The 115,343-nt window shown below is 67.8% G+C and carries 103 protein-coding genes (2 of these 103 only partly in view); 63 read left to right on the top strand and 40 right to left on the bottom strand.

Translation table 11 applies throughout. From position 1 onward, the window contains the following. A protein-coding gene (locus ACXYX3_RS08115) for a TetR/AcrR family transcriptional regulator (protein WP_458611271.1) crosses the window boundary here: on the top strand, positions 1–583 show its 3' portion. 35 nt of this gene lie to the left of the window's left edge; 583 of the gene's 618 nt are visible here — the last part of the coding sequence; the start codon falls outside the window, past its left edge; the stop codon is at positions 581–583. A gap of 1 nt (position 584) precedes the next feature. Here ACXYX3_RS08115 and ACXYX3_RS08120 read toward each other — a convergent pair whose 3' ends face one another. Continuing rightward, positions 585–1,370, bottom strand: a complete 786-nt coding sequence (locus tag ACXYX3_RS08120; RefSeq protein WP_458611273.1) for a PE-PPE domain-containing protein — start codon at positions 1,368–1,370, stop codon at positions 585–587. Between the two features lie 31 nt (positions 1,371–1,401). Then, positions 1,402–2,025 carry a hypothetical protein gene (locus ACXYX3_RS08125; RefSeq protein WP_458611275.1) on the bottom strand — a complete coding sequence of 208 codons (624 nt, stop codon included), beginning with the start codon at positions 2,023–2,025 and terminating at the stop codon, positions 1,402–1,404. Positions 2,026–2,071: 46 nt separating this feature from the next. Between ACXYX3_RS08125 and ACXYX3_RS08130 the strand changes: the two genes are divergently transcribed. Both ACXYX3_RS08130 and ACXYX3_RS08135 read left to right on the top strand, forming a co-directional pair. Beyond that, the gene (locus ACXYX3_RS08130; protein WP_458611276.1) at positions 2,072–2,836 is read left to right on the top strand and encodes an endonuclease/exonuclease/phosphatase family protein; all 765 of its coding nucleotides are present in this window, start codon (positions 2,072–2,074) and stop codon (positions 2,834–2,836) included. A gap of 131 nt (positions 2,837–2,967) precedes the next feature. Beyond that, on the top strand, positions 2,968–3,849 hold the full coding sequence (locus ACXYX3_RS08135) for a universal stress protein (protein WP_458611278.1): 882 nt from the start codon (positions 2,968–2,970) through the stop codon (positions 3,847–3,849). Here ACXYX3_RS08135 and ACXYX3_RS08140 read toward each other — a convergent pair. Beyond that, positions 3,846–4,979 carry an acyl-CoA dehydrogenase family protein gene (locus ACXYX3_RS08140; protein WP_458611280.1) on the bottom strand — a complete coding sequence of 378 codons (1,134 nt, stop codon included), beginning with the start codon at positions 4,977–4,979 and terminating at the stop codon, positions 3,846–3,848. The genes ACXYX3_RS08135 and ACXYX3_RS08140 overlap by 4 nt on opposite strands. A 270-nt stretch (positions 4,980–5,249) precedes the next feature. Between ACXYX3_RS08140 and ACXYX3_RS08145 the strand changes: the two genes are divergently transcribed. After that, a complete protein-coding gene (locus ACXYX3_RS08145) occupies positions 5,250–6,506 on the top strand; it encodes an integrase catalytic domain-containing protein (RefSeq protein WP_176215952.1) in 1,257 nt (418 codons plus the stop codon). An 88-nt stretch (positions 6,507–6,594) separates the two neighbouring features. Here the strand turns inward: ACXYX3_RS08145 and ACXYX3_RS08150 are convergent, their stop codons facing one another. Together ACXYX3_RS08150 and ACXYX3_RS08155 are read right to left on the bottom strand one after the other, a co-directional pair. Beyond that, the gene (locus ACXYX3_RS08150; protein WP_458611282.1) at positions 6,595–8,142 is read right to left on the bottom strand and encodes an IS1182 family transposase; all 1,548 of its coding nucleotides are present in this window, start codon (positions 8,140–8,142) and stop codon (positions 6,595–6,597) included. Between the two features lie 65 nt (positions 8,143–8,207). Next, positions 8,208–9,440 (bottom strand): acyl-CoA dehydrogenase family protein, encoded by a 1,233-nt coding sequence (locus ACXYX3_RS08155; protein WP_458611284.1) that lies wholly within the window; start codon positions 9,438–9,440, stop codon positions 8,208–8,210. A gap of 204 nt (positions 9,441–9,644) precedes the next feature. Here ACXYX3_RS08155 and ACXYX3_RS08160 point away from each other — a divergent pair, with 204 nt between their 5' ends. Further along, positions 9,645–10,397 (top strand): hypothetical protein, encoded by a 753-nt coding sequence (locus ACXYX3_RS08160; protein ID WP_458611286.1) that lies wholly within the window; start codon positions 9,645–9,647, stop codon positions 10,395–10,397. Positions 10,398–10,415: 18 nt separating this feature from the next. Here ACXYX3_RS08160 and ACXYX3_RS08165 read toward each other — a convergent pair whose 3' ends face one another. The 3 genes from ACXYX3_RS08165 to ACXYX3_RS08175 form a co-directional block, all read right to left on the bottom strand. Beyond that, positions 10,416–12,197 (bottom strand): putative bifunctional diguanylate cyclase/phosphodiesterase, encoded by a 1,782-nt coding sequence (locus tag ACXYX3_RS08165; RefSeq protein WP_374238339.1) that lies wholly within the window; start codon positions 12,195–12,197, stop codon positions 10,416–10,418. Between the two features lie 70 nt (positions 12,198–12,267). Then, positions 12,268–14,433, bottom strand: a complete 2,166-nt coding sequence (locus tag ACXYX3_RS08170) for an Rv1355c family protein (protein ID WP_458611288.1) — start codon at positions 14,431–14,433, stop codon at positions 12,268–12,270. Continuing rightward, positions 14,430–15,176, bottom strand: coding sequence for a hypothetical protein (locus ACXYX3_RS08175; protein WP_458611290.1), 747 nt, complete (start codon positions 15,174–15,176; stop codon positions 14,430–14,432). The genes ACXYX3_RS08170 and ACXYX3_RS08175 overlap by 4 nt, the downstream gene beginning before the upstream one ends. An 830-nt stretch (positions 15,177–16,006) precedes the next feature. Here ACXYX3_RS08175 and ACXYX3_RS08180 point away from each other — a divergent pair. Then, on the top strand, positions 16,007–16,459 hold the full coding sequence (locus ACXYX3_RS08180) for a MaoC family dehydratase (protein ID WP_241203955.1): 453 nt from the start codon (positions 16,007–16,009) through the stop codon (positions 16,457–16,459). On the opposite strand, the gene ACXYX3_RS08185 is transcribed toward ACXYX3_RS08180, so the two are convergent. Beyond that, complete coding sequence (locus ACXYX3_RS08185; RefSeq protein ID WP_458611292.1) at positions 16,460–17,644, bottom strand: acyl-CoA dehydrogenase family protein; 1,185 nt, start codon at positions 17,642–17,644, stop codon at positions 16,460–16,462. 80 nt (positions 17,645–17,724) lie between these two features. Between ACXYX3_RS08185 and fabG the strand changes: the two genes are divergently transcribed. From fabG to ACXYX3_RS08205, 4 genes are read left to right on the top strand one after another with little or no spacing between them, the layout of a single operon-like run. Further along, positions 17,725–18,465: a 3-oxoacyl-ACP reductase FabG gene (gene fabG / locus ACXYX3_RS08190; RefSeq protein WP_241203957.1), complete on the top strand. Its 741-nt coding sequence runs from the start codon at positions 17,725–17,727 to the stop codon at positions 18,463–18,465. Beyond that, positions 18,465–19,697, top strand: a complete 1,233-nt coding sequence (locus ACXYX3_RS08195) for an acetyl-CoA C-acetyltransferase (protein WP_458611294.1) — start codon at positions 18,465–18,467, stop codon at positions 19,695–19,697. The genes fabG and ACXYX3_RS08195 overlap by 1 nt, the downstream gene beginning before the upstream one ends. After that, on the top strand, positions 19,694–20,887 hold the full coding sequence (locus ACXYX3_RS08200; RefSeq protein WP_241203959.1) for an acyl-CoA dehydrogenase family protein: 1,194 nt from the start codon (positions 19,694–19,696) through the stop codon (positions 20,885–20,887). The genes ACXYX3_RS08195 and ACXYX3_RS08200 overlap by 4 nt, the downstream gene beginning before the upstream one ends. Positions 20,888–20,889: 2 nt before the next feature. Next, positions 20,890–21,558 carry a GntR family transcriptional regulator gene (locus tag ACXYX3_RS08205; RefSeq protein WP_241203960.1) on the top strand — a complete coding sequence of 223 codons (669 nt, stop codon included), beginning with the start codon at positions 20,890–20,892 and terminating at the stop codon, positions 21,556–21,558. 10 nt (positions 21,559–21,568) lie between these two features. Here ACXYX3_RS08205 and ACXYX3_RS08210 read toward each other — a convergent pair whose 3' ends face one another. Then, the gene (locus ACXYX3_RS08210; protein WP_458611297.1) at positions 21,569–21,943 is read right to left on the bottom strand and encodes an NYN domain-containing protein; all 375 of its coding nucleotides are present in this window, start codon (positions 21,941–21,943) and stop codon (positions 21,569–21,571) included. 373 nt (positions 21,944–22,316) lie between these two features. Between ACXYX3_RS08210 and ACXYX3_RS08215 the strand changes: the two genes are divergently transcribed. The 3 genes from ACXYX3_RS08215 to ACXYX3_RS08225 all read left to right on the top strand — a co-directional run bounded on the left by ACXYX3_RS08215 (position 22,317) and on the right by ACXYX3_RS08225 (position 26,958). Beyond that, a complete protein-coding gene (locus tag ACXYX3_RS08215; RefSeq protein ID WP_241203962.1) occupies positions 22,317–23,342 on the top strand; it encodes a 3-oxoacyl-ACP synthase III family protein in 1,026 nt (341 codons plus the stop codon). After that, positions 23,343–24,458, top strand: a complete 1,116-nt coding sequence (locus ACXYX3_RS08220; RefSeq protein WP_241203963.1) for a sulfotransferase family protein — start codon at positions 23,343–23,345, stop codon at positions 24,456–24,458. 142 nt (positions 24,459–24,600) lie between these two features. Next, a complete protein-coding gene (locus tag ACXYX3_RS08225; RefSeq protein WP_458611299.1) occupies positions 24,601–26,958 on the top strand; it encodes a hypothetical protein in 2,358 nt (785 codons plus the stop codon). A 75-nt stretch (positions 26,959–27,033) separates the two neighbouring features. Here the strand turns inward: ACXYX3_RS08225 and ACXYX3_RS08230 are convergent, their stop codons facing one another. After that, positions 27,034–28,698, bottom strand: a complete 1,665-nt coding sequence (locus ACXYX3_RS08230) for an acyl-CoA synthetase (protein WP_458611301.1) — start codon at positions 28,696–28,698, stop codon at positions 27,034–27,036. A 65-nt stretch (positions 28,699–28,763) separates the two neighbouring features. Here ACXYX3_RS08230 and ACXYX3_RS08235 point away from each other — a divergent pair, with 65 nt between their 5' ends. Then, positions 28,764–29,807, top strand: coding sequence for a TIGR03857 family LLM class F420-dependent oxidoreductase (locus ACXYX3_RS08235; RefSeq protein WP_458611303.1), 1,044 nt, complete (start codon positions 28,764–28,766; stop codon positions 29,805–29,807). A 19-nt stretch (positions 29,808–29,826) separates the two neighbouring features. Here the strand turns inward: ACXYX3_RS08235 and ACXYX3_RS08240 are convergent, their stop codons facing one another. From ACXYX3_RS08240 to ACXYX3_RS08255, 4 genes are all read right to left on the bottom strand, one after another. Then, on the bottom strand, positions 29,827–29,964 hold the full coding sequence (locus ACXYX3_RS08240) for a YbdD/YjiX family protein (RefSeq protein ID WP_374238334.1): 138 nt from the start codon (positions 29,962–29,964) through the stop codon (positions 29,827–29,829). Continuing rightward, the gene (locus ACXYX3_RS08245) at positions 29,964–32,270 is read right to left on the bottom strand and encodes a carbon starvation CstA family protein (protein ID WP_458611305.1); all 2,307 of its coding nucleotides are present in this window, start codon (positions 32,268–32,270) and stop codon (positions 29,964–29,966) included. The genes ACXYX3_RS08240 and ACXYX3_RS08245 overlap by 1 nt, the downstream gene beginning before the upstream one ends. A 128-nt stretch (positions 32,271–32,398) precedes the next feature. Further along, the gene (locus ACXYX3_RS08250; RefSeq protein WP_458612010.1) at positions 32,399–33,931 is read right to left on the bottom strand and encodes an ATP-dependent DNA ligase; all 1,533 of its coding nucleotides are present in this window, start codon (positions 33,929–33,931) and stop codon (positions 32,399–32,401) included. Between the two features lie 52 nt (positions 33,932–33,983). Further along, positions 33,984–35,507 carry a molybdopterin-dependent oxidoreductase gene (locus tag ACXYX3_RS08255; RefSeq protein WP_241203969.1) on the bottom strand — a complete coding sequence of 508 codons (1,524 nt, stop codon included), beginning with the start codon at positions 35,505–35,507 and terminating at the stop codon, positions 33,984–33,986. A 195-nt stretch (positions 35,508–35,702) separates the two neighbouring features. Between ACXYX3_RS08255 and ACXYX3_RS08260 the strand changes: the two genes are divergently transcribed. Next, positions 35,703–36,755 carry a phosphotransferase family protein gene (locus tag ACXYX3_RS08260; protein ID WP_458612011.1) on the top strand — a complete coding sequence of 351 codons (1,053 nt, stop codon included), beginning with the start codon at positions 35,703–35,705 and terminating at the stop codon, positions 36,753–36,755. A 9-nt stretch (positions 36,756–36,764) separates the two neighbouring features. Here the strand turns inward: ACXYX3_RS08260 and ACXYX3_RS08265 are convergent, their stop codons facing one another. Beyond that, complete coding sequence (locus tag ACXYX3_RS08265) at positions 36,765–37,523, bottom strand: sulfite exporter TauE/SafE family protein (RefSeq protein ID WP_458611307.1); 759 nt, start codon at positions 37,521–37,523, stop codon at positions 36,765–36,767. A gap of 450 nt (positions 37,524–37,973) precedes the next feature. On the opposite strand from ACXYX3_RS08265, the gene ACXYX3_RS08270 reads away from it, so the two are divergent. After that, positions 37,974–38,465: a 2-isopropylmalate synthase gene (locus ACXYX3_RS08270; protein ID WP_458611309.1), complete on the top strand. Its 492-nt coding sequence runs from the start codon at positions 37,974–37,976 to the stop codon at positions 38,463–38,465. Positions 38,466–38,475: 10 nt separating this feature from the next. Here ACXYX3_RS08270 and ACXYX3_RS08275 read toward each other — a convergent pair whose 3' ends face one another. Beyond that, positions 38,476–39,957 carry a cytochrome P450 gene (locus ACXYX3_RS08275; protein ID WP_458611311.1) on the bottom strand — a complete coding sequence of 494 codons (1,482 nt, stop codon included), beginning with the start codon at positions 39,955–39,957 and terminating at the stop codon, positions 38,476–38,478. A gap of 127 nt (positions 39,958–40,084) precedes the next feature. On the opposite strand from ACXYX3_RS08275, the gene ACXYX3_RS08280 reads away from it, so the two are divergent. Continuing rightward, entirely contained in the window at positions 40,085–40,720 is a 636-nt protein-coding gene (locus ACXYX3_RS08280; RefSeq protein ID WP_458611313.1) for a TetR/AcrR family transcriptional regulator, read from the top strand. A gap of 28 nt (positions 40,721–40,748) precedes the next feature. Next, positions 40,749–41,612 carry an SDR family oxidoreductase gene (locus ACXYX3_RS08285; protein ID WP_458611316.1) on the top strand — a complete coding sequence of 288 codons (864 nt, stop codon included), beginning with the start codon at positions 40,749–40,751 and terminating at the stop codon, positions 41,610–41,612. A gap of 2 nt (positions 41,613–41,614) precedes the next feature. Here the strand turns inward: ACXYX3_RS08285 and ACXYX3_RS08290 are convergent, their stop codons facing one another. The 3 genes from ACXYX3_RS08290 to ACXYX3_RS08300 are packed head-to-tail and all read right to left on the bottom strand — an operon-like array spanning position 41,615 to position 44,480. After that, positions 41,615–42,778 carry an AAA family ATPase gene (locus tag ACXYX3_RS08290; protein ID WP_458611318.1) on the bottom strand — a complete coding sequence of 388 codons (1,164 nt, stop codon included), beginning with the start codon at positions 42,776–42,778 and terminating at the stop codon, positions 41,615–41,617. An 11-nt stretch (positions 42,779–42,789) separates the two neighbouring features. Continuing rightward, entirely contained in the window at positions 42,790–43,875 is a 1,086-nt protein-coding gene (locus ACXYX3_RS08295) for a DNA polymerase IV (RefSeq protein WP_458611320.1), read from the bottom strand. Continuing rightward, entirely contained in the window at positions 43,872–44,480 is a 609-nt protein-coding gene (locus tag ACXYX3_RS08300) for a TetR/AcrR family transcriptional regulator (protein WP_241203978.1), read from the bottom strand. The genes ACXYX3_RS08295 and ACXYX3_RS08300 overlap by 4 nt, the downstream gene beginning before the upstream one ends. Positions 44,481–44,578: 98 nt before the next feature. On the opposite strand from ACXYX3_RS08300, the gene ACXYX3_RS08305 reads away from it, so the two are divergent. From ACXYX3_RS08305 to nrdE, 4 genes are all read left to right on the top strand, one after another. Then, the gene (locus ACXYX3_RS08305; protein ID WP_458611322.1) at positions 44,579–45,133 is read left to right on the top strand and encodes an NAD(P)H-dependent oxidoreductase; all 555 of its coding nucleotides are present in this window, start codon (positions 44,579–44,581) and stop codon (positions 45,131–45,133) included. Between the two features lie 440 nt (positions 45,134–45,573). Continuing rightward, entirely contained in the window at positions 45,574–45,816 is a 243-nt protein-coding gene (nrdH, locus tag ACXYX3_RS08310; protein WP_241203980.1) for a glutaredoxin-like protein NrdH, read from the top strand. Between the two features lie 39 nt (positions 45,817–45,855). Continuing rightward, on the top strand, positions 45,856–46,302 hold the full coding sequence (gene nrdI / locus ACXYX3_RS08315; protein WP_019514555.1) for a class Ib ribonucleoside-diphosphate reductase assembly flavoprotein NrdI: 447 nt from the start codon (positions 45,856–45,858) through the stop codon (positions 46,300–46,302). Continuing rightward, complete coding sequence (gene nrdE / locus ACXYX3_RS08320) at positions 46,269–48,437, top strand: class 1b ribonucleoside-diphosphate reductase subunit alpha (RefSeq protein WP_458611324.1); 2,169 nt, start codon at positions 46,269–46,271, stop codon at positions 48,435–48,437. Before nrdI ends, nrdE begins: the two co-directional genes overlap by 34 nt. A gap of 72 nt (positions 48,438–48,509) precedes the next feature. Here nrdE and ACXYX3_RS08325 read toward each other — a convergent pair whose 3' ends face one another. Continuing rightward, a complete protein-coding gene (locus ACXYX3_RS08325) occupies positions 48,510–48,896 on the bottom strand; it encodes a DUF5997 family protein (RefSeq protein WP_458611326.1) in 387 nt (128 codons plus the stop codon). Positions 48,897–48,925: 29 nt separating this feature from the next. On the opposite strand from ACXYX3_RS08325, the gene ACXYX3_RS08330 reads away from it, so the two are divergent. Then, positions 48,926–49,657: a LysR family substrate-binding domain-containing protein gene (locus ACXYX3_RS08330; protein ID WP_458611328.1), complete on the top strand. Its 732-nt coding sequence runs from the start codon at positions 48,926–48,928 to the stop codon at positions 49,655–49,657. Positions 49,658–49,671: 14 nt separating this feature from the next. Here ACXYX3_RS08330 and ACXYX3_RS08335 read toward each other — a convergent pair whose 3' ends face one another. Further along, a complete protein-coding gene (locus ACXYX3_RS08335) occupies positions 49,672–50,253 on the bottom strand; it encodes a TetR/AcrR family transcriptional regulator (RefSeq protein WP_458611330.1) in 582 nt (193 codons plus the stop codon). Between the two features lie 142 nt (positions 50,254–50,395). Here ACXYX3_RS08335 and ACXYX3_RS08340 point away from each other — a divergent pair, with 142 nt between their 5' ends. After that, the gene (locus ACXYX3_RS08340; RefSeq protein WP_458611332.1) at positions 50,396–51,241 is read left to right on the top strand and encodes an LLM class flavin-dependent oxidoreductase; all 846 of its coding nucleotides are present in this window, start codon (positions 50,396–50,398) and stop codon (positions 51,239–51,241) included. On the opposite strand, the gene ACXYX3_RS08345 is transcribed toward ACXYX3_RS08340, so the two are convergent. Then, positions 51,238–51,654 (bottom strand): VOC family protein, encoded by a 417-nt coding sequence (locus ACXYX3_RS08345; RefSeq protein ID WP_458611334.1) that lies wholly within the window; start codon positions 51,652–51,654, stop codon positions 51,238–51,240. The genes ACXYX3_RS08340 and ACXYX3_RS08345 overlap by 4 nt on opposite strands. Positions 51,655–51,772: 118 nt before the next feature. On the opposite strand from ACXYX3_RS08345, the gene ACXYX3_RS08350 reads away from it, so the two are divergent. Next, complete coding sequence (locus tag ACXYX3_RS08350) at positions 51,773–55,951, top strand: nSTAND1 domain-containing NTPase (RefSeq protein WP_458611336.1); 4,179 nt, start codon at positions 51,773–51,775, stop codon at positions 55,949–55,951. A 9-nt stretch (positions 55,952–55,960) separates the two neighbouring features. Continuing rightward, complete coding sequence (locus ACXYX3_RS08355) at positions 55,961–57,109, top strand: patatin-like phospholipase family protein (protein ID WP_458611338.1); 1,149 nt, start codon at positions 55,961–55,963, stop codon at positions 57,107–57,109. Here ACXYX3_RS08355 and ACXYX3_RS08360 read toward each other — a convergent pair. Together ACXYX3_RS08360 and ACXYX3_RS08365 are read right to left on the bottom strand one after the other, a co-directional pair. Next, positions 57,079–59,457 carry a hypothetical protein gene (locus ACXYX3_RS08360; RefSeq protein WP_458611340.1) on the bottom strand — a complete coding sequence of 793 codons (2,379 nt, stop codon included), beginning with the start codon at positions 59,455–59,457 and terminating at the stop codon, positions 57,079–57,081. The two genes, ACXYX3_RS08355 and ACXYX3_RS08360, sit on opposite strands and share 31 nt — an antisense overlap. 117 nt (positions 59,458–59,574) lie before the next feature. After that, entirely contained in the window at positions 59,575–60,756 is a 1,182-nt protein-coding gene (locus ACXYX3_RS08365) for a geranylgeranyl reductase family protein (RefSeq protein WP_241203991.1), read from the bottom strand. 150 nt (positions 60,757–60,906) lie between these two features. On the opposite strand from ACXYX3_RS08365, the gene ACXYX3_RS08370 reads away from it, so the two are divergent. Then, positions 60,907–61,644, top strand: a complete 738-nt coding sequence (locus ACXYX3_RS08370) for a TetR/AcrR family transcriptional regulator (RefSeq protein ID WP_458611342.1) — start codon at positions 60,907–60,909, stop codon at positions 61,642–61,644. A 59-nt stretch (positions 61,645–61,703) separates the two neighbouring features. On the opposite strand, the gene ACXYX3_RS08375 is transcribed toward ACXYX3_RS08370, so the two are convergent. Next, complete coding sequence (locus tag ACXYX3_RS08375) at positions 61,704–62,072, bottom strand: DsrE family protein (protein ID WP_241203993.1); 369 nt, start codon at positions 62,070–62,072, stop codon at positions 61,704–61,706. Between the two features lie 126 nt (positions 62,073–62,198). Beyond that, positions 62,199–63,266 carry an alpha/beta fold hydrolase gene (locus tag ACXYX3_RS08380; RefSeq protein ID WP_458611345.1) on the bottom strand — a complete coding sequence of 356 codons (1,068 nt, stop codon included), beginning with the start codon at positions 63,264–63,266 and terminating at the stop codon, positions 62,199–62,201. Between the two features lie 172 nt (positions 63,267–63,438). On the opposite strand from ACXYX3_RS08380, the gene nrdF reads away from it, so the two are divergent. Next, complete coding sequence (nrdF, locus tag ACXYX3_RS08385) at positions 63,439–64,401, top strand: class 1b ribonucleoside-diphosphate reductase subunit beta (RefSeq protein ID WP_458611347.1); 963 nt, start codon at positions 63,439–63,441, stop codon at positions 64,399–64,401. 41 nt (positions 64,402–64,442) lie between these two features. Here nrdF and ACXYX3_RS08390 read toward each other — a convergent pair whose 3' ends face one another. Then, positions 64,443–66,077: an SIMPL domain-containing protein gene (locus tag ACXYX3_RS08390; RefSeq protein ID WP_458611349.1), complete on the bottom strand. Its 1,635-nt coding sequence runs from the start codon at positions 66,075–66,077 to the stop codon at positions 64,443–64,445. A gap of 191 nt (positions 66,078–66,268) precedes the next feature. Here ACXYX3_RS08390 and ACXYX3_RS08395 point away from each other — a divergent pair, with 191 nt between their 5' ends. Then, positions 66,269–66,592 carry a hypothetical protein gene (locus tag ACXYX3_RS08395; RefSeq protein WP_458611351.1) on the top strand — a complete coding sequence of 108 codons (324 nt, stop codon included), beginning with the start codon at positions 66,269–66,271 and terminating at the stop codon, positions 66,590–66,592. Next, a complete protein-coding gene (locus tag ACXYX3_RS08400) occupies positions 66,589–66,930 on the top strand; it encodes a DUF732 domain-containing protein (protein ID WP_458611353.1) in 342 nt (113 codons plus the stop codon). Before ACXYX3_RS08395 ends, ACXYX3_RS08400 begins: the two co-directional genes overlap by 4 nt. Positions 66,931–66,939: 9 nt before the next feature. On the opposite strand, the gene ACXYX3_RS08405 is transcribed toward ACXYX3_RS08400, so the two are convergent. Beyond that, complete coding sequence (locus ACXYX3_RS08405; protein ID WP_458611355.1) at positions 66,940–69,120, bottom strand: sensor histidine kinase; 2,181 nt, start codon at positions 69,118–69,120, stop codon at positions 66,940–66,942. A gap of 72 nt (positions 69,121–69,192) precedes the next feature. On the opposite strand from ACXYX3_RS08405, the gene ACXYX3_RS08410 reads away from it, so the two are divergent. Further along, entirely contained in the window at positions 69,193–69,546 is a 354-nt protein-coding gene (locus ACXYX3_RS08410; protein ID WP_458611357.1) for a response regulator, read from the top strand. 7 nt (positions 69,547–69,553) lie between these two features. Here the strand turns inward: ACXYX3_RS08410 and ACXYX3_RS08415 are convergent, their stop codons facing one another. Further along, positions 69,554–70,207, bottom strand: a complete 654-nt coding sequence (locus tag ACXYX3_RS08415; protein ID WP_458611359.1) for a response regulator transcription factor — start codon at positions 70,205–70,207, stop codon at positions 69,554–69,556. A gap of 122 nt (positions 70,208–70,329) precedes the next feature. Here ACXYX3_RS08415 and ACXYX3_RS08420 point away from each other — a divergent pair, with 122 nt between their 5' ends. Genes ACXYX3_RS08420 through ACXYX3_RS08430 form a run of 3 tightly spaced genes read left to right on the top strand, consistent with a single transcriptional unit; the run spans position 70,330 to position 74,020 of the window. Next, positions 70,330–72,498, top strand: coding sequence for a xanthine dehydrogenase family protein molybdopterin-binding subunit (locus tag ACXYX3_RS08420; protein ID WP_458611361.1), 2,169 nt, complete (start codon positions 70,330–70,332; stop codon positions 72,496–72,498). Further along, positions 72,495–73,034, top strand: coding sequence for a 2Fe-2S iron-sulfur cluster-binding protein (locus ACXYX3_RS08425; RefSeq protein WP_458611363.1), 540 nt, complete (start codon positions 72,495–72,497; stop codon positions 73,032–73,034). The genes ACXYX3_RS08420 and ACXYX3_RS08425 overlap by 4 nt, the downstream gene beginning before the upstream one ends. Next, a complete protein-coding gene (locus ACXYX3_RS08430) occupies positions 73,028–74,020 on the top strand; it encodes an FAD binding domain-containing protein (RefSeq protein ID WP_458611365.1) in 993 nt (330 codons plus the stop codon). The genes ACXYX3_RS08425 and ACXYX3_RS08430 overlap by 7 nt, the downstream gene beginning before the upstream one ends. Here ACXYX3_RS08430 and ACXYX3_RS08435 read toward each other — a convergent pair. Beyond that, positions 74,017–75,612: an APC family permease gene (locus ACXYX3_RS08435; RefSeq protein ID WP_458611367.1), complete on the bottom strand. Its 1,596-nt coding sequence runs from the start codon at positions 75,610–75,612 to the stop codon at positions 74,017–74,019. The two genes, ACXYX3_RS08430 and ACXYX3_RS08435, sit on opposite strands and share 4 nt — an antisense overlap. Positions 75,613–75,757: 145 nt before the next feature. Here ACXYX3_RS08435 and ACXYX3_RS08440 point away from each other — a divergent pair, with 145 nt between their 5' ends. Further along, on the top strand, positions 75,758–76,117 hold the full coding sequence (locus ACXYX3_RS08440) for a DUF3349 domain-containing protein (protein ID WP_458611369.1): 360 nt from the start codon (positions 75,758–75,760) through the stop codon (positions 76,115–76,117). A gap of 10 nt (positions 76,118–76,127) precedes the next feature. On the opposite strand, the gene ACXYX3_RS08445 is transcribed toward ACXYX3_RS08440, so the two are convergent. Together ACXYX3_RS08445 and ACXYX3_RS08450 are read right to left on the bottom strand one after the other, a co-directional pair. Next, complete coding sequence (locus tag ACXYX3_RS08445; protein WP_458611371.1) at positions 76,128–77,174, bottom strand: NAD(P)-dependent alcohol dehydrogenase; 1,047 nt, start codon at positions 77,172–77,174, stop codon at positions 76,128–76,130. Positions 77,175–77,287: 113 nt separating this feature from the next. Then, positions 77,288–77,953 carry a TetR/AcrR family transcriptional regulator gene (locus ACXYX3_RS08450; RefSeq protein WP_458611373.1) on the bottom strand — a complete coding sequence of 222 codons (666 nt, stop codon included), beginning with the start codon at positions 77,951–77,953 and terminating at the stop codon, positions 77,288–77,290. Between the two features lie 224 nt (positions 77,954–78,177). Here ACXYX3_RS08450 and ACXYX3_RS08455 point away from each other — a divergent pair, with 224 nt between their 5' ends. The 11 genes from ACXYX3_RS08455 to ACXYX3_RS08505 are packed head-to-tail and all read left to right on the top strand — an operon-like array spanning position 78,178 to position 89,751. Further along, entirely contained in the window at positions 78,178–80,187 is a 2,010-nt protein-coding gene (locus tag ACXYX3_RS08455; RefSeq protein WP_458611375.1) for a dipeptide ABC transporter ATP-binding protein, read from the top strand. After that, a complete protein-coding gene (locus ACXYX3_RS08460; protein WP_458611377.1) occupies positions 80,187–81,059 on the top strand; it encodes an ABC transporter permease in 873 nt (290 codons plus the stop codon). Before ACXYX3_RS08455 ends, ACXYX3_RS08460 begins: the two co-directional genes overlap by 1 nt. Beyond that, the gene (locus tag ACXYX3_RS08465) at positions 81,056–82,060 is read left to right on the top strand and encodes an ABC transporter permease (protein WP_241204007.1); all 1,005 of its coding nucleotides are present in this window, start codon (positions 81,056–81,058) and stop codon (positions 82,058–82,060) included. The genes ACXYX3_RS08460 and ACXYX3_RS08465 overlap by 4 nt, the downstream gene beginning before the upstream one ends. After that, on the top strand, positions 82,061–82,708 hold the full coding sequence (locus tag ACXYX3_RS08470) for a cysteine hydrolase family protein (RefSeq protein ID WP_241204008.1): 648 nt from the start codon (positions 82,061–82,063) through the stop codon (positions 82,706–82,708). Next, complete coding sequence (locus ACXYX3_RS08475) at positions 82,705–84,282, top strand: ABC transporter substrate-binding protein (protein ID WP_458611379.1); 1,578 nt, start codon at positions 82,705–82,707, stop codon at positions 84,280–84,282. The genes ACXYX3_RS08470 and ACXYX3_RS08475 overlap by 4 nt, the downstream gene beginning before the upstream one ends. After that, positions 84,282–85,121, top strand: a complete 840-nt coding sequence (locus tag ACXYX3_RS08480; RefSeq protein WP_458611381.1) for an N-acyl homoserine lactonase family protein — start codon at positions 84,282–84,284, stop codon at positions 85,119–85,121. Before ACXYX3_RS08475 ends, ACXYX3_RS08480 begins: the two co-directional genes overlap by 1 nt. Further along, positions 85,118–86,419 (top strand): allantoinase AllB, encoded by a 1,302-nt coding sequence (gene allB / locus ACXYX3_RS08485; protein WP_458611383.1) that lies wholly within the window; start codon positions 85,118–85,120, stop codon positions 86,417–86,419. Before ACXYX3_RS08480 ends, allB begins: the two co-directional genes overlap by 4 nt. Next, positions 86,416–87,168 (top strand): aspartate/glutamate racemase family protein, encoded by a 753-nt coding sequence (locus tag ACXYX3_RS08490; protein WP_458611385.1) that lies wholly within the window; start codon positions 86,416–86,418, stop codon positions 87,166–87,168. Before allB ends, ACXYX3_RS08490 begins: the two co-directional genes overlap by 4 nt. Beyond that, on the top strand, positions 87,165–88,184 hold the full coding sequence (alc, locus tag ACXYX3_RS08495) for an allantoicase (protein WP_458611387.1): 1,020 nt from the start codon (positions 87,165–87,167) through the stop codon (positions 88,182–88,184). The genes ACXYX3_RS08490 and alc overlap by 4 nt, the downstream gene beginning before the upstream one ends. After that, complete coding sequence (locus ACXYX3_RS08500) at positions 88,181–88,696, top strand: hypothetical protein (RefSeq protein WP_458611389.1); 516 nt, start codon at positions 88,181–88,183, stop codon at positions 88,694–88,696. The genes alc and ACXYX3_RS08500 overlap by 4 nt, the downstream gene beginning before the upstream one ends. After that, the gene (locus ACXYX3_RS08505) at positions 88,693–89,751 is read left to right on the top strand and encodes an isopenicillin N synthase family dioxygenase (protein WP_458611391.1); all 1,059 of its coding nucleotides are present in this window, start codon (positions 88,693–88,695) and stop codon (positions 89,749–89,751) included. Before ACXYX3_RS08500 ends, ACXYX3_RS08505 begins: the two co-directional genes overlap by 4 nt. On the opposite strand, the gene ACXYX3_RS08510 is transcribed toward ACXYX3_RS08505, so the two are convergent. Then, positions 89,744–90,889: an iron-siderophore ABC transporter substrate-binding protein gene (locus ACXYX3_RS08510; protein WP_241204203.1), complete on the bottom strand. Its 1,146-nt coding sequence runs from the start codon at positions 90,887–90,889 to the stop codon at positions 89,744–89,746. The genes ACXYX3_RS08505 and ACXYX3_RS08510 overlap by 8 nt on opposite strands. Positions 90,890–91,105: 216 nt before the next feature. Here ACXYX3_RS08510 and ctaD point away from each other — a divergent pair, with 216 nt between their 5' ends. Together ctaD and serB are read left to right on the top strand one after the other, a co-directional pair. Next, a complete protein-coding gene (ctaD, locus tag ACXYX3_RS08515; RefSeq protein ID WP_221355228.1) occupies positions 91,106–92,851 on the top strand; it encodes an aa3-type cytochrome oxidase subunit I in 1,746 nt (581 codons plus the stop codon). Positions 92,852–92,890: 39 nt separating this feature from the next. Beyond that, positions 92,891–94,135 carry a phosphoserine phosphatase SerB gene (gene serB, locus ACXYX3_RS08520; RefSeq protein WP_458612012.1) on the top strand — a complete coding sequence of 415 codons (1,245 nt, stop codon included), beginning with the start codon at positions 92,891–92,893 and terminating at the stop codon, positions 94,133–94,135. An 18-nt stretch (positions 94,136–94,153) separates the two neighbouring features. Here the strand turns inward: serB and yczR are convergent, their stop codons facing one another. After that, a complete protein-coding gene (gene yczR, locus ACXYX3_RS08525) occupies positions 94,154–95,593 on the bottom strand; it encodes a MocR-like transcription factor YczR (protein ID WP_458611393.1) in 1,440 nt (479 codons plus the stop codon). Between the two features lie 62 nt (positions 95,594–95,655). On the opposite strand from yczR, the gene ACXYX3_RS08530 reads away from it, so the two are divergent. The 9 genes from ACXYX3_RS08530 (at position 95,656) to ACXYX3_RS08570 (ending at position 103,435) form a co-directional block, all read left to right on the top strand. Next, positions 95,656–95,808, top strand: a complete 153-nt coding sequence (locus ACXYX3_RS08530) for a hypothetical protein (protein ID WP_458611395.1) — start codon at positions 95,656–95,658, stop codon at positions 95,806–95,808. 5 nt (positions 95,809–95,813) lie between these two features. Then, positions 95,814–96,593 carry a membrane protein YczE gene (gene yczE, locus ACXYX3_RS08535; protein WP_458612013.1) on the top strand — a complete coding sequence of 260 codons (780 nt, stop codon included), beginning with the start codon at positions 95,814–95,816 and terminating at the stop codon, positions 96,591–96,593. Then, positions 96,497–97,303, top strand: a complete 807-nt coding sequence (locus ACXYX3_RS08540; protein WP_458612014.1) for an ABC transporter ATP-binding protein — start codon at positions 96,497–96,499, stop codon at positions 97,301–97,303. The genes yczE and ACXYX3_RS08540 overlap by 97 nt, the downstream gene beginning before the upstream one ends. After that, entirely contained in the window at positions 97,300–98,157 is an 858-nt protein-coding gene (locus ACXYX3_RS08545; RefSeq protein WP_458611396.1) for an NUDIX hydrolase, read from the top strand. The genes ACXYX3_RS08540 and ACXYX3_RS08545 overlap by 4 nt, the downstream gene beginning before the upstream one ends. Further along, positions 98,154–98,807 carry an enoyl-CoA hydratase gene (locus tag ACXYX3_RS08550; protein WP_458611397.1) on the top strand — a complete coding sequence of 218 codons (654 nt, stop codon included), beginning with the start codon at positions 98,154–98,156 and terminating at the stop codon, positions 98,805–98,807. Before ACXYX3_RS08545 ends, ACXYX3_RS08550 begins: the two co-directional genes overlap by 4 nt. A gap of 34 nt (positions 98,808–98,841) precedes the next feature. Next, the gene (locus ACXYX3_RS08555; RefSeq protein WP_458611398.1) at positions 98,842–99,864 is read left to right on the top strand and encodes a class I SAM-dependent methyltransferase; all 1,023 of its coding nucleotides are present in this window, start codon (positions 98,842–98,844) and stop codon (positions 99,862–99,864) included. Next, complete coding sequence (locus ACXYX3_RS08560) at positions 99,810–101,027, top strand: THUMP-like domain-containing protein (RefSeq protein ID WP_458612015.1); 1,218 nt, start codon at positions 99,810–99,812, stop codon at positions 101,025–101,027. Before ACXYX3_RS08555 ends, ACXYX3_RS08560 begins: the two co-directional genes overlap by 55 nt. An 88-nt stretch (positions 101,028–101,115) precedes the next feature. Next, positions 101,116–101,805: an esterase gene (locus ACXYX3_RS08565; RefSeq protein ID WP_458611399.1), complete on the top strand. Its 690-nt coding sequence runs from the start codon at positions 101,116–101,118 to the stop codon at positions 101,803–101,805. Positions 101,806–101,887: 82 nt separating this feature from the next. Further along, a complete protein-coding gene (locus ACXYX3_RS08570) occupies positions 101,888–103,435 on the top strand; it encodes an IS1182 family transposase (RefSeq protein ID WP_458611282.1) in 1,548 nt (515 codons plus the stop codon). Positions 103,436–103,585: 150 nt separating this feature from the next. On the opposite strand, the gene ACXYX3_RS08575 is transcribed toward ACXYX3_RS08570, so the two are convergent. After that, positions 103,586–105,136, bottom strand: a complete 1,551-nt coding sequence (locus ACXYX3_RS08575) for an alanine/glycine:cation symporter family protein (protein ID WP_458611400.1) — start codon at positions 105,134–105,136, stop codon at positions 103,586–103,588. Positions 105,137–105,240: 104 nt separating this feature from the next. After that, positions 105,241–106,527 carry an outer membrane protein assembly factor BamB family protein gene (locus tag ACXYX3_RS08580; protein WP_458611401.1) on the bottom strand — a complete coding sequence of 429 codons (1,287 nt, stop codon included), beginning with the start codon at positions 106,525–106,527 and terminating at the stop codon, positions 105,241–105,243. A gap of 132 nt (positions 106,528–106,659) precedes the next feature. Here ACXYX3_RS08580 and ACXYX3_RS08585 point away from each other — a divergent pair, with 132 nt between their 5' ends. Continuing rightward, positions 106,660–107,397, top strand: coding sequence for an acyltransferase (locus ACXYX3_RS08585; RefSeq protein ID WP_241204024.1), 738 nt, complete (start codon positions 106,660–106,662; stop codon positions 107,395–107,397). Here the strand turns inward: ACXYX3_RS08585 and ACXYX3_RS08590 are convergent. The 3 genes from ACXYX3_RS08590 to ACXYX3_RS08600 are packed head-to-tail and all read right to left on the bottom strand — an operon-like array spanning position 107,394 to position 111,018. Continuing rightward, on the bottom strand, positions 107,394–108,632 hold the full coding sequence (locus ACXYX3_RS08590; RefSeq protein WP_458611402.1) for a glycosyltransferase family 4 protein: 1,239 nt from the start codon (positions 108,630–108,632) through the stop codon (positions 107,394–107,396). The genes ACXYX3_RS08585 and ACXYX3_RS08590 overlap by 4 nt on opposite strands. Positions 108,633–108,634: 2 nt before the next feature. After that, a complete protein-coding gene (locus ACXYX3_RS08595) occupies positions 108,635–110,215 on the bottom strand; it encodes a 1,4-alpha-glucan branching protein domain-containing protein (protein ID WP_458611403.1) in 1,581 nt (526 codons plus the stop codon). After that, the gene (locus ACXYX3_RS08600; RefSeq protein WP_458611404.1) at positions 110,212–111,018 is read right to left on the bottom strand and encodes a class I SAM-dependent methyltransferase; all 807 of its coding nucleotides are present in this window, start codon (positions 111,016–111,018) and stop codon (positions 110,212–110,214) included. The genes ACXYX3_RS08595 and ACXYX3_RS08600 overlap by 4 nt, the downstream gene beginning before the upstream one ends. Before the next feature lie 191 nt (positions 111,019–111,209). Here ACXYX3_RS08600 and ACXYX3_RS08605 point away from each other — a divergent pair, with 191 nt between their 5' ends. The 5 genes from ACXYX3_RS08605 to ACXYX3_RS08625 form a co-directional block, all read left to right on the top strand. Continuing rightward, entirely contained in the window at positions 111,210–112,001 is a 792-nt protein-coding gene (locus ACXYX3_RS08605) for an electron transfer flavoprotein subunit beta/FixA family protein (RefSeq protein WP_221355199.1), read from the top strand. Positions 112,002–112,070: 69 nt separating this feature from the next. Next, positions 112,071–113,027, top strand: a complete 957-nt coding sequence (locus ACXYX3_RS08610; protein WP_241204028.1) for an electron transfer flavoprotein subunit alpha/FixB family protein — start codon at positions 112,071–112,073, stop codon at positions 113,025–113,027. Between the two features lie 148 nt (positions 113,028–113,175). Beyond that, a complete protein-coding gene (locus tag ACXYX3_RS08615; RefSeq protein ID WP_458611405.1) occupies positions 113,176–114,036 on the top strand; it encodes a GNAT family N-acetyltransferase in 861 nt (286 codons plus the stop codon). Continuing rightward, positions 114,033–114,878, top strand: coding sequence for a lysophospholipid acyltransferase family protein (locus ACXYX3_RS08620; RefSeq protein ID WP_241204030.1), 846 nt, complete (start codon positions 114,033–114,035; stop codon positions 114,876–114,878). The genes ACXYX3_RS08615 and ACXYX3_RS08620 overlap by 4 nt, the downstream gene beginning before the upstream one ends. Before the next feature lie 92 nt (positions 114,879–114,970). Further along, positions 114,971–115,343 carry the beginning of a cysteine desulfurase family protein gene (locus ACXYX3_RS08625; RefSeq protein WP_458612016.1) on the top strand. The gene runs 776 nt beyond the window's last position, so only the first 373 of its 1,149 coding nucleotides appear in the window; it begins with the start codon at positions 114,971–114,973; its stop codon lies beyond the right edge, outside the window.

Raw genomic sequence — 115,343 nt, forward strand, 5'->3', positions numbered from 1 at the left:
CGACATCATGGACGCGGCGATCACGCTGATCGAGCGCCATGATCTGGCCACCCTCAAGCTGGCCGACGTGGCCGCCGAGCTCGGCCTGACCACCAATGCGGTGCGGTACTACTTCAAGGACATGACCGAGCTGCTCTCGCAGCTGGCCCTACGCTCGGACGTGCGTTTCTACGAGCAGCGTCGCCGCTTCGGTGACCTGACCGACGACGTGGCGCTGCAGTTGGCGATGACGATCGCGGCCGGCCTGCCGAACGGTCCCGAAGACGCCGAATGGCGGGCCATCTGGCGAGCCGTGCTCGCCGCGGGCTTCGAACTGGATCAGCGCCGTGACGTCCAGGGCATCTACCATCGCCAGGTCGGCCTCTACCGGGATCTGCTCACCACGGGCGCCGATGCTGGGGTGTTCACCCTCGGTGCGCCCGCCGGCGACATCGCGATGACCCTGATGGCGATGGAGGACTATCTCGGCTACCGCATCGTGGCGCGCGATCCCGAGATGGACCGCGCGACGGCGCTGCGCCTGATGCGGCAGTACGCGCAATCGGCAACGGGGACAACACTTCCCGATTTCGCAGGGGTGTGAGTCATTCGCGCCGATAGGCCGATTCGATCTGCGCGGCCGGTTTCGGCAGCAGCGGCTCACCGTTGGTCAGCACGAACGTGGTGTTCCCGCGGTGCCAGATGGTCAGCGACGGGTCGTTCAGATCGACACCCTCGTAGTGCGGGTGGATGAAGAGCTTGCCCAGATCGGCGTTGCGCACCGCGTCGGCGTTGCTCTTGTCGCTCGGCGAGTCCGCGTAACCGTCGTAGCGGCGCGCCACGTCCACGATGTGCCAGGGTGTGTCGGTCGGGGTGGCGAGCCCGGTGGTGCGCAGCGTCGGATCCCCCACCTTCGACCCTCCGGAGGCGCGCAGCGGGTTCCCGAACAGGACGAAGGTCAGGCGATCGGGCGTCGGCGCCGTCGGGTCCGCAGCGTGCTGGCGCATCCACTCCGAGGCCACCTGGGCCCCTTGGCTGTAGGCCAGCACGATGATGGTGCCGGGGGTGGCGCGAATCGCGGCGTCGAGGTTGGCGACGCCGGTGGGAATCGAATCCAGTGCCAGGTTGCGGGGGTAGTCGACCACTTTCACCGTGTAGGGCGCAGTGCTGAACACTCCGCGGAACTCTTCATCCATGTCGTTCTTGACGTGCAGATCGGCACCGGGCAGTGCGAGAACGGTGCCGCTGGACGGGATCCCGAGCCGGGTGGTGGTCGCCGCCGTCAGGCCGGCCGACGGTGCGGTCGCGTCGTGGCGGGCCGCGAGCCGATGGCCGAGGCACCCCGCACACAGCAGCGCGAGGATGATCAGGACGACCGCGCGACGTTTCACGATGGCCCGCCTTTGTCCGTGTCTTCTGAGGCTATTCCGGGCCCGCGCGACTGTACCTCTGGCACAACATGTCCGTGCTGCCCGTCAGCTGTGAGTCCGGCGTGGATTCGTCGATCCCCAGCCGAGCGCACAGATCGAGGAACGTCGTCGCGAATGGGTTGTCCGCGACCTGTTCGCGCAGCGCGACCCAGTCGAGCTGCTCGCGAACCCCTCGCGCCACCGGAAGCAGCTTCGAGAAATCGCAGTGGTGTTCGTGCAGCGAGCGCAGCTTCTGCAGCATCACCTCACTCGGCGGGAGCACCGGCATCGACAGAGCGAAGACATCGAGGACCGGTGCGCCTGCGATCATGCCGCTGTCCACGGGCACCCGGTTGATCTGGTGCAGCACGTCGACGACGGCGGGCCCGTCGACGCTCAGCGCCGCTTTGAACAACCAGTCCTCGGGAGGCCGCCGGATGTCGAACCCTGCGTTTGCCAGCGCCGCGGCCGCCGCCTCGACGTCGGATTCGGCGACCACGAAATCCACGTCGTGGGTCGGTTCGGGGGCGCCGTGGGCCCACAGCGCGAAACTTCCGGCGAGCGCGAACGGCGGCCCGTCGGCTTTGAGCGCGGACGCCGCACGGCGCAACGCGTGACGCAGGTCATCAGGGGACATTCGCACCGCCGTGGGTTTCGTCTGCAGGGTGGGTAGTGGACTACCCATGAAGTTGGTGACCTTCAACATCCTCCACGGGCGCACCGTGGGGGGCGGTGTTGACCTGGACCGCTTCGCCGACTGCATCGCAGGGTTGGACGCCGACATTCTCGCTCTGCAGGAGGTGGACTCGGTGCAGCAGCGGTCCGGTATGGCCGATCTGACAGCACTGGCCGCCGAGGCGATGGGCGCCCGTAGCCACCGATTCGTCGCCGCGATCTCGGGTACGCCCGGCGCGACATGGATGGCGGCGACGGGGGAGGAGCAACCCGGTACCGCGGCCTACGGCGTAGCGCTTCTGTCGCGATATCCCGCGACCAGCTGGCAGGTGGTGCGACTACCCCGGATTCCGGTGCGGTTTCCGCTGTATCTGCGCGCGCCCAACCGCGTGCAGATCATCCACGAGGAGCCGAGGGCCGCGGTGATCGGACACTTCGACACCCCGCTCGGCGGTCTCACCGTGGCCAACACGCATCTGTCGTTCGTTCCGGGGTGGAACCGGCTACAGCTGCGTCGGCTGATGCGTGACGTCGACGGGATGCCGGGTCCGCGCATCGTGACCGGCGATCTGAACATGCCACCTGCGGCGGTGCGCCACCACACGCGTCTGCGCGCGCTCGCCTCGGCGGCGACCTTCCCCGCCGATGTGCCCACCCAGCAACTCGACCACGTCCTGACCGACGATCCGGGTCTTCAGGTGCAGGCGTGCCGGACGCCGCCAGTCGCCATCTCCGATCATCGCCCGCTCGTGGTCGACCTGCGGCGCGGCTGAACGGGGAGGGACTTTCGACCCTCTGCGTGATGCCGGCAGACCACTGAACGGCGGGATCGGCGCAGGTAGCGTCGGGGACAAGAGCGGCGAACCACCCTGCACCGACGCCGCTTGCTGAGGAGGCGCCTGTCATGTCCCACCCCGCTGCGTCGCTCGGCGTCGTCGTCTGCGTGGACGGCTCCGCGGCGGCCAGGGCCGCTGTCGACTGGGCTGCGCGCAGCGCGGCGCGCCGCCGCGCGACGCTGACGCTGGCCCACGTACTGCCCTCGGCGAGCCTGCAGTCGTGGGTCCAGGTTCCCCTTCCGCCGGCGTTCTTGAAGGACGAGCAGGAAGCGGCCCGCACGATCCTGGACGACGCCTCGGCGGTCGCACGGGCGGCGGCCGGCGAGAGCCTGGGCGGACTGGGCGAGAAGGTCCTCTCCGGTCAGCCCGTGGCCGCGCTGGCCGAGTTGAGCGCCGACGCCGAGATGATCGTGATCGGGAGCCGGGGGCTCGGCACCTGGGAGCGGCGGCTTCTGGGATCGGTCAGCACGGGGCTGGTGCACCACGCCCGCTGCCCGGTGGCCGTGATCCGCGACGAAGATCCGCTCATCGCCCATCCGGACGAGGCGCCGGTGGTGGTGGGCATCGACGGATCCCCGGCCAGCGAACACGCCACCGAGATCGCCTTCGACGAGGCGTCGCGGCGCGGTGTCGACCTCGTGGCGGTGCACACGTGGAGCGACGCGGGATACGAACTGCCCGCGCAGCCCTGGACCGAGGTGCAGCCGGAAGAGGACATGCTGCTGGCCGAGCGGCTCGCGGGCTGGCAGGAGCGCTACCCCGACGTCACGGTGCGCCGGGTGGTCTGTCGAGACCAGCCGGCTCGCCGGCTTCTCGACGAGGCCGCGACCGCCCAGTTGGTGGTCGTCGGCAGTCACGGCCGCGGCGGATTCGCCGGCATGCTGCTGGGTTCGGTCAGCACCCAGGTGGTGCAGTCCGCCCGCACCCCGGTGATCGTCGCGCGCCGTTAGGTGGTCAGCGCCGCATACCGGTCGACGTGGAAGTCTGTCGAGCCGAACTCGAACTGCAGGGCGGTCAACCGCTTGAAATAGTGGCCTATCGCCAATTCCTCGGTCATGCCCATGCCGCCGTGCACTTGGACCGCCTGCTGGCCGACGAAGCGGGCCGCGCGCCCCACGGTCGCCTTGGCCGCCGAGACTGCCCTGGCGCGCGTGGCGGCGTCGTCGTCATCGAGATGCAGGACCGCGAGATGGACAGCGGCGGCTGCCTGCTCGAGCTCCATGTACATGTCGACCATCCGATGCTGCACCACCTGGAACGAGCCGATCGGCTGCCCGAACTGCTTGCGCTGCTTGGCATAGTCGACCGTGTCGGCAAGGACCTTGCGCATCGCGCCGACCGCTTCGGCGCACACCGCGGCTGCTCCCTCGTCACGGGCCCGGGAAAGCGACGGCCAGGCGCGACCCTCCTCGCCCAGCAGCGTGGCCCGCACCCGCGTCATCGTGATGTCCGAGGCGTATCTGTCGTCGATCGTGCGGTAATGGTGCATCTGCAACCCCTCGGGATCTGAGGTGATGTCGACGACGAACAGCGAGACACCGTCGCTGTCGGCACGGGCACCCGAGGTGCGCGCGGTGACGAGCACGCTGTCGGCCAGCGGCGTGCTCACCGAGACGATCTTCGTTCCCGTCAGCACCCAGCCGTCTCCGTCGCACTCCGCCACGGTCGATACGTCCTGCCAATGCTCACCCGACGTCGGTTCAGTGGCTGCCACCGTGACCACCGTTGTCCCCGAGACGATCCCGTCGAGAAGGGCGGCAGCGGTCGGTCCACCCGCGCGGCGCAGCAGCCCGGCCGCCACCACCGCGGTGTCGACGTAGGGCTCGACCGCCAGCGCGTGGCCCAGCGCCTCGCAGATCAGCATCATCTCGACGGGACCGCCGCCGATCCCGCCACAGTCCTCGGGCGCCAAGGCGCCCAGGATGCCCAACTCCTGGGCGAATGCGAGCCAGATCTCGGGCTGCCAACCTGCTCCGGATGTGACTGCGGCGCGGCTCTTTTCGAGATCGTAGCGCGTGGCCAGGAACCGCGTCAGGCCGGTGCGCAACAGCTGCTGCTCGTCGTCGAACGTGAAGTCCATTCTCTGCCTCTCTCGAGCCCCTCTAGGAGCCTGCTGAATTAGGGGTGTTTGGGGCGGGGTGCCTCACTGCGCGCTCGGCGCTTGGTTTGAGTCAGACCCGGAGGTCGACATTTCGAGGGTCACCCCGCCGCTTCGAGCGTGACACCGCAGGTTGTAGCTGGCAAGACCTCGGCTTGACTCACGAAAAGTGCCCGCGAAACGCCCTCGGTGCCTCACGTAAGAATGCCCGCGAAATGGTGATAGTCGTGGAGCATGGGAAGTGGGTTGTCGATGGCGTCTCGTGCCGAGGTCACCGCCAGGTACGCCAAGGCGTATGTGAGGGCTTCGAAGAAGGACCGGGGCCGGATTCTGGATCAGGTGGTCGAGGTGACCGGCTGGTCGCGTGATAACGCCCGCCGGCGGCTCACGGTAGCGGCCAGGCGCCCGCCGGGTGCGGGCCGCAGTGTCGCAAAACGGCCGCGCAAACCGCGCTCGCCGAAGTACAGCTATGACACCCGTAAGGTGCTGCAGAAGGTCTGGGCCGCCTCGGGTGGGCAGTGCGGCAAGTACCTGGCTGCTTCGATGGCCCTGCAGCTCGACGGGTTGGAGCGCCACGGCGAGTTGGTCTTTGGCCGTGACCGTTACAGCCCGACGGTGCGCGAGGAGCTGTTGGCGATGAGCGCGGCGTCAATCGACCGCTATCTGGCGCCGGTGAAAGCCAAAGACCAGATCAAGGGCAAGTCCACCACCAAGCCCTCGCCGCTGTTGCGCTCGTCGGTCAAGATTCGCAAGGCCACCGACGAAATCGAAGCTGCGCCAGGCTTTTTCGAAGGAGACACCGTCGCGCACTGCGGGCCGACGTTGAAGGGCGAGTTCGCCCGCACCCTCAACCTCACCGATGTGCACACCGGCTGGACTTTCACGCGGACCGTGCGCAACAACGCCCACACCCACATCCTGGCCGCCCTGAAAGCAGGTGTGCATGAAATACCGTATGAGGTAACTGGTTTGGACTTCGACAACGGCACCGAGTTCCTCAACAAAGCCGTCATCAAATGGGCCGGGCAGATGGAGATCTTCTTCACCCGCTCCCGGCCGTACAAGAAGAACGACCAGGCCACCATCGAGTCCAAGAACAACCATCTCGTCCGCAAGTACGGGTTCTACTACCGCTACGACACCGACGAGGAACGTGCGGTGCTCAACCGGCTCTGGCCTCTGGTCAACGACCGGCTCAACTACCTGACCCCCACCATCAAACCCATCGGCTACGCCAGCAGCGGTGACGGCCGGCGCCGCCGTCTCTACGACCAGCCCAAGACCCCACTGGACCGGCTACTGGCGGCCGGCGTCCTCTCACCAGCCCAAGAATCGGAGCTCCTGACCTACCGCGACAGCCTGAACCCGGCCGCGATGGGACGCCAGATCGCCGACCTGCAGAACCGACTTCTCCAGCTGGCCAAGGAGAAAACCGAACAGCTCTACCTCGCCAGCATCCCCACCGCCCTACCCGACACCCGCAAAGGCATCCGGATCAAGGCCTCCTGACCCAACGCCGTTTCGCGGGCATTCTTACCTGAGGCATGGATCAGATTTCGCGGGCATCTTGATCTGAGGCATCACGGACCTGATCGGATCAGGCGATAGCCCAGGTCGTGCCAGTGTGGGTCAGGCCGAGAGCGAGCAGGCGGCGCAGATTCAGTGCCGCGCTGCGGTGGTGCAGCCAGTGATCGTTCTTGGCGACGCCGCGATAGCGGACTTTGCGGTTGTGACGGGTTACCCAGGCGATGGAGCGTTCGACCATAGGGCGGTGTCGACGATATTCGGCTTGCCACTCGGGCTGCCGCGCCTGGGTGCGGGCGTGGCGCTGAAGAGGTTCATATGCACTCAGGGTGAGTTTGCGTCCCGCGGTCGCGGTAGTGCATCGTGACGCCAAAGGACAAGAGCGGCAATGCTTTTTGAAGCCTACGCCGCCGCTGGGCGGTATCGGCAGGGTGTGACCGGCCGGGCAGGTCACTGTGCGGTGATCAAAGTCGACGGTGAAGTCATCGGTGGTGAAGCCACCAGGCACCGGGGTGCGCAACGGAATCGGTTTGATCACCGCGACGTGTCCAGCCGCGGCCAAGGCGGTCCGCGTGGCACCGCTGCTGTACGCGGTGTCGCCGAGTACTCGCACCGGGATGGGTTCATTGTGGAGCAGTGCGGGCCCGACGACGGCTTCGTGGTTATCGGAGCCACTGGCCTTGGTCAACGCGCAGTCGGTGATGATCCCGGTGTCGGGTTCGATCGCGATGTGGGCTTTGAAGCCGTCCTGGCGGCGGTGCACCGTCTTGTGGGCGTGGCGGGCGTCGGGATCGACGGTGGAGATCACCCGATCGGGGGCGACGTTCTGCGCGATGCGCCACCGCCCGTCGGTGCCGTCAGACCCCTCGACCGGTTCGACGTCCTGACCGGCGATCAACGCCAACAACGCGACCGCCTCGGCAGCGCGGGGGCCCAACTCCTGATCGGGCAGATGCCCCAGCAGTCGGTGCGCGTCACCAACAAGGGCATCGACCAGCAGGTCGCGAGCAGCCCTGTCGTTCCACGCAATCGACGGTTTCCCGGGATCGTCATAATCATGACCGGTGCATTGCGACTCGACGACCGCTGCGGCGCCGGGTACGTCGCGGCGGACCCGTCGGATCGCGGCGATCAACTGGGTCACGGTGTCCTGGGTGGCGACCGCGTCATCGAGCACCGTGGAATCCAGGGCCCGGCGCGTCTTCTTGGCCAGCACCCCGGTCTCGGCGACGACGGCCTTGACCGCCTCGAAGATCCGGTTCGGTGACTGCGAGGCCGCCAGACGGCGCCGCCAATAGGTCAACGTGGTGGAGTGAAACGCCGGTGCGGTGATCGGCAGCCCGCAGGCGGCTTTCCACCGCAGATCAAAGGTCACCGCGTCCACCGTCTCGTTATCGGACAGACCATGCAATGCCTGCAACGTGATCACGCTGGCCATCACCTCAGCCGGCACGCTGGGGCGGCCCCGACGCGAGGGAAACAGATCGGCGAACATCGCCTCGGGAAACAACTCGCCACGATGAGCCGCCAGAAACGCGAACACACTGTCGGACTTCAACAAATGACCGGCGACCGACTCCGCATCCAACAACTCACGCTGATCATCCGCACGACCCTGCACCCACCAATTGTCCCCGCTAACCCGACCAACACCGGCCCACCACGCAGGACTTATTCAGCAGGCTCCTAGAGTCCCAGCGCCGCTTTGGCCAGGATGTTGCGTTGGATCTCGTTGCTGCCTGCGTAGATCGAGCCGGCGCGATCGTTGAGATACCGCAGGGGAGCCACCGCCTGCCACGGCTCGCCGGACACGTAGCCGTCTGCCGGCGGCTCGAAGTGGGCGATCGGACCGCCCGGACACGCGGCGTGCGGCTGATACGCCCGCCCCCGGGGTCCGGCTGCCTCCATGGCCAATTCGGTGATGTGCTGGCTCAACTCGGTGCTGAGCACCTTGAGCATGGAGGACTTGGCGCCCGGATTGCCGCCCGCAGCCACCACCGCGAGCACCTGATACTCGAGGATCTCCAGGACATCGGTGCGGATCCGGACGTTGGCGAGCTTGCGGGCGAACGCCGGGTGATCGAGTAGTCGCCCGCCGGTCGGTCCGGGTTGTTCGGCGGCGACCGCGGCGATGTTCTCGGCCATGACCTCCAGGGCCGGCGCCGCCGCGCCGCCGCCGCGCTCGAACTCCAGCAGATACTTCGCCACCGTCCAACCGTCGTCGATCGCACCGACGACATTGGTCTTGGGCACCCGGACCTCGTCGAAGAAGACCTGGTTCTGCACCTCTTCTCCGGAGGTCATCACCAACGGCCGGATCTCGATTCCCGGTGACGTCAGATCGATCAGCACGAACGTGATGCCACGTTGCTTCTTCTCCGATCGGGAGGTGCGTACCAGGGCGAACATCCAGTTGGCTTCCCGGGCATGGGTGGTCCAGATCTTGCTGCCCGTGCACACCAGGTGCTCGCCGTCGTCGCGGGCGGCCATCGACAGTGCGGCGAGGTCCGAACCAGCCTCCGGCTCCGGGTAGCCCTGGCAGAAGAACACCTCGCCGGTGAGGATTCGCGGCAGGAAGTAGTCCTTCTGGGTGTCCGTGCCGAACTCGATGATGGCGTGAGCGACCATGCGGATGCCCATCGGGGACAGCGACGGCGCACCGGCGAGTGTCGACTCCCTGCTGAAGATGTAGTGCTGCGTCAGCGTCCAGTCGCAGCCGCCGTACGCGACGGGCCATGCCGGGGCGGCCCAGCCCCTCTCGTGCAGGATGGCCTGCCACTCCATGCTGGCGTCGTGGTCGGCGTACACGCTGGTCATCAGCCGGCCCGCGCGGCGCAGATGCGGGGTGAGGCGTTCGTCGAGGAAGGACCGTACCTCGTCGCGGAAGGCGAGATCGGCGGGCGACCAGGTCAGGTTCATGCCAAGAGAGTAAACCTAGTTAGTTAGGTGGGGAACCCGCCCGCCGTCGGCCGTGCCGGCCGGCGTGCGGCCGGTGGTACGTTGATCGTGTTGCCGCGTGCAGTGATGATGAATCCTCGCAACGCCCCACTCGGCTAGTGGCGACCCAGCTGTCAGGACAATGTGGACTCGCCGACGCTCTCGGCAAACCAAAGGCAGATAACGGTGTATCCGGATGTGGTGTGGCAGGACGAGGTCGACGTGGTGTGCACCGACGTCGGCCCAGCGGGCCTGCTGTGCGCGCTGGCTGCGTCTGCCCGGGGTGGTGACGTCCTGATCGTCGCGCAGCGGCGCCGCGCACGGACCTGGTTCGAGACGCTGCGCGGGGACGCGGCCACCTCGGCGTACACCGCGGCGCTGATCGACGACATCGACGTCAAGGCGTTGCCCCACCAACCCGAGTTGGCGGTCCGCGCGGTCAGCCCCGTGGAGAGTGCGTCCAACGGGCGCAAGCGGCGTACGGTCCCGCCGTTCGACGGCGGCAGGCTTCGACGGTGGACAGGGGAGTGCATCGCCTCGCCGTCGGGGTACCTCTACACGCGGGTCAACGGGTGGCCGTCCACCCGCGTGCAGTCCGCCGACGGTGACATCGTGGACGTGATCACCGCCGACGTCCCGGCCGACGCGGTCGCCGAGCCCGGGGGACTCGACTCCTGGTTGACCGGACAGGCCCAGGCGCGCGACCTCGTCGCACAGCCGGTCGACGCCATCGACCGACTGGTGTTCGACGACTCCACGGTGATCGGGGTGGTCTTCGCCACCGCGGACGGCCCCCTGGCCGTCCGCGTCCGGCACGGCGTGCTGGTGTGCGGCCCGCCCGGGGTGGCCGTGCGGACCGACGGCCCGGCCGGAACGGTGGCCCTCGTCGGCCGCTCGGCCAGTCGTTTCGGCCGGGTCGAGTTGCTCACCGACGGCTGAGCCGGTTTCTGCGTCGGCTCAGAAGGAGACGTCGATGCGGCCCTTGGCCAGCAGAGACTCCATCGGCCCGGCGGCGATCGGCCGCGACAGCAGGAATCCTTGAGCGCGATGGCATCCGTGGCGCAGCAGCGTCAGCGCCGCGGCCTGGGTTTCGACCCCCTCGGCGACCAACTCGAGGCCGAACGCCTCGGCCAGCGCGATGATGGCTCGTACGATGGCCAGATCGCCTGGGTCAGAACCTAATTCGGTCACAAAGCTACGGTCGATCTTGAGGGTGTCGACCGGCAGCGATTTCAACTGCGACAGGGCGCTGTACCCGGTGCCGAAGTCGTCGATGGCGACCAGGACACCGGCCTCTTTCAGGCCTGCGAGCGTGATGCGCGTCGTCTCGATGTCCTGGACCACCACCGTCTCGGTGATCTCCAGGCACACCGAACCCGGCGGCAGGCCGTTGTCGGCCATCGCGCCTTTGACGGTCTCCACGAATCCGTCGGTGACCAGCTGAACGGGGGACACGTTGATCCGCATCACCGATTCTCCGCCGTGGCCGCGGGACCGCCAGGCCGCGAACTCCGCGCACGCGGTACGCAGCACCCACCGGCCCAGTTCGCCGGCCATGTTGATCGACTCCGCCACACCGATGAACGAATCGGGGGTCAGCAGGCCCCGCGTCGGGTGCTGCCAGCGCACCAGCGCTTCCATCGCGACGATGTCGCCGGTCCTCATGTCGATCTCGGGCAGATAGTGCAGCAGCAGTGCGCCACTTTCGACCACGGTCTGCAGATGCAGCTCGATGTCGTTGCGGAACTCGTTCTCCAGCGACATGTCGTCGGTGAACACCGAAACCTGGTTGCCGCCAGAGTTTTTCGCGGTCAGCACGGCCTGATCGGCCCGGCGCAGCAGATCGGAGGTGCTGTCGTGTCCGGGCACCCCCAGTGCGACCCCGATGCTCACGGTGCGCGTCAGCATCTCGCCGTCGATGGACACCCGCTCCCGCAGGGCGGCCTGCAACCGCACTGCGAGCGCCTCTGCGGCATCTGCGTCCATCGGGTCGGCGGGCACCACGACGAACTCGTCGCCGCCGAGTCGCGCGATCAGGGTGGGCCCGTCGGCGCTGCGCCGGAGCCGCTCGGCGAGCACCCTGATGAACCAATCACCGGCAGTGTGGCCCAGGTAGTCGTTGATCGCCTTGAGTCGGTCGAGGTCGAAGAACAGGGCCGACACCGGTCCGGGCTGACCGTCGGCCAGACGTGCGTCCAGATGACTGAGCAGAGCGCGCCGGTTGAAGAGCCCGGTCAGATCGTCATGGTCGGCGAGATAGCGCAGCTGCTCTTCGGCGTCGACGCGCGCCTGGACCTGTGCGAGCAGGGATGCGATCGCTTTGAGCGCGTTGAGCTCGGCCTCTGTCCAGTTGCGGTCGCCGAACTTCACGAAGCCCAGCACTCCGGACGTCACCTCGCCGGAGAGCAGCGGCACGCAGGCCATCGAGGTCGCCGCGACCTGCCGGCCCTCGTTGATCGTGCGTTGGTAGTCGTCGGTGGCCGGTTCCGGCCGGAAGACCACGGGCTCCTTCTGGTGCTCGGCCATGGCGAAGACGGGATCGGCGTCGGTGAAGTACACGACGGCCAGCGGATCCGGGTCCGGGATGCCGGGCCGCACCGGCCACTCGGCCACGAGGACGGACGCCCGGATCGTGTGGTCGTTGCGCCGCAGGAAGCTGACGTCGACGCCGAAGTACGCCACCAGATCCGCCAGCACGTTCTGGCACACCTCTTTGGCCGTCGCCGACGTGGCACCCATGAGTTGCGTCGCGACCGATGTCACCACCAGGTCCAGGCTCTCGGGCAAGCGACCCTCTTTCGTATCCGCGTCAGTTCGGTGCCGAGCTGTCTTTCCCGCCGCGACGCCGGCTGACGACCGACGGTCTCGGCGCCCGGGACAACCTCAGCACCAACGCCAGTGACTCAGCGGGATTCGCGGATACCAACGTCCGGAAAGTGTATTGCAGGTCAGCCAGCGCTCTCGCGAAGCGCGGCGACAGCGCGGCGAAGTCATCGTCATCGGCGGCGTAGAGGAAGGCCGGGGAGACGGGCTGGACGGCTAATCCGTGCTGCTGGGCGCATATCCACACCGATTCCACCGCCGCGCCGGCGCGGGCGTAGTCGGTGAGCGTGTGCCCGTCAACGGTGATGATTGCCACACCTGCGGCCGCGGCGACCTTGGTGCGGCTGTCGTCGCCGAGCGCGGTGCCGGCATTCCACGCCGCCAGATTCGCCATCACGTCGCCCCGGCGCAGGATGTCGAGGAGAACGACGTCGGCGTCGTCGAGTTCGAGGCTGCGCACCTCGATCCCGGTGTCCGGCGACGGATCGCCGGGCCACCGCAACTCGTCGATCATCTGCGCGTGCAGATGCGGCGTGAGATAGCGGATGCGGTCGGCTGCGGCGAGGATCGTGGCCGCACGTTCGACGTCGGGCGGATCGGTCAACAGACAGACCCGCGCGCCCTCGCGGTCAGCCGCCGCGTGCAGGTCGGCGACGACGGTGTCGTCGAGCTCGATGCGGGTGCCGAGGCGTCGATTGGTCTCCCGCCGCATCATCGCGGGGTAGAGCCCGGCCAGCGCGGGGTCGGGGTCGGTGTCGTCGAGTGTGACCGCGGCGCTCAGCGGGAAGCGCTCATCGCCGATTCGGAAGTCCACGCGCACACCGACTCCCCGCGCCGCGGCGGCCACCCGCGCGTTGAAGGTCGCTGCGCCGACAGCCACCGCGCTGCCGCGGAATCCGACGTCCATGGCCGAGGTGAGGTTCGGATCGAGATGGATGTCCAGGCAGCGATCCGCGGCCCCGGCGCGCTTCTCGACGATCCAGGGTTGCGTGTTTCCGCCGGACGGGGCCCGCCGTGCTGCCGCCGCGACCACGTCGATGACCGCACCGTCCGCTGTGACCGGTGGGGCCTGATCGCCGGGCCGCTCGTCGGCGACGGTCGGGAGGGCGAGGCGGGGTTCACCGAGCTGATCGAGCAGCGCGGGAACATCCACCTTGACCCTGCCCGAGGCCAGTGGTTCGCCGAGTCCGATCCGTCGTACCGCCTCGGCCACCGACGCGGCGCCGACGGCGACTTCCGAGGACAGCTGCGGCCACGTCGTCAGCGTCGTGCCCACCTCGAGCAGTGAGGCCGCCATCCGCGACGGCAGTCCGGAGGCGTCGATGATGCGCAGGACCCGCGGCACCTTCTCCTTGGTGCTCAGGCCGGCCAGCGCGTCGGCATCCATCTCCGCGAGGTCGCCCAGCAGTCCGTGCAGCAGCGGTCGGTCGGGTTCGAGGTCGAAGCGTTCGACGTCCAGCAGGCCGCCGCTGCTGGTGGCCATCAGCACGGGAATGCCCCGCGCCCGCGCCGCGCCCCGGACGAGCACCTTGGCGTCCAGGGAGTCGCATTCCTCGACGAGGACATCGAGCCCGTCGAGGAACGCGTCGACGGTGTCCGTCGTGAGTCCGTTCGGCTCCACGACGACGGGGAGGTAGGGGTCGAGTTCGGCGAGGCGCCTCGCGCACACCACCGCTTTGTTCACTCCGACGTCGAGGAGGGTGGCCGGTACGCGGTTCAGATTCGAGACGTCGATCGCGTCGAAGTCGGCGAGACGCAGTTCACCGCACAACCCCTGGGTGGCGAGCGTGTGCGCGATCGCATGCCCGACGCTGAGGCCCACGACGCCGATCCGCAGCCGGCCCAGCGTGGTCATGTCGTCGCCGGTGATCAGATTGCGATTGCGGTCCAAGCGCAGCAGGCGGTACGCGCGGGGGCCCAGGACGCGGACGAGCACGCGCCGCCACGGGTAGTACGCCCAGCGATCGGCTTCGTCGGCGACCTCGGCGGGAGGGGCGGGGCGCACCGCCGCGAGCTCGGCCCGCTGTGCGGAGATCGTGTCCACCATCTCGATGCGTGGATCGTCGCGCAGCGCAGTCCACCGCTCGGAGTCCTCGGGGTCGGTGGGGTCGAGCACCGACGCCGTGTAGACCGCAGCGGTGGGCTCACTCATCCCAGCCGCCGCTGCGCCGTGTCGTCGATGAGGTCGGAACCGGGCGTCATGGCCCGCTTGTCGGCCAGGAAGGCGGACAGCTGCCGTGGTTGGGCGTGATTGGCGAACGTGAGGCGGTCCCACCAGGCGATCCTGGTCTGATACCGAATGTCCGGGTAGGGCGTCGGGGGGATCTTCGCGGCCAGCACGCCTCCCGAGGTGAGCCACCGCTTCAGCACATAGGACGCCGCCGTCGCGACGACGAATTGGATGCCGAGCAGGTCCATCGCGTGCAGGGGGGTGCGGGCGATGCTGGTGGTGAGTCGGCGGCTCAGCTCGGGGTCGTCGGCGACCCACGCGGTCTTCATCTCGGCCACCCCGAACGGCAGGCGGTCAGCAACCATTTTCCGCACCGCCTCCTCTCCGTCCTGCCCCGCCCATTCCTCGACGGCGTGGCATTCGGCTATCGACCTATAGGGCCCCTTTGCGCGGAGTCCGCCGACAACTCTGCCACGCTGATTGACGCATGCGGCGAATAGGGCGGTGTCGTCGCCGCGGCGCAAGGCGGGCGTGTCGATGGCCGCACCGATGCCGTGTTGTTGATAGCTGCATGCGGCCCCGGCGATGAAGTCGGACCACAACTCGGGTTCGGTCGAGGGCCGCGCGTAGACGACGGTGCACTCGGTGACGGGGTCCCAATAGCGCGGACTGGCGTCGAGCTGGTCGGCATCGAAGTCAGCAAAGGCAAAGTCGGGTTGGGTCATTTCGATCCATTCGTCAGGCGGCGCAATGGCGGGGGCGGGTACTGCGCAGAACGCGTTAAAACACGTTCATTCTCGAGTATCTCGCTCTCACACAGCCAAATTCCAGCTAGCCGGATGAAGTCATCCAAACAATCCGATTCCGGTAAAGGTCACGATCAGGTAACGATCGTGACGCGGCCGCGCTCGGCAATTGTTCGAAGCGGAGTCGGCGCAGGTCAGGACGTCATACTGTTGCCACGGCGAACTTTGGGCCGATCTGGTTTCGATCGCAACAGACCGGGACGTCGGCCGTCGCCTCCTTTGCTCTTTTCGCCGAGCCGGGGGCGATTCGCCGGTGGGCCTCGTGACGCTGACGACGCCGTCAGTGCGGTTACCGTCCAGTAACGCGGCCGTTTCGGGGTGGTTCGACCCCGGTCGGCAACGCGGCTCGCCATCTGGTGCCGGTCTGAGGCCCGAGCGTTGCGCGAAACCTCTGTCCGCGCGCATACGGCGCCGCGGGGGAGCTGAGCCGAGCGGTCAGCGGATCGATTCCGCTCGGTAGGGCTGTTTGCCAAATCCGCAAATGGCGATGGCGACGGGATATCGCCGCACCAATTATTGACATAAGCGACAGAACTGCAGTCGGTCCCGCGTCGATTTGATGAATTAGCGCGTGAACAATCCAGAAAACGAAATCACCGACGGCATTGTGCAATTCCACCACGATGAGAACCGATCATCGGCACGAGCTGACAGAATTTCGGCGGCAGCGATCCGACGCGGTGCCGCGCGACCGTGCTGTGGCACTGTGAGGAGCGCCATCAGGGCTACGGGGTCGAAGGAGACGCAGGGTGAAGAAGTTCAAGGATCTGGCTGAGTTCGTCGCGGCGGAGGGGTCGCAGCTCGGACCCACCGAATGGCTCGAGATCACGCAGAGCCGGGTGGATCTGTTCGCCGACGCCACGGACGATCACCAATGGATCCACGTGGACCCGGAACGCGCGGCCGGCGGGCCCTTCGGCGGGACCATCGCGCACGGGCTGCTGACACTGTCGCTGCTGCCGCACTTCACCCACCAGCTCTACACCGTCGACAACGTGGCGATGGCGATCAACTACGGCTACAACAAGGTCCGGTTCATCACTCCGGTGCGCGTGGGCGCACGGTTGCGCGCGCGGGCGCAGATCTCGACGGTCAATCAACTCGACAACGCGGTGCAGGCCGCGCTCGCGGTCACCGTGGAGATCGAGGGCTCCGAGAAACCCGCCGCGATCGCCGAGTCCATCGTGCGCTTCGTCGGCTGATCAGCGGCGGCCTGCAGCGGCCGCTCGGACGAGGCCGCCGCCGACGATGAGCCGCTGGATCTCGCTGGTGCCCTCGTAGAGCCTGAGCAACCGCACGTCGCGGTAGATCCGCTCCACCGGCACGTCCCGCATGTAACCCGCGCCGCCGTGGATCTGGACGGCGAGGTCGGCCACGCGGCCCACCATCTCGGTGCAGAACAACTTGACCGCCGAAGGCGCCAGCCGGCGGTCCTCGCCGCTCATCCACAGCCGGGCGGCATCGCGGACCATGGCCCGGCCTGCCATGACTCCGGTGTACTGATCGGCGAGCATGGCCTGCACGAGCTGGAACTCGCCGATCGGTGTGCCGCCCTGGGTCGCGGTCGCGGCGTAGGCGACGGATTCGTCGAGGGCGCGCATGGCGGTGCCCACCGCGAGCGCCGCGATGTGGACCCGGCCCCTGGCCAGCGACGACAGCGCCGCTCGGTAGCCGACGTCCTCGGTACCCCCGACCAGCGCGGTGTGGCCCACCCGCACATCGGAGAAAGTGACGTCGGCGGTCCAAGCGCCCTCCTGTCCCATCTTCTTGTCCTTTGCGCCGACCGTCACGCCGGGCGCGTCGGCGGGAACCAGGAACACCGCGATACCGGCGCCCTGCTCGTCGGCGGGACGCGTGCGGGCGAAGGTGATGAACAGGTCCGCGGTCGGGGCATTGGTGATGTACTGCTTGGCGCCGTTGATGATCCACCCCGAATCCGGACCGCTGTCGTCGCGAGTTGCCTTGGTGCGCAAGCCCGCCGGGTTCGATCCTGCGCCGGGCTCGGTCAACGCGAACGACGCGACGACGTCGCCCGCTGCGATCGGTGCCAGCCAGGCGGACTTCTGCTCGTCGGTGCCGTAACCGACCAGCACCTGTCCTGCGATGCCGTTGTTGGTGCCGAACATGGACCGCAACGCCAGCGATGTGTAGCCGAGCTCCATGGCGAGCTCGACATCCTGACTCAGGTCGAGGCCGAGGCCGCCCCACTTCTGGGGGATGGCGTAACCGAACAGGCCCATCTTCTTGGCTTGCTCGCGAAGGTCGTCGGGCACCCGATCCTCGGTCAGGATCTCCTGCTCGCGGGGCACGACCACGGTCCGCACGAAATGACGCGTCTGCGCCAGGATCTCGCGGAAGTCTTCGTCATTCACCTCGGCGCTCGTCATGGGTCTCCTCGGGTCGCATCGGTAATTTGATATATGAAATACGATATCGCCTCGAAGTCCGACGACGTGAGGATGGGCACATGGGATTACTGAACGGGCGGGTTGCCGTAATCACCGGCGGCGCACAGGGGCTGGGTCTGGCGATCGCCCGGCGTTTCGTCGATGAGGGGGCCCGCGTGGTGCTCGGCGACGTGAATCTCGACGCGACGCAGGCCGCGGCCGATGCACTCGGCGGGGCAGAGGTGGCCCGTGCGGTGCAGTGCGACGTCACCCGCGCCGAGCAGGTCGACGCATTGGTGGCGGCCGCGGTCGAGCAGTTCGGGGGCCTGGACGTGATGGTCAACAACGCGGGCATCACCCGCGACGCGACCATGCGCAAGATGACCGAGGAGCAGTTCGACCAAGTGATCGCCGTGCACCTCAAAGGCACGTGGAACGGGCTCCGGGCCGCCTCGGCGGTGATGCGGGAGAACAAGCGCGGAGCGATCGTGAACATGTCGTCGATCTCGGGCAAGGTCGGCATGATCGGTCAGACGAATTACTCCGCGGCCAAGGCGGGCATCGTCGGGATGACGAAGGCTGCGGCGAAAGAACTCGCCTATCTGGGGGTGCGGGTCAACGCGATCCAACCCGGGCTGATCCGGTCGGCGATGACCGAGGCCATGCCGCAACACATCTGGGACTCGAAAGTGGCCGAAGTGCCGATGGGCCGGGCGGGCGAGCCCGACGAGGTCGCAGGCGTCGCGCTGTTCCTGGCCAGCGATCTGTCCTCCTACATGACCGGAACGGTTCTCGAAGTGACCGGCGGCCGCCACCTGTGATGCGCGACGCGGTGATCTGCGAGCCAGTGCGCACACCCATTGGTCGCTACGGCGGCATGTTCGCATCGCTGACAGCGGTCGACCTCGGGGTCGCGGCGTTGCAGGGCCTGCTCGCGCGCACCGGTGTGCCCTCCGATGCGATCGACGACGTCATCGTCGGACACTGCTATCCGTCCATGGAAGCACCGGCGATCGGTCGCATCATCGCCCTCGACGCCGGTCTTCCGGTGACCGTGCCGGGCATGCAGATCGACCGGCGCTGCGGAAGCGGTCTCCAAGCGGTGATCCAGGCCTGTCAACAGGTCGGCGCCGGCGACCACGATCTGGTGGTGGCCGGCGGGGCGGAGTCGATGAGCAACGCGGTCTTCCACTCCACCGACATGCGCTGGGGTGGCGCCCGTGGCGGCGTGACGGTGCACGACGCCCTGGTGCGAGGCAGGACGACCGCGGGCGGCAAGCATCATCCCGTGCCCGGCGGCATGCTCGAGACCGCCGAGAATCTGCGCCGGCGATACGGAATCGGGCGCCGGGAACAGGACGAGCTCGCGGTGCGCTCACACCAGCGCGCGGTCGCGGCCCGCGCGGAGGGCCTGCTCGCGCAGACCATCATCCCGGTGACCGTCACCTCCCGTGGCGGTCCGCAGGTCATCGACACCGACGAACACCCCAGAGCCGACACCTCTGTCGACAAGCTGGCCCAGCTCCGGCCGATCCTTGCTGCCTCAGACCCGGAAGCGACTGTGACAGCAGGTAATTCGAGCGGACAGAACGACGCGGCGTCGATGTGTCTGGTCACCACCGCAGACAAGGCCGAGCAGCTCGGCCTCACCCCGCTGGTCACGCTGAAGTCGTGGGCGGTCGCCGGCGTCGGTCCCGAAGTGATGGGCATCGGCCCCGTGCCGGCGACCCGCGAGGCGCTCGCCAAAGCCGGGCTGAGGCCGGCGGATGTGGACCTCATCGAGCTGAACGAGGCGTTCGCCGCCCAGGCGCTGGCATGTATGCGCGAATGGGAGTTCAGTGCCGGCGATGCCGATCGGACGAACGTCCACGGATCGGGCATCTCCCTCGGACATCCGGTCGGCGCCACCGGCGGTCGGATGCTCGCGACGCTGGCCCGGGAACTGGAGCGGCGCGGCGGTCGGTACGGGTTGGTGACCATGTGCATCGGCGGTGGGCAGGGCATGGCGGCCGTCTTCGAAAGGATCACCGTCGTTCAAAGGACGATGCCTTGACCAGACTGGCGCAAACCCTGGGGCTGACCGAGTTTCAGACCGAGATCGTCTCGACAGTACGGACATTCGTCGACAGAGAGGTCATTCCGGCGGCTCAGGAGCTCGAGCATTCCGACACCTATCCGCAGGCCATCGTCGACGGCATGCGGGACATGGGATTGTTCGGGCTGATGATTCCCGAGCAGTACGGCGGTCTCGGCGAATCGCTGCTGACCTATGCGCTGTGCGTCGAGGAACTGGCCCGCGGCTGGATGAGCGTGTCCGGCGTGATCAACACACACTTCATCGTCGCCTACATGATCCGCCAGCACGGCACCGAGGCGCAGAAGCGAAATCTCCTGCCCCGCATGGCAACCGGTCAGACCCGCGGTGCATTCTCGATGTCGGAGCCCGAACTGGGTTCCGATGTGGCGGCGATCCGGACCAGGGCCGTCGACAACGGCGACGGCACCTACACGATCGACGGACAGAAGATGTGGCTGACCAACGGGGCCAGCTCCACGCTGGTCGCCGCGCTGGTGCGCACCGACGAGGGGGCGGAGCGCCCACATCGCAATCTGACCGCCTTCCTGATCGAAAAGCCCGCCGGCTTCGGCGAAGTGGTGCCCGGCCTCACCATTCCCGGCAAGCTGAACAAGCTCGGCTACAAGGGCATCGACACCACGGAGCTGATCTTCGACGGCTATCGCGCCGAGGCGACCGACATCCTCGGCGAGGCTCCCGGGCAGGGGTTCTTCCAGATGATGGACGGCGTCGAGATCGGCCGCGTCAACGTCTCCGCCCGTGCGTGCGGCGTCGGAATCCGCGCATTTGAACTCGCGGTCCGCTACGCACAGCAGCGCAGCACCTTCGGCAAACCGATCGCCGAGCATCAGGCGATCGCATTCGCGCTGGCCGAGATGGCCACCAAAGTCGAAGCGGCCCATCTGATGATGGTCAACGCGGCGCGCCTCAAGGACTCCGGTGACCGCAACGACGTGGCGGCCGGTATGGCGAAGTACTTCACCAGCGAGATGTGCGCCGAGGTCACTCAACAGAGCTTCCGGATCCACGGCGGCTACGGGTACTCGAGCGAGTACGAGATCGAACGGCTCATGCGCGACGCACCGTTCCTGTTGATCGGCGAGGGCACCAGCGAGATCCAGAAGAACATCATCAGCAAGCGGCTGCTCGCCGATTACCGGGTGTGACCGTGAGCGCACCCGACTTCGCGAGCAGGCCGCAACTCGCCGACGATGTGGCGGCGGTGGTGCGACGCAGGATCTTCGACGGGACGTACGCCGCAGGAAGCTACGTGCGTCTCGATCAACTCGCCGCCGAACTCGGCATCAGTGTGACCCCCGTGCGTGAGGCGCTGTTCGAGCTGAAGGCCGAAGGTCTGCTCGATCAACAACCGCGGCGCGGCTTCGTCATCCGACGGGTCACCCGGCGAGACATCACCGATGTCGCGGAGGTGCAGGCCTTCATCGGAGGAGAACTGGCCGCCCGCGCAGCCGGCGCGATCACCGATGCCGCGTTGGCCGACCTGGCCGCGGTGCAGGCCGATCTGGAGGCGGCGTACGCCGCCGGCGATGGTGAACGCGCGGTCCGGTGCAATCACGAGTTCCACCGCGCGATCAACGTCGCCGCGCATTCGCCGAAACTGGCGCAGCTGATGTCGCAGATCACCCGGTATGCACCCGAAGCGGTGTTTCCCGCGGTCGGCGGCTGGCCGGAGGAGTCGAATCGGCATCACCGGCGCGTGCTGGCCGCCCTCGCCGCCCACGACCAGGAGCAGGCCCGCGCCGCGATGGCCGAGCACCTCACCGCAGCGGCGGCCCCGCTGATCGATCACCTGGCGGGTCGCGGTGTGATCGAGTGATCGCCGAGAATCACCATTGCTGCAGGAGCGTGCGCAGGTGTCGGGGAGGTGCCACGGTGGCCCCGGCGCAGCGGACCCGATCGGCCAAGCCACGGTCGGACGTGACGACCACGAGATCGTCGGGGCGGTCGTCGTCGCGGATCACCCTGAGGATCTCGTCGTCCGCGGAATCGGGTGCTGCCGCGGGCGCATGAGCGACGGTGACCACCGCGGAGCCGATCGGCGGACGCGGCGGCTGTTCGAACACCACGGTCCCCTCGACGTCGTCGGCTTCCGCCCATCGTTCGAGCGCGTGCACCAGCCTCACCATCGCTGCGTGCCGGTCCCGCCACCAACCGTCCGGGCTGGCGCCGATCACGTTCATCCCGTCGATGATCCAGCGCACGCGCTCAGGCTATCGGCGCGCTGACCGATGTTGCTGGCCGGTAGCGGAAACATGATCGGCAGGAAAACACTGATGACGATTCGCGCCCCACACAGGAAATCATCAGCTAATCTCTGCCCAGGAAAAAATATGACGGAACTGTCAATATAAAGGGCCGCGTCGGGGGATAGCTAGGAGCGGCCTGGTGGAAGGTCGTGCCGAATCCACAGACTTGCCCAAAGCGCTGACAGGTGTCGAACGGCGGGGTAGCTTCCAATGCGCAGTAGCGAAACGCTATGTTTCGTGTGCTGCGATTGCGGAGCCGCCCCGTGGCTCATAGGTTATGACCTGCTCACGCAACGATCGCGCCACCACTGAACAGGGGGATCGGCTCATGACGCTTCCAACTCTTTACTTCTCGCGGCCCGCCACCGTGCTGCCGGAAACCGCGATGGACAACGACGAGGTCCTCGCTCTCGTTCGCAACGAATTCTCAGGTCCGGCCGCGGAGTGGGACTCGGTGGAGCAAACCATCCGCTACGTGTTCGACCGGTGCAACACCAAGACGCGCTACCTGGATCAGAGCACGACGCTGATGCCGGCCGAGTTTGCAACGCAGGCCGCACAGGCGTGCCTGCAGCGCACCGGAGTGTCGGCGACCGATCTCGATCTCGTGGTGTACGGCGGCATCGCCCGCGGCAATTTCGAGCCGGCGACGGCTGCCGAGGTCGCGGGGATGCTGGGCGCCCGCCCCTTGCACGCCGTCGACGTGACCTGCGCGTGTGCCGGCCTGATCGAGGCGATGCACACCGTCGCCGGGTATTTCGCACTGCATCCGGAGATGAACACTGCGCTCATCTGCGCGGGTGAGCTGACTCGTGACCGCATCGCCTACGACATGGGGTCGTTGCAGGACGTGGCCGTGTTCGCGGCCGGGCTGACGCTCGGAAACGCCGCTGCCGCGCTGGTCGTGTCGCGGGAACCGCTGCAGGGCGGAAGTGCTCGGCTGGAAGGCATCTTCCACAAGACCCTGTGTGAGCACTACGACCTGTGCAAGACCCCGATCGACGGCCACTTCACCTCGAAGTCCAAGGAACTGTTCGCGTTGTCGGTCCACGTGCCGCCCGCGCTCCGCGAGATGCTCGGCGAGCTCGGCTGGTCCTCGGAGGAGATCGACCACTACGCGTTGCATCAGCCCAGTGAGGCGGTGCTCGAGAGGGTGTTCACCGAACTCGGGGCACGCCCCCAGGCGTGTGTGCACACCCACTCACTGTTCGGCAACACCGCGAGTACCGCGTGGGCGTTGGCGCTCGAGTACCGCCTCGAGCACGGCACGGTCGAGCCGGGCGACAAGATCGTGATGGCCAGTGCCGCCGCCGGTTTCACCATCGTGGGTGCCGCAGCCGTGTGGGAGGGCTGAATGGAGCGGTACCTGCGCGTCTACCGGGTCATCAACAAGACGTTCGGGTTGTGGCTGCGGCCGCTCGGTACTTTCGCGGTCCTGCAACTGCGGGGAGGCATCTCGGCGGTGACCATGCGCCTGGATCGCGTGGTGTTCCCGCGCTACAAGGACGAACCGCTCGATCGCCCGATCTTCATCATCGGCAACCCGCGCAGTGGCACCACGTTCTTGCACCGCTTCCTGCTGAGCAATGGCGGATTGTCCGCGTTCGAGCTCTGGGAGATGCTGTTTCCCGCGATCACCGCGCGAAAGTTGCTCGGTCGGATCGTGCCGAAGCTGGACCGGCTCTCTCCGGCGCGGTATCACCCGTCGGATGTGCACGACACGAGTCTGCGCGGCATCGAAACCGACGATCCGGCATGGTTCTTCCACACCCTCGACGGCCCCTTCGCCTGGGCGTATTTCCTGGCCTGGCAGGACACCTGGGGCAGTGACCTGTCCCGGCGCTGCTTCGGGATCGACGGCGCGGCACCCCAGGAACGGGAACGCTTCTTCCGTTACTACGAGGAGCTCTGGCGAAGGAATCTCTACTACAAGAACGATCGTCGCATCCTCGCCAAGACGAGCATGCTGACCTTCCGCCTCGACGAGGTCCTCGAGCGCTATCCGGATGCCAAGCTCATCTACATCGTGCGCGACCCGGTCGAGGTCATCCCGTCGGGGATGTCGTTGATCGCGAGTGTGCTGGAGAACGGCTACGACGCGTTTAACCGCACCTCGGCCGAGGACCAGCAGCGCTGGGTGGAGAACCTCTACCAGGCGTCCTGCGCGATGTTGAAGGTGTTCCACGACGCCTATGTGTCCGGCCGGATCCCGGAGAAGAACCTCTGCGTGGTGCGCTATCCCGACCTGATCCACAACCTGGAGCCGACGATCGAGCGCATCTGCGAGTTCGCCGAGATCGAGCCCACCGCGTCGTTCCTGGCCGAGGTGCGCGCCCAGGCGGAGAAGCAACGCTCGTACAAGAGCAAGCACCAGCACGCGCCGGACCGTTTCGGGTTGAGCGCCGAGCGGATCCAGAACGACCTGTCCTACGTGTACGACACCTTCGACCTGCCGAGAAAGGTCAGCTGACCGACGGTGGGCGAGGCGGTTGTCGTTCGTCGTTCAGCAAAAAAATGAAAGTTTTCTGGCTCACGCTGGAAAGGGCTGTGGAAGCGGTCCGCAATTTGTATAGTTTCGGTCACAAGTCGCTGTGTAGCCCCTGGGGAGAGCAATGAACGCTGGTTGTTACGTCGGTCGTATCGGAGGCCTGGCGGTCGCCCTGGGTGTGGGTGCCGCGGTCTTCGCGGGCCAAGGGGTCGCCTATGCGGACTCCGCGGACTCGGGATCGACATCAGACACCGGCGGAAGCCAGACCACCGGCGGCGCCTCGGGCAACGAGGCAACCAAGGTCACGGCCAAGAGCGACAAGGACGCCAAGAGCGACAAGAGTGACAAGGTCGCCAAGAACACCGGAAGCGGCAAGGGGGCCGACGACGACACCGACGCGGACAAGGGGTCCGGCAAGAAGGACCTGAAGGACGTCTGGTCGAACCTGTTCGGCGGTCACAAGCCGAAGCCGGGTACCGAGACCGAGCAACCGTCCGACACCCCGCAGGTGCCCTCCAACGACGAGACCGCGACCCCCGGGGACGACGACTCGGCGACGACACCGACGAAGAAGCCGCGCTGGTCGTGGAAGCCCGCCGATGCCGGCGCCTCGACCGGTGGCGACAGCGATACGCCCACTGACACCGACGAGGTGTCGCCGTCGAAGACCACCAAGGACACCAAGGGCCTGAAGGGGCTGCTGTCATCGATCACCGTCGACGCCCCGGAGGCGGCGACGACACCCAAGACGCTGGTCACGGTCTCGACCGCAGACACCGTGGCGAAGACGACCACCGAGGTCGCCGCGGACACCGAAGAGGCGTCGACCACGACCGTGTCCCAGGGCCCGCTCGCAACGCTGTTCAAGCGCTTCCTCGACGTGTTCACCGGTAACTCGCCGGCCGCCCCCGGCGCGAACTCCCCGTTCGCGTGGCTGGTCGCGGCGGCCTCACGCCGCGAACTCGACTCGCAGGCCCAGCAGAGCGATCCGACCATGGTGTGGAACGGCCTCGAGGTTCGTCCGGTGGGCGAGCCCACGATCACCTCGTTCTACGGCAAGTACACGATGGTGCCGGCGTTCCCGGGCGTCCTGCAGGGCAAGCAGGACTTCGATCTCGTCGATCCCACGACGGGCGACACGGTGGCCACCATCAGCGGTCTGGTCGCCATGAACAACGACATCGGTTCGGGCAACCGGTCGCTGCAGATCGTCGTCCTCGACGTCAAGAACGTCGCCGAGGGCTACGAGCAAGGCGTCGACAACAAGGACATCCCGCCGGACGGTTCGATCTTCGCGGTCGTCACCAACGGCCGTGGGGGCACGCAGTACTCGGCGCTCGCCCAAGACGGCAAGGACGTGGTGACGTACAAGTACATCACCCGCTTCGGGTCGTTCCGGATGAACCCCGACCCGTTCCGGATCAATTACAGCGGAGCCGATTTCCTCACCGACTACGAGGGAATCAACCGGCCGATCCACACTCAGGACGGCTACTACATCAAGCCGGTCACCGACGACACGTTGAACTTCACCGGATTCGTGGGATACGAACCACTGTTCAACGCAATCCAGGGCACGCAGAAGTTCGGCGTCTACAAAGAAGGCACGGACGAGCTGATGGGCACGTTCGACGGCGTAGCGACCGTGACGTCGGACTTCTGGGGCACCACCAGTGAGGCGATCATCGTCACGTCCACCGACGGAGCTTCCGGCGTCAACGCCGGCGACATCCCGCCGGTCGGAACCGTGTACAACATCATCTACTGGAAGGACGAGTTCTCCTACGCGCTGTACTACTCCAAACCGCAGGAGGGCAAGGACATCACCAAGACACTGCTCATCTCGCAGACCCGCAAGGGCCAGGTCGTCGACGAGCTGCCGCTGAACTTCAACGCCTCCGACGAGCCGGACCGGGATGAATACACGGTCGGTGACTACACCTTCAAACCGACGTCGGACATCATCTACACCGGGGTGAACGGCCTGCCGCCGCGCGAGGTCATCGTCCAGGGCTACCAGCAGTTCGACGTCTACTCCAAGGGCGTCAAGATCGGAACCGTCGATGCCGATGTCAGCACCCAGTGGGACATCTCCCGCGGCTACTCCAAGGCGATCTTGGTGACCGACGTGAACAGCTCGGTCAACGGGGTCGGCACCGGTAAGGGCGAGGTGCCGCCGGTCGGTTCCATCTTCAACATGAAGTACATGGGCAACTCCCCGTTCGGTGAGGGGTACTACTCGATGCCCGACCCGGACGGCGACAAGACGCGCTACGAACTGCGCACCTTGTTCGGGACGATCCCGCTGCCCAACATCTACAACGCGTCGAAGGGGTTGGCGGACTACGACTTCTACACGCCCTACGGCAAGGGCAGCGCGCAGAGCAACCTGTTGAGCTTTACGGGTGCGCAGTCCGGCGGCCTGCTCGGCGCCAATCAGGATCTGTGCCTGCTCGACGGCTCGGCCTGCGACGTCGCCTGATCTCGTCACACCAGCGGTGCGTCGCCTGACTTCAGGCGGCGCACCGCTGCTGTGTGTGGAAAAGGTTGCGCCAGTTCAGCTTTCGCTGCTCGCCTGCTCGCGGGCCCAGCGATAGTCGGCCTTGCCGGCCGGGCTGCGCTCGATGACCGGCCGGAACACCACGGCCTTGGGCAATTTGTAGCGGGCGAGCACCGTACCGGCGTGGTCGATGAGTTCCTGGGCGGTCGCCTCGACACCGTGGGCCAGCGCGACGACGGCGACCACTTCCTGCCCCCATCGGTCACTCGGCCTGCTCGCCACGACCACGTCGGCGACGGCGGGATGCGACGCGACCGCGGACTCCACTTCCTCGGCGAAGATCTTCTCCCCACCGGAATTGATGGTCACCGAGTCCCGGCCGAGCAGTTCGATCACGCCATCGGCGAGGTGGCGGGCCCGATCGCCCGGCACGGAGTAGCGCACACCGGCGATGACCGGAAACGTGGCCGCCGTCTTCGTCGCATCGCCCTTGTAGCCGAGAGGGACGTAGCCGCGCTGCGCCAGCCAGCCGATGCCGTCGTGGCCCGGTTCGAGGATCGAGCCGAGATCCTCTGCGGCGACGAGAGTGTCGGGTCCGGCGGTGAAGGTGCCCGTCGACACCGCGCCGGGTGCCGACATGTGGGTCATCTGCGCGCCGGTCTCCGAGGACCCCACGCTGTCGACCACCATCAGGCCCGGTTTGGTGTCGATCAAACGCTGCTTGGCGGTCGGCGTCAGCCGGGCGCCACCGCTGGCCACCACGGCGAGGGAGGACAGATCGGCGTCGGCGCGTTTGAATGCCTCCGCCAGGGGCCGCGCCATCGCGTCGCCGACCACGGTCACCGTCAGCACCTTCTCGCGCTCGATGGTGCGCACGACGTCGTCGACGTCGAGGTGATCGGTGACCGCCGAGAAGACCACGGTCTGGCCCATGGTCAGCGACGTCATCACGGCCCACTGTGCGGCGCCGTGCATCAGCGGCGGCAGCACCAGCAGTTTCGTCCCCGGCGATTCGGCGCATCGCGCGGCCAGGTCGTCGTAACTGGTCGCGGTCTCGCCGGTGTAGAGGCTGCGCCCGCCGAACGACGCCATGAAGATGTCGTGGGAGCGCCACAGCACACCCTTGGGCATTCCGGTGGTGCCGCCGGTGTAGAGCACGTAGAGGTCGTCGGGGGACGGTTCGACCGGTGGGGGATCGGCCGGGCCGTCGGCCACGATCGACTCGTAATCCACTGCGCCGGGCAGCAATTGGTTGCCGGAGTCGTCGGCGATCTGAATGAGCACCTTCACCGAGGGCAGGTCGGGGAGCACCTCGGCCAGGCGCGGGGCGAAGGCGGCGTGGTAGAGCATCGCGGTGGCGCCCGCGTCCGAGAGCAGGTACTGCAGTTCGCTCGTGACGTAGCGGTAGTTCACGTTGAACGGGGCCACGCGGGCCCGCCACGCACCGAGCATGCCTTCGACGTATTCGGAGCCGTTGTGGGCGTAGATGCCGAGCAGGTCCTGTCCCACCTCGTGGCCGGCCAGGCCCGAGCGCTCGGTGTGGCACCCCAATCCCTGCCCGTGGAGATAGCGTGCCAGCCGGTTCGACCGTTCGGCGATCTGCGTGTAGGTGAACCGCCGGTCGCCCTGAACGATGAATTCGCGATCGCCGATGGCTGCGGCGATGGCGTCGACGGCGCCGGGAACGCTGAAGTGGATCGGCTCTGACGTCGGCTCTGACATGATGTGGACTCTAGACGGCACCGGCGATCGAGTGAACACATGCCGAAAAGTTGTATGGTCGTGCCATGGACCGGGTGCTCGACGAGCTGGGGTGCTACCTGTTGGCCGGCGCAGGAGGCGACGGACCGGCGAGCCTCCTCGAGGAAGCGCGGCAGGGCGAGGCGCTCGGCGTCGGCACCGCGTTCCTCTCCGAACGGTGGAACACCAAAGAGGCCGCCTCGCTGACCGGTGCAGCGCTGGCGGTGACCGAGCGCATGCAAATCGCAACGGCGGCGACCAACCACAACACTCGGCACCCGTTGATCACCGGATCGTGGGCGACGACGATGCACCGGCTCTCCGGCGGCAGGTTCACCCTCGGCATCGGGCGCGGGATCGCGGCCATCTACCAGGGTTTCGGAGTTCCCGCGGTGACCACCGCGCAGATGGAGGACTTCGCGCAGGTGATGCGCAGGCTGTGGCGCGGAGAGGCCATCATCGGCCATCACGGGCCGATCGGGCAGTACCCGGTGCTCTACCTCGACGGCGATTTCGACGAAGACATCCGGTTGGCGCTCGTCGCTTTCGGTCCGCAGACGCTGGCGTTGGGCGGACGCCGATTCGACGACGTCATCCTTCACACCTATTTCACGCCTCGGACGCTGCAGCGAGCGGTCCGCATCGTCAAGGACGCAGCCGAGCAGGCCGGCCGGGATCCCGGGCAGGTGTGCGTCTGGTCGTGCCTCGCCACCGTCGGCGATCACCTGCCCGAGGAGCTGCGGCTGAAGAAGACCGTGGCACGCCTGGCGACCTATCTCCAGGGATACGGCGACCTGCTGGTCCGCACCAACGAATGGGATCCGGCTGTGCTGCAACGCTTCCGCGCTGACGCCGTGGTGCAGTCGGTGGCCGGCGGCATCGACCACAAGGCCACTGCCGACCAGATCGAACACATCGCGACGCTCATTCCCGACGAGTGGTTGGAGCCCGCCGCGACGGGTTCGGCGCAACAGTGCGCTACCCGGGTCCGCGCGGAGTTCGACTACGGTGCCGACGCGGTGATCATGCACGGCGCAACGCCCGACGAGCTGGCACCGGTGGTCGCGGCCTACCGTGCGGCGCAGGGCTGACGCGCTGTCCGGGCAGATGTCAGCAGCAGCGCGCGCCGGGATCGGCGTCGGCCGCCGCATGCCGGTGTCGCCAGTATTCGCGTTCCGACATCACGGCCTCACCGGCGTGCCGCCGCGCCCGGTGTTCGACGTAGCGCTGGTAGTGGTTGTCACCCATCAGTGACTGCCAGTACCAGCTGATGTGGCGGAGTGCCCGGAGTGTTCTCTCGGCACGGCGTCCCATTGCTTCTGCACCTCCTTCTCGGCGGTCGTGGCGAACATGCCCGAGGGCGCGAAGATCCGCGACGGTACCGGCTCGTCCTCGGTCAGCGGCGCACCATGCCCGCGGATCGCCCGCAGCGCGACCACCACCCCGGCGACGAACACGATGATCACCAGCGCCGCGAAGACGATCGACAGCGTGCCCTGGATGAACGTGTTGCGGATGACGGCGTCGAGTTGGTCGGCGTTCTTGGCGGCGCCGAACGACGTCTCGCCGGCCTCCTTGGCGTTGCGGTATGCGAAGTGCTGCGTCCAGTAACCCACTTTCGGGTCCCCGGAGAAGATCTTCTGCCAGGACGCCGTCATCGTCACGATGAGGTCCCACATCAGCGGAACACCCGGAATCCAGGCCCATTTCACCAATCCACGCTTGATGACGACCACGGTGACGACCGTCAGTGCGATCGCGGCCAACAGCTGGTTGGCGATTCCGAACAGTGGGAACAGCGTGTTGATCCCGCCCAGCGGATCGGTGACCCCCATCAGCAGGATGCTGCCCCAGGCGGCGACGACGACGATGCTGCACCCCCACGCGCCTACGCGCCAGCTCGGGTTGCGGAATTTCTTCAACGGCCCACCCAGGTTGCCCAGTCCGTCGGAGAGCATGAAGCGCGCGACCCGGGTGCCCGCATCGACAGTGGTGAGGATGAACAGCGCTTCGAACATGATCGCGAAGTGGTACCAGAAGGCCTTGAGCCCGGTTCCGCCGAAGACCTTGTGCAGCACCTCGGACATGCCGAACGCCAGGGTGGGTGCGCCGCCGGTGCGGGACACAATCGTCTCCTCGCCGACGCTGCGCGCGGCATCCGAGATCTCCTGGGCACTGATCGGCGCACCGGAGAGCCCGAGCCCGTTGACGTAGTCGGCTGCGCTCTGGGCGGTGGTGCCGGTGGACGCGGTCGGGGCGTTCATCGTGAAGTACAGGTGCTGGTTGATGATCGCCGCGGTGATCAGCGCCATGATCGCGACGAACGATTCGGTCAGCATGCCGCCGTACCCGATCAGCCGCATCTGGCTTTCCTTCTCGAGGAGCTTGGGTGTGGTGCCCGACGAGATCAGCGCATGGAACCCCGACAGGGCGCCGCAGGCGATCGTGATGAACAGGAAGGGGAACAGCGAACCGGCGAACACCGGCCCTGAGCCGCTGGCGGCGAACGACGAGATCGCGGGGGCCTCCATCACCGGGCGGGCGAGCAGGATGCCCACCGCCAGCAACGCGATGGTGCCGACCTTCATGAACGTCGACAGGTAGTCACGGGGGGCCAGCAGCAGCCACACCGGCAGGACCGATGCGGCCAGTCCGTACAGGATGATGCACCACGACAGCGCGACCTTCGACAGCGTGAACCACTCGACCCCCCACGATGTTTCGGCCACCCAACCGCCGGAGACGACAGCGAGGAGCAGCAGGGCGACGCCGATCACCGACACCTCCGAGACCCGACCGGGGCGCAGGAAACGCAGATAGAGGCCCATGAAAATCGCGATCGGAATCGTCATCGCGATCGAGAACACACCCCACGGACTCTCGGCGAGAGCGCCCACCACCACGAGTGCCAGCACGGCCAGCAGGATCACCATGATCACCAGCACGCCCACGATCGCGGCGATGCCGCCGACCACGCCGAGTTCGTCGCGGGCCATCTGGCCGAGAGAACGGCCGCGGCGGCGCACGGAGATCGACAGCACCAGGTAGTCCTGGACACAACCGGCGACGACCGCGCCGATGATGATCCAGATCGCGCCGGGCAGATAGCCCATCTGCGTGGCCAGCACGGGCCCCACGAGCGGGCCCGCTCCGGCGATCGCGGCGAAGTGGTGGCCGTAGAGCACCCGCCGATCCGTGGGCAGGTAGTCGGTACCGTTCTCGAAAACCTCTGCCGGCGCGGCGATGTCATCGCGTGGCCGCACCACCTTCATCTCGATCAGGCGTGCGTAGAACCGGTAGCCGATCACATAGGTGCAGACCGCGGCGATGACGAACCAGACCGCGTTCACCGTTTCGCCGCGGAAGAACGCGATCATCGCCCATGCGACCGCAGCCAGGACGGCCACCACTGCGAAGACGATCTTGTGTGTCGTGGTGATCGGCGAGCGGTCGATGATCGCGACCGGCGGCAGATCCTTGTCGGTGCGGACGTAGGTGATGTCCCCGTCGGATTCTTCGATGCGGTCCCATGGTGCAGCGGTCGGTGTGGCCATCAGCCTGCCCATCCCTCCCTCGTCGGCTCGCCCCCCTCGCAAGAGGCATTACTGAACGTGTCGATCGTCGCACCGGATGAGCCGGACTCGCGGCCGAACCCCGGTTTATCCCCGTCGGAGACGGACGATCATCCGGTGCGCTCGTGGAACGCACGCACGGTCGCGACGGTGTCGGCCTCCTGCGCGGTCTTGTCGTCGCGGTAGCGCACCATCCGGGCGAAGCGCAGGGCCATTCCCGCGGGGTAGCGGGTCGAGGTCTGAATGCCGTCGAACGCGATCTCGACGACCTGCTCCGGGCGCAGCTTGACCACATATCCGTCGGTCGGACCGTCGGCCAGCGACAGGAATCTCTCGGTCTGCCAGGCCAACATCTCGTCGGTCATGCCCTTGAAGGTCTTGCCCAACATCGCCAGCTCGCCCGTTGCCTCGTCCCGGGCGCCGAGATGGATGTTCGACAGCTTGCCGGTGCGCCGCCCCGAACCCCATTCCACGGCCAGCACGACCAGATCGAGGGTGTGCACCGGCTTGATCTTCAGCCAGCCGGCGCCGCGGCGCCCGGCTTCGTAGGCGGCCTCGAGGGACTTCGCCATGACACCTTCATGGCCCGCCGCCAGGGTGGCGTCCAGGAAGCGCTGCGCCTCAACGGGATCGGTTGTCACCAGCCGGTCGACTCGGTGACCAGGCGGCACGACAGCGTCCATGACCGCAATGCGCTCGTGCGCGGGGCGGTCCAGCAGGTCGGTTCCGTCGGCACGCAGCAGATCGAAGAAGAACACCGAGAGTTGCTGCTCGTGCGGGCCTGAGCCGGCCCGGCGCCCGAACCGCGACGCGGTGACCTGGAATCGCTGCGGCCGCCCGTCGGGTTTGAGCGCAATGGCCTCCGCGTCGGCGATCAGGTCGGTCACCGGCAGGGCCAGCACCGCGTCGACGACTTCGGGCAGCCGTGACGTCACGTCGTCGAGGCTGCGGGTGAAGATCGACACCCGTTCGCCGTCACGGTGGATCTGCACGCGGGCACCGTCGAGTTTCGCCTCGAAAATGGCGGTGCCGCCCAGCCGCGCCAGTGCATCGGTGACGTCGGTCGCGGTCTGCGCGAGCATGGGGCCCACCGGAGTGCCGACCCGCAATGTGAACGCCTCGAGCGCGGACCGCCCTTCGGACAGGGCGGCGGCGGCCACCGACGGCAGATCACCGCTGAGCATCGCGGCGCGGCGCACTGTGGCAACGGGTATGTCGGAGGCCGCGGCGACCGCGTCGACCATCACCCCGATCAGAGCGCCCTGACGCAGTTCCCCGCCGAGCAGGCGGCGCAAGAACGCCTGCTCGACGTCGGTGGCGGCGGAGAACAGCCCGTGCAGCAACTCCGCGCGACGCGCCTGCGATCCCTTCCCGACAGTGGTGCCGATCGTGGTGAACGTGGCCTCCACCTCGGCCACCGTCAGCACCGGCGCAGCGGCGGGAGCCGGCAACGCCCGCAGCGCCGCCCACCCGACGCCGATCTGGCGTTGTGTGAGTTCGCCGGACAACCACGACACCACCACGGCCACCGTGTCTGAATTCCCGGCCCGGCTCAGCAGCTCGGCGATCCGCGCGCGTTTGGCCAGCCGCGATGACGAGGCCGCCACGTCGGCGGACGCCTGCGCGACATCCACCAGGAGCACGCCCTCTGTCACGACCACGCAGCCACACTGGCACGAGGGTCCGACAGCGGGGTCACTTCACGTTGAACGTGATCGAATGCCAGCCCGTGGCACCGTCGGGCACCGGGTCGGCGCGATCGGGCGTCTGGGTGTAGCCGCTGTTGTCGGTGGCCCGCACGGTGATGGTGTGGAATCCCGGGGTGGCCTGCCAGTCGAAGGTCCACAGCCGCCAGGTGTCGCCGGAGTACGCGGCACCGAGCGTGGCCTGCTGCCAATCGCCGTCGTCCATCTTGACCTCGACGGCCCGCACGCCGCGGTCCTGCGCCCACGCCACGCCGCCGAACCGATTCGGTCCGGCCGTGACATCCGCGCCGGCGCGCGGAATGTCGATGCGCGACTCGGTCTTGATCGGTCCGCGTGCCGCCCACCCCAACTTGGTCCAGTACGCCTCGGCGCGGTCGAATCGGGTGAGTTCGAGGTCGACGACCCACTTCGTCGCCGACACATAGCCGTAGAGGCCGGGCACCACGAGTCGCGCCGGGTAGCCGTGCTCGATGGGCAGCGGCTGCCCGTTCATGCCGATCGCCAGCAGGGCGTCGTCGGCGGTCAGCGCCTCGACCGGGGTGCCGGCCGTCCAGCCGTCCACCGACGTCGACAACACCATGTCGGCGTCGGGTCGCACACCGGCCTCGGCCAGCAGATCGGCGACGCGGTAGCCGGTCCACACGGCGTTCGAGATCAGTTCACCGCCCACCGGATTCGACACGCACGTCAGGGTGACCACCCGTTCGACGACGTCGAAGCGCTCCAGATCGGCGAAGTCGACGGTGACCTCGCGGTCGACCATGCCGTGGATGCGCAGCTTCCACGCCTCGCGACTGAGCTGCGGCACGGTCAGCGCGGTGTCGATGCGGTAGAACTCGTCGTTGCGGGTGACGAACGACGGCAGAGCGATATCGGGAGGCTGCACGTCGGGAGGGATCGGCGCGGCGGCCTTGTCGACGCGGGGGAGCGCGAAGGAGTTGCGGTCTCCCGACACCGATGACGCCAGACGGGTGATCACCACTCCTGCGACACCGCTGGCCGCGCCCGCGACCAGCAGCCCGAGCGTGATCAGCGAGCGGCGCCTCCCCGTGTCGGGGGTGTCCCCGGAGCCCTCGCCGTCGCGGCCCGTGAAGCGGCGGGACGTCAGGAACCGCAGCACAGCCACGCCGCAAGCGGCACCCACCACCGTGGGCACGATGTCGAGGGCGCCGGCGTTCGGTCGCGACAGCACCGCCGCGCAGCCGAGAACGCCCGCGGCGACGATCATCGCGCTGCCCCAGGGGCGTCGCGGGGTCTCCACGATGCCCGCGATGACGGCGAGCGCCGCGACGACGACGAGCACGGCGACGGTCAGGAAAAGCTTGTCCGCCGTGCCGAAAGTCTGGATGGCCCATTCCTTGAGCGGGCCGGGCGTCCTCTCGATGACCGAGGAGCCGACGGCCGTGCGGACGTCGGCCTGCGGGCCGAACGCTGCGCCGACCAACTGCGCCACCCCGACCGCCACCGCGGCAGCGGCGACCCCGCCGGCCGCCTTCTCGCCCTGCGTGGTCATGGCGCCCAACCTACCGGCGGCCGGCGCCGGCAACCCTTACCGAATGGTGTCATCGACGAGATCCGTCGCGCCCGCACCATGCCTGCCGTCCGTTCCGACGAGCTGCTCGATCCCGTCACCACCGACGTCACGCGGCACGTTCTGGATTGGTCGAAGGTCCGGATCTGCGGGCGCCGCACCTGCCACTATGGCGGCATGCCAGTCGAGGTGATGCTCTCCGCCGCCGACGTCGCCGCGGTGCAAGCCTGGGTCCGCCGGATCGGGCTCGGGTCCACCGTCGACGACGTCGCACCGCTGACCGGTGGCTCGCAGAACATCGTGGTTCGGCTGACGGTCGACGGGCGTCCGATGGTGTTGCGGCGCCCGCCCGAGCATCCCCGGCCGACCAGTGACGACACCATGCGGCGCGAGATCGCGGTGCTCGGCACGCTCGCCGGGTCACCGGTCCCTCATCCCGAATTGATCGCCGGCTGCCACGATCTCGACGTCCTCGGGGTGGTCTTCTACCTGATGGAGTGCGTCGACGGATTCAATCCCGGTACGGACGTCGACGAGGCCTACGTCCGTGATGCGACCATGCGGCACGACGTCGGCCTCTCCTATGCGGGCAGCCTGGCGCAGCTGGGCCGGGTGCCGTGGCACGGCAGCCCGCTGGGGGAGCTGAAACGGCCGGGTTCGTTTGTCGCCAGGCAGGTTCCGCAGTTCATGCGGCTGCTCGAGAGCTACCGCCACGAACGGTACGCACCGGAGTCGTTCCCCTCGGTGGCCGGACTCGCGCAGTGGCTGACGGCCAACCTGCCGCCCGAGACGGAGCCGGGCGTGATGCACGGCGACTGCCATCTGAACAACGTGCTGTTGCGCCGCGACAAGCCCGAACTGGCGGCGTTCATCGACTGGGAGATGTGCACGATCGGCGACCCGCTGCTGGATCTGGGCTGGCTGCTGGTGTGCTGGCCGGACGGTCCGAACCCGATCCAGGCCGGCGCGGCGCTGGCCGACCTCGGCGGCCTGCCGAGTCGCGGCGAGCTGCTGGGCGCCTATCGCGACGCCGGCGGCAGGACAACCGAGAAGCTCGACTGGTATGTCGCGATGGCGTGCTTCAAACTCGGCATCGTGATCGAGGGCACCTGGTCGCGGTACCTGGCCGGCAGGGCCAGCGCCGAAGCCGGCGAACGGTTGCACACCTCGGCGGAGAACCTCATCAGGTTGGGCACTCGAGTCACCCACGGCGACAACGTGTTCCTGTGATGCCGGCGGCTAGTAGGCGTCGAGGCCGAGCTTGATCGCCAAGGCGAGGCCGGCCACCCCGATGACCACCCGCATCGGTGTCTGAGGTGCATGACGGACCACGACGGGACCCAGGCGGGACCCGACAAGGCATCCCAGACCCAGCGCCGCGACCGCCGTCCACTGCACGGGGGCCACGCAGGCGAAGATCACCGCGGCGCTGAGGTTGGCCGCGCCGAGCACGACGTTCTTGGTGGCGTTGGCGTGGGCCAGATTCGCTGCGCCGGAACGCAACAGCATCGCGAGCAGCAGCACTCCGGCCGCTGCACCGAAATATCCGCCGTAGATGCAGATCCCGCCGACGGCAACGGCTTCGGCGAATCTGCGGGACGTGCGGCCAGGGGCGGCAGTCCCCGCGTCCGAGGAAGGTCGCATCGGGGCCAGGATGGCCAGTGACGCGATGCCCAGCAGCAGCGGCACCACTTTCTCGAATCCCTCGGCTGGTGTGGAGAGCAGTAACACCGCCCCGGCCACACCTCCGAGCACCGCACACGGCAGCAGTCGGGTCACGCGCCGGCGTTGACCCGCCAGTTCGGGGCGCGACCCCAGGATCGATCCGATGCCGTTGAACACCAGGGCGACGGTGTTGGTGACGTTGGCGGTCACCGGGGGCAGCCCTGCGAGCAGAAGCGCGGGATAGGTGGCCACCGAAGCCAGTCCAGCGATGCTCCCCGTGAGTCCGCCGAGGATGCCGGCCGCGACGAGAAGCAGCGTCTGCGACCACAACATTGGGCCCATTGTGCATCAGACCCTGTGCTCCATGACGGCACCTCCTCTTCAAGCAAATGGCATTCTGATAATTGCGTAGGTAATTGACTTTGCTGCCATGTCCGAGGATGTTTACTGTATGCGACACCGATGCTGGGCCGTCGTCGAGCTGGGACACGCTAATGCTTTCTGCCGGTCCGAATTTCACCGTCGGTGTGAATAGCCGCCATCCCTGGGATGGCCGGTCTGTAATTTCGCGGTGCGCATTTCGCCGACATTGCGGCAGAACCTGGTACGGCAAACTCCGACGTCATACTGCTTGCCGCTGCGTAGCGCACCGGGCTACTATCGCCGACGTGCCGAAACGACTCGTAGTAGCAACCCGCAGCGGGGTCTGATCCAGACCGACCCCCCGCTGTGGGTCGTTGCTCGTTCGTCGGTCGCTCTCCTCGACCACAAGGCCGGCACATCATGAACTCTCCGATCGCCACGATCGCACCGCGCGACGCGTCCTCGTTCGCCGCCCACGTGGCGGGTCGCGTTCCAGCGCCGCTGCGCACCAGCGCAGACAACCGCAGCTACGACGACTTCGTCGCGGAGTTCGCGCCGACGACGGGTCCGGTCCGGCTGGGCCAGTGGGCCTGCGCCGAGGCCGACCGCCCGTCGACCCGGTGGGGACCACAGGCACAGACCTACCGCGCCACCCTGGCACTGGGCGACCGCATCACAACCGCGCAGGCGAGCGCCTGCGGTCCCGTCGCGGCGCTGACCGCCATGCTCTACGAGCGCGGCATCGCGGTGGAGATGACCGCGTTCCACCAGCGCGCCGCGGGCAGCGACATCGCGACGTTCATCCAGGGCGGCAACGGCACCCGCGTCGAGTGGGCTCTCGGCGTGGCACCGGATCCCGTGCAGTCGGCCCTGCGGGCGGTCGTCGCCTGTGCGAACCGCCTTCTGGCCTGACGGGACGGGCTCAGCGCAGGGGACGCAGCACGATCGGCATCCCGTCGAGGGGCACGGGCATGCCGCCGTAGTCGTAGCGCGGCGTGTACCCGGCCTTGGGGAGCTCGAGACGGTACCGGGTGAGAAGCCGGTGCATGACGGTCTTGATCTCCAACTGCCCGAACACCATACCGATGCACTTGTGCGCACCGCCGCCGAACGGCGCGAACGCGTAGCGGTGCCGCTTGTGCTCGTTGCGGGGCTCCGAGAAGCGCGCCGGGTCGAACTTCTCCGGATCGGTCCACAGCTCGGGCAGCCGGTGATTGATCGACGGCCACGTCACCACAGGGGTGTCGGCGGGCAGGTAGAAGCCGAGCAGCTCGGTGTCGCGGACGGTCTGGCGGAAGTTGAACGGCAGCGGTGTCTGCATCCGCAGTGACTCGTTGACCACCAGGTCGTAGGTCTCGAGCTTCTCCAGCGCCTCGATGTCGAGCGGGCCGTCGCCGATGCGCTGCGACTCCTCGCGCAAGCGATCCTGCCACTCGGGGTTGGCGGCCAGGTGATAGGCCATCGTGGTCATCGTCGAGGTGGACGTGTCGTGGGCCGCCATCATCAGGAAGATCATGTGGCTGACGATCTGATCGTCGGTGAAGCTGGCGCCGTCCTCGTCCTGCGAATGGCACAGCACGCTGAACATGTCGGTGCTCTCCGAGCGGCGCTTCTCACCGATGCGGCTCGTGAAGTAGCGCTCGAGGGTCTCGCGTGCCTTGATGCCGCGCCACCAGGTCAGCGGGGGCACCGGCTTGCGGACGATCGCATTGCCGGCGCGGGTGGTGGTGGTGAAGGCCTGGTTGATCGTCGTGACCAGTTCGCGGTCGGTGCCGGCGGGGTGGCCCATGAAGACCTCCGACGCGATGTCGAGGGTGAGCTCCTTGATGGCGGGATAGAACAGGAAACGCGGGTCGTCGGCGACCCAGTCGTTGCTCAGTACGCGCGTGGCCACCGAGTCGACGTGGGGGACGTAGCCGGAGAGCCGGGTGCGGGTGAACGCCTCCTGCATGATGCGGCGGTGGAACAGGTGCTCGTCGAAGTCCAGCAGCATCAGCCCGCCGTCGAAGAACGGTCCGATGATGGGGTCCCAGGCCCGCTGGGAGAAGTCCTTGTTGCGGTTGGTGAACACGGCCTGGGTGGCATCGGGGCCGAGGGCCATCACCGCGGACAGCGCCGGGGATTGCGAGTAGAAGATCGGACCGTGCTTGCGGTACTGCTCGACGATGAAATCCGGTCCGCCGCGGAACGTCTCGATCATGTGACCGATGATCGGCAGGCCGGAGTCGCCGGTGATGGCCTTCAGCCCGCTACCCGCCGGCGGCTCGGCGAAGACGAAGCGGTCCCATTCCTTGTTCTTGAGGCGTTTCTCGACAGCACCCATTCCCGGCATCGTCACGGGCGTGGGCTTCAGACGTCGTTTGGCCTGGTCGATCCAGTATTCGGTGGCGCTGATCGTCGGCATCCTGGCACTCCTGAATGAGGGTGACTGTGGTCGATGTCACTGCAGACCATCCTGTCGGACCCACTTGACGGCTGTCAAGTTTGGCGGAGTTTGTGTCCTGCGCATCGCGATGCCAAGGTTGTTGGCCATGACCGCCGATCCTGTCAGCAGCGATCCCCGCCGAACTCGCGGTGACCGCCAGCGGGAGGCCATCATCTCCGCGGTGCGTCAGCTGCTGCAGGAACGGTCGTTCGCCGATCTGTCCGTCAGCACGATCAGTGAGCGCGCCGGCGTGGCTCGGTCGGGCTTCTACTTCTACTTCGATTCCAAGTACGCCGTGCTCGCCGTGATCGTGGCCGAGGCGATGGCCGAACTGGACCAGCTCACCCATGACTTCGCTCCGCGCGAGCCGGGGGAGTCGCCGTCGGCCTTCGCCAAGCGAATGGTCGGGTACGCCGCAGCGGTGTTCGCGTCGAACGACCCGATCATGAGTGCGTGCAACCTCGCCCGCAGCACCGACGCGCAGATCCGCGAGATCATGGACGACTTCCAGGACACCGTCGTCAACAAGATCGTCGGGCTGGTCGAACAGGATGCGGGGCGGCGGCCCGTGTCCGACGATATGACCGCGCTGGTGCGGACGTTGGTCGCCGTCACCTCGATGACGCTCGCCCGCGACAGTGCTTTCGTCGGACGCGACACGGATCCGGGCCGCGCTGTCGAGATCGCCGAACGGTTGTGGCGTCACGGACTGTGGGGCGGAGACGACCTGTCGGATCAGTGAGGCCGACTCCGCCGGTAAGGTCCGTGCCATGGGATTCGGCGACGGTTTTGCCGGCAAGCGGTGCCTGCTCACCGGTGCGGCGAGCGGAATCGGACGCGCAACCGCACTGAAACTGGCGGCCCAGGGCGCCGAGCTCTACCTCACCGACCGCAATGCCGACGGATTGGCCGCCACCGTCTCCGATGCCCGGGCGCTGGGTGCGGTCGTCGCGGCGCACCGCGCGCTCGACATCACCGACCTCGACGCGGTCACGGCGTTCGCCACCGACATCCACACCGCGCACGGCGCCATGGACGTCGTGATGAACATCGCGGGTGTATCCGCGTGGGGCACTGTCAGTAAGCTCACCCATCAGCACTGGAAGTCGATGATCGACGTCAACCTGATGGGGCCGATCCACGTCATCGAGACGTTCGTGCCGCCGATGGTGGCGGCCGGGCGCGGTGGTCACCTGGTCAACGTCTCGTCGGCGGCCGGTCTGGTGGCCCTGCCGTGGCACGCGGCGTATTCGGCCAGCAAGTACGGTTTGCGCGGCCTGTCCGAGGTGCTTCGCTTTGACCTGGCGCGCCACCGTATCGGTGTGTCGGTGGTGGTGCCGGGCGCGGTGAAAACCCCTCTGGTGCAGTCGGTTCAGATCGTCGGCGTGGACCGTGAGGATCCGCGGGTGCAGTGGTGGACAGACCGCTTCGGCGGGCATGCGGTGTCACCGGAGAAGGCTGCCGACAAGATCCTGCGCGGCGTGGTGCGCAACAAGTACCTGATCTACACGTCGGTGGACATCCGCGCGCTGTACTTCGCCAAGCGATTCTTCTTCGGTCCGTACGCGTTTGCGATGACACGGGTAAACGTGCTGTTCACCCGGGCGCTGCGGCCGCCGGCCCGGCGCCGCTGAACTCAGCGGCGACCCCAGTCCCACGGCGGAGTGGTCAGCAGGTCCTGGCCGTCGATCGTGGTCTCGCCCCAGTCCTTCACGAGTTCTATTTCGGTGGTCTCGTCCTCGCCGACCGACGCCGCGGCGAGCCGCTCCCGAAGTGCCGCCGAATGGGTCACGACGATCACCTGGGTCGTCGCGGCGGCTGCGCAGATCAAATCGGCAAGCGGGGGGAGCAGGTCGGGGTGCAGTGAGGTCTCGGGTTCGTTCAGCACCATCAGCGACGGCGGCTGCGGACTCAACAGCGCAGCTGTCCAGAGAAGGAAACGCAGTGTGCCATCGGAGATCTCGGCGCTGCGCAGCGGCCGGAGCATGCCGCGCTGGTGCACACGGAGGTCGAACAGTCCGTCGGTGACCGATACCGAGACCGTCGCGCCGTCGAACGCGGCGGCGACGGCATGATCGAGGTCGTCGACGCCGGTCTCCGCGATCGTTTGTATCGCCGCGGCCAGATCCGAGCCGTCGTCGGCGAGGACGGGGGTGCGTGTTCCCACGTGGGGCCGCCGTGCCGGGGCGTTGGCGTCGGCGCGGAAACCGTCGTAGAACCGCCAGTCCCGCAGCCGTTCCCGAACCATGACGAGTTCAGGTGCGGCGCCGGCCCATTCGGCGAGCACGCTACGGTGCGCGGGCAGGTTGCGCGACAGTTCGTCGAAGCCGCGACTGTCGTCAGAGGCGACCTCGACCATCCCTCGCACGCGACGCACCAGTGTCGTGGTCGGGCGGGCGACCGGGCCGGCGAAGACCAACTCGCGTTTGATCTCCGGGTCGCGGGTGAACGCCGAATCGACCGCCTGGGGCAGGCCGAAATCCACCAGGTAGCCGAAATCATCGGCGGCATAACCCAACTCGATGGACACCGAGCGGGTGCGCGGCCCACCCTGGGCGGCGCCGGTGCGTCGCGCGCCGCCGAGATGTTCAGGCCCGGCCCACAGCGCCGATTCGACGCCGCCCTCCCGGGCGAAGGAGCCGATCACCTCGCCGCGACCACAGTCGGCCAGCAGACGCAGCGCCCGGTAGAGCGAGGACTTGCCGGTGCCGTTGGCGCCCGTGACGACGGTCAGCCGACGCAGGGGCAGTACGAGATCTCGAAGTGAGCGGTATCCGCGAACCGCGACGGTCTGCAACATCGGAACCGACGCTAGTTCCCGGCACCGACAGCGGCTCCGCCGGTTGCCATGTCGCTCATCGACAGCTCCAGGCGGACGCCGAGGAGTCGCACCGGGCGCTCGAGGTCGAAGTCGCCCAGCAGGGCGAGCGCGGTGGCGACCACGGTGTCGGAGTCGACGGTCGGTGCCGGCAGCGTGCGGATCTTGGTGCGGGTGTAGAACGTCGCGGTCCGCACCGTCACCGCCACCCGGATCACCACCCGCTGTTGCTCGACGATCTCGGCCAGCGTCCGCTGCGCGAGGTCGGTGATCGCGGCGGCCATGTCGGACCGATCGGTGAGGTCCTCGGAGAAGGTGACGACATGACTGCGGGAGCGCGGTGTCCACGGGGCGGCACTGACCGTCGTGTCGCCACCGCCTTTGGCCAGGAGCAGGATCCACAGGCCGGTGGTCGGGCCGAAGGTCGCGGTCAGAACCTGGGCGTCGGTCGCCGCCAGCTCGGCGACAGTCGTGATGTCCATCGCAGCAAGCTTTTTGGCCGTCTTGGGACCGATGCCCCACAGCGCGTCGACGGGTCGGTCGCCCATCGTCGCCATCCAGTTCTCGTCGGTGAGTGCCGCGATCCCGCCGGGCTTGCCGAAGCCGGTGGCCACCTTGGCTCGCTGCTTGTTGTCGCTGATGCCGACCGAACACGTCAGCCCGGTCTCGGCGGCGATCGTCTCCTGGATGCGTCGGGCCAGCGCGAACGGGTCGGCCTGCCCTGCGTCGACGTAGGCCTCGTCCCAACCCCACACCTCGACAGGGAGGCCGAGATCGCGAAGCGCGGTCATCAGCCGCTCGGAGGCGGCGTCGTAGGCATCGGGATCGGACGGCAGGAACGTGGCCCCGGGGCAGCGTCGCGCCGCCACCCGCAGCGGCATCCCCGCGCGCACGCCGTGCGCGCGCGCCTCGTACGACGCGCAGGTGACCACCTTGCGGGCCTCTGTCGGATCGCCGTTGCCCCCGACGATGACGGGCAGCCCGACCAGGTCGGGGCGGCGCTGCAGTTCGACCGAGGCGAGGAACTGGTCGGCGTCCACGTGCAGAATCCACCCACCGGATCGTCCCCGGACGGTCATGTCCCGCAGATCTTGCGGGCCAGCGTCTCCCATGAGTCGCCCAGCTGGTCCAGCGTGCGGCCACGGTCGGTGGTTTCGTGGCGGACGTAATCGGCGTCGAGGAGTGCCAGCAGCGCGGTGGCCTGGGCGTCGAGGTCACCGGTGGTGCCGGCCTCCTCGAGCAGTACGCGGACGTGGCGATGGTGCAGCATCATCGGCGCGTTGAAGCGCATCTGAGGGTCCCGGCCGACGTCGGAGAGCAGGGCGTGGTGGCTGTTGACGAAGCACAGCCGTTCGCGGCCGTAGGCGATCAACCGGTCCAGCGGGGCGGCGCCGGGGCCCAGCGGCGGCGGACCGAACAGGATGGCCTGCTGCTGGGCCTTCTCGTCCTCGTCGAGCAGCACGATCATCAATCCGGCGCGACTACCGAACCGGCGGAACAGCGTCCCCTTTCCGACGCCGGCGGCTGCGGCGATGTCGTCGGTGGTGACGGCCTCGGCGCCGTGCTGGGCCACCAGGCGACGTGCAGCATCCAGCAGCAACGCGCGGTTCCGCGCCGCGTCACCCCGCTCAGGGGGGCCGGAATCGCTGACCGACAGCGTCGTCAGCCCATCAGAGCCGCTCACCTGGCAACTCTAACTCAGCGGGAATTAATCGGACCGTGGTCCGGTTACACTGCGCAAGTATCGAGGTCGACGATCACCGAGAACTCAAAGGAGATGACATGGCGCCGAGCACGGTTCTGGTCCTGGTGGGCAGCTTGCGGAAGGAGTCGATCAACCGGCAGCTGGCCGATCTGGCGGCCGAGACGGCACCCGAGGGGGTAAGGCTGCAGCGGTTCGATCGTCTCGGTGAGCTGCCGTTCTACAACGAGGACATCGACAGTGCATCGGAGCCTGAGTCGGTGCCGGAGCCGGTCGCGGCGCTGCGGGAGGCGGCGGCCGGTGCGGACGCGGCACTGGTCGTCACCCCCGAGTACAACGGGAGCATCCCGGGCGTGCTCAAGAACGCGATCGACTGGCTGTCGCGGCCGTACGGCAACGGCGCCCTCAAGGACAAGCCGGTCGCTGTCATCGGAGCCGCTCTGGGCCAGTACGGGGGTGTGTGGGCCCACGACGAGACGCGCAAGTCGTTCGGGATCGCCGGGCCGCGCGTCGTGGAGGATCTCGAGTTGTCGCTGCCCGCGGCGTCGCTCGACGGCAAGCATCCGCGGGAGAGTGCAGAGGTCGTGGCCAAACTGCGCGACATCGTCGGCAAGCTGGTCGCCGAGATCGACTGAGTCACACGTCACCGACGCCGCCCGGCTTTGCTCCCTATGTAAAGCCGGGCGGCGTCGTTTGCTGAAGTGTCGTCGGCGTGGCTCCGGAGATGCCGGTGTTGTCGGTGGGTGCTGGTAGACCTGTCGCATGGATGCGCAAGGGCCTTGATGTGATCTGCGACACGCCAGAATCGCCGCGACACACCGCGGTGACCAGGCAAAATTCCAAACGTGTTATTACGATCATCTTGTGTGTGCTCTACTAACGAGGCACAACATCTAGTGCCCTAGGGTGGAGAGCGACGAGAGACGCGATCTGCGCTCGGCGGGGTTCCGGGGGGAAGTTCTCCTCCCGGATCGACGTTGAGACCAGGGAGGGTGAATCGCCCGGCCGGCTGGGGTGCGTAGTGACCAGGAAAACGCCCGTTGTTGATGAAAACTTTCGCTGAGGGAGCCCGTAAATGACTGTCACCGTGTACACCAAGCCGGCTTGTGTGCAGTGCAACGCCACGTACAAGGCACTCGACAAGGCGGGCGTGGCCTACGACGTGGTCGACATCAGCGTGGATTCGGAAGCGCGGGACTATGTGATGGCCCTCGGCTACCTGCAGGCGCCGGTCGTCGTGGCCGGTAACGACCACTGGTCGGGGTTCCGTCCCGACCGCATCAAGGCGCTCGCCGGCGCATCCGCCGTCACCGCCTAGAGACCCCTGTCCGACGAATCGACCGAGAGGAGCAGAGGCGTGAGCAACCTCGTCTACTTCTCGAGCGTGTCGGAGAACACGCATCGGTTCGTGCAGAAGCTGGAACTGCCCGCCATCCGGATCCCTCTCAAGGAGCGCATCCAGGTCGACGAGCCGTACGTGCTGGTCTTGCCCACCTATGGCGGCGGGCACGCCAACGGCCCCGATCCCGATCGCGGAGGATACGTCCCCAAACAGGTGATCGCTTTTCTCAACAACGAACACAACCGGTCGTTGATCCGCGGCGTCATCGCCGCGGGTAACACCAATTTCGGCGCCGAATTCGGTTACGCCGGGGTCGTCGTCTCACGTAAGTGCGGCGTCCCGTTTCTCTACAGGTTCGAACTCATGGGGACGACGGACGATGTGTTCGCCGTTCGCGCAGGATTACAAGACTTCTGGAAGGACCAGACGTGCCACCAACCGTCACAGCTGCAGAACCTGTAACCACCGGCGTGCACGCGCTTCCGGGCGAGATGGACTACCACGCCCTGAACGCGATGCTCAATCTGTACGACGCCGACGGCAAGATCCAGTTCGACAAGGATGTGCAGGCGGCGCGGGAGTACTTCCTGCAGCACGTCAACCAGAACACGGTGTTCTTCCACAGTCAGGACGAGAAGCTCGATTACCTGATCGAGAAGGAGTACTACGAGCGCGAGGTGCTCGACCAGTACTCGCGCAATTTCGTCAAGACGCTGCTGGACCGCGCGTACGCCAAGAAGTTCCGGTTCCCGACGTTCCTGGGCGCGTTCAAGTACTACACCTCCTACACGCTCAAGACGTTCGACGGGAAGCGCTACCTCGAACGCTTCGAGGACCGTGTGGTGATGGTGGCGCTGACGCTGGCGTCCGGCGACACGACGCTGGCCGAGAAGCTGGTCGACGAGATCATGGACGGCCGCTTCCAACCGGCCACCCCCACGTTCCTGAACTCGGGCAAGAAGCAGCGCGGCGAGCCGGTGAGCTGCTTCCTGCTGCGCATCGAGGACAACATGGAGTCGATCGGTCGCTCCATCAACTCGGCACTGCAGCTGTCGAAGCGCGGTGGCGGAGTGGCGTTGCTGCTGAGCAACATTCGCGAGCACGGCGCGCCGATCAAGAACATCGAGAACCAGAGCTCGGGCGTCATCCCGATCATGAAGTTGCTCGAGGATTCGTTCTCCTACGCCAATCAGCTGGGTGCCCGCCAGGGCGCCGGTGCGGTGTACCTGCACGCCCACCATCCCGACATCTACCGGTTCCTCGACACCAAGCGCGAGAATGCCGACGAGAAGATCCGCATCAAGACGCTGTCGCTCGGTGTCGTCATCCCCGACATCACGTTCGAGCTGGCGAAGAAGAACGAGGACATGTACCTCTTCTCGCCCTACGACGTGGAAAAGGTCTACGGCGTCGGTTTCGCCGACATCTCGGTGACCGAGAAGTACTACGAGATGGTCGACGACGCACGGATTCGCAAGACCAAGATCAAGGCCCGCGAGTTCTTCCAGACCCTCGCCGAGCTCCAGTTCGAATCCGGCTACCCGTACATCATGTACGAGGACACGGTGAACCGGGCCAACCCGATCGACGGCAAGATCACCCACAGCAACCTGTGCTCGGAGATCCTGCAGGTATCCACGCCGTCGGAGTTCAACGACGACCTCTCGTATTCCAAGGTCGGCAAGGACATCTCCTGCAACCTCGGCTCGCTGAACATCGCCAAGGCCATGGATTCGCCGGACTTCGCGCAGACCATCGAGGTCTCGATTCGCGCGTTGACCGCGGTCAGCGACCAGACGTCGATCACGTCGGTGCCGTCGATCGAGCAGGGCAACAACGAATCCCACGCCATCGGTCTGGGGCAGATGAACCTGCACGGGTATCTGGCCCGCGAGCGGATCTTCTACGGGTCCGAAGAAGGCGTGGACTTCACCAACATGTACTTCTACACGGTGCTCTACCACGCGCTGCGGGCATCGAATCGCATTGCGATCGAACGGGGTCGGGCGTTCGGCGGGTTCGAGCGCTCCAAGTACGCATCGGGGGAGTTCTTCGACAAGTACACCGACCAGGTGTGGGAGCCGTCCACCGACAAGGTGCGGCAGATCTTCGCCGACGCCGGCATCCGGATCCCGAACCAGGACGACTGGAAGCGGCTCAAGGAGTCGGTGCAGGAGCACGGCATCTACAACCAGAATCTGCAGGCCGTTCCGCCGACCGGGTCGATCAGCTACATCAATCACTCGACCAGCTCGATCCACCCGGTGGCGAGCAAGATCGAGATCCGCAAGGAAGGCAAGATCGGTCGCGTTTACTACCCGGCGCCGTATCTGACCAACGACAACCTGGAGTACTACCAGGATGCCTATGAGATCGGATACGAGAAGATCATCGACACCTATGCCGCGGCCACGCAGCACGTGGATCAGGGGCTGAGCCTGACGCTGTTCTTCAAGGACACCGCCACCACGCGCGATGTGAACAAGGCGCAGATCTACGCCTGGCGCAAGGGAATCAAGACGCTCTACTACATCCGGCTTCGGCAGATGGCGCTTCAAGGCACCGAGGTCGAAAATTGCGTCAGCTGCATGCTGTAGCTGACGCCCGACCAGAGTGCGGTGTCATACGCGACACGCCGCGACGGGCGTATGACACTTCACTTTCGGCGGTCAATCGCCGGCGGCCTGCTCCGTGCGCAACGCCTTGAGCCGTCGGTCCTCGCGCAGCACGTTCTGGTAGCTCTCGCGTTCGGCCAACAGCCAGTCCGGCTTGTCGGCCAGCAACGCGTCGATCTGCTCGGTGGTCAGCGCCTCGGTGACCCCGCCGCGGGCCAGCCCCGCGATCGACACACCGAGCTTGGCCGCCACCAGGTTCTTCGGGTGCGGGCCGTTCTTGCGCAGCTCCTGCAGCCATGGCGGTGGATCGGCCTGCAGCGCCGCGAGCTCGTCGCGGGTGATGGCGCTGCTCTGGAAGTCCTCGGGCGTCGCCGGCAGGTAGACGTCCAACTTCTTGGCCGCCGTGGCGGGCTTCATCGACTGCGAATTGGGCCTGCTCATGCCGCTCAGGGTATCGGTAGCCTGAGGCCGTGCATCCGCCCTCGCTCACCGTCGGTTACGTCCCAGGAGGGACGCCGGCGAAATGGGCTCGTAAGTGGGCGCAGCGCCATCCCCAGGTCCGGCTCGAGCTCACGACGATCCCCGCGGCCGACGCCGCCGACGCGGTGCGCGCCGGTGCCGTCGACGTCGCGGTGCTCCGCCTGCCCACCGACACCGTAGGGCTCGCGGTCATTCCGCTCTACGAGGAGACCACCGTGGCCGTCGTCGCAGCGGATCACCTGCTGAGCGCCGCGGACGAGATCACCGCCGCCGACCTCGCCGACGAACCACGGCTCGTGCCTCACCACGACGTCGTCGACTGGCCCGACGCACCCGGTGACCCCGCCGCCCATCGACCCGAGAACACCGCAGCGGCAATCGAACTCGTCGCCGCCGGAACGGGCGTGCTGATAGTCCCGCAATCGCTGGCGCGGCTGCATCACCGCCGCGACGTCACCTTCCGGCCCATCGCCGACGCGCCCACCTGTGCCGTCGCGCTCGCCGTGCCCGAGGGGCCGCAATCGGCACTCGTCGACGATTTCATCGGCGTCGTTCGCGGCCGCAAGGCTGGCTCCTCGCGCGGTCAGACGGAGCCGGCCCCCAAGCGGACCGCGCGCGAGAAGACCTTGGCCAAGCAAGCCGCGCGGGCCGCTGCCGGCAAGGTCGCCCGCAAGCCCGACAAGCCCGGCAAGCCCGGCAAGCCAGGCCGCCGGGTTCGCTGACGTCGGGCGCGCACTCAGACCGTCGGCGCGCGCGACGCCGTGAGGCCTGCGACGAGTAAGCCGACCACCCGGCGTGCGTCATACCGCTCATCCTTCTCGGCTCCGACACACAAATTGCCGACGCCCCTCAGGAATTCGTACGCGTCGACGTCTGCCCTAATCTCGCCCGCGGCGGCTGCCTCCTCCAGCAGTCGGGTCGCGACGGGCAGTAGACGGTCGAGAAAATAGGTGTGCAGAGCCTCGAACTGGGTGTTGTCCGACTGCAGGGCCGCTGCCAGGCCGTGCTTGGTGACGAGGAAGTCGACGAACATGTCGATCCACAGTTGCAGCGCCGTGTATGGCGAATGCTGTTGTAGCAGAGCGCTTCCCGCTACGGCGCAGCCCTCCACCTGGTGCCGGAAGACGGCGATGACCAGGTCTGCCCGAGTGGGGAAATGGCGGTAGATGGTGCCCACGCCGACACCGGCGCGGGCGGCGACGTCCCGCACGGGTGCCTCGACGCCGGAGTCGACGAAGGCCGCTGCGGCGGCGTCGAGCAGGGTGCGCTCGTTGCGCCTCGCATCGGCCCGCTTGCGTGGCCCCTCTGCCTCGGCCATGGCCCTCCCTTGTCGGGGTTGCGAAAACGGAACATCGCTCCGTATCGTTCGAACGGGAACAGTGTTCCGTTTCCGATCATGCCAGCCCGACCGGGCCACGAGACAAAGGACCGACGCCGTGTCGCACCCAGAGTTCGGACTCATGACCGCCCCGCAACAGGTGGACTACCGCGACGTACTGCGGGTGTGGCTCGAGGCCGATGGCGTGCCCGACATCGCCTCGGCGTGGTTGTTCGACCACCTCCTGCCGATCGCGGGCAGCCTCGACGGCCCGATCTTCGAGGGATGGACTCTGTTGTCGGCGCTTGCCGCGCAGACCGAGCGATTACGGGTCGGGCTGCTCGTGACAAGCAACCGCTTCCGGCCTCCGGCAATGCTCGCGAAAATCGCGACGACGGTCGACGTGGTGTCCAGTGGGCGGCTCGACTTCGGGATCGGCGCGGGTTCGCCACCCAGCCACCCCCTCGCTCGGCGTGAATACGACGCGCACGGCCTGCCGTACTCAGACGCCGACGATGCGGTGGCGAGCCTGGCCGAGGCCTGCGCCATGATGCGACGGCTGTGGACCGCTGATACTCCGTTCGACTTCGCCGGCGCCCACCACCGGGTGACCGGAGCGTTCGGCAACCCGAAGCCCGTTCAGCGGCCTCACCCGCCGATCGTCATCGGTGGCAGAGCCGCTGCGACACTGCGGGTGGTCGCCGAGCACGCGGACATCTGGAACATTCCAGGCGGTGACATCGCCGACGCCGCCGACCGTAGCGCGATGCTGGATCGCTACTGCGTGGACATCGGGAGGGACCCGGCCGAGATTCGCCGCTCCATCGCGTTGCCGGTGTCCTACGAGCGCCCCGCGGACACCCGGAAAGCAATCGTCGAAGCGGTCGATGCCGGCTTCGAGCACCTCGTGCTGATGCTCTCGGCGCCCTACCCGCAGGGCGTCGCGCACTGGGTGGCGGACGAGATCATCGGTGCCTCGGTGCGCTAGATCGTCAGCGTGCCGTCGGTGTTGATCGTCCACGCCGGGTTGAGCGCCACCTCCCAGACGTGCCCGTCGGGGTCGGCGAAGTAGCCCGAGTAGCCACCCCAGAACACTCGTTCGGCCGGCTTGAGCAGCGTGGCACCCGCGGCGACGGCCTGTTCGAGGACGGCGTCGACGTCGGCTTCAGAGCGCTGATTGATCGCAATGGTGATGCCGCTGAACCGGCCGTCGACGGGATGGTGGGCGTCAGCGGCCAGATCAGCGCGGCCGAACAACGCCAACGCGATACCGGGCAGCTGATAGAACACCACGCCATCGGGAGCGTCGTGGGGCTGCCAGCCCAGGCCTTCTTCGTAGAACCGGCGGGCCCGCGCGAGATCGTCGACACCGAGCGTGATCAAGCTGATGCGTTGCTCCATGTCGCGACGGTAACGCCGCACCCCGACAGGACCAGGTTTCGCACCGCGATCATCGATCGCAGCAACGACGACTGCACTAGCCTTACCTGAACGTCAAATCCTGTCGGGGGGCGAGCACGTGTCACGCATCTTTCTCAGTCATTCGAGTCGAGACACCCGCGAGGCGATCGCACTCAAGCAGTGGCTGGTCGACCAGGCGCCCCCACTGGCAAACGAGATCTTTCTCGATGTCGATGCCCAGACAGGTCTTCAGACAGGCACGCGCTGGAAAGACGCGCTACGGCAAGCTAACAACAGGTGTGAGGCGGTCGTCTGCCTGCTCTCGCGCAACTGGGAAGCCTCCCACGAGTGCAAGGTCGAATACCGCACCGCCGAGAATCTCAACAAGCAGATCTTCGTCGTGCGTCTCGAACCGTCCACGGGGAACGACCTCACGTCAGAATGGCAACGCTGCGACCTTTTCGGCGACGGGCCCAAGACGTCGATCGATGTCGGTGACGGCGACCCGGTCGAGTTCTCCACCGCGGGGCTCTATCGCTTGCGCGACGGAATCCGGGGCGCCGGCATCGGAGCGGACTCGTTCGTGTGGCCGCCACCGGGGGATCCCGGCCGGGCGCCCTACCGCGGATGGGAACCGCTCGACGAAGCCGACGCAGCGGTGTTCTTCGGCCGCGACGCCCAGATCGTGCGCGCCCTGGACACCCTGCGCGGTATGCGATTGTCCGCCGTGACGTCGTTGTTCGTGGTCCTGGGACCGTCGGGCACCGGCAAGTCGTCCTTCCTGCGCGCCGGACTGCTGCCGCGGTTGCGGCGCGAAGACCGCAGATTCGTCGTGATGGACATCGTGCGCCCCGAACGTGACGTGCTCTCCGGGGACGCGGGCTTCGCGGCATCGATCTGCTCGACCCGCGCCCAGCTCGGTCTCTCAGCGCCCAGCCTCGGTGAGATCAAGGCGGCCTGCGCAGCGGGCGATGCGGCTGCGGTCGCGCAATGGGTGTCCGAGATTCGGCAGGTTGCGGCCGACAGACTGCTCGAGCGCGGTGACGACAGGGACGCTTCGGCTCCCACGCTGGTGCTGCCGCTGGATCAGGCCGAAGAACTGTTCAACGCCGAGACCAGCGACAGCGGGGAGAGGTTCCTGGCTCTGCTGCGGCAGGTGATCGACAGCGTCAACCGCGCCGACCTCGGGCTCCTCGTCGCGGCCACGATCCGCACGGACCGATTCGAGACCCTGCAGACGCACCCGCAACTGAGCGGGCTGGGTACCGCCCTGTTCGACGAACTCAAACCGATGCCGCCCACCCAGTTCAAAGAGGTCATCGTCGGACCCGCGGAACGCGCCAGCGGCAACGGGCGGCCCTTGCGGATCGATCCCGAGCTGGTGGATCGGTTGCTGACGGACGCCGGAGTCGGCGCAGACACCCTGCCGATGCTGGCGTTGACCCTCGCGCGCCTCTACGCCGACTACGGGAGCACAGGCGAACTGACCTCCAGTCACTACGACAGCTTGGGCGGGATGCTGCGCGTGGTGGAGACCGAGATCGATCAGGTCCTCTCGCGTGACCCGAACGAGCGCACCCGACAACTTCAGATCCTGCGGCAGGCGTTCATCCCATGGCTCGCGACGATCAACCCCGACAGCGGGCAGCCCATGCGGCGGGTGGCGAAGGTGTCGGATCTGCCACCGCAGAGCCGCCCGCTGATCGACGCGATGGTTGCAGAACGGTTGATGGTCAAAGACGTTCGTGGTGGAACCCCGGTGGTCGAGGTCGCCCTGGAAAGCCTCCTGCGACAGTGGGGGCAGCTTGCGGCTTGGCTCCGCGAGGAGCACAAGGACCTGCGCGACGCCGACGACGTGATCCGCAGCGCCCAGTCCTGGCGAACGAGCGGACACGACCCCGCCTGGTTGCTGGAGGGCACCCGGCTCGCAGACGCCACCGTGCTGGCGAACAAACCGGAGTTCAGGCAACGACTCGCCGAGATCCACGACTACCTCGATGCGTCCCATGCGCGCGAGGCGCAACGCCGCGAGGCCGAGGAGCGCCGCCGTCAGGATGAGCTGGCCGCAGCGCAGGAACGAGCCCGCTATGCCCAGGAGCAGCAGGCGGTGGCCGAGCGCCACACCGCAACTCTGCGCAAGCGCAGCCGCGTACTGCGTGCCGTGGTGGCGGTCACCGCCATCGTCGCGGTGATCGCCGCGATCGGTTTCGTCAGGGCGAACTCCGCCAGCAACGAAGCGCAGCGGCAGTTCCGCGAAGCGACGAGTGCCCGGTTGACCAGCGACGCCCTGGCGATGATGCAAGGCACCCGTGGGGGCACCGACACCCGGGCACTGCAGCAGCTGCTGGTCGCACGCGAGCTGGCGGCTACACCTGATGACTATGCGCTGACGACCATCGTCGAACAGGACGGCAACACCGCCAAGATCATCCCTGCACAGGGGCTCATGGTCGATGTCTCCTACAGTCCCGACAACAGACGCATCGCCGCTTCGGGGGTCGACGGATACGTGCGAGTCTGGGATGCCGATTCCGGGCAGCCGATCGGTGATCCGATGCCCGATCACACCGGCATGGCGCATGTGGCCTACAGCCCGGACGGTGATTCGCTGGTGACGGTCGACGGGGCCGGGACCATACGCATCTTCGCAGCGGACGGCTTGTCACTGACACGCGAGATCGACAGCGACACTGAGATTCTCACCACGATCGCGTTCACCTCGGACGGTGATCGGTTCGCCACCGTGGGCGAGGATCGGGTGATCCAGATCATCGATACGGCCAGCGGTTCCGCAGTACGCGAAATCCCGAGCGGGCATGGCGAGTACGTGAGTGCGCTCGCATTCAGCCCCGACGGCCGCCAACTGCTCTCCGGAAGTGAGGACGGCACCCTGCAGATGTGGGACGCCGCGACGGGAACGGCGGTGGGGCCACGAATCGACGCCGGGGGCTTGGTCAACGATGTGGCATTTCGGCCCGACGGCCGTCGGTTCGCCAGCGGCGGCGATTCACTCATGCTCTGGGATGCCCAGACGCGCGAACCTGTCGGTGAACCGATGGAAGGTCACTTCAACTCGGTGACGGCGGTGTCGTTCAGTCCCGACAGCCAGGTGCTGGCCACCGGCAGCGCCGACTCCTCACTGCGGTTGTGGGACGCCGAGACCGGGGCATTCGAATGGAACGCCCTGTTCGGCCACGAAGGCAGAGTCTGGGGTATCCGCTTCAGCCCCGACGGTCGACACATCGCCAGCGCCAGCCGCGACGGCACGGTGCGCATCTGGGACCCGATGAAAAGCCAACCGCTGCTGGGGCACACCGCCGCAGTTCGCGACATCGGCTACAGCCCCGACGGCGAATTCCTGGCCAGCGCGAGCGAGGACGGCACCGTCCGGCTGTGGGATCCCGTCAGCCATCAGCTGCTGGGCCGACCCCTCGATGTCGGAGTCCCGTTGTACGCGTTGGCTTTCAGCCCGGACAGCACCCTGCTTGCGGCCGGTGGCGACAGCGGAACGGTCGTGGTGTGGAATCTGGGGTCGCGGCAGCAGGTCGGACGGTTCGAGACCAGCGAGAGGGCATCCGTGCGGACATTGCAGTTCAACCAGCACGGAAGTCGGCTCAGCGTGCTCGACTGGGCCGGCAACGCCAGCGTGATGGACGCCGGTTCCGGTGAAAGAATCGGAGAGGCGATCCCCGACATCGAAGCGATCACCTTGTCACCGGCGTGGGATCGCGCGGCAACCAGCCGCAGGTCCGAATACAGCGTGTACGTGTTGCCGATCGGCGGCGACGACCAGTCGTCCCAGGTGACGTTGGAGGGCCACACGAACAGGGTGGGCAGACTCGTGTTCAACGGCGACGGAACCCTGCTCGTGTCCGCGAGCGACGACACCACGGTCCGCAGATGGAACCCGGGCACCGGGGAGACCATCGGGGAACCCCTCGCCGGGCACACCGACGAGGTGCTCGACCTCGCCTTCAGCCCCGACGGCTCCCGGTTGATCACCGGTAGCGCAGACACCACCGCCCGGCTCTGGGATGTCGCGACCGGTCGTCAGTTGGCAGATCCTTATGGCGGTCATCAACAACGGGTCACCAGCGTTGCGTACAACCCCGACGGTGCCGGCTTCGCGACCGCGAGCAACGACGCCACCATACGGGTGCACACCGCTTCCGCCTCGCCGAACGATCTGTGCGCCAAGCTCACCGCGAACATGAGCCGCAGGCAATGGAACGAGTGGGTGTCACCGGACATCGACTACATGCCCGGATGCCCTGATCTCCCGATCGCACCGGACTGAGAGGTGACCATGCAGCACCGTACGCGCGACCAGCACCTCCTCGGCGATGGACCCAAGCGCATCCTCGCCCTCGACGGCGGCGGCATCCGCGGCGCGTTGACGCTCGGCTACCTCGCCCGTATCGAGGAGATCCTGCGCGACCGTCATGGCGGGGATCCCGATTTCCGGCTGTCCGACTACTTCGACCTGATCGGCGGGACGTCGACCGGCTCGATCATCGCGACGGGGCTGGCGCTCGGCTTCGCGGTCGACGAGCTGGTCGAGCTGTACCGCTCGTTGGGCGACAAGGTGTTCGACAAGGGCCTGCTGCGCTTCGGGCTGCTCGGTGCGAAGTTCCCGAAACAGCCGCTGCTCGACGCCCTGGACCGGCACTTCGGTGACGTCACGCTCGGCGGTGACGAGGTGCGCACCGGGCTCATGGTGATGACCAAACGGCTGGACACGGGCAGTCCGTGGCTACTGCACAACAGCCCACGGGGCAGGTATTTCGCCGGCGACGACGGCAGCTATCCGAACCAGGATTTTTTGCTGCGCAACATCGTTCGCGCGAGCACCGCCGCGCCGCACTATTTCGAACCGGAGTTGCTGCACATCGCACCGGGCACCTCCGGAGCCTTCGTCGACGGCGGGGTGAGTCCCTACAACAACCCCGCGCTGCAGATGCTGATGCTCGCGACGTGCGGCGGCTACGGATTGTCGTGGCCGTTCGGCGCCGACAGGCTGCTGCTGGTGTCCGCGGGCACCGGACTGCGCCCGGTGCAGATGCCGGCCACCGACGTCATGGACATGCCGGCGGTCGTCCTGGCCGCGCAGTCGATGCTGTCCATCATGGCGGACGCGAACTGGCTGGGACAGGCTGTGCTGCAATGGATGTCATCGAGTCCGACGGCGTGGTCGATCGACGGCGAAGTCGGGGATCTGCGCGACGATCGGCTCGGCGGTGGCCCCGACATGATCAGCTATCTGCGTTACGAGGTGGCTCTCGAGTCGCAGTGGCTCAGAGCCAATCTCGGGCTGAACCTGGATCAGGCCGCCTGCGACGAGCTGTACGCGATGGACAATCCGCGCAACCTCGCACAACTGTCCCGGATCGGAGTGGCCGCTGCGGCACGGCAGGTGCAGCCCGATCATTTCCCTGCCGCGTTCGACCTGTCCTGAGTCACCGGCTCGTAGCGACGCCGGAACTCGTCGCCGGGCACCGCCCAGACGTCGCCGTGGTCACCCTGCACGAGCCATGACTGGCCGGGTGCGGTGATCGACCCCTCCAGGGTCTCGACGGCCTCGCCGTCGCGCGCGGGCCGAGCGAGTACGGTGCCGGTGCGGCGCCAGCGTCGCCCACCGAGGTGGCGGTGGGTGGCGTGGAAGATGTCGTCACGCACCGACCAGGGCGCACCACCCGATTCCTCGCGCACTTCCCAGTCCCCGGCCTGCGCCGTCAACGTCGATCCGTCGGGTGCGGTCCACGTCCATCCGGCCGGGCGCTGCTCGGCGAGCACCGCGCCGGTTCTGCGATACGGCGCCCAGCCCGCTGCGGGCGCCGGGAGGGAGCGATATCCCAGTTCCCGCAACGTGATCAGCGTCGCGGCCAAACTGCGCAACGCGTCGTCGAGCAGTGCGGGCTCGGACGAGACCTGCGACCAGTCGATGAGTTTGTCGTGCACCTTGGTGCGGTCGTCACGGCGCGTTCCGAACCGCCAGCCGTGGCCGCGGTAGTACCGGCACCAGTCCTCGTGTTCGGCACGCGCCATCGCCTCGGCCGTGGGTCGGTCGAAACCCAGGCGACGCAACTGCTCTGCAGGTGGCCGGCCCTTCAGCTCGGCCGGTGTCACGCCGTCGAACGGGTGTCCCCAGCAGTTCCAGGTGTGCCCCCCGATCTTCTCGACGATCCACAACGCGTTGCGCACCTGTCGACGATTCGATTCGCGATAGAACTCGTCGAGTCGGTTCCACGGAACCGCGGTGGCTCCGGTGCCGGCATCGCCGACGTAGCGGTCGTGGATCAACGCCGCGGCACGTTCCCAGGCGTCGTGCGCCTGACCGCCGGGAAGGTCGAGGCTGAGTCGGTAGGTGTAGAGGCGCCCGACGACCGCGACCCGTTCCTGGGTGGCGTCGGCCAGAGGGTTGTGCACGTGGATCACGGTGTCGGGCAGGCGTGCTGCGATCCGGGTGGCCGTCGAGGTGTGCTCGGCGCTGTCGACGAACACCAGGGCTGTCGTCGTCGGATCGCCGCCGGCGATCAGTTCGCTCACCGTGTCGAAGGTGGGGTCGGCATCGACGGCGATGACGTCCGAGGCTCGGTCGGGATGGCCCAGTTGGTCGCAGGTGAATTCGTAGTCGCGTTGGTGCTGGATCGCATCGCCGGTGACCACGTACAGGTCGGGGAGGTGTCCGCGGCCGCGGTACTCGAGTTCCAGTCGCCGGGTGAGCATGTCGGCGCAGAGCGCGGTGGTCAGCTGCGACGAGCCACACACCAGTAGTCGTTGCACGCGGGCACCCGTGAGGATGCGGTCGAGAAGGCGGCGTGCGGTCACCTCGTAGATTCCGACGGTGTCTGCCGCCCAGCGGTTGTGCGCGCCGCCGAAGTGCTGGGCTCGCCACGCCGCAGCTTGCCACGGGTCGTCGATCCGGACGATCAACGGGATTCGCTGCCGCTCGTCACCGCCGTGTGCGGTGATCCACCGCAACCGCAGGAGGTTCGTCGACGGATCCGGCCCCAGCAGGTAGAGCCGGTCGATCTTGTGCCAGAGGGGAAGTGCGACAAGCGGTTCGGGCTGGTCGACAGCCACGGCGAGCACGCGGGCGCCGGCGGCGCGCGCGAGCGCGGCGAGGTCACTGTCGTCGTTGTCGGTGATGACCACCGGCACGCGGCCCCGTCGCACCGTGTGCGCCACCGCCCGCACCAGAGGTAGCGAGTCCTCGTCGAGTCCGACCACCACGGTGACCGAGCGCGCCAGACGCACTCGGAGGCGGTCGAATCGGGACCGGAACAGCGCCATCGCGACGCCGACGATCGACATGAACAGCGCTGCCAGAGCGGAGATCTGGGCGATGTTGAGAGCCACCGGCATAGGAGAGGGGCAGCTGCCGCCGCTCAGGCTGCGGGCGGGATCGCCTCCTTTGACCAGGGCGGCCGTCCACAGCAGTGGGGTGAAGACGTCGGGATGTTGATCGTCCTGGCAGCGCCAGTAGGAGGCGATGCCCAGGACGGCCGTGCCGACCGCCAGCGCTGCGACGATGGCGACCGGAGCGTCCGACCGCCGGCCCGGCGAGCGGCGGGCGAGTGTCAGGCCGAGCAGGATCATGACCGTGACGACGATCCCGATGGTGACCGCGGAGTTCGGTGCCCCGAACCAGCGAATCCCCGTCGGCATCCGTTCGCGCAGCTGCGGCCAGGCGGCGATCACGGCCAGATATCCGAGCAGAACGCCCGTGAGTGCCCACAGTGCGGTGCGCGTCGCGGCGGCGCGGCCGACGACGCCGTTCGCCAGGCTGTTCGCGGGCCGCACGCCGGGGAGTCTAGTGATCGCGGGGTCGAGAGGGTGCCTGCTGGTGAAAACCACACCGCCGGGTGCGGACTGTCACTCCAACACCCGGCGGGGCGCCGACGTTGCGGCGGGGTGGTTTCAGTAGGTGTGCTGGGGGCCCTGGGCCTTCTTGTACAGAGCCTTGAGCATCCGGTCGCGGAAGAAGGCGTTGTCGATCAGCTTGATGCCGTTGTTGGCGACGGCGGGGATTCCCGCGAGTTTGTGGAAGTACCTGCCGCGCTTGTACTCCCGGCCCCATGCGGCTTCCATGCGCTGGCCGTAGTTGGTGAAGTCGTCCGGGCCGCCGTTGGTCAGCGCGGCGATCGCGCACTCACCGGCTGCGAGTCCGGATTCCAGCGCTTTGGAGATGCCAGCGCCGGAGGCGGGCTTGCCTGCGCCCAGCGAGTCGCCGGTGAACAGCACTCCCGGGCGCCACGCCGGCCACGCCGTGAAGCCCATGGGCAGCCGCCAGGCGCGCACGCTCTTGTTCTTCTTCAGCTCCTCGATGGGCGGCAGGTCCCATTCGCGGGGCAGCGTGCGCAGGAAGTCGCCGAGGAACTGCGTCGCGTTGATCGACTGCCAGTTCTTGTAGCTGTTGACGTAGCCCAGGCCGATGTTGAAGATGCCGTTGCCCATCGGGAAGACCCAGCCGTATCCGGGCAGCTGGTCACCTTGGAACTGCAGCTTGAGATAGATGTCGAGGCTGTCGGAGTCCGCGCGGTTGGCCGGCATCTCCGAGCGGATCGCGATCGCCGAATAGCCGTTGTACTCGGAGTCGATCTTCAGCGCTCGCTTGATGGGGGAGTACGCGCCGTCGGCGGCGATCACCGCGTCGCCGTAGACCTTCTCGCCGCTCTTGAGAACCACGCCGATGACGCGTCCGTTGGCGTCGACCTCCGGCCCGGCCACCTCTGCGCCTTGGCGCACCTCGGCCCCGGCGGATTCGGCGTGCTTGAGCAGCGTCGTGTCGAGGTGCTCGCGGCTGACGGTGTGCCCGTGGTTGGGCATACCGGGCCGGGTCGGGAACGACAGTTCCCAGCGGCTGGGGCTGTAGACGGTCACCCTGTTGACCCGGTGGTAGGTGGCCACCTCGTCGGCGAGTCCCATCTTCTGCAGGTAGCTCACGGCGCGCGCGGTCAGGCCGTCACCACACGGTTTGGCCCGCGGGAACTGTGCCTTGTCGAGCACCACCACGTTCGCTCCGGTCTGGGCGGCCTGCCATGCGGCTGCCGATCCGGACGGCCCCCCGCCTGCGATGACCAGGTCGTATCGCTGCGTCATATCTCTCGTCTCGTTGCGCGGCTGTCGCCCGAGATAGTACCGATTCCGGGGCTCGCCGCGCGGCACGGCCGTGATGATGTGTTCGTGACGCCCGCGCCGCGTCGCGCGGTCAGGGCAGGTCAGCCGTATTACACCGGGTAGAGTGACCGCGTGCGACGAGGGCCACGAGGGCGCGCAGCCGACGAGCCGGGCGTCAAGGTGGACGCCCGCAGTGAACGCTGGCGCGAACACCGCAAGAAGGTGCGGTCCGAGATCGTCGACGCCGCGTTCCGGGCGATCGACCGACAGGGCCCCGAGGTGTCGCTGCGGGAGATCGCCGAAGAGGCGGGCACGGCCAAGCCGAAGATCTACCGGCACTTCACCGACAAATCGGATCTGTTCCAGGCGATCGGGCAGCGCATGCGGGACATGTTGTGGTCGGCCATCTTCCCGTCGATCAACGTCTCGACCGACCCGGCGCACACCATCATCCGCCGGGCCGTGGAGCAGTACGTGCGGCTGGTCGACGAACACCCGAACGTGATCCGGTTCCTGATGCAGAGCCGGTTCGCCGAAAGCGAATCGGCGATCCGCGCGGTGAACGAGGGCCGCGACATCACGCTGGCGATGGCCGACATGTTCAGCCACGAGCTGCAGGACATGGAGCTCGACGGTGCGGCGTTCGAGCTGGCCGCATTCGCCACATTCGGGGCCGCTGCGTCGGCGACGGACTGGTGGCTGGGCGCCCAGCAGGACACGCCGCGACGGCTGCCTGCGGAGACGTTCGTCGACTATCTGACCACGATCATGCTCGGCTCGATCAACGGCACCTGCGAGGTGCTGGGCATCCGGATCGACCCGGATCTGCCGCTGCACGAAGGCGTCACCCGGCGCGAACAGGTCGCCTGAGGGCGGGCCGCTCAGCAGCGCGGCGCGGACGGCCACGGCGACGTCGTCGCCGCATCGCTTCAAAAGCTGAATGTCGTTGCCCCATCGCCGATCCACTCCCACAGCTGCACAGTTCCCCCGGCCTCTGCACCCTCGATGAAGGTGGCCGGGTCCAGCTTCTTGGCGTTGATGCACAGCGGACACACCAGGTAGCGCCCGCCGGCACTGCGATAGCGCTCGATCAGCTCTGACAGCGGCGGGCATCCCTCACAGGCCGTGGCGACGGCAACGCCCGCCACCACCAGCCGGACGGCCTCTTTGGCCAGGAACATCATGGTGGGGCGCCCGGACTCCGCGGCGCCGACGGCGACCAGGAAGGCGACGGTCACCTTTTCGGGGTCCTCCAGTCCGGTGGTCACCGTCAGTGCGGCTTTGCGGTCGGTGTTCATCTCGTCTCCCTTGTGAGCGGTGTGCTGACACAGGGAACGTTAGGAATTCGTGGGTGTCGCGGAATCGGTGTCGACCGCCGACTTCGGGTGGGTGTTCGGCGGCGACGATGGCGGCCGGCACGCAGGTCAACGGCTGAGCAGGCGGGCGACGGCGGCCGCGCGGGCGGATCTGCCCGCCACACCCAACTTCGTGTAGACGCTGGTCAGGTGACGTTCGACTGTGCGGATCGACAGGGCCATGGCCGCGGCGACTTCCGCGTTGTCCCGGCCTTGACTCACCAGGCGCAGCACCTCGAGCTCTCGGCTGGTCAGAGTCTGCAGGGCGGCAGGCGAGCTGGGTGGATGCAGGCCCTCACCGGCGAGGAACGCGGTGACTTCGGCGACGAAGACCTCCCAGGCGGGCTCGTCAGCGAGGGTGATGTGGTTGGCGCTGTCGAGCGCGACGAAACGCGCACCGCTGATCCGCGCCGCCAGTTCCCGCCCATCGGCGAACGGGTTCATGCGGTCGCCCCGAGCGTGGACCACCAGCGTCGGCGCGGTGATCCGGCTCAAGTACGCACCCACGTCCACCTCCGCGCGAGCCGCGCGCGAACGCATCGCATTCTCCGTCGAGGTCGCCCGCGCCTGCAGGTCGTCGAGCCAACCGGCCTGAACTGGTGACGCGCCCGGGATCATCAGGTCGGTGAAGACCCGGCGGAACGTACTCTCGGGCCGCGCCCACCCCACTTTGATCAATTGCTGAAACGCGTGTTCCAGGTCGACGGCCTCATCGTCACGGCGTGCCACGCCATAGGTGCCGTAGAGGATGAGGCGGCTCACGCGGTCCGGGTTGTCCGCGGTGTAGGCGATGGCCACCGGACCGCCCTGCGACATCCCGATCATGGCGCAGCGCGGTACCTCCGCCGCGTCGATGACGGCCGCCAGATCGGCGACGCGGGTGGGCAGACTGAAGTCGGTGACGTTCCAGTCCGACATGCCGAAGCCGCGCTCGTCATAGCGGATGACCGTCGCGATACTGCCCAGATCCCGCAGGAAGTGCTGCCACACCGGGCTCTCCCAGTCGAACTCCAGGTGACTGAGCCAGCACGTGGTGAGCAGCAGCGGTGGGCCGCTGCCGTGTATTGCGTACGCGATGCGGGTGCCGTCCGCACTGCGGCAGAACCGCACCTCCTGTGGCGGCGCGCCCGATGACATGGCGGTGAGCCTAATGACCGATGGCGTCCCCGAGGTGAGGATGCGACACGCCACCACAAGATGTGGCGTCGGAAGCCGTTTTGCGACCCAACAAGTTGTACTGTCGGTGGCGGCCTGTAGAACAGCTCACACAGGTGAAATCCGGCGAAATGGGGTCCAGGTGTCCGAGGGAATGAAGCTGATCGACCGTGTCTCCGCGATCAACTGGAACCGCCTGCAGGACGAGAAGGACGCCGAGGTGTGGGAGCGCCTCACCGGCAATTTCTGGCTGCCCGAGAAGGTGCCCGTGTCCAACGACATCCCGTCGTGGAACACGCTGACGGCCCACGAGAAGCAGCTCACGATGCGGGTCTTCACCGGCCTGACTCTGCTCGACACGATCCAGGGCACCGTCGGCGCGGTGAGCCTCATCCCTGACGCGCTCACGCCGCACGAGGAGGCGGTGTACACCAACATCGCGTTCATGGAGTCGGTGCACGCCCGCAGCTACTCCAACATCTTCTCGACGCTGTGCTCGACCGCCGAGATCGACGACGCGTTCCGCTGGTCCGAGGAGAACCCCAACCTCCAGCGCAAGGCGGAGATCGTCATGCGCTACTACAAGGGCGACGAGCCGCTGAAGCGCAAAGTGGCCTCCACCCTGCTCGAGAGCTTCCTGTTCTACTCCGGGTTCTACCTGCCGATGTACTGGAGCAGCCGGGCCAAGCTCACCAACACCGCCGACATGATCCGACTGATCATCCGCGACGAGGCCGTGCACGGCTACTACATCGGCTACAAGTTCCAGCGCGGGCTCGCGCTGACCGACGAGAACACCCGCCAGGAGCTCAAGGACTACACCTACGAGCTGCTGTTCGAGCTGTATGACAACGAGGTCGAGTACACCCAGGATCTCTACGACGAGGTCGGGCTGACCGAGGACGTCAAGAAGTTCCTGCGGTACAACGCCAACAAGGCGCTGATGAACCTCGGCTACGAAGCGCTGTTCCCGCGTGACGAGACCGACGTGAACCCGGCGATCCTGTCCGCGCTGAGCCCCAACGCCGACGAGAACCACGACTTCTTCTCCGGGTCGGGCAGCAGCTACGTGATCGGCAAGGCCGTGGTCACCGAGGACGAGGACTGGGACTTCTAGAGGGTCAGCGGGTCCAGGGGGATGTCTCGTCTCCCGCGGAGTCAGCGGGAGACTTCAACGAGCTCACCTTTGATCGTCCAGCTTGCACCGGCCGGTTTCGCAGAGAGCAGTTCGCCGGCCACGCACATGTGGTCGGCAGGGTCCCACTTGACGCCCGACTGGTAAGGGGACACGAGCCGCGGTACGGCGCCGAGCACGGCCCGGCGTTGATCGAGTAGATGCTGCCGGATCTCTTCACCATCTGCCGGGAGAGACTTCGCGAGCCGTGCAACGACCTCGGGTAGGACCGACGCGTCAATGTGCGCCTGGAACGCACAGATCACCCCGTCGACGATTCCTTTGACCAAGTTCCCCAACACCAGCGGCTGCTGCACGTGTGGTGGACGAACGCGGACTCTGACCGCGAAAGGCGTTTCAGGCTCCCGGGTCTGCTCCATCACCTGCACCTTCGCGCGCGCCAGCGCCAGCCACACCTGGGCGAGCTTCTTCTCGCCTGCGAACGTGCCGAGGTCGACCCAGTCGAACGAGGCCAGTGTCGAACCGGATTCCCAATGGGCGAAGCCGTCCGATCGCGGCGCGAGCGCGTAGCGGTAGCAAAACGGGTATTGACCGTTGTCCGCGGCTGCCGGCACCGCAGCACCGTGCTCGAAGCGAATCCCGTTGCGGCCGGCGACCCGGAAGGAATCAATGTTGTAGAGGACGAGGTTCTCGACGTCAGCCTTCGGGTGCTTACGACCGAAGAACGTCGCGTGTAGCACCTCATCTGCCGATGGTTCGAGTTCGCCGCAGCGAGCCCGGATCTCGGCCCGAAGAGAGTCTTGCCATGGGGGCCGGCCCTCGAATCTGATGTAGTCGTCTGCCCACGCCTCGACTGAGGGCCGGTCAGCCGCTGGTCCATGGATCTGCCAACGGGCCTCGGCCGCGGGGGGCTGCATCGCCGTCGCGGCTTCATCGCTTGTGGCGTCTTCTGAGGCATCGAGAACAGAGGCGCCGGTGGTGATCGATGAGGCATGCCTGTCGTCGGCAATGAATTGCGCATCCACCCGGGCTGAAATCTCGATGTCGTTCGGAACGAGTTCCACGGCTGACCCCTGCGGTGCGACTGCAGCGCGCACCGAGCCGACAACCTCGTCCCCGATCGGCCTCAGGTTGGAGCCGAGCATTCCCGCGTCGGCGATCGCGACAGGACGCACCTTGTCCAGTCCCAGTGCATCGGCGTATTGCTGTGCGCGCGTGGAAGCGTCGCGAACGGCGCGGGTGCGCGCCTGAACGATCAACTGTTCCCGGCGCTCGTCGGTGAGAGACCATTTGACGCGCTGAAGGCTGAAGCCCTCGATGCCCGCGATCTGCTGACCGACCCACCGGGCCAGTGATCCGAAGTCGCGGAACTTGACCTCCATACCGACATTGGCATGATGCATCAGCGGCAATTGATTACCGTCTTGGTTCCAGGGGCGGCTGGACCAGGTCCGTAACTGCTCAGCCGACCACCATGTGACGGCGCCGTCCTGTTGCAGGGTGGCGACCGACGACTTCAATTGCTCGAATTCGCGTACCACCCGCTGATACACCGGCTCCATCTCCCGGCCCTCGTAGCCGAGGGCGACGTAGGCGGTACCGCGCTCAGCGGGATGGAACGCGGAGAAAGAACCGCGGACGGTGATCTCGGTGGCCATAGCCGATCAGGATAGCGAGATGGTCCGACACTTCCGGTAGATCAAGGTGCTACTCAGCCCTTTGGATCGTGCCGTGTCGCCACTCCAAGAAAACTCCAAGCACGGCACGTGACTGTGAGGCAGCCGCCGCACCAGGTGAGGTCAGTCGAATTGGACTGCGGTCGGCTCCGAACACGAGTAGCGGGGGAGCAATGGCACGAAAGATCACCACACTGTTGGCGGGCGCAGTCTCAGGCGCTGCCCTCGCCGCGGCCGTACTGGCAGCACCCGTTGCCGACGCCCAGCCAGGGTTCACCCTGCCAGGTCCCGGCGTCTGCAACTACCCGGGCACCTCCGGTGGCGGCGGGATCGGCCCGTTGAGCATGCAATTCTGCAACTATCCACCACTGCTGGCCGGAATGCACTATCACTGCCAGTGGTTCGGTGGAGCGAAGTGGAACAGCGGCAGCTGCAACTGGCGGTGGCCTGACAACAGTGTCGCACCGGCACCTCCACCTGAGCAGGTCTTCTGGTGAGGGCGCTACTCGCGGCAGGCCTCGGCGTGGCGGCCCTTGTTCTCGCGGCTCCGGCCAGCGCCGACGATCAAGCCTTCCTCAACGCGATGTCCGAGCTGGGTATCAGTTCCTACCACGGCCACATCGACGACAACGCCCGTGAGGACCGAAGCAATCTGATTGCGGGCCAGAACATCTGCAACAACCTGCACAACGGCTACACGGTGCTCGATCAGCAGCGCATGTTGTTGATCAATAGCCACACTCGACACTCCATGGACCAGAACCCGATCACACCTGATCAGGTGTACGGCATGGTCGACGCCGCGAGACGTTACCTCTGCCCGGACACGCTGTGAATCACCCCGTCAGGGGATCGGGATCGTCGCGGTGATCCGCGTCCCGTCGCCGGGACGGCTCTCCACGGTCATGGTGCCCGAGAGTGCCTCCACACGGTCACGCAGTCCCGTCAGGCCCGAGCCGCCGGAAGTGTCGGCGCCGCCGTCGCCGTCATCGGACACGCAGAGCCGCAGCACTTCTGCGCTCTGAGCGTCCGCCGACAGGTCGACCTGCACCGTCGCTTCTTCGGCGTTGGCGTGCTTGGCGATGTTCGTCAACGCCTCGGCGACAACGTAATACGCCGCCACCTCGATCGATTCGGGCAGCCGATGCTCGACGTCGACGGAGAGCTCGACCGGGACGGTCGACCGGCGAGCGAGGTTGCGCATTGCCGGTCCAAGGCCGCCGCGGGACAACACTGCGGGGTGCAGACCGCGGGAGAGCTCCTGCAGGTCCGAGTGCAGACCGGCCAGACCCTCGACAGCGTGAGACAGCTGCCCGCGCAGCGCATCGTCGTGCGCCAATGCCGCTTCGGCTGCCCGCAATTTGAGGCTCAGCGACACGATCCGCTGCTGGGCGCCGTCGTGCAGGTCCCGCTCGAAGCGGCGCCGCGCCTCGTCGGCAGCGGCCACCAGGCGTGCGCGTGACGCCTTGAGCTCCGAGCGTGTCTCGGCGTTGGCGATCGCCGTGGAGATCAGATCGGCGAAGTCACCGATGTGCGTTTCGGCCGCCTCGACGACGCCCGCGGCCGAATGCGCCGCCACGACCAGGGCGCCGCGCACCGACTCCTCGACGACCATCGGCGCGCCCGCCCCTTCGGAGACGTTCATGGCCCGCAGCCGTGCCGCGATGGACCCGTCGACTCCGGCGTAGCTCGCCATGCGCGCCGGCGCGCCGGTGCGCCGGACCCTGGCGGCGATGCTGTCTCCATCGAGTGAAAGCCGTTCTCCGACAGCGAAACCCGCGTTGCCCGTGGTATCCACCGTCGCCTGGACCACCGCGGCGTCGTCGGGGTCGAAGGTCAGCAGCGTGACGTGCTGGGCGCCGAGGCTGTGCGCGAGCTCGGCGACAGCGGCGTCGTAGACGTCGCGCAGCGGCGCGCCCCGGGCCACCAGGGTGGCCACCCGCCGCAGCGCAGCCTGCTGGGCACGCGCCACCCGGAGCCGGTCCTGTTCGAGGCGCCGCTCGGTGACGTCACGCGCACCACCGACCAGCACTCCGCGGTCGGAGACGATGTTCCATTCCAACCACCGCACCCCGGCGTCGCGGCACAGACACCGGCTCTCGAACTGGGCGGCCCCGTCCGTCGGCGGGATCGCTGCCCACGCCGCAGCCGTCGCGTCCCGATCGTCGGGATGGATGAAGTCCCGTAGCGGACGGGCGGCGAGCTCTGCGGCGGAGTAACCGAGGGTGCGCTCGAACGCAGGATTCACCCGCGTCAGGTACTCGCCCTCGCCGAGGAAGAGCAGGTCCGACGCGACCGCGAAGAAACGTTCAAGTTCCCGGCGGCTGGCCTCCAGTTCGGCGGTGATCGTCTCGCGGTCACACGCCGCGGCCAGCAACGCCTGCAGGGAGGGCACCATGCGCTGGGCGCTGCGGGCCGAGGCCAGCTGCACACCGCGGGGGAGCAGCAGCGTCCCGCTCTGTGCTGTCCCGTCGCGCAGCGGGATCGCCGTCTGATCGGCGGCCGCCTCGGTCTCACCCACCCTCAGCGTCGCCCACGGCAGCCCCAACGCCTCGGCCAGCCGCTGCCCGGCACCGTTGAGGGCGTCCTGGAGCGACGGTGCGCGCAACATCATTCGCGCCAGCGCGGCGGCCAGATCGGCTTCCCTCCGGCGCTGCACGGCCTCGGCGGCGCGCACCCGGGCCTGCCCTACGAGCAGATTGGTCAGCAGGGCCAGGGTGAGGAAGACCGCGACGGCGGGGACAAGGCTGTCGCGCCCCTCGAGGTGCAGGTTGGTGTAGACGACCGCGCTGACCATCGACATCGCGATGGCCAGTCCGTAACCCCAACCCGCGGACACCACCAGGACGCCGAGCAGCAGCAGGGCACCGAATGCGTTGTCAGGGGCGACCAGTTTGAGCGCATTGATCACGGCCAGCTCGCCGACGATGAACGCGCAGGCCACCACAATGCCCACCCACACCGGGCGGGTGGTGGGGCGCACCACCAGGCTGATGAATCGGGCGGGGAGGGCTTGCCACGTCACTGTCCGATCCTAATGGCGGGAATTACCGTTAACGGGAATGCCAACAGGTCATTGCGTAGGCACACTCGACGTATGACTGGTCCGCGCTGCTTGATCGTCGACGACAGCGCCGACTTCCGCGCCGCCGCGCGTGCGGTGCTCGAACGCGGTGGCATCACGGTGGTCGGCGTGGCTGCCGACGCCGCCGAGGCCATGCAGTGCGCGCAGGAATTGAACCCCGACGTCGCTCTGGTCGATGTGAATCTGGGCGCCGACAGCGGGTTCGACGTCGCCGAGCGGCTTTCCGGCACCGCGGTCATCCTCACCTCGACCCACGACGAGCAGGATTTCGCCGACCTGATCGAGGCGAGCCCCGCGCTGGGGTTCCTCCCCAAACTGGCGCTCTCGCCGACGGCGGTGCTCACCATGCTGGGCCGCACCCCGTGAGAGTGGGTCAGCGGGATTCCAGGTAGAGGATCACCGCGCGGACGCGGCGGTGGTCGTCACCGGTCTCGGGCAGGTCGAGTTTGGTCAGGATGCTGCGGACGTGCTTTTCGACGGTGCCCTCGGTGACCCACAGACGGCGGCCGATACCGCCGTTGGACAGGCCCTCGGCCATCAGTGTGAGGACCTCGCGTTCGCGGGCGCTCAACGCGGCCAGCGGGTCGTTGCGCTTACGTGCACCGACCAGCTCGGCCACCAGCGCCGGATCGACCACCGATGCGCCGTTGGCGACACGGTGCACAGTGTCGATGAAGTCGTCGACGTCGGTGACGCGAGTCTTGAGCAAGTACCCGATCGCGTGGCCACCGGCCAGCAGTTCCATGGCGTGGTCGACGTCGACATGCGCCGAGAGCACGACGATGCCGATCTCGGGCGCCTCCTCGCGGATCACCCGCGCGGCATCGAGCCCCTCCGTCGTGTGGGTGGGCGGCATCCGGATGTCGACGAGCACCAGGTCGGGTTTCTCGGTGCGGACCAGCCCGAGAAGAGCCGACGCGTCTCCTACCTGACCGACGACCTCCAGGCCCGAGCGTTGGAGCAGGCTAGCCAGCCCCTCGCGGAGCAGCACGTCGTCGTCGGCGATCGCGACTCTCAGAGCGCCCATGGTCTGACATTCTGACATTGATGTGACAGGAGCGTGGTCGGTGCGCTCTGGGGGCTAGCGGTAAGGGGGTGGTCCGGCCAGCAGCGAGGCGGCCACGGTCGAAATGCACGACACTGGTCGCCATGACGCGTTCGATCGGTCAACCCGTGTCGCGAGTCGAAGGAATGCAGAAGGTGACAGGCGCGGCGCGCTACACCGCGGACACTCCGGTAGACGACCCCACTTTCGCGGTCCTGGTGCAGGCCACGATTCCGCATGGCCGCGTGACCGCCGAGTCGATGGCCGCCGCGGCCGCCAGGGCCGCGAACGCGCCGGGGACCATCTTCGTGCTGACACCGCTGAATTGCCCTGCGCTGCACGTGCTTCCCGAGGACATGACGTGGGATCTGCCGTTGGAGCGCCGCCCGCCGCTGTCGGATCTGACGGTTCAGCACGTGGGCCAGCACTTGGCGATGGTGGTGGCCGACTCGCCGGAGAACGCCACTTACGCCGCGTCGTTGATGAGCTTCGACTACGAGGTCTCGCCCGCTCAGCTGAGCGCCCGGCAGGTGCTGGCCGAGCCGGGCGTCCCCGACGAAGGCCCCGTCCGGCACGGCGTCTACCGGCCCGACCACTTCGTGAAGCTCGACGAGGAGAAGTTGCAGGACCATCGGGGTCCGGCGGACGAACCCGCCGGCGTCCGAGTCGAGTCCACCTATCGCACCCCGATCAACACCCACTATCCGATCGAGCTGTCGGCGACGGTCGCCAGGTGGGAGGGTGAGGACCTCGTCCTGCACGACAGCACCCGATGGATCACCGGCGAACGACGCGCGGTCGCGGCCTATCTGGGGATCGCCGAGGATCGGGTTCGGATTCTCTCGCCGCTGGTCGGTGGTGCGTTCGGCAGCAAGAGCTTCTTGTGGATGCACGTGGTGCTGTGCGCGGTGGCAGCGCGCGAGATCGGCCGGCCGGTCAAGCTGGTGCTGACCCGCGATCAGATGTACACCTCGACCGGTCATCGGCCGCGCACCGAACAAACGGTGAGGCTGGTGGCCGACGACGCCGGCGCCATCACCAGCACCGAACACCACACCCTGACCGAGACCTCGACCGTTGCGCACTTCTGCGAGCCCGCCGGTCTGTCCACGCGGCTGCTGTACCGCTCACCACGAATGAGCGTGTCTCACACCGTCGCCCGCATCAACGCGCCCACACCGTGTTTCATGCGCGGGCCGGGTGAGGCGCCCGGCCTGTTCGCTCTCGAGGTCGCGATGGACGAGCTCGCCGCCGCGACGAACCAGGATCCGCTGCACCTGCGGATCGCGCATGTGACCGATCGTGACCAGACCAACGGGAAGCCGTGGTCGGCCGCCGATCTCGCACAGTGCTACCGGACCGGGGCGCGCCGGTTCGGGTGGGACGACCGACCATGGGCACCGCGATCGTTGACGCGCAACGGGTTTCAGATCGGATGGGGGATGGCCACGGCGACCTATCCGGGCCGGCGCATGCCGGCGAGCTGCCGGGTGCAGACGCTGCCCGACGGGCACGTGCGGTTCAGCGCCGCCACTCACGAGGTGGGCACCGGCGTACGCACCGTCATGACCCAGGTCGCCGCCGACACCACAGGCCTGCCGCTGGATCGGGTGAGCTTTCATTCCGGCGATTCGTTCTTCCCCAACGCCCCCTACAGCGGGGCGTCGCAGACGACGGCCACCGTCGGCTCTGCTGTGTACGCCGCGGCCTTGGAATGGACGCGCCGGCTGGGCGGTCGGGCATTCCCCACCGACAACGTCACCCCCGAGCTGGCAGCAGAACTCACCTTCACGGCGACGAGCGACGGCGCACCGGACGGTGGCGCGGTCTCGCAGTCCTTCGGTGCGCACTTCTGCGAAGTCGAGGTCGACGAAGCGCTGGGTCGGGCGACGGTGACCCGCTGGGTGGCGGTGATGGACTGCGGGCGCGTGCTCAACCCGAAGCTGGCGGCCAACCAGGTGATGGGCGGCATCACCTTCGGGCTGGGCATGGCGCTGCTCGAACAGGTACCGCACGACCCCATGACCGGAGCGCCCCTGGGCGAGTACTACGTACCCACCCACGCCGATCGACCGGAATTCGACATCACCTTCCTCGAGCATCCCGATCACGAGCTCGATCCGATCGGTGTGCGCGGCATCGGGGAGATCGGCGCGTGCGGGGTGCCCGCCGCCATCGCCAACGCCATCCACCATGCCACCGGAAAACGGTTGCGCTCCCTACCCATCGTCGTGGAGGACCTGATGGAATTCGGTACGGAAGGACGGCTGTGAGCACCCGTGCACATCGCGTCCAGCTCACCGTCAACGGTGTGCCGCACGAGATCGACATCGACATCCGCTCGACCCTGCTCGACCTGCTCCGCGAGCGGTTGCTGCTGACCGGGACGAAGAAGGGGTGCGATCACGGCCTCTGCGGCGCGTGCACGGTCGAGGTGAACGGCCGCCGGGTGTTGAGCTGCCTGACGTTGGCCGCCTCCATAGACGGCGCAGAAGTCGACACGGTCGAGGGGATCGCCGACGGGGACACCCTGGACCCGATGCAGCAGGCGTTCATCGACCACGACGGCTTCCAGTGCGGGTACTGCACACCGGGTCAGCTGTGTTCGTCGCGGGCGGTGCTGCGCGAGTTCGCCTCGGGCGATCTGTCGGCGGCGACTTTCGAGGGACCGCACGAGGACGTGGTGTCGGGCCCGCCCCGGCTGACGGAGGCCGAGATCCGGGAGCGGATGGCGGGCAACATCTGTCGGTGCGGCGCGTATGCGAACATCGTCGCCGCGATCAGCAGCGTGCACGGGCAGCCATGCTGACCTTCAGCTACCACCGCGCGGTGACGCTCGACGACGCGGTCGGGCGCGCTGCCGGCGGTGCGCGCTACTACGCCGGCGGTACGAACCTGCTCGATCTGATGAAAACCGGAGTCGAACATCCCGACGCGCTCGTCGACGTCGGTTCCCTGCACCTCGATTCGCTGTATGCCACCGAGGCGGGTGGGGTGCACATCGGCTCGGGGGTGTCCAACAGCGCGGTCGCCAACGACCCGCTGGTGCGGGCGTCGTATCCCATGCTCTCGCAGGCCATTTTGTCGGGAGCGACCACGCAGATCCGCAACATGGCCACGGTCGGCGGGAACCTGATGCAGCGCACGCGCTGCCCCTACTTCATGAACCCGGAGCTGCGCGCCTGCAACAAGCGCGACCCGGGGACGGGCTGCGCTGCCGTGGACGGGTTTCACCGCGAACACGCGATCTTCGGCGCGGCGGCCTCAGATGCGTCGTGCATCGCCGTGCATCCCTCCGACATGGCGGTCGCGCTCGCTGCGCTGGATGCCGTCGTCCACGTCACCGGGTCCTCGGGTTCGCGGTCGATTCCGATCGGCGACTTCTTCGCCCTGCCCGGCGACCGGCCGCAGCGCGACACCACTGCGGCGCCGGACGAGCTGATCACCGCAGTCGAGCTGCCCGCCAGCGAATTCGGCAGGCACAGTTGGTATCTCAAGGTCCGCGATCGCCACAGCTATGCGTTCGCGCTGGTGTCGGTCGCAGCGGGCCTCGACGTCGTCGACGGGGTGATCCGATCGGCGGCGGTGGTGCTGGGCGGCGTCGCGGCCACCCCGTGGCGGGTGCCGGCGGCCGAGGCGGAACTGGTGGGCAATACGCCGGGACCCGAGGTGTTCGCGGCGGCCGCGCGCGCCGCCGTGGCGGGCGCGGAGCCGTTGAGTCAGAACGCCTTCAAGGTGACACTGGCCCACAACAGCGTCATCCGAGCATTGACGCGCGCCGCTGCACGCGCCTAGCTGCGCTCGTGGGCGTCCTCCATGACCGTGCGTCCGATCTCGGCGTAGGTGTCGGGCTTCGCATAACGCAACCACAGCGCGTACGCGATGCCGATCACGAACACCGCGAGGATGAAGAACGGCGCGTTCTTGAACACCAGTGAGTTCGCCGCGTACCCGGCCGCGAAGGCCCGGTTGTCCCACAGCAGCCACACGACATAGGCCATCGCGACGCCGCCGAGCAAGGGGCAGACCAGGGTGGTGATCACGTTGCCGCGGTGGGTCTTTCGCACCCAGAAGTACCAGATCACCGCAATCGAACAGATGGCCTGCACCAGCAGGATCGCCGCGGTGCCGATCAGGGCGAGGAGGCCGTAGATGTTGACGTACGGCACCAGCGTCGGGGTGTCGACCGGCACGCCATCGGCGTCGGGCACCTGCACGGCGGTGAACACCGCGAACAGCAGGACGATCACCAGCGTGATCACGCTCTGCACCGCCGAGGAGATGTAGGGAGAGCCGTGTTTGGGGTGCGCGGCGCCGAGGGTGGACTTGACCGCGTTGACCGGGATCTCGCGGCCGAGGGCGAACAGGTACCGCGACGCTGCGTTGTGGAAGGCCAACGCACAGGCGAACGAGCCGATCACCAACAGGATCTTGTACACATCGAGCAGGAATCCGCCGAGATTGGCATGCACCAGGTTGAAGAACAGATCGAGCGGCGACGAGCTGATCGACGCCTCGACCGACGTCTCCGCACCGTTGCCGGCCAGCACCATCGCGGAGATGAACGTGTAGAACAGGCCCAGTCCGATCACCGCGATCAGCGTGGCGCGCGGGATGATCTTCTTCGGGTTGCGCGATTCCTCGCCGTAGACGGCGGTGGTCTCGAAACCCACCCAGGACCAGAATGCGAAGAACAGACCGATCGCCATCGAGCCGGCGGCCGCGGCCGTGCCGAAGGCACCCTCGGGCAGGCTCTCGAACGCATTGTTGAGCAGCACGGTCTGATCGAGCATGAACCCGTCGGGTCCGCCGCCCTTGGCGATCACGGTGAACGCCAGCGCGAACAGGATCAGAACTTCGGACACCAGGGTGACCCCGAGGATCGCGGCGGTGAGGCTGATGTGGAAGTGGCACAGCACCCCGATGACCACGATCGCGGCGATCGCGAACACCAGCCACGGAATGTCAACTCCCACGATGGTGTTCACGGCGTCGTTGGCAAAATAGGCACAACCGCCGATCAGGGAGCCTTCGAACACCACGTAGGCGAAGGTCGCCAAGAAGCCGCTGGCCATACCCCACACCTGCCCGAGGCCGTGGGAGATGAAGCCATAGAACGCGCCGGTGGTGGTGATGTGTTTGGCCATCGCCACATAACCGAGGGCGAACAGTGTGAGGGCGATGGTGGCGAACAGGAAACCGGCCGGTGCGCCGAGACCGTTGCCGAAACCGACGGCGATCGGCACGTTTCCGGTCATGGCGGTGATCGGTGCGGCGTTGGCGACCGCCATGAAGATGACCGCGACCATGCCGATCGCGCCCTTCTTCAACCCCGCGGGCGCAGCGGTGGTGACTGCAGCGGGTTCAGCTGCGGATTCGGTGGCCATCGCGTCTCCTGGATACGTGATCAGTGCGAGAACGGCCCGCCCGCAGGCGGACCGAACGACAGCGTCGCACTGTATAGACCACGCGACAACCTGGGAAATGAAGTGTTTACACAGCACCCAGCGAGCACACAGGTGACCTTCGGACATGGCGCGGCGCTGCGGGGCGAATCAGAATGAAGCGGTGACCGCCACGTCGTTGCTGAATTCGATCCTGAACTGGCTTCGCGCGGGTTACCCGACAGGTGTGCCGGGGCCCGACCGCGTGCCGCTGTTGGCGCTGTTGCGGGCCACGCCGCTCACCGAAGAGCAGATCGGGCAGGTGATCAGTCACATCACCGAGACCCCACACCCGGAGGGGCCACTCGAGCGTGACGTGATCGCCACGTTCATCTCCGACGTCACCCATCACGATGCGGGACCGGAGAACGTCGCACGCGTGGCCGCCCGGTTGGCGGCGGCCGGTTGGCCGCTCGCCGGGGTGACCACCGACGAGCGGCCGAACTGACGGACTCGACCTACCTGAGCGTCGAGGTGTCGATGACGAACCGGTAGCGCACGTCGCTGGCGAGCACGCGCTCGTATGCCTCGTTGACGTACTCGGGCTCGATGACTTCGATCTCCGGGGTGACGTCGTGCTCGGCGCAGAAGTCGAGCATCTCCTGGGTCTCGGGGATGCCACCGATCATGGAACCGGACAGGCTGCGACGCATGCCGGCGAGCGGGAACGGCGGAACCTCCATGGGCCGCTCGGGCATCCCGAGCTCGACCAGCGTGCCGTCGCGCTTGAGCAGGCCGAGGTAGGCGCCGAGGTCGAGATTCGCCGACACCGTGTTGAGGATCAGGTCGAACTTGCCCCGCAGGGCTTTGAAGGTGTCGTTGTCGCTGGTCGCGTAGTACTCGTCGGCGCCGAGGCGCAGACCGTCCTCCATCTTCTTCAGCGACTGGCTCAGCACGGTGACGTGGGCGCCCATCGCCTTGGCGAGCTTCACGCCCATGTGGCCGAGGCCGCCGAGACCGATGATCGCGACGTTCTTGCCGGGGCCGGCCTCCCAGTGGCGCAGCGGGCTGAACAGCGTGATGCCCGCGCAGAGCAGGGGTGCGGCCTTGTCCAGCGGAATGGAGTCGGGGATCCGCAGCACGTAGTTCTCGTCGACGACGATCGCGCCGCTGTAGCCACCCTGGGTGGGCTCGCCGTCACGGCCGACGGCGTTGTAGGTGCCGACCATGCCGGTGCCGGTGCAGTACTGCTCGAGGCCTTCCTTGCAGTTGTCGCACTCGCGACAGGAATCGACGAAACAGCCGACGCCGACGTGGTCGCCGACCTTGTACTTGGTGACCTCGGAACCGACCTCGGTCACCACACCGGCGATCTCGTGACCCGGGACGACGGGGTAGTTCGGCTGTCCCCACTCGGCTTTGACGGTGTGGATGTCGGAGTGGCAGATCCCGGCGAAGTGGATGTCGAAGGCGACGTCGTGCGGGCCCACGTCGCGCCGGGTGATCGTGGTCTTGGTGAGCGGCTCGGTGGCCGAGGTGGCTGCGTATGCGGAAACGGTGGTCAAAGTGTCATCCTCTTCTCGTCTTCACTGCATGAGCGGCCCGCGCCGCGGGCCGAGCACTTCAACGTCGAGAATGCCCCGTATTCATCCATGCGCATACCTCTCGGTGAGAATCGTCACCGGTTGGCCGCGGTCAGTGCCTCTCGGGTGCGGTCGTGCAACGCGGTCGGGTCGGCGACGCCGAGAACTCTCAGACAGGCGTCGGCGACGTGGCCGGGGAGCCGTTGCCGGGCCGTCCCCTCGGGCGTGGACCACATGTTGACCAGGGATTCGACCAGTCGGAACGGTAGGTCGGCGGCTGCCGGATCGACGCCGGTGCCGGCGAGGATGGTCGTGCTCAACTCGAGGTAGTGCCGGCGCAGCCGCTCCCGTTCGGAGTAGAAGGGTTCCAGGCGCGCGTCGCGCAGCTCGGGCAGCAGATAGAGGGCGCCCAGGTTCCACCGTCCGCTGAGGAGCGCTCCGCCGTCGAAGACCGCCAGCGCGTGCAGCTGCTGAGCCTCGGTCATCGCGGGTTCCGCCTCACGCAGGACGGGAATGATCGACAGCGTGGGGGAGACGGTCTGGCTCAGCAGCGCGCACAGGATGTCGTCTTTGGTCTTGAAGTAGTGGTACAGCGACGCCTGCCGGATGCCGACGGATTCGGCGATGTGGCGCGTCGAGGTCCCCGCGTAGCCCTGCGTGGTGAACAATTCACCTGCGGCATCGAGGATTTCGTCGCGAGCGGTGACACCAGGGCGGCGCTGGGCCTGCAGCCGGGGTCGTCCCGCGCGGGTCAGCGGCATGGCTTCATCGTGTCTCATGGCCCGCCGGTTCGGTACCGCGGTTCATATCTGTCACACGATAGAAACACGGGACACCCATCGGTTACCTCGGCCGTCAATTGGTTACGCCAGCGACACCCACCGGGCGTCCAGTCCGAGAAAACTGTCGATCGACAGGCCGGCCGCACATCGACGCGCAGCCCGCCGCGCTCACATTCACCACCCGAGACCTCAGGAGCGTCCACGTGGGCACCACCGCATCCACCGTTGCCGACACGGCGGCGGTCCCGGACGCGTCGGCGACGGGAACCCCGGTGGCCACGGTCGCTGACCTGCACGTCACGTTCTCCCGCCGGGGCCGCGACATCCACGCCTTGCGAGGTGTGTCGTTGGCGATCGCACCGGGTGAGATCGTCGGGTTGGTCGGTGAATCGGGATCGGGCAAGAGTGTGCTCGGCTTCAGCATGCTCGGGTTGCTCGCCGACGGTGCCCGGGTCGGCGGCCGGGTCCGCGTCGCCGGGTCGGACATGCTGCCCGGAACGCCCGGGTTCGACGCCAAGAACCTGCGGAAGGTGCGCCGTCTCGATCTCGGTGCGGTGTTCCAGGATCCGATGACGTCGCTGAACCCGACGATGCGCATCGGTAAACAGGTCGAAGAGGTCGCAGGCAGCCCCGCCGAGGCGTTGCGGCTGTTGACCGCCGTCGGGATTCCCGACCCGAAGTCCCGAATGCGCGCCTACCCACATGAGCTGTCGGGTGGTCTGCGGCAGCGCGTGATGATCGCGATCGCGATCGCCGGCGATCCGGAGCTCGTCATCGCCGACGAACCCACCACCGCCCTCGACGTCACCGTGCAGGCGCAGGTGCTGGCCCTTCTGCAGCGGTTGCGCGACGAGATCGGCTGCAGCATCGTCCTGATCACCCACGATCTCGGTGTCGCCGCGCAGATCGCCGACCGGATCGCGGTGCTCTACGCCGGACGCATCGCCGAGATCGGGCCCACCGCAGATGTTCTCGCCAGCCCCGCGCATCCCTACACCGCAGGCCTGCTCGGCTCCCGGCTGACGCTGCACACCGCGCGGGACCGCACACTGGCGGCGCTGGCGGGCTCGGTGCCCAGCGCTGCCGATCCACTGCCGGGTTGCGCGTTCGTGCCCCGCTGCGTTCTCGCCGCGCCGGAATGCGAGCAGACTCCGCCGGATCCCGTCGCGATCGGCCCGGGACGGGTCAGTGCCTGCGTGCGCACCCCCGCCGACGTCGCCGAGCATTATCGGACACCCGTCGAACCCGGCGCCGATGCTGCCGCAGCAGAGGCGGTCTCGGGCGAGGACGGACCTCCCGCCGTGGACCTGCGCGACGTCACCAAGACCTTCACCGTCGCACGACGCTGGCTCGATCGCACCTCCGGAGCGGGCAAACTCCAAGCGCTACGCGGGGTTTCGCTCCGGGTCGCGCACGGCGAATCGGTGGCGCTGGTCGGGGAGAGCGGCTCGGGCAAGTCGACGCTGCTGCGGGTGATCGCCGGTCTCGAGAAGGCGACCTCGGGCACCGTGGCGCTACCGGACGGGCAGCGACCCCAGATGGTGTTCCAGGACGCCGGCGCATCACTGACGCCGTGGCTGTCGGTCGGTGAGATCATCGGCGAGCGGATCCGCAGGAGTTCCCGCGCCCAGCGCCGCGCTGCGGTGACCGAGGTGCTCGAACGCGTCGGGCTACCGGCCGACATCGCCACCGCCCGAGCCGGTCAGCTCTCCGGCGGGCAGCGGCAGCGCGTCGCGCTGGCGCGGGCCACCGTGATCCCGCCGTCGGTGCTGCTGTGCGACGAGCCGACCAGCGCGCTGGATGTGTCGCTGGCCGCGTCGGTGCTCAACCTGATCGCCGAGCTGCGCCGCTCCCTGAACATGTCGGTGCTGTTCGTGACCCATGACCTGGCGGTGGCACGCGTCGTCGCCGATCGCATCGCGGTGATGTACCTGGGCCGGATCGTCGAGATCGGCTACGCGGATCAGGTGATCAATCGGCCCGCCCATCCCTACACCCAGGCGCTGGTCGCCTCGATTCCCGATCTCGGCCGCGAATTGCGATCGCTGTCAGGCGAACCCGCCAGCCCGCTGGCGCCGCCGGATGGCTGCGCGTTCCACCCGCGCTGCCCGATCTCCATCGATGCATGCGCCGACCCCGGCCTCGACGTCCGGCTCGAGGGCCGCCCCGGCAGCGCACACCGCGTGGCCTGCATCGAACGGAGGGCCGACTGATGGCGTTGGCGGTCCAGATGGCCCCGGTTCGCTCCCGGCGTCTCACGCGCCTGCTACGCATGCCGACATCGACGCTGCCCCTGCTGAACTGGATCGGATTCGCCTCGATCTTCGTCGTCACGATCGTCGCAGTGGCGGTGCCGGTGCTCGCCCCGCACGACCCCCTGCTGCCCGTGAGTATGCCGCTGCAGCCGCCGGGCACCGACGGGTTCCTGCTGGGCACCGACAGCATCGGCCGCGACATCCTGTCCCGGGTGCTCTACGGCGCGCGGTCCAGCTGGTTCGCCGCCCTGGTCGTCGTCGCCGTCGGGTTGTTCATCGGCGGGCTGATCGGCCTGATCGCCGGCGCGGCAGGCGGCTGGCTCGACACCGTGCTGATGCGCATCACGGACGCCTTCCTCTCACTGCCTGCGCCGGTGCTCGCGATCGCCGTGGTCGCCGCGCTCGGACCGGGGTTCGTCCACACGTTGATCGCGGTGTCGATCGTGTGGTGGCCCTTCTATGCACGGCTCATCCGCGGAGAAGTGGCACGGTTGGCGGCCCGCCCGCACGTGGAGGCCGCAAAACTGGCCGGGGTCAACCCGATTCGGCTGGCCATCCGGCACCTACTGCCCGGCGCGCTGCCCAATGGTCTGGTCGCCGCGAGCCTCGACATCGGCACGCTGATCCTGACCCTGGCTGCGCTGTCCTTCCTCGGGCTCGGGCAGGCCGCACCGGCGCCCGAATTGGGCGCCGACTCCGCGCGCAACCTCAGCTACTTCCTGCAGCAGTGGTGGATCCCGGTGATGCCGGGCCTCGCCGTGCTCGTGCTGGCTCTCGTGGGGAACATCGCAGGCGACTGCCTGCGCAATCTGATGAAGGACCGCGCATGAAGACGTTCGTGATGACACGAGTGGGTGCGATGTTCGCCATCCTGATCGCGTTGACAGGGGTGATGTTCCTGCTCCAGCACATCTCGCCGCTGGACCCGGTGAAGGCGCAGCTGGGGGCGCAGGCATCCGGTGCGGCCGTCGCTGCGCGCCGGGAGGCGCTGGGCCTCAACGACCCTGTGCTCGTACAGTTCTGGAACTATCTGACGGGCGCTGCGACCGGTGACCTCGGCACGTCCTATCGGACCAGGCACCCCGTGCTGTCCGATCTCGGCACGTTCTTCCCCGCGACGCTGGAACTGGCGATGTACGGTCTGGTGATCGCGCTGGTGCTCGCCGCCCTTCTCGCGTTCAGTACCACGCTGAAATGGCCTGGCGCGCAGGTGTTGCGCGCTGTCCTGTTCACCAGCTCGTCGGCGCCGATGTTCCTGCTCGGCATTCTCGGGCTGCTGGTGTTCTACAAGACGCTCGGATGGGTGCCGGCCAACGGCCGGACCGGGCTGGCCGACCTCCCGGACGGACCGACCGGGCTTCTCACAGTCGACGGACTCCTGCACGGCCGGTTCGACGTCGTCGGCGACGCGCTGCACCACCTCCTACTGCCGGCCGTCGTCATAGCGCTCGGGCCCGCGGTGGCCATCGGACGGGTGCTGCGCAGTAGCCTGCTCGACGACATCGACAGCGACTACGCCCGGACGGCGCGCGCCAAGGGTCTGTCGGAAACCCAGATCATGGCCCGCCACGTGCTGCGCAACAGCGTCGGTGCCGCATTGTCGATGACGGGATTGCAAGTCGGCCTGATGTTCTCCGGCGTTCTGGTCGTCGAGCAGGTGTTCGGCTGGCCGGGCATCGGGCAGTACATCGCCCAGAGCATCCCCGTCGCGGACTTTCCCGCCATCGCCGGCGTCACGCTCATGCTCGGCGCCCTCTACGTCGTCATCAACACGGCCGTGGACCTGCTCCAGGCCGCCGCAGACCCCCGCATCGCAGTCACAGGAGGATAGGTGCCGAAACAGCCACTGATCGTGGGCAATCCCGTGCTCGTCGTCGTCGACATGCAGGAAGCCGGCGGTATGCCCGCCGAGGAGGTGGGCATCGAACACATGCCCGGCTACGACGACCGCGTCGCCCGCGCCCAACGCATGATCGACGCCGCCCGTGCGGCGGGCATCCCCATCGTGTTCTTCCAGGAGGTGCACCGGCCCAGCGGTATCGATTTCGGCCGGGAACTCGACGGTGTGGAGGGTGAGCACTGCGTGGACGGCCGCCCGGGCACTCCGCTGCACCCCGCGCTGCTGCCCGACCTCGACGGGCCCAACCACGAGTTCCACATCGTCAAACGGCGCTACTCCGGCTTCATCGGAACGGAGTTCGAGATCGTGCTCTCCGGGCTCAAAGCCGACACGCTGATCCTCATCGGCGGCCTCACCGACGTCTGTGTGCACTACACGTTCGCCGACGCCCACCAGCGCGATTTCTACGTGCGCGTGGTGACCGACTGCGTCGGCGGCTCGACGCAGTACCGCCACGACGCAGCGCTCGACGCGATGGAGTACCTGCAGACCGGTGCCATGCGCACCACCGAGGAAATCCTCGACGCCTTCGCCGGAATCGGCGCGGCGACACCTGTTCTGGAAGGAGCGGCACGATGAGCCGACGTCTGAAGTTCGGCGCCGCCCTGGCCGCGCTCGTGCTGACCCTGAGTGCCTGCGGTGGTTCGGATTCCGGAAGCGGTGCGTCCAGTGCGGCGCCGACCGACAAGGTGCTGCATCTGTCGTTCCTGCAGGACCCGGGCCAGCCCCCCGACCCGGACATCTTCTACGCCGGCCAAGGTCTGCTGCTGACCACCAACACCTACGAAGGTCTGCTGCAGTACAAGGCCGGCACCGAGAAGCCCGAGTTCGAGCCGCTGCTGGCGACCGAGTGGACGGCCTCACCCGACAACCGGGTCTACACCTTCAAGCTGCGCCAGGGCGTGAAGTTCCACGACGGGACGCCGTTCACGTCCGCGGCGGTCAAGGCCTCCTTCGACCGGCGGGCCGCGGTCAACCAGGGACCCGCGTACATGGTCGCCGACATCGAATCGGTCACCACCCAGGGCGACTACGACGTCACCGTCACGCTCAAGGCACCCAACTCGGCGTTCCTCGACTACCTGGCCTGCCCGTACGGCCCGAGGATGCTGAGTCCCGAAGGGCTGCAGAAGAATGCCGGTGCCGACAATGCGCAGGGCTACCTCACCACCCACGACCTGGGTACCGGCCCGTACACGCTGACCGCCGCCGAGGTCGGTTCGAAGTACGAGCTGACCGCCTTCGCGGACTACTGGGGCACGAAGCCGTACTTCGAGAAGGTCGACATCCCTGTGATCACCGACGTCTCGGCGCAGCAGCTGCAGTTCAACAACGGTCAGCTCGCCGCGATCCTGCACGATCTGCCCTCGTCGGCGGTGCAGTCCTACCTCGACAACAAGTCGTTCACCAACTATTCCCTGCCGACCATGATGTCGAACTTCGTCTACATCAACCCCAAGAAGGGGATGATGACCGACGCGAAGAACCGCAACGCCGTGATGCAGGCCGTGGACGTCGACGAATTGGTCAAGCAGACCTATTTCGGCCGCGGAAAGAAAGCCGAGCAGATCTATCCGCCGAACATCATGGCGGCGCAGTACGCCAAGCAGTCGGTGGCCCACGATCCGTCGGTACTGTCCGGCATCGCGGCAGGCCTGCCCGCCGACCAGAAGGCCGTCACCATCGGCTACGACTCGTCCAACCCGGACAACCAGCTGATCAGCAACCTGCTCCAAACCCAGCTGGCCGCAGCCGGTCTGACTGCCAAGGTGCAGGCCTACCCGACCTCGGAGATCTACGGGTGGATCGGCGGTGACGGGCAGGCGGGCCCCGAGATCATGACCTACCTCGGGTGGCCCGACGCACCGTCGCCCTACACGTGGGGCCACATCTCCTGGGACGCCGACGGTGGTCTGAACTTCTTCGGATGCTCCTCTCCCGGGATCACCGATGCGCTGGCCAAGGGCTTGCCCACCGGATCGGACGCCGACTTCTCCACCGCGGGTGAGGAAGCGGTGAAGACGGGCTGCTGGCTGAACGTCGCCGACGTCAACGACTTCATGGTGGCCCAGCCGTGGCTCAAGGGCGTCGAAGCGGCCCACGTCGTGACGAACCCCAATTCGCTGCGCCTGGCGGCACTGTCGGTGGGCTGATGGCAACGCTGACGCAGCGCAGCGGGGTCCGGCGGATCGTTCTGCTCACCCTGGGGTGGGAAGACCTGCCGAAGTCGGTGTCGGTGCACGGCGCACCGTCGGACATCAGGCTGCGGGAGCCGGTTCCCGGTGTGCTGCTGCAGACCGACGGTGGCTGGGTCCTGCTCGACACCGGGTTCAACACGGCGCTGATCCGCGACCCATACCTGCGGCGGCGCTACTACCCGAGTGTCGAGTACCAGCCCATCCTGCCCGGACCCGGGGAGCCGATCGAAGAGTCGTTGTCCGGCATCGGAATCGACGTCGACGACATCCGGGTGGTGGCGGTGTCGCATCTGCACACCGATCACGCCGGCGGACTGAAGCTGTTCGCCGGCAGGGTGCCGGTGCACGCCCAGCGGCGGGAGCTGGACTACGGGTTGTCCCGTCATCCAGAGCCTGAGCGGCATGCGATCTTCCGGGTGGACTTCGACGATCCGTCGATCGACTGGCAGCTCGCCGACGGCGAAGCCGACATCGCCCCCGGGATCACCGCGGTGCCCACCTACGGGCACACCCCGGGGCATCAGAGCTTCGTCGTGGAACTCGACGAGACCGTCTGCGAGGCCGGGCGGCCCGCAGGATATGTCTTCGCCTTCGACGCGGCAGATCTGACCGAGAACATCGAGAACGAGCTGCCCGTCGGAGGTTTCATCGACGTCCAACCCGAAGACACGGTGGAGCCGATCCGGCGACTCAAACGACTGGCCGAGGAGAAGGGTTATCCGCTGATCCCCGGCCACGACCCGCACGTCTGGCCGGAGATGACGCAGCACTTCGACGAGCGGTTCGCGCGGTGATCGATCTGGTGCTGCGGGCCGATCGGGCGTTGATCGGCGGCACCCTCCGGCCGGCGGCGGTGGCCGTGGCGCGCGGGTTCATCGTCGGTGTCGGCGCTCGCGACACCGCCTACGATGCGCGCGCCGACGTCACCGTGCCCGAGAGTGCCGTGCTGCTACCCGGCTTCGTCGACACCCATGTGCACGTCAGCGAGCCGGGGCCCGACTGGGAGGGTTTCGCCACCGCGACCGAGGCCGCCGCGCGAGCCGGTATCACGACGCTGGTGGACATGCCGCTGGACTCGCTGCCGGTCACCACCACCGTTGCCGCCCTGGAGGCGAAAAGGGAAGCGGCGCAGGGTCGATGCGAGGTTGCGGTCGCGTACTGGGGTGGGGTGGTGCCCGAGAACCTCGGTACGTTGCGGAGTCTCGCCGACGCCGGAGTGCGCGGCTTCAAGTGTTTCCTCGCCGACTCCGGCAACCTCCACTTCGGTCACCTCACGCCGGAGCAGTTCACCGCCGCCGGCCGGGAAATCGCCGATCTCGGCTCGGTGTTGCTGGTACACGCCGAAGACCACGACGTCTTGGCCGGGTGCGGGCCCGCGTCCGGGCGGTCCTATCGGTCGTTCCTGGCGTCACGTCCGGCGGCCGCCGAGGCCGGCGCCGTCGAGCTCGCGGTCGCCATGGCACGCGACACCGGAGCCCACATCCACATCGTGCACGTGTCGAGTGCGCAGGCGGTCGGAATCCTGGCCGCCGCCAAGGCGGCCGGTGTCTGCGTCACCGCTGAGACGTGCCCGCACTATCTGACCTTCACCGCCGACGAGATCCCCGCCGGCGCGACCCAGTTCGCGGCATGTCCACCGATCCGATCCGGCGACGACCGCGACGCGCTGTGGGCCGCGCTGGTCGACGGAACACTCGACATGGTGGTCTCCGATCACTCGCCCTGCGCGCCGGACCTCAAGGGAGCGGGGGACTTCGGCGCCGCGTTAGGAGGCATCAGCTCGCTGCAGGTGAGCCCCCGCGTGGTCTGGACGCAGGCGGAGCGGCGCGGTGTCGGTCTGGCCGAGCTGAGCCAGTGGATGTCGGAACGGCCCGCGCGGCTCGCGGGTTGGACCGACCGGGGCGTCATCGCTCACGGTGCCCGGGCGGACCTGTGCGCATTCGACCCCGACGCGACCGAGGCCGTGACAGCGGCAGAGCTGAGGCACCGGCACCCGCTGACGCCCTACGACGGCATGATGCTGCGCGGCCGAGTTCTCGCGACATGGGTGGCGGGCAGGCAGGTCTACGACGCCACCGGGGTGGCCGCATGAGACTTCTCGTGCTCAACCCCAACACATCGGCGTCGATGGGCGCCGAGATCGCATCGGCAGCGTCCGCGGCCGCCCGTCCGGGCACCGAGATCGTCTGCCGCAGCGCTTCGTTCGGTGCGAGCGCGATCGATTCGGCGGCCGAGAGCTACCTGTCGGCGGTCGCGGTGATGGATGCCGTCGCGACTCTGCAGGAGGCGGCGGAGTTCGATTTCGACGCCGTCGTGCTCGCGGGATTCGGCGAGCACGGCCGCGACGCACTGGCCGAGATGCTGACCGTCCCGGTGTTCGACATCGCCGAATGCGCAGCCCACGTGGCGCACTTGATCGGGCGCCGGTTCTCCGTCGTCACGACGCTCGCCCGATCGATCGCCCCGATCCAGGACCGGCTGCTGCTGGCCGGCCTCGACGCGCACTGCGCCTCCGTGCGGGCCTGCGGTCTGGGCACCGCGGAGGTGGACGCCGACCCCGAAGGCGCGGTCCGGTCCATCGTCGCCGAAGCGGTACGCGCAGTGACCGAGGACGGCGCCGACGTGATCTGCCTCGGCTGTGCGGGCATGGCGGGGGTGACCGCCGCGATCTCCGCGGACGCCGGAGTGCCCGCCGTCGACGGTGTCGCAGCGGCGGTCGCGCTGGCCCAGGCGATCGTCGGGCTGGGGTTGTCGACGAGCAAGGCCGGCGTGTACGCGCCCGGGCCGGCCAACGCGCGCAGCCACTGGCCGCTGTCCGTGGCGCTGGGGCTCGGCTCGTGACCGCACAGAACGGGATCGACCTCGCGTCCCGCATCCTCGGCGGCAGTGTCGTCGCTGCGAGCGACGAATCGTTCGGCGTCAAAGAACGTCTCCTCGATCCGGCCGAACCCGCGTTCCTGCCCGGCACCTACGACCTGCGTGGCGAAGTGGTCGACGGATGGGAGACACGTCGGCACGCCGGACCCGACGGTGATTGGGTCGTCATCCGGCTCGGTGCGGCCGGTGTCGTACATGCCGTCGACGTCGACACCCGGTTCTTCTCGGGCAACCACCCGACCGCATGCCGCGTGGACGCCTGCGTGCTGGGCCTCGCCGACGACCCGACCGCGGCCACTGTGGAGTGGATCTCGGTGACGGAATGGACTGCGCTGAAACCGGATTCGACGAACCTCCTGACTGTCACGGATCGCAGACGGTGGACGCACATCCGGTTGCGGCTCGCCTCCGACGGCGGGGTGGCCCGTGTCCGTGTCTACGGTGAGGTCCTGCCTGACCCGGCCGACTTCCGTGATGTCAGCGTCGAGGTGTCCGGGCTGGAGCAGGGTGGTCGCGTCGAATGGTCCAGCGACAGCTTCTATTCGGATGCCTGCGCACTCATCCGGCCGGACCGTCCCCGCACGATGGGCGACGGGTGGGAGACCCGGCGGCGCCGCGACGTCGGCCCGGAGACACACGACGCCGTCCTGATCTCGTTCGCGGTACCGGCGGACCTGCGCCGGCTGGAGATCGACACCTCGTGGTTCGTGTTCAACGCCTCCCGTGAAGTGTCGGTGCTCGCAACGCGTCACCGGCCGGGCCGCGACGGCTGGGCGATGGTGCCCTTCGACGTCCCGGTGTTGGCCCGCACACCGCTGGCCCCTGATGCCCGGCATCGATTCGCGATCGCCGTCGACGACGTCTGCGCGCTGCGGGTGCAGGCGTACCCGGACGGCGGGGTCGCCCGGGTGAGGGCGATCGGCACACCGACAACGGCGGGCATGAGCAGTCTTCGGTCACGGTGGGACGACGCCCGATGACCGCGGTGTCGGCCCGCGACTGCATCGGATTGTGGCGACGCGTGCTGCTCGTGCCGGCCGACGGGCCGCCGGACATCTCGACCGACGTGCTGTGGCTGCAAGGGCCGACGGGGTATGTGGACACCCGCGGATTCGCCGGCACCCTCTCGCAGAGCGCAGACGTCTTCAGCTGGCGCCGCGACGTCGACACCCACCCGACCGACCTGCCGGACGACGGCCGGATGCGTTGGGAGGGAACCACACTCGTGGAGACCGGTGTTCACGAACGCTACACCGAACACTGGGTGCGCGAAGACGGGCCCGTCGAACCCGCCGGCGCGCTGTTCCTGTCTGCCGGTCCGCAGCGCGCCGTTGCGGTGCGCGTGGGCGACCTGATCGGGTGGGCGACCGCCGCCGGTGCGGTGGTCGCGGATGCGAACCGGATGCAGGCCTGGCAATGCCACCACGACCACGTCGTCGCCGACGGTGTGCGCTGGACGATCACCGCACGAGAAGGAGCCATCACACCGTGACCAGTGCAGTGAGCGCCTCGGGGTCTTTCACGTCGATACCCGTCATCGACATCAGTGGTCTGAGCTCGAACGAGCCCGCCGACCGGGAGCGGGTCGCGGCCGAGATCGGGGCCGCCGCCCGCGTCACCGGCTTCTTCTACATCAGCGGGTCCGGCATCGACGAGGACCTGTTCGAGCAGCTGCTGGCCGCGACGAAGACGTTCTTCGCCCTTCCTCTCGAGGACAAGATGCGCAGCTACATCGGCCTGTCCCGGTGCCACCGCGGATACGTCCCGGTCGGCGAGGAGGGAGTCGAAACCGGGGTCGGCGACTACAAGGAGGCGTTCGACACCGCGCTCGACCTCCCCGCCGACGACCCCGACCACCTGCGCGGAAATCCGATGCTCGGGCCGAACACCTGGCCCGCGGTACCGGGCTTCGCGGAGGCGGTGACGGCCTACTACGACGCGATCATGGCCGTCGGGCATCGGCTGCTCCGGGCGTTCGCAGTGGCCCTGGGGGAGGAGGACCCCGACGTCTTCTCCCGCCACGCCACCAAACCCCCGAGCCAACTACGCCTGGTGCACTACCCGTTCAACCCCGACGCCAGCGACGCCCCCGGGATCGGTGCGCACACCGACTACGAATGCTTCACGCTGCTCAAACCGACAGCGCCGGGCCTGGAGGTGCAGAACGGCAGCGGCGAGTGGATCGACGTGCCGCCGATCGAGGGCACCTACGTGGTCAACATCGGTGACCTGCTCGAACTGTGGACCAACGGAGCGTTCGTGGCCACCAGCCATCGCGTGCGGCGCGTCGCCGAGGAGCGCTACTCCTTCCCGCTGTTCTTCAACGTCGACTACGACACCGTCGTCGCCCCGCTTCCTCAGTTCGCCGACGCGGGCGCCGCGCAACGTCCGGCATTGCGCGCGGGGGAGCACCTGTTCGCCCAGACCGCTCAGACGTTCGCGTATCTACGCCGCCGTATCGACTCCGGCGAGCTGGTGCTGCCCGACGGAGCGCTCGAACCCAACCAGTTCGGTCAACAGTCGCGGCACCGCGACCGGGTCAGTTGATCGGCGCGTTGACCAGCCGGAGGTCGGCCATGATGCCGCGGGCCGCGACGATGCCCTGGCCCGTCTGCCAGACCTCGTTGTTGACGGCGTAGATGCGGTTGTCGCGGTTGGCCGACAACTTCTTCCACGCATCGCTGGTCATCACCTCGTGGGCTCGTTCCCGCGCCTCGGCGGTGGCGAACGAGACGTAGACGATGTCGCCGTCGGCGGCGGAGAAGTCCGGGGAGTCCGCGAGGTCGGTGTCGGTGATCCCCACCTCGACGTAGGGCTTGTCGGAAAAGCGTTGCGTCGGAGGCCGATCGACGCCGACATCGGCGAGCACGCTGGCCGGGAAGTTGTCCGTGCCGAACACGCGCATGGTGGTGTCGGTGAACTGCACCACCGACGCCTGGAAGTGCACCGCGTCGCTGTCGGCGCCCACCCGGTCGGCCTGGCGGTCGAAGTCCTCGACGAGCCGGTTGGCGGCCTCGAGGCGGCCGGTCGCGGCTCCGACGGTGCGCAGGTCGTCCTTCCAGGCCACCCCGGGCGGACCGGTGAACACGGTCGGCGCGATTTGAGCGAGGGCCGGATGGGACTCGGGTGTGAGGCCCACCGAGCCGAGGATCAGGTCGGGGCGCGCCCCGCGCACCGCGTCGAGATCGGGATCGGTGCGGCTGCCGGCGGCAGGCAGCTCGTGGATCACGGTGCCGAGATAGGACGGTTGATCGTCGGAGCCATCGGGCAGGGCGGCTGCGACGATGCGGGACTGCAGCCCCAGGGCGCAGAGGGCATCGAGCTGATCGCCGGCGAGCGCGACGATGCGCTGAGGGTCCGCCACCACCGTCGTGGTGTCCGGGATCGGGGGAGTGATGGCGTGTCCGGTGGCGTTGCGCACCTGACGTTCGGGCGGGCCGTCGTCGAGCGGTGCCGGCTCCGGCGCGCACGACTCGTCCGGCCGCCGGTCATTGCCGAGCACTCCTGCGCCGGCGATGCGGGTGGTGCTGGTGACGATCGACGTCGCACCTGCTGCCGGTCCGGCCGGCTGGTCCGATTGGCCGCACCCGGACAGGGCAGTCGCCACCGCCGCGCCGAGTGCGATCACGGGCAGGCGGAGCGCGCCGCACCGGCGGGTCCACGCTGCTGCCAGCGACACGGCCATCGACACGACGCCGACGGTAACATCGGCGTCTGGCGCGGGGACTCCCGATGCTGGTCACACGGGTCGGCGTCACCGCTGCTGACGTGATTACGACAGTTTGTAGGACCACCCCGACTTCTGTCGGGTTCGGGGGTTAGGATTGCGGTCGAACTTCACCGGGAAAGCGTGTCGGCAAGCCTGTGCCGTCCCGGTGCGTCAGGAAGGTTGGAGGACCAATTGGTAGCCGAAGCGCCCCCAATCGGAGAACTCGAGGCACGGCGTCCTTTCCCGTCGCGTATCGGGCCCAAAGGCAACCTGATCTACAAGCTGGTCACGACCACCGATCACAAGCTGATCGGCATCATGTACTGCGTCGCGTGCTTCGCGTTCTTCCTCATCGGTGGGTTGATGGCGCTGTTCATCCGCACCGAGCTCGCGGTGCCGGGTCTGCAGTTCCTGTCCAACGAGCAGTACAACCAGCTGTTCACCATGCACGGCACGGTGATGCTCCTGTTCTACGCGACCCCCATCGTGTTCGGCTTCGCCAACCTGGTGCTGCCGCTGCAGATCGGCGCCCCTGACGTCGCGTTCCCGCGTCTGAACGCGTTCTCGTTCTGGCTGTTCCTCTTCGGCGCCATGATCGCGATCGCCGGGTTCATCACCCCGGGCGGCGCCGCGGACTTCGGCTGGACGGCGTATTCGCCGCTGACCGACTCGATCCACTCGCCCGGCGCGGGCGGCGACCTGTGGATCATGGGCCTGGCCGTCGGCGGTCTGGGCACCATCCTCGGTGCCGTCAACATGATCACCACCGTGGTGTGCATGCGCGCACCGGGTATGACGATGTTCCGGATGCCGATCTTCACCTGGAACATCCTGGTGACGTCGATCCTGGTGCTGCTGGCCTTCCCGCTGCTGACCGCGGCACTCTTCGGTCTCGCGGCCGACCGCCATCTCGGCGCCCACGTCTACGACCCCGCCAACGGCGGCGTCCTGCTGTGGCAACACCTGTTCTGGTTCTTCGGTCACCCCGAGGTGTACATCATCGCGCTGCCGTTCTTCGGCATCGTCAGCGAGATCTTCCCGGTGTTCTCGCGCAAGCCGATCTTCGGCTACACCACGCTGATCTACGCCACTCTGGGGATCGCGGCGTTGTCGGTGGCCGTCTGGGCGCACCACATGTACGCGACCGGCGCGGTGCTGCTGCCGTTCTTCTCGTTCATGACGTTCCTGATCGCCGTGCCCACGGGCATCAAGTTCTTCAACTGGATCGGCACGATGTGGAAGGGGCAGTTGACCTTCGAGACACCGATGCTGTTCTCGGTCGGATTCATCGTCACGTTCCTGCTGGGCGGACTGTCGGGTGTGCTGCTGGCCAGCCCGCCGCTGGACTTCCACGTCACCGACAGCTACTTCGTGATCGCGCACTTCCACTACGTGCTGTTCGGCACCATCGTGTTCGCGACCTACGCCGGCATCTACTTCTGGTTCCCGAAGATGACCGGCCGTCTGCTCGACGAGCGGCTGGGCAAGGTGCACTTCTGGCTGACATTCATCGGCTTCCACACCACGTTCCTGGTGCAGCACTGGCTGGGCGACGAGGGCATGCCGCGCCGGTACGCCGACTACCTGCCCAGCGACGGGTTCACCACACTGAACATCGTCTCGACCATCGGTGCGTTCATCCTGGGCCTGTCGACGCTGCCGTTCCTGTGGAACATCTTCAAGAGCTGGCGCTACGGCGAGCCGGTGATGGTCGACGACCCGTGGGGCTACGGCAACTCCTTGGAGTGGGCCACCAGCTGCCCGCCGCCGCGGCACAACTTCACCGAGCTGCCCCGCATCCGCTCCGAGCGGCCCGCGTTCGAGCTGCACTACCCGCACATGGTGGAGCGCATGCGGCGTGAAGCCCACGTCGGGCGTGCGCACGGTCCGGAGGACGGCGACGTGACGCGGCTCGACGATGCCGAAGTCCGCACCTGAGCGCACGCAGAGGCGAGTGGCACTCGGGGGTGAACGCGCATCGGTAGCGTAGCTGCGTCGCGCAATCGTGCGTCGCTGTTGATCACGGTGACCGGACGCGACCAGCCGGGTGTGACGTCGGCCCTGTTCGAGGTGCTGTCGCGGCACCGGGTCGAGCTCCTCAACGTCGAACAGGTCGTCATCCGCGGCCGGCTGACACTGGGCGTTCTGGTCGCCGCCACCGCCGAGGTGGCTGCCACAGCGCAGCTGCGCGACGAAGTCAGGGCAGCGATTCACGAGGTCGGGCTCGAGGTCACGATCGAGAGCAGTGATGGTCTGCCCGTGCTGCGGGAGCCCTCCACGCACACGATCGTGGTGCTCGGCCGACCGATCACCGCCCAGGCGTTCGGCGTGGTGGCCCGGGAGGCCGCCGCACTCGGCGTGAACATCGACTTCATTCGCGGCGTCTCCGACTACCCGGTGACCGGCCTGGAGTTGCGTGTGTCCGTGCCCGCCGGTCGCTACGCCGAACTGCAGGCGGTGCTGGCCCGGGTTGCCGTCGACGAGAGCGTCGACATCGCCGTCGAGGATTCCAGCCTCTCCCGGCGGGCCAAGCGGCTGATCGTCTTCGACGTGGACTCGACGTTGATCCAGGGCGAGGTGATCGAGATGCTGGCTGCGCGCGCCGGTGTCGAGGCGAAGGTCGCCGAGATCACCGAGGCCGCGATGCGTGGCGAACTGGACTTCGAGGAGTCGCTGCGCGAGCGGGTCGCGACGCTGGCCGGACTGCCCGCGGGCGTGGTCGACGAGGTCGCCGACCAGATCGAGCTCACCCCGGGAGCCCGCACCACGCTGCGCACCCTGCGCCGGCTCGGCTACCACTGCGGCGTCGTCTCCGGCGGTTTCCGGCAGGTCATCGAACCGCTCGCCGAGGACCTGATGCTCGATTTCGTCGCAGCCAACCACCTCGAGATCGTCGACGGCGTGCTGACCGGGCGCGTCACCGGCACGGTGGTCGACCGGCCGGGGAAGGCAAAAGCGTTACGGGACTTCGCCGCTGCGTTCGGGGTGCCGATGGAGCAGACGGTGGCGGTCGGGGACGGCGCCAACGACATAGACATGCTGACCGCCGCCGGTCTCGGGGTGGCGTTCAACGCCAAGCCGGCATTGCGCGAAGTGGCCGACGCCTCGCTGAGCCATCCTTACCTGGACACGGTGCTGTTCATCCTCGGCATCACCCGCGGCGAAATCGAGGCTGCGGATGCCCTCGACGGGGTGGTTCGTCGGGTCGAGATCCCGGACTGAGCCACCCGACCGGGGAGCTCACACGATGACGGCGGCCGGTTCGACCGGCGCCGAGCCCGTCACCGTGCGCCAGGCCCGCGCCAGCAGCGTGATCGACTCAACGAGCTGGTCGTCGGGCAACGTGTAGGGCACCCGGATGAACCGCTCGAGCGTGCCGTCGACACCGAAGCGAGGCCCGGGCGGAATCTCCAGTCCCATTCGCGACGCCGCCGCCGAGAGTGCCGAACTCATCGGTGCGGGCAGCCGCACCCACACCGACATTCCCCCCGTCCCGGGCGCCGGCCGCCAATCGGGCAGATGCTCGGCCAGCAGCTCGAGCAGCAGCGTGCGCCGCGCCCGCAGGATCTCCCGTCGCTCCGGCAGCACATCGTCCTCTGCAGCCAAAAGCCTTGCCGCAGCCAGCTGTTCGAACACCGGAGTGCCCATGTCGACTGCCGGCCGCAGCGCGGCGACCGTCGCCAACGTGGTGCGCTCCGCACGGATCCAGCCGATGCGCAGGCCTCCCCAGAACGACTTCGACATGGACCCGACGGTCAGCACCAGATCGCGGCCGGCCGTCAGCGACGCGGCAAACGGGGCCGGGACCTGCTCGTCGAGCCACATGTCGGTGATGGTCTCGTCGATGATCGTGCGAGTGCGGGTGTCGGCGATGATCTGCGCGAGGCGACGCCGGCCCGCAGGTGGCAGCGTCAGCCCGGTCGGGTTGTGGTTGTCGGGGATCAGGTAGGCCAGGCTCGGCACCAGTTGCCGGATCGCCGCGTCCACCGCGTCGAGCTCCCAGCCGGTGGATGTCATCGCGACCGGCACCGGCCGCACGCCGCGGGTCGCCATCGCCGCAAGGCCACCGTGGTAGGTCGGCTGTTCGACGAGCACGCGATCGTCGGGCTGGGTGTAGGTGGCCAGGATGAGCCCGATGGCGTGCAGGGCACCGGTGGTCACCATGATCTCGTCCGGTTCGGTCAGAAGCCCTCTGGCGCAGTACCTCTCGGCGATGGCTTCGCGCAGGGGCGGCACGCCGCGCAGTTCGATGCCGATGTCGCCCAGGTAGGGCGTGACCAGTTGGGTCGCTTCGGAGTACGCCTGCGAGACGACGGCGGCGGGAGCGGCGAGTGTCGCGGCGGCGAGGTTGGCGGTCGGGATGGTCAGCGAGGGCGGTGCCGGAGTCACCGGCAGTGCGGTCGTGCTGCGCGCGCCCTGCCGTGCGTTGAGGTAGCCGTCCTCGCGCAGCTGGGTGTAGGCCGCGGTCACCGTGGTCCGGGAGACGCGCAGGGCTTCGGCCAGCGCGCGCTCGCTGGGCAGCCGCGCCCCGATCGGGATGCGGCCGTCCACGATCAGTAGCCGGATGGCGTCGGCCAGGCCGTGGTAGGCCGGCCCGGTGCGACTGGATGTGCGCCAGTTACCCAGTTCACGGCACAAGAGGTCCACATTGAGCGATCTGGCAGTCATCGACGCAGTCATTGAGGCCAGTATTGCCCAACTGGCTATTGATAGGCAAGCCAGTCGGGTCAGATGATGGCGTCATGGCTCCCTGGATTTCTCGACTGGCCCTCCGGCTGGCTGATCTGTACTACTCACCGTCGATCGGCGGCGCGCTCGACGAGCGTGATGCCGACGCCCGCCGGCTGCGCACCGAACTGGATGCGATCCGCATGCACTTCCCCGATCACGCGTGACCGCGATCGGCCGGGGAGCGGTGCGGGGTGCCGTGCTGCTCGCCGGGCTCACCGGATACGGCACGTCGATGGCGATGATGGTGCGCGCCGGCCTCGGCCTGGACCCCTGGGACGTGTTCCACCAGGGGCTGGCGCTGCGGACCGGGATGACGATCGGTACCGCCTCGGCGGTGGTCGGGGTGGCCGTGCTGCTGGCGTGGATACCGCTGCGCAACCGGCCCGGCATCGGCACCGTCGCCAACGTGGTCGTCATCGCCGTGACCGTCGACGTCGCACTGTCGCTGATCGCGACGCCGCAGTCACTTCCGGCGCGCGCGGCGCTGATGGTCGCGGCAGTGGTGCTCAACGCGATGAGCACGGTCTTCTACATCGGCGCCGGCCTCGGGCCCGGCCCGCGGGACGGGTTGATGACCGGACTCGTCGTCGCCACCGGACGTTCGGTGCGTCTGGTCCGCACCACGATCGAGGTCACCGTGTTGACGCTCGGCTGGCTTCTCGGCGGCACCGTGGGCGTCGGGACAGTGGCCTACGCGTTCGGGATCGGGCCTCTGGTGCAGCTCTTCGTGCGTCTCGTCCCGCAGCGGCTCCTGGCCGTCAGCGGCTGGGCTCAGGTCCGGCCCGGCGGGCTGACTACGATGGGCGGGTGCCAGCCGACCCCGAAGATGAAGAACCAGCAGCCGATCAAGACCTGCTCATCGACTTCGCAGAGGTCACGTTGCGGCGCAACGGCCGACTGCTCGTCGGGCCCGTCACCTGGTCGGTGGAGCTCGACGAACGCTGGGTGATCGTCGGCCCGAACGGAGCGGGAAAGACGTCATTGCTGCGCATCGCCGCCGCGATGGAACACCCGTCGTCGGGCACCGCCCACATCCTGGGCGAGCGGCTCGGGCGGGTGGACATGTCGGAGCTGCGCGCCCGGATCGGGCTGAGTAGCGCCTCGCTCGCCCAGCGGGTCCCCGACGACGAGATCGTGCGGGACCTCGTGGTGTCGGCGGGCTACGCGGTGCTCGGCCGCTGGCGGGAGCGCTACGACGACGTCGACTACGCCCAGGCTCTCGACATGCTCGAAAGCGTCGGGGGAGAGCATCTGTCCGACCGCACCTACGGCACGCTGTCGGAAGGCGAGCGCAAACGGGTGCTGATCGCGCGCGCGTTGATGACCGACCCCGAGCTGCTGCTGCTCGACGAGCCCGCCGCCGGGCTGGACCTCGGCGGCCGCGAGGAGCTGGTGGCTCGATTGAGCGATCTCGCACTGGACCCGGACGCGCCCGCGATGGTGCTGGTCACCCACCACGTCGAGGAGATCCCACCCGGCTTCTCGCACTGCCTGATCCTGTCCGAGGGCGCGGTGGTCGCCGCCGGCCTGCTGACCGATGTGCTGACCGCTGAGAACCTGTCAGCCGCGTTCGGCCAGTCGATCGCGCTGGATCTGATCGACGGGCGCTATTTCGCGCGCCGCACGCGCAGCCGAGCCGCCCACAGGAGGCGTTCATGAGTTCGCAGTCCCGGTCCGACGATCCGCTGGTGCCGCGGCCCGCGGCGACCGTGATGCTGGTGCGCGATAGGGGCCAGGGGATCGCACAGGGAATCGAAGTCTTCCTGATGCGTCGCCACGCGGCGATGGAGTTCGTCGCCGGGGTGATGGTGTTCCCCGGCGGTGGAGTCGACGATCGCGACCGCAACGCCGACATCGCGTGGCACGGACCCGAGCCGAGCTGGTGGGCGCAGCGGTTCGGCGTCGACACCGAGCTCGCCGAAGCCCTGGTGTGCGCGGCCGCGCGGGAGACGTTCGAGGAGTCCGGGGTGTTGTTCGCGGGCTCGGCCGGCGATCCCGACCTGCTCGTCGACGACGCCTCGGTCTACCGCGAACAGCGGGCCGCGCTGGAGAGCAAGCAGTTGTCGTTCGGCGAGTTCCTCCGCGACGAGAAGCTCGTCCTGCGTTCGGATCTGCTCCGGCCGTGGGCCAACTGGGTGACGCCGAAGGAAGAGCGCACCCGCCGCTACGACACGTACTTCTTCGTCGGCGCGCTTCCTGAGGGGCAGCGTGCCGACGGGGACAACACCGAGACCGACACAGCAGACTGGGTGACTCCGCAGGCCGCGCTCGACGACTTCGCCGACGGCCGCAGCTTCCTGCTCCCGCCGACGTGGACACAGCTCGACGCGCTGGCCGGCCGAACCGTGGCCGAGGTGTTGGCCGTCGAGCGGCAGATCACCGCGGTGGAGCCGTCACTGACAGCGAAGCCGGGCGGCAACTGGGAGATCGAGTTCTTCAACAGCGACCGCTACAACGCCGCACGCAATCGGCGCGCCCCGCAGGGCCACAGCGACGCCACGCCGCAGCCGTGAGGGAGTTCATCAGCGTCCACACCGATGCAGACGAGCCCCGCCTCGCGACGCTGCTGCTGTCGCGTCCGCCGACCAACGCACTGACCCGCCAGGTCTACCGGGAGATCGCCGAGGCCGCTGTGGAGCTGGGGGAGCGCTCCGACCTCGCGGCGATCATCGTGTTCGGCGGCCACGAGATCTTCTCCGCCGGCGAGGACATGTCCGAGCTACAGACCCTGAACACACCGGAGGCCGCGTCGGCCGCCCGGCTGTGCCAGATCGCGGTCGAGGCGCTCGCTGCGGTCCCGCGCCCGACGATCGCCGCCGTCACCGGTTATGCCCTGGGGGCGGGCCTGAGCCTCGCGTTGGCCGCCGATTGGCGGATCAGCGGCGACAACGCGAAGTTCGGGGCGACGGAGATCCTGGCCGGGATGGTCCCGGCCGGCGACGGTGCGGCTCGCCTGGCGGCCGCAGTCGGTCCCAGCAAGGCCAAGGACCTGGTGATGACGGGGCGCTTCCTCGACGCGCGGGAAGCGCTCGAGATGGGCCTGGTCGACGAACTGGTGGCGCCGGACGGCGTGTACGACGCGGCCATGACCCGGGCGCGCCGCTTCCTCGACTACGCCCCTGACGTGCTGGCTGCGGCCAAGGCCGCCTTCGACCGGCCGTGACCGACCGCGTGCGCGGAGCGTTAGGCTGCCCGGCATGACGGAAACGAAGGAAACCGGCGCTCCCGCGGCGCCGACCTCTGGTGTCGCCGACCCCGCTCCGCAACCGCGCGCGACCAAAGAGCAGGTCGAAGCCGCGATGCACGACTCGAAACTGGCCCAGGTCCTCTACCACGACTGGGAGGCCGAGACCTACGACGAGAAGTGGTCGATCTCCTACGACCAGCGCTGCGTCGACTACGCGCGCGGCCGCTTCGACGCCGCGGTGCCCGACGACGTGCAGCGGCAGCTGCCGTATGACCGCGCACTCGAGCTGGGCTGCGGCACCGGGTTCTTCCTGCTCAACCTGATCCAGGCCGGGGTCGCCCGGCGCGGTTCGGTGACCGACTTGTCCCCGGGCATGGTGAAGGTGGCCACCCGCAACGGCCGGTCCCTCGGGCTCGACATCGACGGACGGGTCGCCGACGCCGAGGGGATTCCGTATCCGGACGACACGTTCGACCTCGTCGTCGGACATGCCGTGCTGCACCACATCCCCGACGTCGAGCTGTCCCTGCGGGAGGTCGTGCGGGTGCTCAAGCCGGGCGGCCGCTTCGTGTTCGCCGGCGAGCCGACCACGGTGGGCAACCGCTACGCCCGCGAACTGTCGACGCTGACGTGGCGGATCGCCACCAACGTCACGAAGCTCCCGATGCTGTCCGACTGGCGTCGCCCGCAGGCCGAGCTCGACGAATCGTCACGGGCCGCGGCTCTGGAGGCCGTCGTCGATCTGCACACGTTCGACCCGGGCGACCTCGAGCGGATGGCGGTCAACGCCGGTGCCGTCGACGTGCGCACGGCCAGTGAGGAATTCACCGCCGCGATGCTCGGGTGGCCCGTCCGGACCTTCGAGGCGGCCGTCCCGCCCGGTCGCCTCGGTTGGGGCTGGGCGAAATTCGCGTTCAACAGCTGGACGACGCTGTCGTGGGTGGACTCCAACCTCTGGCGGCGCGTCGTGCCGAAGGGCTGGTTCTACAACGTGATGGTGACGGGGGTCAAGCCGGGCGGCGCGTCGTCGTAGCGTTCGGCCTCGACGATGTGCGCTTCCTGCGCACCGAGACCGGCCGGCAGGCGCTCGCCGAGGTCGACCGGCTCGACCTGAGCGCCGCCACGCTCGTCGCCGACGTGGCAAGGGCGCGAACACAATTCGGTGAGCAGGCCGCGGTCCTGGTGGAGACGGTGCGGCTGCGGCGCAAGGCGGCGGCCAAGTTCGACGGCGCCGAGAAGTGGTTGTTCACCGATGAGGCGCTACAGCAGGCCACCGCGGGCGCAGTCGCTGCGCACCGGGCACAGCGCCTCGCCGGCACGGTGGTGCACGACGCCACCTGCTCGATCGGTTCCGAGTTGGTGGCCCTTGCGAATTCGGCCGCGTTCGTGATCGGGAGCGATCTGGATCCGGTGCGGCTGGCGATGGCGCGGCACAACGCCGGTCCCGATGTCGCGCTCTGTCTCGCCGATGTGCTGCATGCCGTGTCCAGCGATGCAGTGGTACTCGCCGATCCGGCGCGGCGTAGCGGATCAGCGCGCCGCTTCGACCCTCGCGCCTACCAGCCGCCGCTGGACGATCTGCTCGCGGCACTGGCAGGCCGCGACTACGCGGTGAAGTGCGCTCCCGGAATCGATTTCGTGGCGGTCGCGCAGATGGGTTTCACCGGCGAGATCGAGATCACCTCGCTCGCCGGCAGTGTGCGGGAGGCCTGCCTGTGGTCGTCCGGTCTGACCGACGCCGGGGTGCGCCGGCGCGCGACCATCCTCGACACGGGCGAGCAGATCGTCGACACCGACCCCGACGACTGCGGGGTCGCGCCGGCCGGTCGCTGGCTCGTCGACCCGGACGGGGCAGTCGTGCGCGCCGGCCTCGTGCGTCACTACGCGGCGCGGCACGGGCTCTGGCAGATCGACCCCGACATCGCGTACCTCTCCGGTGACCGGCTGCCCGACGGGGTACGCGGATTCGAGGTGCTCGAGCAGCTCGCCTTCAATGAACGTCACCTGCGCCAGCACCTTTCGGCGCGCGCAGTGGGGGTGGTCGAGATCCTGGTGCGCGGCGTCGACGTCGATCCCGACGCGCTGCGCAGGCGGCTGCGCCTGCGCGGGGCGCACCACGCGTCGGTCGTGATCACCCGCCTCGGTTCCGGGCCGGCAAGCCGGGCAACGGCATTCATATGTCGTCCGTCACGATGACCGCTCACGTACCCTGGCGGTGATCGCACCAGTTGTATACCGATGCGCCGACGCGACCGCGGCGCCGACGATGAGGATTCTGTTGACGATGCGCGTTACCGCCGCCGCCCTGCTGGCCGCCGCTGTGCTCGCCGGCGCGGCCGCGACCCCGGCCGCCGCTGCGGAGCCGGCGTGCGCCGACCTGGGCGGCACGATCAATGCGCAGCAGGTGTGCACCGTGCAGGTGAACAACCCCACCTACACCCTCGACTTCACGTTCCCGGCCGACTATCCCGATCAGCAGGCTCTCATCGGCTACCTGACACAGACCAGGGACGGATTCGTCAACGTCGCCGAGATGCCCGGCTCGTGGAACCTGCCGTACGTTCTCGACGCCAAGGGCACCGCGTATCGGAGCGGTCCCGATGACGGCGGCACCCGCAGCGTCGTGTTCGAGGTGTACGAGAACGTCGGCGGCGCTCACCCGCAGACCTGGTACAAATCGTTCAACTGGGACGTCGCCGAGAAGGCGCCGCTCACCTTCGAGTCGCTGTTCAAGCCCGGCACCCGGCCCCTGGACGTGATCTTCCCGATCGTGCAGTCGGAGATCTCCCGTCAACTGGGCGTCGATTCTCCGATCAGCGCATCCGACGGGCTCGATCCGGCCAAGTATTCGGAGTTCGCCCTGACCGACGACTCGATCATCTTCTTCTTCGGCCAGGGCGAGATCATGGCCGGTGCCGGGGGCGCGCTGCAGGCGACGGTGCCGCGCTCGGCGGTCGCCACGATGATGAGCTGAGCCTGCTCGACGCCTAGGAGCCTGCTGAATAAGTCCTGCGTGGTGGGCCGGTGTTGGTCGGGTTAGCGGGGACAATTGGTGGGTGCAGGGTCGTGCGGATGATCAGCGTGAGTTGTTGGATGCGGAGTCGGTCGCCGGTCATTTGTTGAAGTCCGACAGTGTGTTCGCGTTTCTGGCGGCTCATCGTGGCGAGTTGTTTCCCGAGGCGATGTTCGCCGATCTGTTTCCCTCGCGTCGGGGCCGCCCCAGCGTGCCGGCTGAGGTGATGGCCAGCGTGATCACGTTGCAGGCATTGCATGGTCTGTCCGATAACGAGACGGTGGACGCGGTGACCTTTGATCTGCGGTGGAAAGCCGCCTGCGGGCTGCCGATCACCGCACCGGCGTTTCACTCCACCACGTTGACCTATTGGCGGCGCCGTCTGGCGGCCTCGCAGTCACCGAACCGGATCTTCGAGGCGGTCAAGGCCGTCGTCGCCGAGACCGGGGTGCTGGCCAAGAAGACGCGCCGGGCCCTGGATTCCACGGTGCTCGATGACGCGGTCGCCACCCAGGACACCGTGACCCAGTTGATCGCCGCGATCCGACGGGTCCGCCGCGACGTACCCGGCGCCGCAGCGGTCGTCGAGTCGCAATGCACCGGTCATGATTATGACGATCCCGGGAAACCGTCGATTGCGTGGAACGACAGGGCTGCTCGCGACCTGCTGGTCGATGCCCTTGTTGGTGACGCGCACCGACTGCTGGGGCATCTGCCCGATCAGGAGTTGGGCCCCCGCGCTGCCGAGGCGGTCGCGTTGTTGGCGTTGATCGCCGGTCAGGACGTCGAACCGGTCGAGGGGTCTGACGGCACCGACGGGCGGTGGCGCATCGCGCAGAACGTCGCCCCCGATCGGGTGATCTCCACCGTCGATCCCGACGCCCGCCACGCCCACAAGACGGTGCACCGCCGCCAGGACGGCTTCAAAGCCCACATCGCGATCGAACCCGACACCGGGATCATCACCGACTGCGCGTTGACCAAGGCCAGTGGCTCCGATAACCACGAAGCCGTCGTCGGGCCCGCACTGCTCCACAATGAACCCATCCCGGTGCGAGTACTCGGCGACACCGCGTACAGCAGCGGTGCCACGCGGACCGCCTTGGCCGCGGCTGGACACGTCGCGGTGATCAAACCGATTCCGTTGCGCACCCCGGTGCCTGGTGGCTTCACCACCGATGACTTCACCGTCGACTTTGATCACCGCACAGTGACCTGCCCGGCCGGTCACACCCTGCCGATACCGCCCAGCGGCGGCGTAGGCTTCAAAAAGCATTGCCGCTCTTGTCCTTTGGCGTCACGATGCACTACCGCGACCGCGGGACGCAAACTCACCCTGAGTGCATATGAACCTCTTCAGCGCCACGCCCGCACCCAGGCGCGGCAGCCCGAGTGGCAAGCCGAATATCGTCGACACCGCCCTATGGTCGAACGCTCCATCGCCTGGGTAACCCGTCACAACCGCAAAGTCCGCTATCGCGGCGTCGCCAAGAACGATCACTGGCTGCACCACCGCAGCGCGGCACTGAATCTGCGCCGCCTGCTCGCTCTCGGCCTGACCCACACTGGCACGACCTGGGCTATCGCCTGATCCGATCAGGTCTTGCCAGCTACAACCTGCGGTGTCACGCTCGAAGCGGCGGGGTGACCCTCGAAATGTCGACCTCCGGGTCTGACTCAAACCAAGCGCCGAGCGCGCAGTGAGGCACCCCGCCCCAAACACCCCTAATTCAGCAGGCTCCTAGAAGGTCGCATCCGTTCGCTCGCCGCGAGCCTCGACGGGATCGTAGTTCTCCCAGAACGTGGCGCCGCTGATTCCGAGGCTCACCGGGTCGAACACCGGATCGAGGCCTTGCTTCTTCTGTTTCTCGTAGTCCCACAGCGCCTTGTAGGCCGGCTGCTGCAACACGATGATGCCGACGATGTTCAGCCATGCCATCAGCCCGACTCCGATGTCGCCGAGCACCCAGGCATCCGACGCGGTGGAGATCGCACCGATCGTGACCGACACGAGGATCAGCGCCTGTAGCAGCATCGTCGTGTTGGTGCCGACGGTGCCGCGGATGAAGGGCACCTCCCTCGGGGCGAACCTGCCGAGCACGAAGCGCAGATTGGTCTCGGCCATGTAGTAGTAGGCGATGATCGTGGTGATGCAGAAGAACGCCAGCGAGATCGCGATGAAGCTGGCGCCCGCCCCGCCCCACAGGGTGTCGAAACCGGCTTGAGCGAAAGCGGGCCCCACCTCCGCGTCGGCCGCCAGCACCGTGCCGCCCTCGCGTAGCACCGCACCGTCGGCGCTTTCCCCTTCGAACACCCGGTAGGCCCCGGTGGACAGGATCAAGAACCCGGTCGCCGAGCAGATGAACAGCGTGTCGATGTAGACGGCGAAGGCCTGCACGAGGCCCTGCTTGGCCGGATGGGACACCTCGGCGGCCGCAGCCGCGTGCGGCCCGGTGCCCTGGCCGGCCTCGTTGGAGTAGATGCCGCGCTTGACGCCCCACATCACCGCCGCGCCCAGAATGGCCCCGAATGCCGAGTCGATGCCGAAGGCGCTGGAGAAGATCAGGTTCAGCACACCGGGGATCTCACCGGCGTTGAGCAGCACGATGATCAGCGCCAACACGATGTAGACGACAGCCATGAACGGCACCACGATGGAGGCGAACGTGGCGATTCGCTTCACCCCGCCGATGATGACGAACGCCAGCACGATCACCGTTCCGACGGCGACCCACCACTTCGAGAACCCCCACGCCGAGTTCATCGCCGAGGCCATCGAATTGGACTGCACACTGGGCAGGAGAAGGCCCATCGCCAGGATCGTGACCGCAGCGAAGACGTAGCCGTAGACCTTCATGGCCGGCGCCGCGGCGGTGTGGGCGAAAGCGCGGCTGAAGTAGTAGGCCGGTCCGCCGCGATACTCGCCGCTGATCTTGTCGCGATCCTTATAGATCTGGCCGAGAGTGCATTCCACGTAGGACGTCGACGCGCCGAGGAAGGCGACCAACCACATCCAGAACATCGCCCCTGGCCCGCCGAACGCGATGGCGGTGGCGACGCCGGCGATGTTGCCGGTGCCCACGCGTCCGGCCAGGGAGATGGTCAGCGCCTGGAAACTCGACACTCCCGACGGCGACTTCTCGCCCTTGAGCATCAACCGCACCATCTCCGGTACCTGACGGACCTGGACGAAGCGGGATCGGATCGAGAAGTACACGCCGGCAGCCAGGCAGAGATAGACGAGAGCGTTGCTCCAGACGTATCCGTTGACGGTGCTCAGGAACTCCGACATGCCGCGCGCCTCCCCTGATCGTGATGTCGTCAGGCCCCATTCTGGGCCAGCGCCGGTTACCGCGCTGTGAAGTCGCTGTAAGAACTCTTAAAGGAATACCGGTGTCACGCCGGCGCGAAACCGTAGACCCGGCCGTCGCTGGTCGCGGTCACGACCCGGCGGTCGTGGCCCACTGACACCCCGACGGGCCACCCCGTGGCGCCCGGCAGGCGGTAGGAGTGCAGCGTGTGGCCGTCGCCGAGATCGAACACGATGAGCGCCATCCCGTCCGCGTCCGGGGTGACCGTGTATCCCACGCCGGCGACGCTGCTGGTGGTCAACGGAGCGGTGTCGTCACGACGCCACAGCTGCTCCGGCCCGTCGCCGGTGTCGCGGATGGCGGTCAATCTCGCACCCGGCCCTCCGCCGGCCAGGATCAACCCCTCGGGCGTCACCGAGGGTGGGGTCTGCGCGAGGTAGTCCAGCGGCTGCGACCATTTCACCGAACCGTCTTCGCCGTTGATCGCCCACAGCCGCTCGTCGCGGCCGTTGATGTAGACGGTGTTGCCGTCCGGTGAGAACACCGGGCTGCCCAGCGGACCGCCGCCGACGGCGTCGCTGGTCCATTCCCGGGTGATCAGCGGCGTCTGACCGGGCCGGTAGCGCAGCCCCACCAGTTCGGGCGCCTCGGCGCCGGGTTGCCACAGGGTCAGCACGATGGTGCCGGAGGACCCGGAGGACTCGGAATAGGCCGGTGCGGCCGCGACGGGACACTCCGGTCCGCCGAGCCGGCAGTCCTGCAGGCCACGTTCGGAGTCGCGGGGATCCAGGCCGGCCACCAGGTCCAGTGAGCTACCCGCGACCGTGCCCCGGTGCGCGTCGAACACCAGCACCTGACCGAGGTGGGTGATCACGAGCAGCCGGCCCGGATCGAGGAAGCGCATCGTGGTCGGCATGCCGATCACGGGTTGGCGCCAGCGGATCCACTGTGTCGGCGGGAACGACAGCACCGCGCCGGGCTGACCGACGTAGAGGTTGTCGAAGCCGTCGAAAAGAGGACTGGACAGGCCGCCGCCCTGCCAGAGGCGGGTGCACCACCGCTGGCGCGCCCGGTTGTCGGTCTCCCAGACCATCAGCGAACAGCCGCCGGCGGTCTGCGCGTTCACGGCGAGGTAGTCGCCCGAGCCGAGTGCGGCTTGCGCGGCGAGCTCGCCCTTGACCGATCGCACCCATTCCAGCCGCAGCGTGTCGGCACCCGCGCGAGCGACTGAACTCCGGTTGGCGGCGTCGGCGTACTGCGCGGCCCAGCCGGACGCGGCGCTTGCGTCGACCCAGGAATCGGTGTTTCCGCAACCTGCCGCCGCTGCGGCGACGAGCACGGCGCTGGCCAGCACGATGATTCGCCGGAGCACGGGTTCCCTTCTGGTCGCCGGTGGACATGATCGCCGGTGGACATGATCGCCGGTGGGCCTGGTTGCGGTGGACCGAGAGCCCCCGTGAGGGTAACCGCTTCGGGGTCCTCTCCTCGCGTAGGCTTTCCGGCCATGACGACGATGTGGGGCGCGCCGCTGCACAAGCGCTGGCGTGGATCGCGGCTGCGGGATCCTCGCCAGGCGAACTTCCTCACCGTGGCGTCGCTCAAATGGGTGCTCGCCAACCGCGCATACACGCCGTGGTATCTGGTCCGGTACTGGCGTCTGCTGAAGTTCAAGCTCGCCAACCCACACATCATCACCCGCGGAATGGTGTTCCTCGGCAAGGACGTCGAGATCCAGGCCACCCCCGAGTTGTCGCAGATGGAGATCGGCCGGTGGGTGCACATCGGTGACAAGAACACCATCCGCTGCCATGAGGGTTCGCTGCGGATCGGTGACAAGGTGGTGCTCGGACGCGACAACGTGATCAACACCTACCTCGACATCGAGCTCGGGGATTCGGTGCTGATGGCCGATTGGTGCTACATCTGCGATTTCGACCACCGGATGGACAGCATCGAGTTGCCGATCAAGGACCAGGGCATCATCAAGGGTCCGGTGCGCATCGGCCCGGACACGTGGGTCGGGGTCAAGGTCAGCGTGCTGCGCAACACCACGATCGGGCGCGGGTGCGTGCTCGGCTCGCATGCGGTGGTCCGCGGCGACATCCCGGATTTCTCGATCGCGGTGGGAGCGCCGGCCAAGGTGGTCAAGAACCGCAAGACGTCCTGGGAGACGTCCGCTGCCCAGCGTGCTGAGCTGGCGGCTGCGCTGGCGGACATCGAACGGAAGAAGGCCGCCCGCTAGCCCTCCAGGTGTCGCTCGGGCAGCGCCAGTTCGGCGACCGGTCGGCGCGGTTGCGGACGGCGTTCGCCGCGTTTGGCGCCGAGATACACCTGTGCGGTCTCGGCGGCGACGGTCGCCCACGCGAAGTCGGAGGTGAGTCGCTCACGCGCGGCGGTCGCATGGCGCTGAGCGGCGTCGGGATCGTCGAGGACTGTGCGCACGGCGGCCGCCAGCGCGGCGACGTCGCCCGGCGGGAACGTCTGGCCCGTGGTGCCGTGGCCGACCGCCTCCCCGAGCCCGCCCGCCGTGGAGACCACCAGGGGCGCACCGGCCGCGGCAGCCTCCAACGCGACGATGCCGAACGGCTCGTAGCGCGACGGCAGCAGCGCGATGTCGGCGCGGTGAAGCAGCGCCAGGAGTTGTTCGTGGTCGACGAGGCCGACGAAGTCGACGGCCTTGAGCACGCGGTGTCTGCGGGCCTGCTCGGTCAGGAACACCAGCTGGGTGCCGTCCCCGGCGATGGTCAGCGTGGTGCCAGGATGGGTGCGCCGGATGCGGGGCAGGGCGGCTATCGCGTCGTGTACGCCCTTCTCGTATTCGAGCCGGCCGAAGTAGAGCAACTCGGCGGCGCCGGTACGTGGCCGGCGGGCGGCGAAAGGCCAACCGGCGGTGTCGATTCCGTTGCGAATCACGGTGATCTCGCACAGGCCGGGACCGAACAGCGCGGTGATCTCCTCACGCATCGACTCCGAACACGTGATGAGCGAGTCGGATTCACCCACCAGCCAGGATTCCAGTGCATGCACCTGCCGGCTGACCGCACCGCTGACCCAGCCCGAGTGTCGGCCCGCCTCGGTGGCGTGGATCGTGGACACCAACGGCACGTCGAAGTGCTGGGCCAGCGCGACGGCGGGATGGGCGACCAACCAGTCGTGACCGTGGACGACGTCGGGTCGCCAGTCGCCGAGGGTGAGGCCGGCGCGCACCATCGCATGGCCCATCGCCAGGGTCCACGCCATCATGTCGGTGGCGAAGGCGAATTCGTGGGGATCCTCGGCGGCGGCGATCACGCGCACGCCGTCGCTGACCTCGTCGGTGGTCGGATGGGTGGCCGGATCGGTGCCGGTGGGCCTGCGGCTGAGTACGACGACGTCGTGGCCGGCGGCGACGAGTTCGGTCGCCAGGTGGTGGACGTGACGGCCCAGGCCACCGATGACGACCGGCGGGTACTCCCACGACACCAGAAGGATTCTCATCGTCACGGGCTCGGGAGTCGGCGCGCGTCCAGCGCGCCGAACAGGCCGTCGGCGCGGTTCCAGCCGGCGGCGAGCCGCTGCGCGTGCTCGGTGCGACCCGCGGCCAGGGCGTCGGCGATCTCGCGGGTGGCGTGGGCGTGCAGGTGCGCTCGGTAGCGCGCGTAGTCGGCCGCCGAGTCCTTGCTGACCATGAACGGCCAGTCGCTGGACACCGTCAGCAGTGTCTCCCGCAGGATCTGGTCGGCGACGAACATGCGCGGGCCCGGCGCACCGCGCGCTGCCGAATGTGCCAGCGCCTTGTCCACAGTGGTCAGTGCGGTGTCGACGACCTCGGTGTTCAATCGCACCAGATCGGCCACCTGCTCACCCGACCACACCTGCCAATCCTTGCCCGAACCCCAAGAGCTGGGCGGCAATTCGACCGGCTGGCCGACATACCCGGCGGCCAGTGCGTCGGCCAGGGTGCCGACCTGGATGCCCGCAGCCGGCAGCGCGCGCAGCACCTGCTCGAGCCACTGCGGGCCCTCGTACCACCAGTGCCCGAACAGCTCGGTGTCGAACGCCGCGATGACGTGGGCGGGCCGCCCGATGCGCGCGCTCTCGCTGATCAGCCGCTCCCGCACTGTCGCGACGAAATCGGCGACGTGGACGTCGACGGCGGCAGCGGCGCGTGCCGGGTCGTAGGGGGCCTTCTCCTCCGAGGGCACGTTGCGTCCCGTGACCCGTGCGGGTTTGAGCCCGGTGGCGTGGTCGTAGGTGTGGAAGTCGCGATAGGCGGCGTGACCCGGGTAACCCGAGCGCGGCGACCACACGCGGTAACTCACGGTCAGGTCGCGGCCGAACGCCACGACCGGAGAATCGGCGACCGGTCGCCCCAGCGCCGTGTCCCCGTGCAGTGACGGGCCGTCGACCATGAAGTGGCCGACTCCGGCTGCGGCGTAGTCGTTTTCCATGCCGGGGGCGTAGGCGCATTCGGGCGCCCAGATGCCTGCCGGCCGGTGTGCGAAGCGTTGGTCCGCATCGGCGAGGCCCTCGCGCAGAGCGAAGTCCCGCAGCCGCGGGGTGAGCAGCGGCTGGAACGGGTGGGCCAACGGGCCGCCCAGCAGTTCGATGACGTCGCCGTCGATCAACTCGCGCAGCACCGGGCTGCCGCCGTGTCGCCACAGGGTCTCGAACTCGGCGAGCTCCCGGTCCGCCTCGGCGAGCTCGCGGGACCCGAAGCGCCGCAATGCTTCTGGCGCAGAAGCGGGAGACGGCCCGGTCGGGGTGCGCATCGTCGCGGCCTCGCGAGCCCGCAGCCGCCAGTTGGCCACCCAGTGGTGCATGCCCTGCAGGCAGTACGGATCGTCGAGCTGCGCGGCGACGACGGGGGTGACGCCGAGGGTCAGAAGGTGGCTCCGATTCTCGGCGGCCAGGGTGCGCAGCACCCGCACCAGTGGCAGATAGGCCGCCGACCACGACTGGTAGAGCCACTCTTCACCGACCGGCCAACGGCCGTGATGCGCCAGCCACGGCAGGTGGGTGTGGAGGACGAAGGTGAACAGTCCGGGCACCGGCTCGGCCGAGGGCCGCCCCGAGGTCACGGCCGTACCGCGATCGCGACCAGATCGAGGCTCTCATCGATGTCTCGATCGGTGTCGCGGTCGATGTCGAAGTCCTCGATCGTGATCGAGGCGATGTCGGCGAGCAGGTCTGCCGGCCACGGCGCATCGGACAGTGCCCGAGTGATCTGCGCATCGATGATCGACCCGCCGTGGCGTGCGTCCAGTTCGCGCAGCCGAGCACCGTGGTGCACGCCGTAGAGACCGTCCACCCGCAGACCCGCGCCGGTGAGCAGTTCCGTCAGCTCCGTGGCGTCGAGCTCGCGCGTGTGGAACGGATTGACCGGGGTGTCGCGGCCGGGGGAGAAGGTGATCCTGTTCGGCGTCGACATCAGCAGCATGCCGCCCGGCCGGAGAACCCGGCGGCATTCGGCGACGAACTGGCCCTGGTCCCACAAATGTTCGATCACCTGGAAGTTGACCACGATGTCGACGGACTCGTCGGGCAGTGGCAGCTCGGCCAGGTTGCCGTGGCGCATGTCGACGCGGGGGTAGCGGGCCCGCACGTGGGCGACGGCGTACTCGTCGTAATCCAGGCCGATGACCCGGCGCGCGACGCCGGCGATCAGATCGGCGCCGTAGCCTTCGCCACACCCGGCCTCCAGCACCTCGGCATCGGCGAAGCGGTCGGCCAGCCTGTCGACCAGATCGCGGTAGACGATCTCATGACGGCGGAACCAGTAGTTCTCCTCGGCAACGTCGGGCACGGTTCGCTCGCCGGTCAGGGCCATGGGCGCCTCGGCCGGCGGCTCACCCACCTCGGAGGTGGTCACATGTGTGCTCATCGGAAGGCAGGCTAACCCGTAACCGGGCGATGACGAATAGTTCGTCGCACCCGGGCGGGCGAGACCGCACACTTCGACCAGCTATGGTGTTTTTGCGAACCGCCTTAAGTTACCCGCTGGTAACATGGGGGTGAGAGCTCCAAACGTGATAAGGCGGGCCGGTCACCGGCCCCTTCGAGAAGGACGAACTCATGACGAACATCGTGGTTCTGATCAAGCAGGTCCCCGACACCTGGTCCGAGCGCAAGCTGTCCGAGGGTGACTGGACCCTCGACCGCGAAGCCGCCGACGCCGTGCTCGACGAGATCAACGAGCGCGCCGTCGAGGAGGCGCTGTTGATCAAGGAGCGCGAAGGCGGCGACAGCACGGTGACGGTGCTCACCGCCGGCCCCGAGCGCGCCACCGAGGCGATCCGCAAGGCGCTGTCCATGGGTGCCGACAAGGCGGTGCACCTCGTCGACGAGGGCCTGCACGGTTCGGACATGGTGCAGACCGGGTGGGCACTGGCCCGCGCGCTGGGCACCATCGAGGGCACCGAGCTGGTCATCGCGGGTAACGAGGCCACCGACGGAACCGGCGGCGCCGTGCCGGCGATCATCGCCGAGTACCTCGGCCTGCCGCAGCTGACGCACGTGCGCAAGCTCACCGTCGAGGGCGGCAAGGTCACCGGTGAGCGCGAGACCGATGACGGCGTGTTCACCCTCGAGGCGACCCTGCCCGCCGTGGTCAGCGTCAACGAGAAGATCAACGAGCCCCGCTTCCCGTCCTTCAAGGGCATCATGGCCGCCAAGAAGAAGGAAGTGACCAAGCTGACACTCGCCGAGATCGGCGTCGAGTCCGACGAGGTCGGGGTCGCCAACGCCGGGTCCAAGGTGCGGTCGTCGACGCCGAAGCCGCCCAAGACCGCGGGCGAGAAGGTCACCGACGAAGGCGAAGGCGGCACCAAGATCGCCGAGTACCTGGTCGCTCAAAAGATCGTCTAAGCAGATCGACTAGTAGACCCCGAACACTTCCCCCTTCCATCACCGAAAGACTCAGAGGCAACGAATCTCATGGCTGAAGTACTGGTGCTCGTCGAGCACGCTGAAGGTGCGCTGAAGAAGGTCACCTCCGAACTGATCACTGCCGCCCGCACCTTGGGCGAGCCCTCCGCGGTCGTGGTGGGCAAGCCCGGCACCGCCGACGGGCTCGTCGACGGGCTCAAAGCGGCCGGCGCCGCGAAGATCTATGTCGCCGAATCGGACGACGCCGAGAACTACCTGATCACCCCGTACGTCGACGTGCTCGCCTCGCTGGCCGAGTCCGCATCGCCGGCTGCGGTCATCCTCGCCTCCAGCGCGGACGGCAAGGAGATCGCCGGGCGCCTGGCCGCGCGCATCGGCGCGGGCATCCTCAACGACGTCGTGGAGGTGCGTGAGGGCGGCGTCGGTATCCACTCGATTTTCGGCGGCGCATACACCGTGGAGGCCGAGGCCGTCGGCGACACCCCGGTGATCACCGTTCGTCCGGGCTCGATCGAGGCCGCGCCGTCCGACGGCGCCGGTGAGGTCGTCAGCGTCGAGGTCCCCGCACCCGCGGAGAACGCGACCAAGATCACCAAGCGCGAGCCCGCTGTCGCGGGTGACCGCCCGGAGCTCACCGAGGCGACCGTCGTCGTCTCCGGCGGCCGTGGTGTCGGCAGCGCGGAGAACTTCAACGTCGTCGAAGAGCTCGCCGACTCGCTCGGCGGTGCCGTCGGTGCCTCCCGTGCGGCGGTCGACAGCGGCTACTACCCGGGCCAGTTCCAGGTGGGCCAGACCGGCAAGACCGTGTCGCCGCAGCTCTACATCGCGCTCGGTATCTCCGGAGCCATCCAGCACCGCGCCGGCATGCAGACGTCGAAGACGATCGTCGCGGTGAACAAGGACGAAGAGGCGCCGATCTTCGAGATCGCCGATCTCGGCATCGTCGGTGACCTGTTCAAGGTCACCCCGCAGCTGACCGAGGCCATCAAGGCCCGCAAGGGCTGATCGCCGCGAGGTACACCGAACGGCCCCCGCCATCCGGCGGGGGCCGTTCGCTGTCTCGGGGACGTGCACCCGAACCGTCACCCACCGCTCATGAACACGTCACGCATCGCTTGCCATCGCGCTGATCGCCTGAGCGACCGTGCTGACCATGAGCACTGCTTCTGTACTCATCTCCACCCAGGACGCCCCCGACGACACCAATGCGCCGACCGGCCCGACGCCCCGCTATTCGCTTCTGCTGTGCCGTGACGACGACTCGATCGAGGCGGCCCAGCGGCTGCGCCACGACGTGTTCACCTCCGAGCCCGGTTTTGCGCTCGTCGACGGCGGAAACGGCCGCTCGGACGGACTGGATGCCGACCGCTTCGACGAATACTGCGACCACCTGCTGGTTCGGGAGGACCGCACCGGCGAGCTGGTCGGCTGCTACCGCATGCTGCCTCCGCCGGGGGCCATCGCCGCCGGCGGCCTGTACACCGCGACCGAATTCGACGTCTCGGCCCTCGACGCGCTGCGGCCGTCGCTGGTCGAGATGGGCCGCGCCGTCGTGCGCGACGGGCACCGCAACGGCGCTGTCGTGCTGATGATGTGGGCAGGCATCCTGGCCTACCTGGACCACAGCGGCTACGACTACGTGACCGGCTGTGTCTCTGTGCCGGTCGCCGATCCGGCCGGCGTCGAACCCGCCGGCGCCCATCTGCGCGGCGTCCGCGACTTCGTGATGCGCCGGCACCGCGCACCGCACGACCTGACCGTGCGCCCCTACCGACCGGTGGTCGTCGACGGCCGCACCCTCGACGACATCGCCCCGCCCGCGCGCGTGTCCGTGCCGCCGCTGATGCGCGGATACCTGCGGCTGGGCGCCCAGGTGTGCGGCGAACCGGCCCACGACCCGGACTTCGGGGTCGGTGACTTCCCCGCCTTGCTGGACAAACGCCGTGCCGACGTGCGCTATCTCACCCGGCTGCGCTCGGCGGGTGCCGCGACGGCGACAGTGACCGCGTCGTGAGCGCCCGCCCGCACGCCTGGTTGCCCGCAGCGTCCTGCGGCCCGACCTGTATCTCCGCGGGCGGCGCCACGGCGAGTCGACGCGCTGCCGTCGTCTTCCGTGTTGCGCTCCGCGCCACGCTGACGGTCGTCCTGCTGCCGACACTGCCGCTGCTCGCGGTGCCGCTGCCCGGCCGCGCGCACCTGCAGCGCCGCTACTGCCGCGTCGTGTTGCGCTGCCTGGGCATCCGGATCACTGTGTCCGGCGGACCGATTCGCAACGTACCCGGGGTGCTCGTCGTCAGCGGGCACGTGTCCTGGGTCGACGTCTTCGCGATCGGCGCCGTCATGCCGGGCGCCTTCGTCGCCAAGGCGGAGATGATCGGCTGGCCCGGACTCGGCGCACTCGCCCGGTTGATGAAGGTGATCCCCATCGAACGGGACAACCTGCGCCGACTGCCCGAGGTGGTGAACGCGGTCGCCGAGCGGCTGCGCGCCGGCCGCACCGTGGTGGCGTTCCCCGAGGGCACGACGTGGTGTGGCCTGGCCTACGGGCCGTTCCGGCCGGCGATGTTCCAGGCCGCGATCGACGCGGGCCGGCCGGTGCAACCGTTGCGGCTGAGCTATCACCATCGCGACGGCCGCGCGTCGACGGCGGCGGCCTACATCGGTGACGACAGCCTGCTCACCTCGATCCGCAGGCTCGTCACGGCGCAGCGCACCGTCGTGCACGTCCGCGTCGAATCGTTGCAGCTGCCGGGTGTCGATCGCCGCGACCTGGCAGCCCGGTGCGAGGCCGCGGTGCGGGGGACGAACGCCTCTGCGATCGGCGTCCGCGGAGAGGGTCACGCCCTGGCGGCCTGACCTCTCGAATACGGCCGAGGGCACCGTCGCGGCTATTGTGGAGCGTTGTGATTGCGTCCGCGGTGTATCTCGACCACGCTGCCACCACCCCGATGCGCCCGGCCGCCATCGAGGTGATGAGCTCTGCGCTGACCTCGGTCGGGAACGCGTCCTCGCTGCACGGATCGGGCCGCCTGGCGCGGCGCCGGCTGGAGGAGTCTCGGGAGACGCTGGCCGGCCTGCTGGGTGCGCGCCCCTCGGAGGTGATCTTCACCGCCGGCGGTACCGAGAGCGACAACCTCGCCGTCAAAGGCATCTACTGGGCCCGCCGCGACGCCGACCCCACCCGCCGACGGATCGTCACGACCCCGATCGAACACCACGCGGTGCTCGATGCCGTGGAATGGTTGGTCGACCACGAAGGGGCAGAGGTGACCTGGGTGCCGGTCGATCGGCACGGAGTGGTCTCGGCGGAGGCGTTGCGCG

The sequence above is a fragment of the Mycobacterium sp. Panama NTM2 genome (assembly GCF_054355555.1).

Bases quoted from the DNA above. Each gene is read 5' to 3' on its own strand.
- ACXYX3_RS08460 (WP_458611377.1), top strand. From the start codon at position 80,187: ATGGCGTTGGCGGTCCAGATGGCCCCGGTTCGCTCCCGGCGTCTCACG.
- ACXYX3_RS08450 (WP_458611373.1), bottom strand. From the start codon at position 77,953: ATGCCGCTGACCCGCGCGGGACGACCCCGGCTGCAGGCCCAGCGCCGC.
- ACXYX3_RS08325 (WP_458611326.1), bottom strand. From the start codon at position 48,896: ATGAGCAGGCCCAATTCGCAGTCGATGAAGCCCGCCACGGCGGCCAAG.
- ACXYX3_RS08435 (WP_458611367.1), bottom strand. From the start codon at position 75,612: ATGGCCACCGAATCCGCAGCTGAACCCGCTGCAGTCACCACCGCTGCG.
- ACXYX3_RS08245 (WP_458611305.1), bottom strand. From the start codon at position 32,270: ATGGCCACACCGACCGCTGCACCATGGGACCGCATCGAAGAATCCGAC.
- ACXYX3_RS08380 (WP_458611345.1), bottom strand. From the start codon at position 63,266: ATGTCATCGGGCGCGCCGCCACAGGAGGTGCGGTTCTGCCGCAGTGCG.
- ACXYX3_RS08230 (WP_458611301.1), bottom strand. From the start codon at position 28,698: ATGTCAGAGCCGACGTCAGAGCCGATCCACTTCAGCGTTCCCGGCGCC.
- ACXYX3_RS08255 (WP_241203969.1), bottom strand. From the start codon at position 35,507: ATGACCACGCAGGGCGAGAAGGCGGCCGGCGGGGTCGCCGCTGCCGCG.
- ACXYX3_RS08165 (WP_374238339.1), bottom strand. From the start codon at position 12,197: ATGGGTGCCACGTCGGCGACGGCCAAAGAGGTGTGCCAGAACGTGCTG.
- ACXYX3_RS08285 (WP_458611316.1), top strand. From the start codon at position 40,749: ATGGGATTCGGCGACGGTTTTGCCGGCAAGCGGTGCCTGCTCACCGGT.
- ACXYX3_RS08575 (WP_458611400.1), bottom strand. From the start codon at position 105,136: ATGTCGGAGTTCCTGAGCACCGTCAACGGATACGTCTGGAGCAACGCT.
- ACXYX3_RS08585 (WP_241204024.1), top strand. From the start codon at position 106,660: ATGACGACGATGTGGGGCGCGCCGCTGCACAAGCGCTGGCGTGGATCG.
- ACXYX3_RS08130 (WP_458611276.1), top strand. From the start codon at position 2,072: ATGAAGTTGGTGACCTTCAACATCCTCCACGGGCGCACCGTGGGGGGC.
- ACXYX3_RS08415 (WP_458611359.1), bottom strand. From the start codon at position 70,207: ATGGGCGCTCTGAGAGTCGCGATCGCCGACGACGACGTGCTGCTCCGC.
- ACXYX3_RS08295 (WP_458611320.1), bottom strand. From the start codon at position 43,875: ATGACCGTCCGGGGACGATCCGGTGGGTGGATTCTGCACGTGGACGCC.
- ACXYX3_RS08365 (WP_241203991.1), bottom strand. From the start codon at position 60,756: ATGACGCAGCGATACGACCTGGTCATCGCAGGCGGGGGGCCGTCCGGA.
- ACXYX3_RS08480 (WP_458611381.1), top strand. From the start codon at position 84,282: ATGGCAACGCTGACGCAGCGCAGCGGGGTCCGGCGGATCGTTCTGCTC.
- ACXYX3_RS08335 (WP_458611330.1), bottom strand. From the start codon at position 50,253: ATGGCCGAGGCAGAGGGGCCACGCAAGCGGGCCGATGCGAGGCGCAAC.
- ACXYX3_RS08280 (WP_458611313.1), top strand. From the start codon at position 40,085: ATGACCGCCGATCCTGTCAGCAGCGATCCCCGCCGAACTCGCGGTGAC.
- ACXYX3_RS08175 (WP_458611290.1), bottom strand. From the start codon at position 15,176: ATGACCCAACCCGACTTTGCCTTTGCTGACTTCGATGCCGACCAGCTC.
- ACXYX3_RS08410 (WP_458611357.1), top strand. From the start codon at position 69,193: ATGACTGGTCCGCGCTGCTTGATCGTCGACGACAGCGCCGACTTCCGC.
- ACXYX3_RS08145 (WP_176215952.1), top strand. From the start codon at position 5,250: ATGGCGTCTCGTGCCGAGGTCACCGCCAGGTACGCCAAGGCGTATGTG.
- ACXYX3_RS08390 (WP_458611349.1), bottom strand. From the start codon at position 66,077: ATGGCCACCGAGATCACCGTCCGCGGTTCTTTCTCCGCGTTCCATCCC.
- ACXYX3_RS08215 (WP_241203962.1), top strand. From the start codon at position 22,317: ATGACGCTTCCAACTCTTTACTTCTCGCGGCCCGCCACCGTGCTGCCG.
- ACXYX3_RS08545 (WP_458611396.1), top strand. From the start codon at position 97,300: ATGAGTTCGCAGTCCCGGTCCGACGATCCGCTGGTGCCGCGGCCCGCG.
- ACXYX3_RS08355 (WP_458611338.1), top strand. From the start codon at position 55,961: ATGCAGCACCGTACGCGCGACCAGCACCTCCTCGGCGATGGACCCAAG.
- ACXYX3_RS08240 (WP_374238334.1), bottom strand. From the start codon at position 29,964: ATGGGTGACAACCACTACCAGCGCTACGTCGAACACCGGGCGCGGCGG.
- ACXYX3_RS08340 (WP_458611332.1), top strand. From the start codon at position 50,396: ATGACCGCCCCGCAACAGGTGGACTACCGCGACGTACTGCGGGTGTGG.
- nrdF (WP_458611347.1), top strand. From the start codon at position 63,439: ATGAAGCTGATCGACCGTGTCTCCGCGATCAACTGGAACCGCCTGCAG.
- ACXYX3_RS08530 (WP_458611395.1), top strand. From the start codon at position 95,656: ATGGCTCCCTGGATTTCTCGACTGGCCCTCCGGCTGGCTGATCTGTAC.
- ACXYX3_RS08265 (WP_458611307.1), bottom strand. From the start codon at position 37,523: ATGTTGTGGTCGCAGACGCTGCTTCTCGTCGCGGCCGGCATCCTCGGC.
- ACXYX3_RS08305 (WP_458611322.1), top strand. From the start codon at position 44,579: ATGGCGCCGAGCACGGTTCTGGTCCTGGTGGGCAGCTTGCGGAAGGAG.
- ACXYX3_RS08185 (WP_458611292.1), bottom strand. From the start codon at position 17,644: ATGACGAGCGCCGAGGTGAATGACGAAGACTTCCGCGAGATCCTGGCG.
- ACXYX3_RS08615 (WP_458611405.1), top strand. From the start codon at position 113,176: ATGAGCACTGCTTCTGTACTCATCTCCACCCAGGACGCCCCCGACGAC.
- ACXYX3_RS08465 (WP_241204007.1), top strand. From the start codon at position 81,056: ATGAAGACGTTCGTGATGACACGAGTGGGTGCGATGTTCGCCATCCTG.
- ACXYX3_RS08275 (WP_458611311.1), bottom strand. From the start codon at position 39,957: ATGCCGACGATCAGCGCCACCGAATACTGGATCGACCAGGCCAAACGA.
- ACXYX3_RS08140 (WP_458611280.1), bottom strand. From the start codon at position 4,979: ATGGACTTCACGTTCGACGACGAGCAGCAGCTGTTGCGCACCGGCCTG.
- ACXYX3_RS08475 (WP_458611379.1), top strand. From the start codon at position 82,705: ATGAGCCGACGTCTGAAGTTCGGCGCCGCCCTGGCCGCGCTCGTGCTG.
- ACXYX3_RS08440 (WP_458611369.1), top strand. From the start codon at position 75,758: ATGGCGCGGCGCTGCGGGGCGAATCAGAATGAAGCGGTGACCGCCACG.
- ACXYX3_RS08220 (WP_241203963.1), top strand. From the start codon at position 23,343: ATGGAGCGGTACCTGCGCGTCTACCGGGTCATCAACAAGACGTTCGGG.
- nrdH (WP_241203980.1), top strand. From the start codon at position 45,574: ATGACTGTCACCGTGTACACCAAGCCGGCTTGTGTGCAGTGCAACGCC.
- ACXYX3_RS08430 (WP_458611365.1), top strand. From the start codon at position 73,028: ATGCTGACCTTCAGCTACCACCGCGCGGTGACGCTCGACGACGCGGTC.
- fabG (WP_241203957.1), top strand. From the start codon at position 17,725: ATGGGATTACTGAACGGGCGGGTTGCCGTAATCACCGGCGGCGCACAG.
- ACXYX3_RS08155 (WP_458611284.1), bottom strand. From the start codon at position 9,440: ATGAACCTGACCTGGTCGCCCGCCGATCTCGCCTTCCGCGACGAGGTA.
- ACXYX3_RS08270 (WP_458611309.1), top strand. From the start codon at position 37,974: ATGAACTCTCCGATCGCCACGATCGCACCGCGCGACGCGTCCTCGTTC.
- ACXYX3_RS08345 (WP_458611334.1), bottom strand. From the start codon at position 51,654: ATGGAGCAACGCATCAGCTTGATCACGCTCGGTGTCGACGATCTCGCG.
- ACXYX3_RS08500 (WP_458611389.1), top strand. From the start codon at position 88,181: ATGACCGCGGTGTCGGCCCGCGACTGCATCGGATTGTGGCGACGCGTG.
- ACXYX3_RS08605 (WP_221355199.1), top strand. From the start codon at position 111,210: ATGACGAACATCGTGGTTCTGATCAAGCAGGTCCCCGACACCTGGTCC.
- ACXYX3_RS08600 (WP_458611404.1), bottom strand. From the start codon at position 111,018: ATGAGCACACATGTGACCACCTCCGAGGTGGGTGAGCCGCCGGCCGAG.
- ACXYX3_RS08490 (WP_458611385.1), top strand. From the start codon at position 86,416: ATGAGACTTCTCGTGCTCAACCCCAACACATCGGCGTCGATGGGCGCC.
- ACXYX3_RS08610 (WP_241204028.1), top strand. From the start codon at position 112,071: ATGGCTGAAGTACTGGTGCTCGTCGAGCACGCTGAAGGTGCGCTGAAG.
- ACXYX3_RS08565 (WP_458611399.1), top strand. From the start codon at position 101,116: ATGCGCGTTACCGCCGCCGCCCTGCTGGCCGCCGCTGTGCTCGCCGGC.
- ACXYX3_RS08590 (WP_458611402.1), bottom strand. From the start codon at position 108,632: ATGAGAATCCTTCTGGTGTCGTGGGAGTACCCGCCGGTCGTCATCGGT.
- ACXYX3_RS08225 (WP_458611299.1), top strand. From the start codon at position 24,601: ATGAACGCTGGTTGTTACGTCGGTCGTATCGGAGGCCTGGCGGTCGCC.
- ACXYX3_RS08260 (WP_458612011.1), top strand. From the start codon at position 35,703: ATGCCAGTCGAGGTGATGCTCTCCGCCGCCGACGTCGCCGCGGTGCAA.
- ACXYX3_RS08195 (WP_458611294.1), top strand. From the start codon at position 18,465: ATGCGCGACGCGGTGATCTGCGAGCCAGTGCGCACACCCATTGGTCGC.
- ACXYX3_RS08510 (WP_241204203.1), bottom strand. From the start codon at position 90,889: ATGGCCGTGTCGCTGGCAGCAGCGTGGACCCGCCGGTGCGGCGCGCTC.
- ACXYX3_RS08290 (WP_458611318.1), bottom strand. From the start codon at position 42,778: ATGTTGCAGACCGTCGCGGTTCGCGGATACCGCTCACTTCGAGATCTC.
- yczR (WP_458611393.1), bottom strand. From the start codon at position 95,593: ATGACTGCGTCGATGACTGCCAGATCGCTCAATGTGGACCTCTTGTGC.
- ACXYX3_RS08555 (WP_458611398.1), top strand. From the start codon at position 98,842: ATGACGGAAACGAAGGAAACCGGCGCTCCCGCGGCGCCGACCTCTGGT.
- ACXYX3_RS08375 (WP_241203993.1), bottom strand. From the start codon at position 62,072: ATGAACACCGACCGCAAAGCCGCACTGACGGTGACCACCGGACTGGAG.
- ACXYX3_RS08395 (WP_458611351.1), top strand. From the start codon at position 66,269: ATGGCACGAAAGATCACCACACTGTTGGCGGGCGCAGTCTCAGGCGCT.
- ACXYX3_RS08235 (WP_458611303.1), top strand. From the start codon at position 28,764: ATGGACCGGGTGCTCGACGAGCTGGGGTGCTACCTGTTGGCCGGCGCA.
- ACXYX3_RS08135 (WP_458611278.1), top strand. From the start codon at position 2,968: ATGTCCCACCCCGCTGCGTCGCTCGGCGTCGTCGTCTGCGTGGACGGC.
- ACXYX3_RS08170 (WP_458611288.1), bottom strand. From the start codon at position 14,433: ATGAGTGAGCCCACCGCTGCGGTCTACACGGCGTCGGTGCTCGACCCC.
- ACXYX3_RS08125 (WP_458611275.1), bottom strand. From the start codon at position 2,025: ATGTCCCCTGATGACCTGCGTCACGCGTTGCGCCGTGCGGCGTCCGCG.
- ACXYX3_RS08420 (WP_458611361.1), top strand. From the start codon at position 70,330: ATGACGCGTTCGATCGGTCAACCCGTGTCGCGAGTCGAAGGAATGCAG.